The organism is Paenibacillus castaneae, assembly GCF_002884445.1.
Classification (GTDB): Bacteria; Bacillota; Bacilli; order Paenibacillales; family Paenibacillaceae; genus Pristimantibacillus; species Pristimantibacillus castaneae.
Genome location: NZ_KZ614144.1, coordinates 3,325,765 through 3,441,107, shown reverse-complemented (window position 1 = coordinate 3,441,107; position 115,343 = coordinate 3,325,765). Strand labels below are relative to the sequence as shown.

The window sequence follows — 115,343 nt, the reverse complement described above, 5'->3', positions numbered from 1 at the left end:
AGATGAGAATTCTCTTGAAAAGAGATTATCCGTATTTAGTTCCTTATATAACGGCTTACATATAACGCCCGCTAAAGCAGAACTATATCCGACTTATATAGAATGGGTCAGCAGGATAACCGAATACATGAGTAAGCGGCTTGATTGCAAAAAATTATATGTGCATATGAAAAAAGCAAAAGAGATATGCCTATCTGTTTCTTCATTGTACTCCCAAAAGATGCTGCTTCATGGCGACTTTCATCATGATAATATTTTGCTTGGTCAAGATGGAGAGTATTGTATTATTGACCCTAAGGGCGTAACAGGCGATCCTGTATTTGATGTTCCGCGTTTTATATTAAATGAATTTGGCGACGAAATAACGACGGATTTATATAAGAAAATAAACGATATAATCGTTATTTTAGAAAAAAAACTCGATATCCCACACGACATATTAAAGCAATGCCTGTATGTGGAAACGGCATTGGGAATGTGCTGGGGCGTTGAAGATGGCGCAACCCCAGAGGAATATCAAACCTTTCTAAAAAATGTTGAATTCGCAGAAGCCATTATGATCAGTTGACGATGTTGGGGGGAATGCCAAATTGGAAAAAGTATTAATTACAGGCGCTAGCCGTGGTCTAGGTTATGAATTGTTGAAGGTATATGCAGCTCGAAATAATATGACATTTCCACTCGTTAGATCTGAACAGTCAGCCCAAACGCTGTCTGCTGAATTTACAAATTGTTTCCCTATCGTAGCTGATCTGACCGATGATGATGCTATTAATCAAATCACTTCTGTCCTGAATTCATATGCGGGAAATATAGATATTCTCATTAATAATGCTGGTATATCCGGGAATGAACACTTAATAGAAAATGTTAGAACAGAAGAAGTAAATCATCTATTTAATATTCACTGTTTAGGACCAATAAGGACAGTTAAAGCTTGCTTACCGTTTATGCGATCATCAGAAAATCCGAGAATTATTAATGTATCTTCGAGGCTTGGTTCGTTGCAGAAAATGTCGTCGGGAGAGTTTCTGAACCGGAATTTCTCTTATTCCTATCGAATGGCAAAGGCGGCACAAAATATGTTTACGATATGTTTAAGCCAGGAGATGCAGGAAACGGGCATCTCTGTTTGTGCCATTCATCCGGGACAATTATTAACAAGAGGACGCTCAACCGATGCTAATACGGATCCTGAAACAGCAGCATTAAACATCTATGAATGGTCAAAGGAAATCAACATTACCAGCACAGGGCAGTATGTACAGCCATTTGTTGGTGAATTGCCTTGGTAAGCCGCCAACATTCAATGGAATGTGAAAGGAGACGTAATAAGATGGAGAGAACAGCAAATTTGACGCCGTGCTAATGCAGCTTGAAGTGATGCCGGAGCAGTGCATTTATGAAGGGGATCATCCTGTTAATGACATTGAGGGTGCCGCTAAAGCAGGAAATGGCACGGTATGGATAAAAGTAAATCAGCCTTGGCCAGATGGGTTAACGGCGAAGCCGCTGCATCAAATCGAGCAAATTAAAGAAATGCTTACACTATTTTGAGAGGATGAGGGTATGATCGTTACGCTTCATAAGCAAGATTTAGACAATGAGCAGTTATCCTGGTTGTGTATAGAAGAGACGTTGACAGCATTAAGAGGGAAAGACCCATCTGCAAAGCTTGCAGCCTATAATGGGCTAAACGAAGGCCAAAAGTCGTTGTATATGTTTTATGCCTTTCATAATCATACGAAATCAGTTGCTGAGCTTTATTGGTTTGCTTCTTATTTTATGACCGACTTAAAAGGTTGGCCAGCATTGATGAGAGGTATCGCATTCTATTGTCTTGACGATTATTTAGCGATCTGCCATGAAATAGAACAACTGGTCGAACAGAGAAATAAACGGAGCGATGGTACATGGCGACAAGCGTTAGCCTCGGATCTTGATCATGATCCAGCACTTTTAACGCAAATGTCTGCTATCTATGAACGTTATGCGCCTATAGCTAAAGAAGCTATCAATCAAATGAATACATATATTAGAGAAAACTCGGCAGATTTCCTAATCGTATCGGAATGAGTCAGCCGAGTAAACAATGGGGAGAATGATGGACATGATCGAATATAGAAATGATACCAATTTAACGGCAGCTGCTTTATCACAAATTTTTCAAGCATCTGGGATTAAACGTCCTTTCCAGGATTTGGAAAGATTGCAAAAAATGATTGATAACGCAGATATTATAATAAGCGCTTGGGATGGTGAACGAATCGTTGGCGTTGCTCGTGCGGTGACGGACTATGCTTATTGCTGTTACCTATCTGATCTTGCAATTGATCATGACTATCAAAGGCTTGGGATTGGGAAAAATTTAGTTGAACAATTGAGAGAGACACTAGGGGCAGAAGTATCACTAGTATTGCTATCTGCACCTACTGCTGTTGAATATTATCCGAAAATAGGATTTAGCCATTCAGACAAATGCTATGTGATCGCAAGAGAAAAATAAGTCTGTACTTAATCTGATCGAATAAAGGAGGGAGTATGAAATGGGTTATATAAGTGAATTAAGAGAAGCTATTGGAACACGTCCGCTTATTATGACTGGAGCAACTGTTCTCGTATTTAATAAACAAGGTCAATTACTGCTTCAAAAACGTTCAGACAGCCTGGATTGGGGGACGATTGGAGGGGCTCTTGAGTGCGGTGAATCGCTGGAAGAGGCAGCCGCAAGGGAATTATTGGAAGAAACGGGTCTAACTGCAGGCACCTTAAAGTTCGTATCGCTGCTATCCGGTAAGGATATGTATTACAAATATCCTCATGGTGATGAGATTTATAATGTGACAGCTGTATACGAAGCTATTGATATATCGGGAACCCTTGAGGTATTAGACGATGAGGGAGTAGAGCTGGATTATTTCGATTTGTCGAAACCGATTAAGCAGCTAAATGCGTTTAGCGAGCATGTCCTGAGAAAGCTAGGGTTAATTCATACGTGGTGAGCTAATTAATCCCTCATTAAATAGGCCATTGTAGATGAAATACGCTGTTGACATTGATAATGATAATTGTTATCATTGGTTGACTTTAGGGATGGATGAGCATCCATTACACTGAATCTATAATGTTCTATTAGGGGGAAATACATTGTTTACACGCAAAAACAAGAAATTTGTTCTCATTTTAGTTAGTTTAATGGTTATGTCGCTTTGGCTTGCAGCTTGTGGAGATAATAAAGAGAAAGAGGCTCCGGCTTCGGCTGAAAGAACGGTAACCGATGCACTTGGCAACCAAGTCACAATTCCAGCAAATCCACAACGCATTATCGCTTCTTATTTGGAGGATCACTTGATTACACTTGGCGTTAAACCTGTGGCTCAATGGTCTGTTCCAAACGGCATTCAAGATTATTTGCAGGCTTCCTTGAAGGATATTCCTACGATAGCTTATGATCTTCCTTTCGAAGCTGTTACAAACTTCAGCCCTGATCTGCTTATTATGGCCTATAACAGTAATGTTGAAGGCGAGAAATATGCACAATATTCGAAGATCGCTCCTACATATACGTTAGGTGATGATATTAATGCTGACTGGCGGAAATCGCTATTGAAAATCGGTGAAGTTCTGGGTAAGAGCAAAGAAGCCCAACAGGCAATTGATACGTACGAAGCAAAAGCAAAGGATGCTAAAGAGAAACTGCAAGCTTCTGTAAAAGGTGAATCCGCTGCTGCAATATGGCTTGTAGGAAAATCATTCTATATTGTGAGTGACAAATTATCCAGTGGTGCTGTGCTTTATAATGACTTGGGTCTTGAAGTTCCAAAGGTTGTCCAAGAAATTTCGGCCGCAGGCACAGGGAACTGGAATCCCATTCCGCTTGAGAAATTAGCTGAGCTGGATGCCGATCATATCTTCTTCGTAGACAGTGACAAATCGACTGGCTCGGAAGCATTAAAAGATCCGATCTGGCAAACCATTCCGGCGGTTAAAAATGGCAATATTCATGAATTCCCAAGCACAGGAAGCTGGTTGTATTCAGGTGCAATTGCCAATTCGCTTATGATTGACGATGTATTGGGAAGCTTGGTTAAATAGTTATAATAACAAAGTTGATGGACTGTAGCTATGGCGAAAAACGCTTATAGCTGCAGTCCTTTTTCTATTATTCATACTATCGCGGCTATAGGATCAGATGTATAATTATGGATGGTTGCGATAAGGAGGAATAATGAGTGGGTATGTATTCTTTTTTATTAAAAAGATTATTTATACAAATGCCTTCTATTGTTATTGATAGCAGAGAAGCCAATGAATATGAGCGCTTATTGCTTCGAGCCAGTCAATCGGAAGGATTTATTCATTATGATTGCCACTATCCTAAATATCGGTTCATTTCTTATATGTGCAAGCAGAAAAAATGTATGGCTCATGGATCAAACACTTCTTCTATTGAGCAGTTTGAACCGAGAAAACAGACTTTGTTTAATGGGAAATATGTAGAGGCTGTATTTGCTACGAAGGATGCAATCTGGCCTTTGTTCTACGCTGTATTTGATCGCAGCAAGCTGTATGGGAATTTTCGGAATGGATGTTTGCGTATTCACAATGAAGACGAGAGTTATTATTTTTTCTCTCTTACGGAACAAACGATGTGTGAAGGACCTTGGACGGAAGGGTCCATATACTTTTTACCAGAAGTAAATTTCAGAAGAGTGAGTAATAGAGGCGTTTTTTTCGATGAATGGATTAGTAAAGAGCCTGTTGTTCCGAGTTATAGACTGGAAGTAACAAAGGAAGACTTTCCTTTGCTTGAGAAGGTCTCTATACATAAGAGTGATGAATCTATTTTTAAAACTTGGTTTTCCTATAAGCGTAGAGTAAACAATCTGTTACTTAAAAGGTAATCCGTGTATAACAAATAATTGTAGAGGTGATTGTGCATATGAACCGAATAATCATGGATATGGCCAGAGAGGTAGCCATTGCTGCTGCTTATGAAGCGGGACGTCTAACACGAGAGAGATTCGGAACACTTGATCAATATGACGAAAAAGATGCTCACGGTGATATTGTCACAGAAGTTGATCTTCTCGCCGAACAAATCATATTGAGCAAAATTAGTCGGGTATTTCCAGATCATCAAATCAGATCAGAGGAATTCGGACAAAATCAGAATGAAAGTGATTGGTTGTGGCTGGTTGACCCACTGGATGGGACGAATAATTACGCCATTGGCATGCCGCTATTTGGCATCTCGATTACTTTATTATTCGAGCGTATACCTGTGTTAGCAGTCATATATGAACCGATGACGGATCGTTTGTATGTCGCCAGCACAGGAGAAGGTGCTGTATGCAACTCGCATAAGATTAGTATTCATAAAAGTAAACCATTTCAGAAAGCCCGAGTAGGCTGGATACAAGGGCATGCGGTACAAAATGAGCAAAGGGCGGTTAAGCTAAGGCATTATATCGATGTGAATACGAAGCGAATGATGCGGCTTTGGGCGCCGACGCTGCAATGGTGTATGCTGGCCCGAGGTGATCTGGACGGCATTATTGTGTACAATTCGGAAGGCGAGGATTTATATTCTGGTTTACTGATGGTACAGGAGGCAGGAGGCATTGTCATTGATTATGATGGTAATCCGTTCAAAGGCATGCATTCGCAGCCCTATCTCATCGCGTGTCATCCCAAGCATCAAGCCTATTTCATTAATATGGTTCAAGAAGGCTTATCTTAATCGGATTAGAAATGGTTACAAAAGGATGTTTTTTTGTTTAATACAATGAAATTTTATAATTATCTTGGAATATGCCACCTTCATCGGTTACAATAAACGTTGTTACTTAATGGCAGGTTTCATGAATCCATGTAGCATATGCTACTGAAAATACGCTAAAAGTAATCAATTCAGTTCTACATTGAAAGTCAATGTAGAGAAGGCAATCGCACAAATGCTAGCTGTGTCACAAGAAAGGGAAGATGAAAGATGGAACAAAGGTATTCACGGGAATCCAAATGCTATAAAACAGCAAGGGTATTCCCAACAGATGTTAATAATCATAATACGCTCTTCGGCGGGAAATTGATGGCTTATATCGATGACATCGCATCGATTTCAGCAACGAAGCATTGCAGGCGTTCCGTTGTAACAGCTTCAACGGATTCGGTCGATTTCCTGCATCCTATCCGGATGACAGATTCCGTATGCTTAGAGTCATTCGTGACATGGACTGGCCGAACGTCAGTAGAGGTATTTGTTAAGGTTATTAAAGAAGATTTATTAATTGGTGACCGTAAGGTAGCTGCAACGTCCTTCTTAACCTTCGTTGCGCTTGATGAGGATCGGAGACCTGTACCGGTTCCAGAGGTCGTCCCCGAAACAGAAGAAGAGGTTAAGCTGTTCGAAACAGCTCCTCATAGGGCGGAAATGCGAAAAATTAGAAGAGATGAAAGCAAGAAATTTGCTGGATTCTTGACAGTACAGCAGCCTTGGGACTAATTATAATTCATTTGATTAATAGGCTGACAGCTGCGAGAGGCTGTCAGCCTTTTTGAATTAATAGAGACAACGCCATAAATAAAAGGTTGCATATGCTTCCCAATCCGACCAATTTGCTGATAATTGACGTATTTCGCTAATGGTTGGCTTCCTATCGCTATCAAGAAGATGCTTAATGGCAAGATGCAAGCCAACGTCATCAATGGGAAACGCAGAGGAGTGGCGCAGACAGCGCATTAGCACATAATTAGCGGTCCACGGACCAATTCCACGAATTTGCACAAGCTGCTTCTCCGCGCTCTTACAATCGCCAGCAGCTAGAAGCTGTTCCTTTGTGAGCCTGCCGTCAGCTATGAGCTGCGCAACACCTATGAGGTATTCAGATTTTTTATTGGTTAGCTGTAAGGCTCGAAGGTCTTCAACGGTTAGAGCTGCAATCTGCTGCGGCTCTGGAAATAGATAATGGTTCTGACCGTTCCACTCTATATGCTTACCGTAAGCTTCTACGAAACGTCTCTTTAAGGTATATGCAAACGTTAAATTAATTTGCTGCCCCATAATACCCCAGCATAATGCTTCAAATAAATCACTAATGCCTAGAATCCGAAGACCATAAAACCGCTTTACGACTTCTCGAAGCAATGGATCGTTCTGAGCCATGTCATAAAAGGGGGTAAGATCCCGTTCCAGATCAAACCAGTCTTCTACATAGTTGATAATGGAAGCTCTGTGCTGTTCATTCAATGTCATTGAGGATGCCATACATGTAATAAGCAGAGATTTATTGGAATCATTGCTGCTTATTTCGAGCAAAACATGCTCACCCTGAAGCGGGATTAGCTTTGTTATTTTATGATTATCAATTTGATACATGCATTCATTCGTTGAACGTGTCAGATAGCCCATATTTTCAGCAAAGCTGAATGCGCCACGCACAGGAATTTCAATTTCCATTACGGTAGTATCTCCTTTTTCACTAAAAAAATGGCTTTCGATCCATGTTATCATAAAAAGCTTACGTTTTTCATTCGTATTCTTGCTGTTTCATTCCGTAGATGAAGCGGGATCTAACGTGAAAAGCGCTTTTTTCAGGGAATTTCACGCTTAAAATGGATAAAATAGAAGTACAGAACGTATGTTCCCGTACGAATAATGAACAAAAGATACACTCTTTCAAATTAATGGCATTTATTTGGGGGAGAGCTCATAATTTTCTGTGAAAATCAGTGGAATGATAAGAAAAACAGAATAAATGACTGCTAATGGGGAAAAATGCCTAGAAACAGAATATAGAACATACGTTCTATTAGAGGGGGAGTCCAACTTAGGATCGAATATATAAAGGAGATACTTAGTATGGATGCCAAGGAAGGAGAACTCATGATAAGTATAATTATTATTGTCTTATTGTTAGTCATCATTGGGTTGCTATCTCATATTAATCATAAGCTGCCTCCTAGAAATTATGGACAAGAAGCATGGGATCGGGATCAAAAAAGACGTTCAAGTCCATAAAGAGAGACGGAGAGTCAAAACTGCAGCCAGTTTTGACTCTCCGTCTCTTTTATTTATGTTCGTTTTTTTGGCCTGGCATCAAACTAACAGCTATTGCTGTTCTTTTTATTTTGTTTCTGCGATTTCGTTTCTGTATCCTCAGCTAATTTATCACCGAATTGATCCAGTCGTGAAGGGCTTGACGCAGGTCCATCATTATCAGGCTTATTATTTCTTCCAGTCATGTTTATCACCTCCAGGCTTTATAGGTTGAGCATTGCATGTTGATTTCATACAGTTAAGCGTGATTAGGTGAAGAAACATTGGCTATACATTTATTTTCAAATTGAATTCTGCATTGAGTTGTTTACCCGTTATCGCTTATAATAAAACGAGAAAATTAAAGAAGAAAAGGTGTCATGAATGAGTATATTAAACGTAGAACGATTAAGCCACGGCTTTGGAGATCGCGCTATCTTCAATGACGTATCCTTCCGCCTGCTCAAAGGCGAGCATATTGGACTTATTGGCGCTAACGGTGAAGGCAAGTCTACCTTCATGAATATTATTACAGGAAAGCTCCAGCCGGATGATGGTAAAGTCGAATGGTCCAAACGTATGCGCGTAGGATATCTCGATCAGCATGCGGTACTAAACAAAGGAATCACCATGCGAGATGTGTTAAAGGGTGCCTTCCAATACCTGTTCGATATGGAACAGGAAATGAACGATATGTATGGAAAGATGGGAGATGTAACACCTGAGGAGCTTGAGCAGCTTCTGGAAGATGTCGGTACGATTCAGGATACTTTGACCAGCCAAGATTTTTATATGATCGATGCCAAAATCGATGAAACCGCACGTGGACTTGGTCTTACCGATATTGGACTGGATAAGGATGTAAATGACCTTAGCGGAGGTCAGCGTACGAAGGTATTGCTGGCTAAGCTATTGCTTGAGAAGCCGGATATTCTGCTGCTGGATGAGCCGACGAACTATTTGGACGAGCAGCATATAGATTGGCTGACACGTTATCTGCAAGAGTATGAGAATGCATTTATTCTAATCTCTCACGATATTCCATTCCTTAATAGTGTCATTAATCTGATCTATCATATGGAAAATCAAGAATTAAACCGCTACGTAGGCGATTACGATTACTTCCAGCAGGTCTATGAAATGAAAAAGCAACAGCTGGAGTCAGCTTATAAACGTCAGCAGCAGGAAATTGCGGGATTGAAGGACTTCGTAGCTCGGAATAAAGCGAGTGTTGCGACACGAAATATGGCGATGTCTCGCCAGAAGAAGCTGGACAAGATGGAAGTTATTGAAATAGCTAAGGAAAAGCCAAAACCGCAGTTTAACTTCAAGGATGCGAGAACTTCCGGTAAACTAATCTTCGAAGCTACTGAGCTTGTTATTGGATACGACAGCCCCTTGTCTAGACCACTTAACCTGCGTATGGAACGCGGTCAGAAGATTGCACTTGTTGGCGCGAACGGGATCGGTAAAACGACACTTCTGCGCAGTATTTTAGGCGAAATAACCGCTCTATCCGGCTCTGTAAGACTTGGAGAAAACCTGAATATCGGTTACTTCGAACAAGAAGCGAAAGATGCTAATTACAATACTTGCATCGAGGAAGTGTGGAAGGAATTCCCTTCCTACTCACAGTTTGAAGTTCGTGCTGCGCTTGCGAAGTGTGGACTCACGACGAAGCACATCGAGAGCAAAATTGCTGTGCTTAGCGGAGGCGAGAAGGCAAAAGTACGCCTTTGCAAGCTAATCAACAACGAAACGAATCTGCTCGTACTCGATGAGCCGACCAACCATCTGGATGTGGATGCTAAGGACGAGCTTAAGCGCGCTCTCAAAGCGTACAAAGGCAGCATTCTACTCATATCCCACGAACCGGATTTCTATCGCGATGTCGTTACCGAAACATGGAATTGCGAATCATGGACGACGAAGGTTTTTTAATCAAATCGATCCAAATCCCATCTAACTTTGTTAGATGGGATTTTTTCGTTGGTCAGAGTTATATAAGAGTCTGGAATGTTCAGAGACTAGTAACTTGAAATGCTAGAATCACTACACTATAATATGTAGTGTAAGGAGGAGACTATGGACATTGGATATAAAAAATTTCAAGTATGGTGAAGTTGGCTTAAACCGATTTTTCGGACCGTTGGAAGCGAAAATTATGCAGTTTTTATGGGAAAGCAATGAGCTCAGCATAAAGGATGTCAAACAACGATTGGAAAAGGAAAAGCCAGTCAACTTCAATACCGTTATGACCGTTATGAATCGCTTGATAGACAAAGGAATTTTGGAAAAAAGGCTCGTGGGCCGGCTGTCTCTCTATCAGCCTACAGCAACCAAAGAAGCATTTATTGAGCATCAATCCAAGAAATTGACGGAAAACTTGCTGGATGAATTTGGCGGTGTTGTTATCAATCATATGCTGGATGCGATCACAGAGGTTGATCAATCCTTATTAGATAGACTTGAGCAAAAAATTCAGCAATTAAAGAAGGAAAAGGCATGATGCGCCGGCAAAGAAAGTCCTCTATTATTTTGGCGTTAAGTGTATGGATCGCTATTATTGTGTGGAGCCAGATGGGGATGTATTTATGCCATATCCTATTCGGTGTTGATATTAAGGTTAATTTTTTCAGGTTCTGTCTCAGTCTATTTAGGGAGAATTCTCTTTATTATTTTTTAGTTATAACCTTGTTGAATATTACGATTGCGTATACCTTCATACTATCATTCATTAAGATGATTCAGCAGTACGTCCTTTCCAAAAAGTTGAAAACTAAGCTGATGGGTATGCGCAACATTACATTAACAGCTAATCTCATTCAACAATTTCAACCGCTCAATCAACATATGATTGTAATCGATCATGGACAAGCGATGGCATTTACTGCTGGAATAAGAAGGCCGCTTATTGTACTATCGAGCGCTTTAGTTGAGATGCTTGATGATCAAGAACTGGAGGCCGTTATTGCGCATGAGATTTATCATCAGAATCATTATGATTCTTTGAAGATTTTCTTGCTTCAGCTAATTGCTAGATCGCTTTGGTTTATTCCACTTACGAAATGGTCTTATTACAATTATAAAATGATGAGCGAATTGCTTGCCGATGAGCATGCGATTCAATATACCGGATCGGAGATTGGATTAGGAAGTGCTTTGTTAAAGCTGATTAAAAACAACTTCAGCGATAATCCAACACCGGTACTTGTTCACTTCTCGGATGGTATTGTCAATTACAGATTGCAGCAATTAGTAGATCCTCAATCCTCTATTCCTCTAAAGCTAGATGCAGTATCGCTAGTCATTTCTATTCAGGTGATGCTCTTGATTATTTGTATGAACGTGCTGGCAATCACCTGATTTTTTTGAAAACAAGCACTACAATCAGTAGTGTTAATAGAGAGGCGTGATTATTTTTTATGAATGTACATTCGGGTATGATCCATCAGTCCAGCTCGGTTTCTTTTTTACTATATACGGCAGGACTGTTTTTATTGTTTGCACTTATCGGCTATTGGTACGCTTCCAAATGGAAGAAAGATAATACGAGTAAATTAAAGAAGGAACAAAAAGCAGCATTAAAGAAGAAAACGAATAATATGCGATTGACTTCTCATATCCTTCTTACTGTTTCAATATTGCTAGCTGTGGGATATTTTGCGCAAGATATGTTTAAATCGTATAATGTTGAAAAATTAAATTTTAAAGCAGCGATTCAAGTAACGAGTGATCCTTATTACGGAGCTGGTCATACAGATGATCCTGTTCCATACGAGATGAAGATCCCGACCTCAGGAAGTCATAGTCCGCATGACTTGAAATTCGGCTTCTATAAGGAGAAGCCTAAGAATGAGATGCTTGTTCATAATTTGGAGCATGGAGATATTATTATTTATTATCGTGCAAATACCGATCCAGCTATTCTTGAACAGCTTGATTACCTCACAAAGTTTCGCAAAGCCGGTGCTGGGATACTAGCCGTACCGAACGAGGATATTCCCGCATCGAAGCAATTTGTTGTTACGGCGTGGACAAAAACAATGGAGCTTGATCAATATGATGAAGCCCAGATCGGTACTTTTATTTATGATTATATCAATAAAGGTCCCGAACAAATCCCGGCAAGCATTCGCCGCGGCGGCGGTACGATGTAAATAGGTTTAAAATAGGAGTTATTTCAAGAGCGGGAATCCGTATCTGGAAATAGCTCTTTTTTTAAAAAAAGGCTCTGTTAATGTTGATTGTTGATGATCCTCCAAACCAAGCCTCCTTCGAAATAAGTCTCTTTTTCAACGTTCAATGTAACACTTTTGTTTGAACTGGGGTAACCTGGTTCTTCATTGACAATGTATAGAGTATTTTCATTTTTCCATTCCATAGAAAAGTTTCTTTTCGCATCACTATGATAAACAATCTTCATTTTATTATCATCATGATAAGTAATTTCTACCCATAAATTAACTCCACCAGCTGCACCTCCATAAGTTTTATAGTATGCATTAGCAGTATATTTGTCGGTAGGGGATTCCACAGGTCCTTTATAAAATTCACCTTCAAGATTATCGAATGTAAAAAAGTATGTATTGTATATCACTTGTGTTGTAACGATACCTATACCTATGAGAGCTGCAATTAACAGTTTTTTAGGAAATGGCTTCTTTTTGATATAGAAAACAAATAGTTTGATACAAAAAATAAAAAATATTAGAACTGTAATGAGAGAAAGGATGAAGAAACCTAATAGATATAAATAATTAATAATAGTTCCTCCTGTCGATGTGTTTTCATATTCCTTACAATTTAAGTAACGGAACCAATTGGAATAAGGTTGCAAATATTTGGAAGACACCGAGTTATAACGGTTTTAGTTCTGGGCTACTTTTAAAAAAAGAATAATCGTCGAGTTAAATTTCTCCAGCATGTTATATTGGAAATCAGGAGGTGACGATGGTATTGGAAAAATACTTAAGAATTCAATCTGTCCTGGATCATATTGATGAGCATGTTGAGGATTGCTTAGACAGCAATAGCCTCGCTGAAATTGGCATCTTCTCGAAATCCCATTTCTTTAAATTGTTTACCCACCTTACAGGATATACGCCGATGAATTACGTACTTAGACGAAAGCTCCATTATGCAGCGAAACGAATGATTACAAGCAAGGAAAAAATTGTTGATATTGCATACCATTTTGGTTTTGAATCGCATGATGTTTACAGTCGCGCGTTCAAACGCGTCTATGGCATTTCACCTGAAAGCTACAGGAAAAGAAGATATACATTACCCGAAATGAAAAAAGCGGTTGTTGAAATGAATGGTGGGGGAGGAAAAGCATTGATTGATGTTGAAATCGTGGATAGGCCTTCCATGTGTTTCATTGGTGTTGAGAGACCAATAGGGAGTGGAGATGGCAAAGCAACGATCGCACAGGTTTGGGAGCTATATTTTCAAAGATACCAGCATTTATTTGGTCATCTGACAAACCGAGTGAACCCGGAGGAGGATACAGAATACGCGTTGGCTGTGTTTAATCAAGATGGGATTTTTAGTTATTTCGTCGGTTTTGAGGTAGAGGGAATTGAGCATATTCCTGTAGGGGCAGTTGGAAGAGAAGTACCTGCACTTACTTATGCCAAAGCTACCCACATCGGTCCGCCAGCGGAAACACTGGGACAAACCTTGGATTATGTTTATGGCGAGTGGTTCGCGAATAACAGCTATCAGACAGCACATCTTCGCGAATCTCCATATTCAGTAATTGAGCACTACGACAGTCGTTGTTCTCTGACACCGCCGGAGATGGACATTTTTGTCCCCATTAAGCCGCCTTCTCATAATAGGATCGAGAACGTGCCAGCTTTTGAAGCCGCGTACTATCGGGCAGTCGGCAACGATGTGGCCAAATTGAAATACGAAGCAATCGATGTGATGATCAATTGGGTGGAGAAGAATCGTCATGCAAACGATTCATCGTTTCAACTGGGAGTAATGTATGGTGAAACAAATGAGCATGAATCGTTCTGTGAAGTATTTTACAAAATCAACAATGAAAGCGCAGTATTTGAGATTGCTGAAATTAAAGTAAAGGTAAAAGCTTATGCAGGCGGAACATATGCAGTGGCTCCAGGGGTTCATCATTTTCTCGAGAAGGATTGGGCTGCATTTATGCTTTGGCTGGAGCAGCATGACGAATATAGAGCTGTTGGTGGATGTTATGAAGAGTTTTTAATCGAGAATGGTAAATTTGATTTTTATACTAATCTTCATTTTTATGAAAGGGTAGAGAAAAAATGAAGCTGAGCGCTTACGATGAAGTGTGCAATTGGGAAAAAAGTGAGGCTGTATATACATTACAAAAATGTGGGCTACGTGAAGGCATGGTCGCCATGGATTTGGGTTGTGGGTTAGCTCATTATACAATACCTGCTGCACTAACCGTAGGGAGACAGGGGAGAGTAATCGCCGTTGATCATGATAAGAAAGCATGTAAAACCGCTTATCAACGTATTCAAGATGCTGGTATAACGAATGTTGAAATGCTTCGAGCCAATCATATTGAATTGGAGCACATTCCGGAAAGCAGTATCGATTTTCTTATGATTTATGACATGATACATGGGAATGCAAGAATAGAAATGTATCCCGTTGTTAAACGATTATTGAAAAAGGGCGGAATTCTTTCTTTTCTAGCTTTTGACGAAATTCGTTACCAGAAGAGCCTTGATGGTCAATTGATAAAGTCCAATCAGGGTAAAAACATGAGGGATACCTATGATATTGCATTGAAAAAAATGCACGATGAAATCATTTCAAACGGCTTTGCGCTGGATAGCATCGTTGAAAATGGTGGCGTTCATTTTGACCACTTCCACAGTCCGTATCATTGGAAAAAATATGGCGAGGTGAGATTGGAAACTCTTGAACGCGGCAATATTTATAATTTTGTAAAACAAATATGAGGAGACACAATTTGAAAAAAATAATAATACCAATCTTATTTATTGGAATCTTATCATTATTTGCGTGTCAAGCAAAAACGAAGGATCTAACATTTGTAGGAGAGGGAGATCAATGGTCAGCTGTATTAACGGTTAATCAGAATGCTGGAGATGAAAAATATCAAATACAGCTAAGTTATAAAGGCGATAAAAGAGAGGAAATTAAAGCTTTTAGTTACAACGCAGTAATAAATGACTATGGAATGGGGTTTGGAGCAAATGATGCGACCTTAAACAAAGAAAATAAGTATCAAAATAAATCATTTGGCTCTAACAGTCCTTCTACGAGTAAAGAAGATGAGCCAGTGATAGAAGTAGAATGGAACAATAAAAGCGAAAGTTTTACTTTGCTAAACAAGAATATGTAGGTTCATGAAATAGTCAGTTCTAACGAACAGCAGGAGATTAATAAAGAAACTTTGATTGGCTTCATGCCTTCAAGGTTTCTTTTTTTGTAGAGGCTGCCATTACCGCAATAGGGCTTAGACTGTGAGAGATTTAGGAATGTCCTGCATGAGAAACGAGGTAATGAAATAAATATTGACAACAATCGTTCATTTCGTATACATTTGTATACATAACAAGTTGTATACGAATGTATACAAAAAATAGGAGGAACTCATATGCGCGAAGGTTATGGACATAGAGGCAAGCACGGTCATAGAGAGCATTGTGATCAAAGAGAGAATGGGCATCTTCATTCAAAAAGTGCTCAAACGTTTCGCCGCGGCAGGGCTGTCGCATTCTTAGATAAGTTAATGGTTAATCGGTCCACTTTGCAGCGCCAATTAAATGACCCGGAGCTCGAGGCGATTAAATTGGTTATTAGCGGTGAATTGAAAGCAACGGAAACGATTATCGATGAGTTTATCCAAATGTTTCAGCTTCATGGGATTTCGTCAGATGATACTCCGACCGACGATAATCCGTCTGCCGACAATCTAATTGAGGAGAATGAATCAAAAAACGAAAATAATTGATGTTATGAAAACACGTAGAACGGTTAAAAAGTTTAAGTCGGTTCCAATTAGCGAAGTTGATCTATTTGCTTGACTGGATTTATCCTAAAACGTTCGATTATGTATCATAATGCCGGAATCTCAATCGGGAACGTAAAGGATTCACTGTATAAGACAGAGGAAGTGATAGCCTTTGAAACCAAACGGTATATTAAAACCCTATTTTAAACAGACATGGCACATCTATCTCGCGTCAATTTCACTGCATGCGGCTGCTAGTATCGTTTTTGCATACTTTCCGAAGGTGCTGGGCAATTTCACGGATCAACTACAGACTGGAGATTTGGTTACCCATGATGTTGTGCGTTACAGCCTGTTACTGCTGGTGATTGGTGCGGGGTATGCGTTAATCGGGGGGTACGGCCAATATCTCGTTATGTATGTTGGACGGTTGTTTGAATATATAACCCGACGCCGGCTGTTCTCGCACTTCTCGGGGCTGAGCGAGCATTATTATTCGAAAAATGGCGTGGGCAAGATGCTAAGCTACTTTATGAATGATGTTACAGGCGTCAGGGAATCGATCTCAATGGGGATAAACCAACTAGCGATGGCCTCAATGCTCTTATTTTCCTGTATCGGTGCTATGCTTCTTAGCGATATTCCGTACTATTTAATTGCAGCTTCCGTTGGTCCATTGCTGCTGATTCCTTGGATCGTGATGCGATTAGGACCAGCCATTCGTAAGCGCTCTCTAAAAGTACAAGAGGCGCTGGGGGCGATGACCGAATCTGCCGAAGAGCAGTTTGGCGGTATAAGGGTTACAAAAAAATTCGCGGTCGAGCCGATCATGATCGGGCGATTCGGTTCCTATGTTGACCGGATACGCGACAATCAGCTGTCACTCGTACGGATGTCATCGCTGCTTCAGGCACTTGTGCCCTTTCTCGGGTCAATGTCTTTAATTGTGGCTTTGGCACTTGGCGGTTATCTTACCGTTACAGGAAGGATCACGCTCGGCAATTTCGTCGCGCTCACGCTTTACGTTCGCATGCTGATGAACCCGCTGCAGCAAATCGGTAACGTCGTTAATACAATACAAAGGTCACGCGCCTCGTTGCAGCGGCTAAATGAATTGATCGCAGTGAAACCAGACATCGTTGAAGCAGAAAATGCCGTACCGGTCGAGCTTAGTCATAGTCCGTTAAGTATGGAACAATTGACCTTCTCATATCCGGATGCTTCGCGGCCTGCTTTGCGTCAGATCGATCTGGTCATTCAGCCAGGTATGACGATCGGCATCGTTGGACGTACTGGCAGTGGCAAAACAACGCTTGTTAAGCTGCTGCTGCGGACATACGAACCGCCAGCTGGGGCGATTCAAATCGGCGGGGTGGACATCCGAAAAATTACGCTGGAGAGCTTGCGATCCCAGATCGCTTACGTGCCTCAGGACGGTTTCCTGTTCAGCACGACGATTCGCGAGAATATTGCCTTTGCGAGACGGCAAGCCGGACAGGATGAGATCGAATTGGCGGCTAAGCAGGCACGAATCTATGACAATATTACCGAGTTCCCTAATGGTTTCGAGACGAAGCTGGGAGAGCGCGGCATCACCTTGTCAGGGGGACAACGCCAAAGAACGAGTCTCGCGCGCGGTTTCATCATGCAGGCACCGCTTATGATTTTGGATGACAGCGTAAGTGCCGTCGATGCGGTAACTGAAACCGAGATTTTGCAGACGATTCAGAAAGAACGCCGCGGCAAAACAACGATTATCATCGCTCACCGAATTAGCGCTTTGAAGCATGCAGATCTCATTATCGTCATGGATGGCGGAAGAATTGTCCAACGAGGCAAGCATGAGGAGCTGATTGCTAAGCCGGGGCAGTACGCTGAGCTTCATGCGATACAAGAGGAGGGAAGCCAGCATGCCGCAACCCATTAATCATTTGCAGATGGAACGAAAGGCTGACCATGGCAAGCAGCCGAAAGTACAATATCGATCAGCCTTTCGGATCCTCAGCTCCTATGTAGGACCGCATCGGGTAACCTTTGCTCTAGTTTTGATCTGCACGGTGATTGCCATCACTTCCGAGTTGTTCCAGCCATACCTAGTAAAGGTTGCCATAGATGATAATTTGATGGCAGGCAAAAACGAATACGGAAGTCTGCTTATAATTTGCATGATCTATTTCGGGCTGTCCATATCAGGATTATGCTTTACATACCTGCAGAACAATTTGCTGCAGCGAGCGGGACAAAGCATAGTGGCTAAGATACGGAAGCAGTTATTCGAGCATATTACAAAGCTCTCCATGTCTTATTTCGATAAGACGCCAAGCGGAAGTCTGATCACGCATGTCTCTAGCGACACCGAAGCCGTTAACCAGTTTTTTAGCCAAGTGCTGCTTACGCTGCTGCGCGATGGCCTCACATTGATTTCAATCCTTGTCATGATGTTTTATCTTGACGTTACTCTTGGCACTTATTGTCTAGTGCTGCTGCCGATTATTGCCTTCATCGCCATCTCATTTCGATCTTACATGCGCAAAACATATCAGATGGCACGTACCCGTCTGTCTCGTCTTGTGGCGTTCGTAGCCGAGAATCTTTCGGGGATGAGCCTGATTCAGGCCTTCCATCAGCAAAAGGCGCAGGGGGAGCAATTCAAAGAACGGAATGAAGCGTATTTCAAAGCCAATCTTCGTGAGATTCGGACGATGGTTCTTTTTAATCGGTCGTTTGATCTTCTGGGCAATCTAACAATTGCATTTGTAATTTGGGTTGGAGGCAAAGCCGTACTTGGCCAAACGCTCGAATTCGGTGTCTTGTACGCATTCATTACCTATATCCGACTATTTTTTCAGCCCATTAACGCTATTACTCAGCAGTGGAACACACTGCAGTCGGCAACAGTTGCGGTAAACCGGATTTGGGGTGTGCTCGACATTCAGCCGGATATTGTTGACCGATCTAAGCCGCTTCAAATGAAACAGGATTCCATTCAGGGAAGTATCGATTTCAATCATATTACTTTTGGTTATGAAGGCAGTTCTCCAGTCTTTCAAGGACTCGACTTTCATATTCGTCCAGGTGAGATGATCGGCATCGTCGGCACGACCGGCGCAGGCAAAAGCTCGCTTATGAGCCTGCTTTGCCGCTTTTACGATGTACAGGAGGGCAGCATTCTAATTGACGGCAACGATATTCGAGATTTGCCGCTGGCCAAGCTGCACCGAATCGTAGGTCTGGTTCAGCAAGAGCCCTATCTTTATGCTGGCAGCATTATCGACAATGTACGGATGTTTGATGAGTCGATCTCACGCGATGAGGTCATTCATGCCTGCGAATTCGTAGGAGCGGATCGACTTGTAAAACATATGAAGGATGGCTACGATACGAGATTGTCCGAGCGTGGCAGCGGGCTCTCAGCAGGCGAAAGGCAGCTTTTGTCTTTTGCACGCATCATTGTATTCCGGCCTAGCATTCTTATTTTGGATGAAGCTACCGCGAATTTGGATTCTCAGACAGAGCAGCTGATTCAACAGGCTCTGCAGATTGTTTCCGAAGGTAGAACTACGATTGTTATCGCACATCGGTTGTCAACCATCATGCATGCAAACCGGATTATCGTCCTCCGTCATGGGAAGATTGTCGAAGAGGGGAAGCATGTGGAGCTGTTAGAGATGCAGGGCTATTACGAGGAATTGTATCGGCATTCGCAAGGCGAGACGATTAAATCGAAAGTCCGAGCAACGTCAAAATGAGTAATTGGTGCCGGTTAAAAGAGAGATTGACTATAATCATATCGAGTAAGAGGAGGCAATTCAATGTTAATTCAAACGAGAACAATTACTGTACAAAAAGACAAGGTGGATTTGGTCCTTGAACGCTTTACAAAGGAAAGCCCAATGGATGCAATGGACGGGTTAATCGATAAAACGGTCATGGTGAACCGAAAGAAGCAAGACTATGAAGAAGTCGTTGTAATGATTCGGTGGAGTTCTGTAGAGGATTGGAAAAATTGGGAGAAGAGCGATGTCCACATTCAAGGCCATCGGGAGAATAGAAGCAAACCAGCGCCGGATTACATTATAAGCACAGCAGTTAATATGTATGAAGTGCAGACGATAAAAGAAGGCTTGAAGAAATAACAGGAAACCTGAAGAAGGAAAAAGATTTTTGTTCTTCGAAGGTAGTGCAGCGGAGCCCTTAGGGAGGCTCCGTTCTTTTATTTAGCAAACTAAAGGGCAGTTGTCCTCAATAAAATGGTATAATTTATAAAATGATAATAGAGACTTAAACGTAATATTACAATTCAAACAACAATAACGGCAATCTGTTCAACTTAGAAAATGGTGGGAGGATTAATAATGGAGATTCTAATAATAATTATAATCGTGTTTGGTTTAGCAGGGATAATCGGAAATCAATATGCGATGATAAGAAAGATGGAGGAAATGAATAAAACACTTCATGAGATTTTGAATAAAAAATAAACTACAATGTAGCTAGAGAGTCGGTAAAACCCATAGCGGAAAAACTACATTTGCTAAAAGCTTTCTACTTTCGAGGAAGTGCTTATTCGGCAACAGGCTGAGTCTCAAAACGGCGATATACATGCTCTAATTGAAGGCGAAGCTGATCATTTTTTTTGTAATCAAAAACTCTGATGAAGTTCAGTCAGTTGTTCAAAGAATTGTCTTTATTGCACAAAGTTTGTGAGTTTTCTCTAGTAAAATCATGCTTAATTGAACCTGAATAGGAGAGATAATCATGCCAGCAGCAATCATTTTCGATATGGATGGAACGCTGTTCCAAACCAATAAAATTTTAGAATTATCTCTTGACGACACGTTTGCTTATTTGACGTCTCTTCATGAATGGTCAGGCGAAACACCTATTCAAAAATATCGTGAAATTATGGGGGTCCCATTGCCAGTCGTATGGGAAATGTTATTGCCGTCTCATTCAAACGAAATAAGGGAAAGCGCAAACGAATTTTTCCACGAGAAATTAATTGCAAACATTAATAATGGCAGCGGTGCCCTCTATCCTCATGTCTACGAGGTTTTAGGTTACTTGAAACAGGCAGGCTATTCCATCTTTATTGCAAGCAATGGGCAAATCGAATATCTGAACGCCATCGTAAACTATTACAAGTTAAATAATTGGGTGAAAGAGACGTTCAGCATCCAGCAGATACAAACTTTGAATAAGTCTGATTTAGTCTGCCATATCCTGAAAAAATATGACATCGACAATGCAGCAGTAGTCGGGGACAGACTTTCTGATATCAATGCAGCAAAAAATAATGGATTGATGGCGATCGGCTGTCGATTTGACTTTGCCCAAGAAGATGAACTAATACAAGCAGATGCCATCATTGATGACTTAATCGAATTGAGAACGCTATTAAATTTGTAGCGCTAACGTGATGCCGTCCACATTAAAGTAAGACGGCATCCAACTATGTCAGATTACTCTCCAACAACATTCCGACTTGTTTCTCCATAACTTCAGGTGGATAAGGCATTCCATTTGTAAACCACCACTCCACGATCCCTACGTAAGCTGGAGCGATAAATTGAACGATAATTTCTTCACTTATTCCGCGTTTTTTGCCCTCCGTCATATCCCAACCATTCTTGACATCCTCGATGACAAACGTAAGAAACCGACTTCGAAAGAAGGGTGCTCCTTTACTGGCCAGCATAGCCGAAAAGAATAAATAATTTCGTTCAAAATATTGAAACCATGTTATACTCCCCGTTGTAATATCCATCCCTGATTCCGGTTCGCAGATTTCTCGCAGCTCGTCGATATGTTCCTCAATAAGTTTATCCAGTAAATCAAATTTATCCTCGTAATGAAGATAGATTGTCCTTCGACTCAGATTGGCTCTATCGGAAATATCCTGTATGGTTATGTGATCGAAATTTTTCTCAGCCATCAGTTCAATCAAAGCTTTCTTTATTGCTTCCTTAGATTTAAGAATTCTTCTATCAACCTTAGTCAGTTGAGCCACCCAACTTTCTTCAACATAATGAACAAATCGTTTCGGCGTGTGAATTATTACACGTTTCTTATTCTTTTGGTAATTGCAGAAACGATGTCCTATATATAATAATACACATGTGAGTATTATTACATCAATGTGAAGGAGTTATTATGGCAAAACAAAATAATTTGTTTTTATTTATTTTGATCATAGGTGTTTTCGGAATTCTAACTACTGAGATGGGGGTTATTGGAATTTTACCTCTAATAGCCGAAAACTTTCATATCACCGTATCCAAAGCAGGCTTGTTAGTGAGCCTCTTTGCACTTGCTGTTGCTATCTCTGGTTGACAGTTGCCGCTACCTCAGTAAGCAAGGAAGATGCTCCTAAAGCGGTTTCTAAAGTCATGTTGGGAGTGACCGCAGGCATGGTTCTTGGAGTACCGATCACTAATTATGTTGCTAATGAAACTTCCGTTGAAATGGCGATGCTATTCTTTGCGATCATTAACGGTGTAGCATTCATAGCTACATTACTATTTGTACCATCAATGCCTGTTAAGGAAAGATTATCATACGGAGCTCAATTAAGCGTATTAAAAAAACCAATAGCCTGGTTTGCGATTATTACTATCGTACTCATAAGTTCTGGGCTAGCTGGTGTTAAAGTAGTTATATAGCAGAGTATCTTGAAACTGTCACTAGAATATCGGGGAAAATGTTAAGCTTGGTGTTATTGTTATATGGCTTGGCAAGTATGATTGGAAATCTTGCAGGAGGTAAATTACTTTCTAATCACACGATGAAAACAGTAACATCCTTTCCAATCGCATTAGGAATCGTTTATCTACTATCATTCCTAACGGGGAAATTAACTGTATCTATGATCATAACGATTATGATATGGGGAATATTTTTTGCGATAGGACATATGATTTGCCAATATTGGATTACATCTGCGATTCCAGAGGCCCTTGATTTTGCTAATGGATTGTTCCTATCGTGCGGTAACTTAGGAATAACAATTGGTACTGCAGTAGGTGGATTATTTATATCCGGAATGGGTACACCATACATCGTATTAGGGGGATTGCTATTTTTGATTTTGAGTTTATTATCTATTTTGCTGAAAATATACATGTTTCGTCCAACAAGACAACATTCTAGTTAACAAATAATCAAATATCAGATTTCATGAATTAGTTCCTGTAATTTACAAAAATCGCTTGACTTAGAGTTAACTTTAAGTAGTAAACTGCATAAGAAGAAAACAATAACTATTTGAAAGTGAGGAGCAATCAAATGGAATATGTGAAACTCGGAAATACAGGTTTGGATGTATCCCGGCTTTGTCTTGGTTGTATGGGCTTTGGTGTAGCAGAGCGTTCGGTTCATCAATGGGTACTCGATGAAGAGCGCAGTCGTCCCATTGTTAAAAAAGCACTGGAACTTGGAATCAATTTTTTCGATACGGCGAACGTATATGCTAACGGAACAAGTGAAGAAATACTTGGAGGCGCTCTCAAAGAATATGCCAATCGAGATGAAATAGTGCTCGCAACGAAGGTTAATGGGCGCATGCATGAAGGTCCAAACGGTGCCGGGCTTTCCCGAAAGGCAATCATGAGCGAGATAGATAAGAGCCTAAAGAGACTGAGGACCGATTATGTGGATTTATACCAAATTCACCGCTGGGATTACAATACTCCCATTGAAGAAACAATGGAAGCGCTTCATGATGTGGTGAAGGCTGGGAAGGCAAGATACATAGGTGCTTCAGCTATGTACGCATGGCAGTTTTTGAAGGCGTTACATGTAGCTGAGAAAAATGGATGGACCCGGTTCGTGTCTATGCAGAATCATTACAACCTCATCTACCGTGAAGAAGAGAGAGAGATGCTGCCTCTCTGTAAGGCTGAAAAAATCGGTGTAATTCCATATAGTCCACTTGCAGGAGGAAGATTAACAAGAGATACGCAGGAAACAACGCATCGTTCCGAAACCGATCAAATTGCAAAACAAAAATATGATGCGACTACAGATACCGACCGATTAATTATAGATCAGGTTGCAGCTATCGCCGAAAAACACGCCGTCCCTCGCGTTCAAATCGCACTAGCCTGGCTGTTGCAGAAAGAGCCGGTAACAGCACCTATTATAGGTGCCACAAAAATATCGCATCTCGAGGACGCGGTAGCTGCTCTTTCAATTACATTAACACCTGAAGAGATGGCGTCGTTGGAAGGACCATATGTACCTCACCGGATAGTGGGGCACCAGTAATTGTAATACGATGAAAACGTGATAGAAGAAAAATGGCAAGAAGGCTGTCTATTTACATTACATATGGCAATGGGAAGGAGAAATTTAAATCCTAACACTAGAGCAGCTTCACCCGAGGAGGTATGAAACGTGGAACGCCTATGGAAGAAGCCATTTATACTAATGACAATAGGGAACCTATTTCTATTTATTGCATTTTATATGTTGTACCCAACCCTGCCGCTGTTCATAAAACAGTTGGGTGGCAACGAATCTCAGGTGGGTCTGGCGATGGGCGCTTTTATGCTGTCAGCCGTAATTTTCAGACCAATCGTCGGGGGGTTGCTGGATCGGTTCGGCAGACGTCCGTTTATTATCTGGGGGCTGGTGCTCTTTATATTGGCGATGTACATGTATGATTGGGTTGGTGGCATCATCGTTTTGATGGGGCTTAGAATTTTACACGGGATGAGCTGGGCTGTTTCCACAACCTCCATTATTACCGCGGTAACGGATATGATCCCGCCTTCACGCCGCGGAGAAGGGATGGGATGGTTTAGCACGTCCATGACTCTGGCTATGGCAATCGGTCCGCTGTTCGGCATCTGGATTGCACAGAATCAATCGTTCAGCGCTCTGTTTTTAATCGCCGTGGTTCTCTCTGGCGCAGCGCTGCTTCTAACGATTGGTGCAAAAATGCCTTTTCGGCCGCAATCTGGTGCACGGAGAATCGAATTGTTCGAAAAATCGGTCCTGCCTATCGCGGTATCAGTGTTTTTTCTGTTTATCGCTTATGGGGGCATTACGACCTTTGTTCCGCTGTTCGCTGACTCAATCCAGGTCAATTCCGGCACGTTCTTTTTGGCCTTTGCTGCAACACTTGCGTTCAGCCGACCCATATCGGGGAAACTTTCAGATCGGTACGGAGAGTTATTTGTTATTGTACCGGCACTTGTAATTACGATTTGTTCATTGATTGTGTTGAGCTTCTCGACCGGTTTGATCGGCGTGCTTGTATCGGCTGTTCTATTTGGTCTTGGCTTCGGTTCCGCGCAGCCGGCTCTTCAAGCAGCAACGATCCGTCTGGCGCGTTTGGACCGGATAGGTGTTGCGAACGCTTCAATATCGACTGCAAATGACCTCGGCATCGGTCTAGGTGCGATTATGCTTGGCTGGGTCTCCCAATACACAAGCTACCAAGTATTGTTTGGGGTAAGCGCTGCATCAGTAGCGCTGTCCTTGTTGCTTTTCACTTTCTTTGTGAAACGCTTATTGAAGAACAAAGAACTATACCCTACAAATAATATATCGCTTCCTTCGAAACAAGCTGACGCGGTTTCGAAATAAGCGATTTGTAGCGATAGGAAAATCAAAAAAAGTAGCGAATATGTTAAATAGACGAAACGAAATAAGGCGCGGCTTAAGTAATATGAAAAGCTGCGTCTTGTTTTTTTACTAATCAGTATGCAATTTCCGAAGTAACATTCTGCGGCTTCATTATGCTAAACGGCAGTTATGTTCAATAAAAAGGCTGTAAATGGTGTTTACAAAAGAATAAAAAATGAATACACTGGTTTTTAACCTTTGATGGTTATTGTTTACGGATTCGTTCAATGTTAGAAATGGAATTAGAGCAAGTAATACAATATATTAGTTCCAAAGGAGAAAACTTATGAATGTTACTAAACTTCGACCATTTATTCCATCAGGTAAAGATTATATACTTGCACAGCGTTTTTTTGAAGATCTTGGTTTTGAGAAAGTATACTCCGACGACGGATTGAGTATTTTTAAAATAGGGGAACAAGAATTTTTTCTGCAAAATTACCATAATCAAGAATTCCAAGATAATTACATGGTAGAACTAGAAGTTGAGGATTTAGATGGTTGGTGGTCACTCATACAATCCGTTACTTTAGAGAAGAATTATCCTATTAAGGCAAAAGAACCTACAATGTATCCTTGGGGAAAACGTGAGATCAACCTAATAGATCCATCTGGTGTATGCTGGCATATTTCAGAAGCGAAAAAATAAAGTTAGTGATAAATGGCAGTATTAAAACATATAAGGAGGCTTCAGAGATGGTAGAACAGGCTATTGAAACACCGATAAAACCGATTGTTCCTGCTGTTTTTGTCTATGTCACTGATGTGAAGAAATCAATCGATTGGTACTGCAAAGTACTTGGTTTACCGACTCCTGATACAGATCGAACCGATATTCATATTTTTGGTTTGGGGGAGAGTCAGTGTTCAAATATATTTTTACGCCGTGTAGATAAAGTAGAACCAACAACAAAGCCTCTCTTTAGTTTAGTTGCACCGAATATTGAAGAAACATATCAATTCCTACATAAATTAAACATCACTATTGTGCATAAGGACGATGAGATTATCTGCTTTAAAGATCCTGATGGGAATGTTTTGATGGCGTGCTCAATATGATTAGAACGTATTTGTTCAAATATCACGAATGAATATGGCATGTGCAGAAAGTGTGCTTTTACGTATAATCGAAAGAATTTGTATCGTTAAACAGAGATATTTGGTAGGGAGAGAATCATAGTGAAAAAAACAGCTGTTTTATTATATCCGCAATTCAGTGAATATGAACTAACTGTAGCGTTATCCATTCTAATGCAAGGAAAAAAACCAGTCGTTACGGTTGGATTAAACAACCAGCCGATAAAAGGTGAGTCAGGGTTATCATGTGTAGCTGACGCTACTGTTGATGAAATTAAATTTGAACAAATAGATAGCCTCTTATTACCAGGTTGTATGGATATTACGTCGCTATATGAAGAAGAAAGATTATTTGATTTCATAAAACAAGTAGCTACTAAAGAAACGGTAATTGCAAGTATATCTAGCTCTCCATTCCTATTAGCAAAAGCAGGCGTTTTAAAAGGTAAAAAATATACGGTAGGGATGACAGAAGAAGATATGGAGAAGTCTGGTGTATTCGAAATAGAAAATTATTCAGACGATATGGTAGTGCAAGATGGAAACATAATTACAGCAAGAGGACGAGGGTTTGTTAGATTTGGGAACTATTTAGGGAAAGCTTTAAACCTTGAATTTGATGAAAGATGGTATCAAGAATAATGTAATAGGCTTCTTAACTAAAGGTTAGTGACGTTAGAAGAAAAACTATTATCACTTTAAGACAACGAAATAATATCATACATTATATCTACTTTTGATTTTAATGAGATTTATCATCCTATTATCTATCTATCTAGATAATATTGGTATGAACAAATTTTATTGACCCTCAATTAAGCCCCACCACAGGTTTATGCTATTATTTAATAATAATACCTCTCATAAAGTGGATTAATAGATTGTTTTGTGTTGCTCTAACTGGCAGGATAATTCAAATAATTAATGAATTATTACAAAGTAGAACTTTTCAATCATCTGATATTTTACTGCATGAAAAATCAGGCGATTTGATCTACTGCATGATATGCTCCTTTTGAAAGGAGGGGTCGCCGTGGATTGGCTTCAACGTATGAACCATGCTATTGACTATATTGAAGACAACTTAGAAAATAATATTGAATATGAACAGATTGCTAGAATTGCTTTATGTTCTGTTTATCAATTTCAACGTATGTTTTCATTTGTACTTGAAATACCTTTATCAGAATACATCAGACGTAGAAGGCTTACGCTTGCCGCCTTTGATTTAAAAAACAGAAATAATAAAGTGACTGATATAGCCTTGAAATATGGATATGAAACGCCTGAATCATTTTCGCGAGCATTTCAAAATCTGCATGGATTGACTCCTACATCAGCGCGCAATGCCGAAAGTCAGTTAAAGGCCTATCCTCGCATCTCCTTTCAAATTATATTAAAAGGAGTTGTCGGGATGAATTATCGAATTGAGAAACGGGATGCTTTTCAAGTTTTTGGGTTAGAGGACATATACAATTACGACAATATTGTAAATCAACAAGGAGTATCTATCCCGGAGGTTTGGCAAAACATATGCAAGAATGGCGAGTTTGACGGTTTACGACAGTCGGTGATTGGGGATTGGTGGAGCGAAGGCAATTTCAACAAGGAACTTGGAGCAGTTTTTGCATACGATTCCTACAAATTCACAAGCAATACCACTTTCCCTTATCTTATCGGATGTTACAAATCGGAGAATAGCAAGGTCAATGGATATACAGTTGTTGATGTTCCAGAATCTACTTGGGCGGTATTTTCAACATTAAGTGATGGGAATGGCAGCGGTAACTATGATCTGCGATCATTAAAAAATCGGATATTTTCTGAATGGCTACAAACATCAAAGTTTAATATTTTAGATGGCGGCAATTTCGAAATGTATTGTAAAAACAAAGTCGGTTATGAGTATTGTGAGTTATGGTATCGAATTGAGGAAAAGCAAATAGGATAAGAATAAACCTCGCTCCGCTAAAGGGACAATAAAAAACAGGAAAAGGCAGCCGGTTCATCGGTTGCCTTTTCTCAACTAACGGGCAGTTATGAGCTTTATTTTGTGAAGGAGGTGAGTTTAATGCTCTATATATTTAGTGGGTTGCCAGGCACCGGGAAGTCCACGTTATCATCAGCTTTGGCTAGAGAGTTACAGGCCACGTATCTCCGTGTCGATGTCGTGGAGTAGGCTATGCGGGCTGCTGGAACGTGGGTCGATGGACCTGCGGGTTACATCGTGTGTTATGCGATTGCATCGCAGAATCTCCGGTTGGGCCTCGACGTGATAGCAGATACAGTCAATCCCATCCAAGTAACGCGCCAAGCTTGGCGCAAAGTGGCGGAATCTCTTGAAACTCCGTTTGTGGAAATCGAAGTGGTCTGCTCTGACGATCGTGAACACAGGCATCGAATCGAAACGCGTGTAGCCGATATTCCCGGCTTTGTTCTACCCACGTGGGAAAAGGTCAGGAACCGACAGTACGATGTTTGGGACCGAGATCACATCGTCATCGACACAGCTCATCAAACTGTGGCCGAAAGCGTGATGACGTTATGTGAACAGTTGGATTTAAAATTAACGGGGGAGTAATACACGATTGTAGACCAGGACGATTGGGGTCGGTATGAAAAGTTATTTCTCAACAGAAATGAAGTCTTGAAGCAATTTGATAAAATTATCTTGTTTGCAAGTAGATTGTCTAAAGGCTCTTCGTTAGTTATTCAACATTACGCTAACGTGGAATGATAGTTCAATGCCAAGAGGGCAGTCGTTTGACAGCTCTTAGCTCAACTAACGGGCAGTTTACCGCAACTAAAAAAACAACTTTGCGCGTCTAAATCTAAGTTGTAGAATAAATTTACAGTAGAAGATTTCAGAAGTTTTTTGAGAAAATAATTATAAATGAAGAGTGACCGGGGTCGCGAACTGATATAATGACATACCTCGGTTACGTTTTCATGTAGATATAAACATGCGGGTCACTAAGAGATGCGGCCTGGCGTTATCATTGGGGTGGTACATAGTGGATTATTCTCAGAACGACAAGCTCAAGGTGGCGCAAATGTACGACGGAATCGCCGAGATCTACGAGGAACGCACTACGCCTCTGACTCACTTTCAAGCTTCCATACGGGCGTTTCTTACGGAGAGCGTTCATGCGGGGCAGCGTGTACTCGATATCGGTTGCGGGCCCGGGCACTTGACGAGTGAACTACCACTTAACGTGGAGGTCGTCGGGCTTGATTTATCGACTGCCATGGTCGAAACGGCGCGAAGAAAACGTCCTTCCGGTACCTACCTTGTACACGACTTCCACCAGGCACTACCTGCCGAACTCGGAAAGTTCGACACGATAGTAGCAAACGGTTGTTTCGATTTCTGTGAGGATCTGGTACAAGTCATCGGTAACGTGGCGACAGCCCTTGCTTATGGCGGTCACTTCTACTTTACCATAAGCGAGCATCGTACGGAATTGCCCTTTCACGATGCACACTGGATTGATACAGGTGGTGGACTGGCTGATATCCGAATGTTCTTCTGGACGTTTTCCGAAACGGCCGCCGCGATTGATAGGTCTGGTCTTCGCCCTCTTACGTACCGGCACGCACCAGGTTGGGAAAACGAGGTTCTACAGACAACTATCTACTACGGCTACTGGGTGGTGGAACGTCTCCAGCCTAAGGAGTAGGCTTAGATTTGCATTCAGCCGTTGGTGATGGGCCGAGCGACCAAGGTCTTAAAAAACCTTTGTGTCGCAGCATTCCATAAGAAACAACCCAAGTTGAATTCTGCTAAAATGTAGTTAAGTATAATGTAGATATCCTCATGAACAAAGGAGAACTGAAAATGAGAAAACTCGTTCTATTTCTGCACGCATCGCTTGACGGTTTTGTAGAAGGGCCGAATGGTGAAATGGACATTGGCTGGGTTTCCTACGATGCTGATTTGGAGAAACACGCGAAAGAAATTCTGAGTACTGCCGACACTGTCATTTGGGGACGTGGGACTTATCAGATGATGCACAGTTACTGGCCATCTGTGCCTTCGAACCCATCGGCTTCGCAGCATGAACGGAATCATGCCGAGTGGATCGAAAAGACAGCCAAAATCGTTTTTTCCACGACGCTGGAGAAAGTCGAATGGAATAATTCCAGACTCGTTAAAGAAGATGTCGAGGAAGAGATCAATAACCTTAAACAGCAGCCAGGCAAGGATATGGTCATCCTCGGCAGTCCTAGGTTCGCACACCACCTTATGCAGCTTGATTTAATTGATGAGTATAAAATTACGGTTTCTCCCGTCCTGATCGGTAAGGGATTGCCGTTATTCCAAGGGCTCAAGGAGAAGATCAATCTTAAGCTAATCGAAAACAAGACCTTTGATTCTGGAGCCATAGGTCTCGTTTACCAGACGGTAAGATGACCTTGTCACTTAAGGTGATTACGCTAACAAGACACGATAGTTGAATGATATACATTGATGAGCAGGTGCTACGGTAGCCTGCTTTTTTTCATTAAACTAACAGGCAGGATAGTTTAATCGCTTCACGAATATTTAATATGGAACTATAGTGAGGTGGCTATTTTGAGATTGAAGAAACCATTATGGATTACATTTATTTTGGTAATTCTAATAGGTGCTTATATCGTGATATCAACAACTTTCATTAATGAAAAAGCCTATATGAAAAGAGCTTGGGATGAATCTAATCATAATAAACACATTATAAATTGGGAGGAAGGCGAAGTATCCACTAACTCTCTACAAGATAAAAATATCAAGCAATTGTTTATTCCTAAACGAAACACGTTTGCAAAAATTAATCGTAGTTTATTATGGATTAACGGTAATAAAGCAGTTCGTGTACTGTTTCATACTGATAATGAAGGTTTAATAGGTCCCATAACAGTTTATTTTAATCCATTTACGAAACAAGTAATTGGTTATGATGTAAAAGAATGAGGCGAAGCGATTAAGCTAACGGGACACGTTAGTTAAACACAAAATGGAGCAGATGCAGTCGGCAGCTGCTCCTTGTTTATTAAGCTATACCAGCTAATAGCCTGTCAATATTTAATTATTAATGAAGTAAACGAAGGATGTTATACTGGTAAAAATGCATGACAAATAACCGCCCCAAAGAATTTGGGAAGGTTTTCCTCGATATCTAAACGTTGCTTATTCAGTCAATCGGAAAGGTTCTTTCTTGGTCAAAATCGCATATATCCAATGGATTAGTCTATTTACACAAGCGATCACGGCTACTTTAAATAGTTTGCCTTCTGCACGCTTTTTGTCGTAATAAGCTCTTATTCTCTTGTTACGTGAGCCTTTCAGTCCACACCTTACAGCTTGATATAAAGCTGTCCGAAGCCTTCTAGAACCACGTTTGGTGATTTTATTTCGGGTTGCTGTAAACTTGCCGGAAGAAAAGACGCTTGGATCAATCCCAGTAAACGCAACCAGTTTCTTCGCGTGATCGAACCGATCAATTTCTCCGACCTCAGCTAAAATTGTTGCTGCAATTTTGGTGCCAATGCCGGGTATCGATTGGATTAGATCGTACTCCATTAATTCTTCAGCCAGAGTTTCTATCGATTTATCCAGTTTCGTTAGATGCTCCTGGTACTGAAGAAGTAAATTAATGAATAACTCTAATGAGATTAAATGACTCGGAAAAGCGGTCTCTCTGAAGGGATTTCGCTTTGCAGCAGCCATTAGTTTCTGTGCCCGATCTAGCGACCACCGGTTCGAGGTAACATGTCCAACAAGGCGTTTTATGTTCGCCGTAACGTTTTCCTCGGACAACGCTAGCACCGATTGAGACGTTGGATACTGGGCCAGGAAACGAAGTGATACCTTAGAATAAAGGTCACCAAACACGCCATGATACTCTGGAAAGACTTGATCCAGTACCGCTTGAAACTGCAACTTTACCTGGACATATATTTCAGTCAGTGACTCATGTTGCCGTGTCAGGTAACGCAGGTTCATCAGATACTGACCCCGTTTTTTGTAAGGCTCCAGCTCTTCTTTGTAGAACATTTCGCCCAACTGGTATGCGTCAGCAACATCCGTTTTCACCTTACGTAAATTCATCTTTTTCGCTTGGTGTGAAATTAATGGATTGATAACGATATACAGATATTGATGATCATCTAGAAACTGAATAACAGGACTATGATAATGACCTGTTGCTTCTAACACAATGGCCGGACGCTGCCCAGCAAAGGACTCCACGTTTTGAGCAAAGCGGAGGAAGGATGCTAATCCCTCAAGATTATGCTCAAATCGAAAGGTCTTTCCGTAGGGCGTTCCTCGATCTGAAAAAGCTTGTGCATGACTTTCTCCTTTAGATACATCTAATCCAATGACAGGATTCATTCAATCACTCCTCATATTATATTCGCTGGCAACCCCTAACCTTCTTGTCGTCCACATTATCGCATGTGATTCGGGATCATGGTCCCAACCAGCCTAATCATGGTTTAACAAGTAGGGGGGATGAACTGTATAGCTCTCGGGATCTAGCTCCCACGGGCAGGTACGTTCTATCCCCGGCTACCGCTATCTTACGACCACACAAAAATGAGGTCCACCAGAAAGATTTGGTGACCTCATAATACGAACAGGCAGGTTAGATCCAATATAAATGGTGCCATATTAGGATACAAACACATAAATATTACAAAGCAATTGATTGAATATTGAAATGGAGAGAGCCTGGAAATTAGCTATAATCTGAATATAAACGGTGGTTCTTGCGGTAAGCCTGCGGAACCAACCCCATCTCTTTACGAAAAGTATATGAAAAATAACTTGCACTTTGAAAACCACAGGAAATTGCGATCTCACTGATAGTTCGATCTGTTTCCTGCAGCAACTCACAGCTTTTTTGGATGCGATACCGAATCAGATAGGAGTTAGGAGTTTGGCCAACGTACTGACCGAACAGCTCGCAGCATCGACTACGGCATACAGAACCCGCCGCTGCAATATCACCAAGTATTATTTTGTTCTCATAATGCTGATGAATGAACCCCGTCATCTTCCAGACGGCTGCCCATAACTGATCATTAGCAAGAAGACCAGAATTCTCTTGTATATGATCTCCCATGTACGCACATAAAGACATCGCCTGTGACAGTAGACGAAACGGATTGCGTGTAGGGCTGTGCATCTCATTGTAGATCTGATTCAATGAATGCAGAACTTCCCCATGCCATTGAATTTCGTCTGTAAGTAATATATAGTCATCCGAGTTTGAACCAAATTTCTCTTCCCAGTATTCCTTTCCCTCCCAGGTATCCTTCCCAAGCAGCGAAGGATGAATGGCGACCACAATATAAGAACAGTCTGTCATATCGGGAGAAAACCCGTAATGCAACCGTTTACTATTTACAAAAATCCCACTCCCCTTATCTATATGCACAGTTTTTCCTTTAACAAAAAAGTCCATCGAGCCTTCAAGCACTAAAATAAACTCTATATCCGGATGCCAGTGGCATGAGGCGGCATATCTGTCAAACTGATGCAGGGTACCTTTACGTACATAGAGCTGAAAATTAGGTAAATTGTAGTCTAATCGTTCTGATAAATCGGAGAATACCTCCAGTTCTGTACGCACAGTAACACATCCTCGGAATAAATACGATTTTGATAATATTATAGTCAATTGTGATTGATAACTCCATGAAAATATACTATTTTTATATTAGATTCATTTCAGAAAGGGGGCGGAGACGTGCATCGCATGTACGAATGGTAGCTCCGAACGACAACCATTTCAATCGTGAGTTGATCAGACTGGTAATCCCCATTGCTTTGCAAAACCTAATCACAGCTGCAGTCATGTCGGTGGATATTGTGATGTTAGGGGTTATTAGCCAATCGGCAATGTCGGCTGTATCGTTGGCAGGACAAGTCACTTTCGTATTGACCTTGTTCTATATGGGACTGGCAACAGGAGCAAGTATCCTGTCTGCCCAGTATTGGGGAAAGAAAGATGTCAAGACGATCCAACGCGTCTTTAGTATTGCTTGCCTGTTTTCCGTTAGCGTTTCCCTTTTCTTTTTTGGGCTTTCGCTGTTCTTTCCGGATCTGCTCATGCGCTTCTTCACGGATGACGAAGAATTAATTCGGTACGGCTCGGGCTTTCTGCAAGTGGTCTCGTTCTCGTACTTAGCCATGGGCATTTCACAAATGTACTTCAGCGTCGTTAGAAGCATGGAGAACGCCAGCCTGAGTGCATGGATCAGCTCCGTCTGCCTCGTATTAAATATCCTCTTTAACTTTCTCTGCATTTTTGTTTTGTTTCCAGACATGCCCGAGAAGGCGATTCAGGCTGTTGGTCTAGCGACGGTTTGCGCACGTTTCATTGAACTCAGTTGCTGCATTGTGCATTCCGTTACGCGGGGTAAGATAAAATTTCAGTTGCCTGTGCGTGATGGCATTCAACGCAAATTGCTTCAGGACTACTTGAAATACACGATGCCCGTTCAGGGTAATTACATCGTTTGGGGATGCGCACTGACTGCAACTGCAGCCATTATCGGACATGTTAGTGCTGATCTTGTTGCGGCTAATTCCGTCGCGGCAGTCGTGAAAAATTTAGCCATTGTGTTGTGCGGAGGCATTGCCAGCGGCGGATCTGTGCTTATCGGCAAATATCTAGGCAATGGAGAGATCGAGATCGCGAAGAGAGCAGGTAATCGGATTAGCTTGTTCGCATTAGTATTTGGTGGCTTAGCAGGGATAACGATTTTGTTGTTGAAACCGCTGGTTTTTTATATGGTGAACTTGAATGATTCTGCACAAGGCTATCTGAACGGAATGCTTTATATCTGCGCTTATTATTGTATTGCGAAGTCAATCAATTCCACGACCATTGGAGGTATATTCTGTGCCGGAGGCGATTCCAAATTCGGTTTCTGGTGCGACACTGTGGTGATGTGGGGCATCATATTGCCATTGGGATATTTGTGTGCTTTTGTGTGGCAGGTGCCTCCAATTATTCTATATGCAGTTATCTGTTTGGATGAAATAATTAAGCTGCCAGTCGCTTTAATCCGTTACCGCCAATATAAGTGGATAAAGAATATTACTAGAGATTTTGCTGATGCAAGGTGAAGGGGCGTATTCTGTGAGTTTAATCTTCCCTAAATCGGTGTTGGTCCGGGCCTTTAGAATAAACCAATATGTAAAGGAGAATGACATATGAACATTAAAGAAAGAATGGCAAATGTCCAATTGTTTACCGACCATGACCCTAACTATCCGGAGGAGGCTGCTGAACTAGCCCGCGCACGTCAGCGAGGTAAAGCCTTATGTTTTGAGATTAACCGCTTGCACCCCGATGACACCGAAGGACGTTTAGCACTGATGAAACAACTATTTGGTAGCATGGGTGAGAATGTATGGATGGAACCCCCGATCCGTATGGCGTATGGTTCGAACACCACAGTAGGCAATAACGTGTACATTAACTTCAATCTAACCGTTGTAGATGATTATAAGGTAACGATCGGAAATAATGTTATGTTCGGTCCGAACGTTACCATTGCAGTAACCAATCATCCATTACACCCCGACGTACGTAGAGAGGGTGGAATGTTTGCATTACCTGTGGTAATTGAGGATGGTGTTTGGATCGGCAGTGGTGCAATTATTGTCCCAGGTGTCACTATTGGAAAGGGTAGTGTCATTGGGGCTGGAAGTGTGGTTACTAAGAATATCCCTGAAAATGTAATTGCTGTCGGGAACCCGTGTAAGGTTCTCCGGGAAATTACAGAAAACGATAGAGTATATTACTACAAAGACATGCGCGTCGATCAGGTTCAATGGTAAATTTATACTTAAGAAAAAAATGAGTTGCAGCGATTCCAATCCAAAGAAGCAAACACAAAGTTTATCCGTGTTTGTTTCTTTTCATTTTATACAACTCATATTTTTATTTAGATATTCTTTACTTCAACTGTAGGAATGGAATTCATAATAAATACGTGGACGTAGCAGCTCTGTTTTCATTGAAGTAATGGGCAGGCATTAGTGTTGAAAGGAATAAAGGATATTTTCCAACGACAGGAGAAATTTAATAATTAAATTATGCAAGTTTTTTTCATAAATGACCGTCTATTTCTACGGGGGGAGGTTGGGGATCAGTTGTCATCGGATAACGATCTTGTAAAGGAAGCTAAACATCTGGATTCAATTTTTTGGAAACCAGGCTGGATTAGCACACCCAAAAACGAGCAAAGAGATGTTCAAGAGGAACTCGTTAGTCATGACAGTTGGATTATAGATGGCAATTATGGAGGCACGATTGACATTAGGTTCCAAGCGGCAGACACGATCATATTTATTGATTTGTCGAGGTGGATCTGCATTATCCGCGTGCTGAAGAGAAGATTCCAGTACCGCAACAAGACGAGAACGGATATGGCTGAAGGCTGTGAGGAAAGGATCAGTCTGGAATTTCTGAAATGGGTCTGGGAATACCCTGAAAAACAAAAGACAAAGATCTTAGGAAAACTAAGATGGTTATCCAATGAAAAGGAGATAATCATTTTAAAGACTCTGAAAGACGTACGAGAATTTGTAACAAATGTGGAATTGTTAAAATAACGGGGAGCGAGAGCTCGATATATAACACCAAGAGGCAGCCGTCCGATCGGCTTTCTTTATAAAAAACCCTTGATATACAAGGGTTGATGTCCATTACTAAGATGCTTGTCCGGATTAGTTACTTTAATATGTCATGGTTAGTTCGGATAGTCAGGTATGATTTGACGAACAAATGATACGTTTGTTACAATGTCCCCATCAAATAGGAAAAGGATGAGGACGATGGTTCGTCGTTTAAAACGGTTTAAGAATGTTGCTACTGCATTAAGCTTCTAAGTGAAAAAATGATTTATATTACTTAGAAGCGAGGAGAAAGAATGAAACAATATCGGTTTAACCACTGGTCTGAAATTAAGTATCTAAAGGATATTGTCACCAATCCAATGATTGAAGTAGGGGAATACTCCTACTATTCTGGTTATTACGATAATCATGATTTTGAAGATGGGTGCGTTAGATACCTTTGGGGTGATGAAAAATCAAGAAAGCTATTTAACCCCATTGAAGACTATGGTTGGCATTTAGATAAATTGATTATAGGGAAATACGTATGCATTGCAAGTGGTGTAATTATTTTAATGGGTGGGAATCACAATCATCATCCTGAATGGATTACCGTGTACCCGTTTGTGGAGCAGATTGAATCCTCATTCGAACCAAAAGGGGATACAATCATCGAAAGTGATGCTTGGATTGGCATGAACGCAATGATTATGCCTGGTGTAAAAATAGGTGAAGGTGCTATTGTTGCTGCAGGAGCGGTTGTTGTAAAAGATGTCTCACCATATATAATAGTTGGCGGCAACCCTGCTAAAGAGATAAAGAAACGTTTTACAGACAAAGAAATCGAAAAGTTAAAGGAAATGCGATGGTTCGATTGGGAACGTGAGGAAATAGAACGAGTTAGTCATATCTTCTCAAGTTCTTCTATTAATCAATTATATGACTTTTATCAAAAGGAAATAAAACCATATGATCATCTCATTTAAGTCTTATTCCTCTTTACACTGAGTGGTTGATGTACAGTTTGGCGTTCAATAAGTGAATTATGGATTAATCTCATCACATCCTAACTACCGCTGTATCCATTAATATGATCCTTCTAATACTATATTTTATTTCTATAGTTCTTGTTGCTTTAAAGTGATGACATTAGTTCAAAACATCTCATTTTACGCGTAAGTAAAAGGAGCAGCCGATCAGCTGCTCCTTTTCAATGCTATTTAAGATTCCCTTTAGTAAAATTTACTTGCAAATCGTAATATTGGATTGCTTGCGCAGCTGACCAGGGCTAACCCCGGTCTTTCTCTTGAATTGCTTATTGAAGAAACTAAGATCATCGAATCCGACAATCTGCGCAATTGTGGCGATTTTGTCGTCGGTGTCCAGTATAGCATCTTGGGCGATACTCAAACGGATTTCATTGCGATACTCGATAAAGGTTCTCCCTGTGTACATCTTAAATTTGGCAGAGAACACAGACGCACTCATACCGCAAATATGGCTAATTTGCTCAAGCGTGAGAGGTTGGGCGTAGTGGCGATGGATGAAATCGACGATCATCTTCAGATTTTGTTCGTCGGAAACGGCTTCCTTAGGTCGCTCCATCTGTTGGTAGTAACGGCTTAAAGAGATAAATAGTTGGATCATGGATGTCTTGATCATCGTTTGGTAACCTAGACTTCGGTTATTCTGCTCTGCGATCAGTTTGTCCAGAATGCTGCCGATCTCGAGCTGATGGCTCGTTCGCAGACTGAGTCTCGATACGAAACGTGCATTGTTGCGGAGGAACGGTTCGACATAGAAGAAGTCGACGAAGGGCGTAACCGAAGACATTGTGTCCAGCTCGTTCTTAAGCAGTGAAGGCATGAATAAGACGTTACAAATAACGAGCTTACCGGCGGGCCCGACCTGATAGGCATGCACCATATCCGGTTCGATAATGAAAACGTCACCAGCGCGAATGGCATAGTAGTCCCCTTGGTTATAACTGTGCTCACCGGAGCCTTCCGCCACGTACGCCAATTCGGTAAATTCGTGAGAGTGATCGGCTATCGCCTCGCCAGGCGCAAAGACGTAGTATCCGGCGTGAAACGGAAAGTCGGGGTTATCGAAATAGTGTTTGCTCAGGATTCGGGTCATAGGCTTCACTTCATTTCCGAAAAAGATTGCTTGCCGCGGCCTGCAGGTTATTTAGCCAGCAGGGGCAACGTTCCTGCTCTGATTTTATCATTGACTTCGAGTCCCAGTCCATCAGTGGCAATATGATTTTTCCCGTTATAGGTTGTACCGTCCGGCATGTAGATGATCGCCAGCACGCGACGGGGCCTATCCGACTGATTGGAGTGGGCATAGTGAAACGTCTGCCCATGATGGAACGTGCAACTGCCCTTCTTCAACGGAACGACGACCGGCTTCGCATTCTCTAGCTCCGTGCCACTGACATAATCGAAAATATTTTGCGGGTTAACGAGGTCGATGCCGGATAATTTGCCGACTTTGTGCGAGCCGGGGATGAACATCATGCATCCGTTCCTCTCGTCGACGTCGTCGACTGTGATCCACGCGGAGAGCGCGCCGGGTTCGTTCATCGGCCAATAGGGCAGGTCTTGATGCCATGGAGTTGGTTTGGAATCGTGTGGCATTTTCCAGAGGGCGTGGTCGTGGAACAGGCGAATGCCGCTCGCTCCGGAAAGCTCTTTGGCAGCTTGGGCGATTCTGTTGTGCAGCGAATATTTAGCCATGATACCGTGGTCACGCCAGACGTTGACCTTCTGGTTAAGCACCTTGTAATAAGCGCCGGTACTGACATCGGTGGCAATGGAGAGCTGAGAGCGATCCACCATCACTTCTTCCATCGCCTCTGCGAGCTCCGCAACCTCTTCCTGACTGAGGATATTGTCCACCTTAACGAAACCGTTCTTCTGGTAGAATTCAATTTGCTCTTGCGTTACAACATGAGTCATCCGCCATCCATCCTTTCGATTGTTATGGATTTACTGTACCATGCCGCCTCGGCCTGCTCTTGGGGGATCTTATCTGTTATTAGGTCAATCTTCTTAGGGCACGATTACCACGTCTTTTAGCAGAAGCCGGCTTTAAGAAAATAACCCGGTTTTATTCTACTGGTGTTATGGCGGGATGGATTTGCCATACTCCATGTTCGATAAGTTTCTTCTTAACGGCATCGCTTCCTGTCGCTTGATCAGGCAGTTTCGCTCCAGCCTCGATGAGTGTTTCTATTACCGCCGCGTAATCTCCAGAAGGATCTTGGATATGCAATGAACCCCAGATACAACTATTCAATGGCGTTGCGCCAAATTCGTTTGTTGCGTGTACAGATCCGCCTTGTGCCAGCAGCAATTTAACGATTTCGTGATTCCCTCGACTGGCGGATGAATGAAGTGCTGTCGATGAATGGGGGGTGCTTCGTGCATCAACATGGAATCCAACATTCAACATTGTCCGGACCGCATCAAGTCGATTGTCTCTAGCTGCATCAACAATCAAACTTTCATCCATCGGCTGCAGGGAGGTAACAATCTTCGGATGTTCAGCCATTATGGAATGGATGATTGCCATATCGGCTTGTAAGCAAGCAAGCAAAAATTGATGTTCGACCGAACTATATCTTCGCATCACTTCAATTGCTTCAAAACGATTCAATCTTTGAGCGAGAAATAACGGACGAGAAGATGCACCGATTTTATACTCGTAAATATGTCCGCCGTTTGAATCGCCAGATGTAAAGCGTCCACTACCAACTTGAGCATTTAGAGCATTCGGATCCCTCTCTAATATATGGTAAACCATTTCAATATCGCCCAGTATACATGCAATAAAGATATCCGTTTCAGCACCTCGTTCAATGAGATACCTGCATTTTTCTGGATCATCCACAGCCCATTGAGCGGGTGTGCTACCGTGATCAATATCACGCATATCAATTTCCGCGCCGTGAGTAAGGAGAAAATCGATGATTCTGTGTTCTTTGGCAAAGTGCAGAGGAACTTGCCCGTCAGGACCGCGTTGATTAACGACAGAAGGATCCTCTTCCACCATCTTTGATAGCATCTCCATCATTCCTAATGCAGCAGCCGCATGGGGATCGACATGAGCACCCCGGTCAATAAGATAACGTGAAAGATCATAATGGTCATGATGCAATACTCCAAATCCTCCAGCCCACCACTGGCTTTTAGCATTGATGTCCGCACCATACTCAAGCAATGCATCGACCATCTCGCGATTTCCTTTTGAAGCTGCTATAACAATAGCCGGACTATCAAAAGTAAAGCACGGTACATCAATAAGAGATACCAGCCAGGAGTGAGTCATAAACAGACGCACTACTGTTTCTACATTGTCATCGTTAATAGCTTGTATTACTTGTTCAATGACTTCCTTGTCTTGTTCGTTCATTGAAACAAGAAGATCCCGATACTTTATGTCCATAGCAATTACCCCTTCATAATAAATTTTTTCAAACGCTGCCTTATTTCTGTTATTTCGTCAACGTATTCCGAACTCCTTTAAGGATCGTCGATACTTTGAAGTGGCCGACAGTAAGGTGCAAAATATATTTATTTCACAGTCAGGAAAATGATGGTAACAAGCAGAAAAAATCTACTATTTACAGCTAAAAAATTCTTGTATTTTCCTGATTTAACAATGAAAATAAGGAGTTGATTCGTTGTTATGGAACCAAAAACTATTCAGATCAATAAGTTTGGTTGTATGTATTTGGCTGCTGACGAGCCAGAATCATTGATCAATTGGTACAATAAGCATTTCAATTCGTTCAATACCCGAAAGTATACTCTATTTTGGGGGCCTAAGAAAGAAAACGTTGTGACCATTAACTTCATTACAGATGAATACATTCCACGTCAAGCATTATGAAATGTTTGCTCTTCGTTTTGAAACGGATTGTATTGAGGAGTTGTATGCACGTTTATCGAAAGCTGGCGCTCCAATCGAGGACAGGGAAGCATACGGGCGGCAATTTCAATTATTTGATCCAGACGGCAATATGCTGGATATTTGGGAGGAGATGGTTTAAGTGAATGAAATCATTATTCTAAAAGTTAAACAACTGGATACTCAAAAATTAAATCGGTTGGTTGAAGAAAGTGCTGGTGAAGGATTTCGACATATTAAACGGTTAGTAAACGATTTTGAATCGGGAGTTAATAAATTCGATAAGGATGGGGAAGCACTCTTTATCGCTTATCAGGGTAATGATGTTGTTGGAGTTTGTGGATTAAATCAAGACCTCAATGTGAGGAAAGAAGTCGGTCGTGTTCGTCGGCTTTATGTTTCCCAAAGGGTACGTCGATTTGGCATAGGGCGAATGTTAATGGATTCTGTAATTGAAGAAGCTAGAAAAAACTATAAAATGCTTGTACTAAAGACGGATAACCCTATTGCAGATACATTTTATCGCTCAATTGGTTTTATGGTTAATATTGATTCGGAAAATGACTGCCATTTTCTTCTGTTGCCGTCGAACTAAATGGTAACGATTCTAAACAAAAAGACTGCCATTGTCGTGTATGACATGGCAGTCTTTTTGTTATGCTTATGCTGAAGCTCAGTGGAGTTTAGCTTATTGAAGCTGTCTGTAGCCCAATGTCATTAGAAGAGACTTACATGAATGCTTAGTGCTTCTCATATCTCTTGTAAACAAGGGGGTTAAGAATACTCGCTGCAAGATCACCAGGTTTACAGTCAGGAAACCAATGTTTCAAATCGTTTTCTTTCGCTTTGCTGTCTGGCTGTGCAATACGGACGCCATCCGCAATATAGATGACCGTCATCACTTTTCGCATATGATCTGTTGGGTTGCCCGGTGCGCAGTGCATGGTCCAGCCGGCATGGAAGGTAGCATCTCCAGCGGCCATCGCACCGTAGTTGACTTGAGAAATATTCTTACCTTCAATATATTGACCTAATGTACGATGCGATTCGTCTGAAATTTCTTGCCTGCTTACATACCCTTGCATGTGCGTTCCACTCGCAAAGGTCATAGTTCCCACCTCTTGAGGAACCGGCACAAGCGGCATCCACATCGTAATTGTATTGTTCGTATCCAGTGGCCAATAGATCTGGTCCTGATGCCAAGGGGTATGACCCCCGCCGGGTTCTTTGAATAAAGCCTGATCATGGTAGATTCGTACACCGTCTACCCCCATTAGATCTGCTGCTATCTTCGCGAATCGTTTGGCCATTATGAATCGCTTCACATCTTCGCTCATCGTCCATAGGTTCCCAACTTGAATGAAGGCTTTGCCATAGGTATCCCTTTCAGATACCGGTTTATCATGGTGATTCAATTTCATAACCAAATCGGTAATATGCTGCTCATATTCGCGTATGACAGACTCAGTTGCTACATTTCTCAAGAATGTATGCCCATCTTGTTGGTATTGCTCAATTTGTTCTGTGTCAAGCTGATATTCAAGGTTTAAATCTGTTACCAAATGGTTCATTTTCATTCCACCCTTTCTAGTATGAGTTCTTCCGACTAGCTTTATCTTATTAAATCCATCTAGAAATAACATTGTCTATAATAGTTATAATTTTGTCGAAAACAACTGCAAAATAGAAGAGAAAACGTTACGATAGAATCATCAACATTCTATTCAGGAGGTCTATATGATGCAGCTATCGGATTACATTCTTCGACATCCTATTGTTCCGTATATTAGGGAGTCCGATTTTGCCGCGAGAATGCCTTGGGTGATGCCGGTACGTCGGCTGCTTGACTATTTGCTCGTATATGTACAAGAGGGGACTTGTCATTTTTGGGTAGAGGAAGAGAAGATTGTTCTGGAAAGAGGAGACTTTTGTTTCATACAGCCGAATACTCTCAACATGTTGAAAGGTATAACGAATACAGTAACACCATTCGTACACATGGATATATTCTATAACCCTGATCGTGAACTAAGCTTTCCGACACGGGCAGGACAGATTGACATAAGTTCTTATTCTAATTTATTGCAACCAAGGCTGGATGAGCTGCTGGAAGTGACAATACCCATTAAGCTACCGTCTGCAATAACACAGAAAATTCGCGACCCTTTTTTGACTGCCGTTGAATATTGGCAGTACCATTCCCCGGTTATGCAACTTCGGGCGCAAGCGTCGATGACCAAAGTCATTATCGACATCATGGAGTATTACATAGAGGACAAACCTGCAATGCGTACGTCCGCTACAACTTTGAATTGGATCACTTCTTATTTCTCTTATCATATGAATGAGCCAATAAGCGTCAAGGATATGGCTGCCAGAGCTTGCCTATCCATATCACGCTTTAACGATTTATTCAAGCGACAATACGGGAAAACTCCTCATCAATATTTAGTGGATATGCGAGTAAATCATGCCTGTGAACTGCTTCAGCAAGAAGATTTGAGTCAAGAGCATATTGCATCATATTGTGGCTTCTCTGATGTGCATCACTTTTCGAGAGTGTTCAAAAGTAAGAAAGGCGTTTCGCCGGGGAGATATCGGTTGCAGCAGCAATGATGTTTTTTGGCAGCTCAATTGTAGTTATTAAATTGCCTACAAAAAAATTATTTATTTTTATCAAACCTCTCGTTCCTCCGCAGCGTTATCTTTACATGTAGATACCATAAAGGAGGAATTATTAATGCTTACACGATTAAAGAAACTGTTTTTGATTGCTGCAATGTGCACGACAATCATTGCCGCTCCGCTTGGAACGGCGTCTGCAGAATTGTCGTCCGCAATCAAGTCGGATGCCGATACGGCTAATGAGCTTGGGCTGCTTATTGGAGACGGCAAGGGCGTGGATGCCGCCTATTTGAGTAAAGCCTCAACGCGCTTGCAAGCTGCAATTATCTCACTTCGCCTCAATGGAAAATTAAATGAAGCACTCGCCTTCACAGGTAAACTTAATTTTTCTGATGCGGAACAGGTGGGTAAGGCCAATCAATCCATTCTGGCATACTTGAAGAGCAAACCGGAGCTAGGCTGGCAGGGTGCGGGAAACAATCGCTTTGAACCAAGCGCAGCGATCAGCTCCCAGCAGTTTTATAAAGTAATATTGGAGAACCTCGGTTATAAATCCGGATCAGACTTTACATACCAACAATCGGAAACATTCGCTGCTTCGCATGGCTTGAAAGAGATTGCCGGCATGACGTCGCTGCTGAATACACATCTAGCAACAGCTCTTGTCGAGGCGCTGTCTGCCAATATGAAGAATGGAAAGCCGTTCTTTGATACGCTGCAAGCGAATGGAGTCATTGCTCCCGGGTCTACATTGCCGCAAGGCGAGCGAATTGGTGTTGGGCAAAATGACAAGCTCGGCAACTATTTTACGGATAAAAACGGGCGTGCGCTCTATTTCTTCACGAAGGATGCGGAGAACGTTAATTCCTGTCAAGGAGATTGCGTGAAGAACTGGCCGATCTATTACGATGCGAATCTTCAAATACCGGCATGGCTGAATAAAACCGACTTCGCCATTATTACTCGTGCTGACGGCGCGAAGCAGCTAACTTACAAAAATTGGCCACTCTATTATTTTGCAAAGGATAGCAAGCCTGGCGATGTAACCGGTGAAGGCTTAGGGGGAGTATGGTTTGCGGCGAAATCGGATTACGCGATTATGCTTGGCACCTCGAAGGATGCGGGCAACTATTTGACTGACGATTATGGCAGGGCACTTTATTATTTTGACAAGGATACATCTGGAAAAAGCGTTTGCGAAGGCAATTGCCTTGTCAATTGGCCTGCATATTCATCATCAAGCGTAAGTGTTCCATCTACGATCAAAGGAAGTGATATCGGAACGATTACCCGCCCTGATGGAAGCAAGCAAGCTTCATTCAAAGGATTCCCGCTCTATTATTTTATAAAAGATAAGGCACATGGAGAATTGAATGGGCAGGGCGTCAATGATGTCTGGTATATCGTAGATCCGGCCAAATTTAATGGAACGACTGCATCAACAACGCCAGCCGCACCGACTGTTAAGACGTACAACATTGACATTAAAGAGTACTCCTTTGGCAATGGAGCTCTTACTGTGGAAGCAGGCTCCAAGGTTATCTTCACTAACTACGACGAGATGAAGCATAATGCGGTTGCATTGGATGGATCCTTCGCCTCTCCATTGCTCGCTAAAGGCGAAACCTATACGGTAACTTTTGATAAACCAGGCACTTATAATTATTTCTGTGAGCCGCATAAATCTTTCATGACTGGTCAAATCATCGTAAAGTGAGCGTGAAAACATGCGGAAAATAACTTATGGATGTTTGATGCTGATCCTGCTTTTCCTCTTCTTATCGGGCTGCGGTGCTCAGGAGGCAAACATGACTGCTACCCATAATACATTGGATATGACAGCTGCTCCTATAAGCTCTGACGCTGCTGATGAGTCTGCACATGATGATGGTAATGGGAAAGGAAAGACTCCATCCCCTAGCCCAATGGATGCAGCCTCCCCAGTGCAGAAGCCGGCTGCAACGGAGAAAGTGACAGAAGTGCAGCCGGAGGCTACTGCTTCTCAGCCTAAGTCTACACCTAAAACACCGGTCAAAACAGAGGAGCCGATAAAAGACAAAGGTCAGCCTTCTGTTGCGGTAACCGTTCATACGGTTGAGATTACGAACTTCGCCTTCTCACCGGAAAAGCTTGAAATTTCGCAGGGTGATATCGTTACTTTTATCAATAAGGATGAGGTAAAGCATTCTGCAACTGCTGATAATGGGCAATTCGATACTACGTTGCTTGCCCAAGATGAAAGCAAGAAGGTTACCTTCTCAGACGCAGGTGAGTTCGGCTACTATTGTATTCCTCATCCTGGTATGAGAGGGTCAATCGTAGTGAAGGAAAAATAATTTATTTTGTATTAAAAAGTTAGGAGCAGCTGTTTAAGGTTGCTCCTGTTTCTGATAACATAAAAAAAACGAGCCTGTTGTGGAGGCGCAAATTGATGCATAATCTTACCGATCAAGAACTCATGCAGCTAATTAGAAATGGTAAAAATAAAGCGCTGTCCGTTCTTTATGACCGGTATGGCGCTTTGGTGTATTCCTTCGCCATAAAGGCAGTTCGGGATGAGCCAGCCGCAAGAGATATTTCACAGGCGGTATTTATGCGTTTATGGACGACAGAATCGGAATATGATCCTAATAAGGGACGTTTTACAAGCTGGCTCCTTACCATTACCCGCAATATAACGATGGATCATATCCGAAAACAAAGAAGAGACGCTTCCGGTCTTGTACAATTAACAGAGGGACGATTTAATGAATTGCCTGATCCATTCGGCCTGACACCCGAGGCGCATGTTGAACGGCATTCCTTACGGGAACAAATCCAACAGGCATGTAAGCATTTATCTAAATCACAGAAAACGCTGATCGAGCATTTTTATTGGCAAGGCTATAGCTTAAGAGAACTGGCACAGCTGTATGATCAGCCACTCGGAACGGTCAAAAACAGACTTCATCAGACTTTGAAAATATTGCGTAGGCATCTTGCTGCAAAGGGGGATCTTTAAATGAATGACGAAGCATACAGTAGCGATTGCGATTTCATACTCGATTATCTTTCTAGTGCTTGCTCAGAAGAGGAAAAGGAAGCATTCGATCGTCATTTGACTTATTGTGATTCTTGCAAGCAAGAGCTGGCCGAATTGCAAATCATATGGGAGGAGCTTCCCTTGGATATGGAACGAATTGAACCTCCAGAGGATTTGAAGGAGCAAATTATGGCTGCTGCCAAAGCAGCGCCTAAACGTCATAAAGCATGGAGTGAAAGAAAGCTATGGAAGCCAGCCATTGCCGTAGCAGCGACAGCGCTTATTTTTGTCAGCGGCTCGTTTTGGGATAATCCTTTCATTAAAAATCAGGCTACGCGATTAGAGACCATTGAAAATGCTTTATTTGCTCCAGCATCCGAGATTGTACAGATTACGATGCTAAAGGCGGAAGCCACTGAGAAGGAGCATGCGTATGGCGTCGCATGCATTGTTGACAATGGAAAGAGCAAGCAGTTTGTAGTCTATGTGTTCGGAGCCCAAGCAACGAAAAACGAGGAAGCTTATCAGGTTTGGCTTCTCCGAGAAGGCATTCGAACGAGCGCAGGCACGTTCCGCGTTGATGAGAAAGGAGTAGGGCTGCTCGCGATGGGAATAGAGTCGGAACAATTAACCTATGATAGCATCGGCATCACTCTGGAACCTAATGAGAAGGGCGATCAGCCGCGCGGGACTAAAGCTTTCGGAACGGATGCCGGTACATAGTGTAAATGCTCATTCATTGGAAGCTAATGTGTATCGAGGGAGGCAATATGATGGAAATGAAATGAATTGAATACCAACCTATTTTCGAGGAAAAGAAAAAAGGGACTTACTAGATTACAATTTACAGTCCCTTTTTTGTCTATGTACCAAACGGTCTAAGATCAAATCACTTTATAGTCTAAGTGGCAGACGCAGCAACTTAGAAGACGATCAGCAAACTGCTTGCCGCTTGTACAATCCCCTTTATGATCGTGTCATTGGCATCCGTTTTAATTGCTTCGGATATGTTTAACATTTTAATTTGCTTGATCGCGGCTTTTCCTGCATTCATCAATTCCATAAGCAACTGCGTTTGCTCTTTGTGCGTTGTCGCGACGTTAAGCTTACTTTGTACTTCACCCAGTTTGCCTTCGAAATCATACATAATGCTCTGGAAAATTACGGTTGGATCTTTGTCAGCGATAATGGTCATTTCTTTCTGGAAAATAACTTTATTCGTCCCGTTATTTGGGTTAACGATAGCTGCTTGAATAACCGCGGTTGCAATATTCGCCTGTTCAGGAATGGAGGCGGTGCCGTCTGGCATGATATTGAAAAGAGAACTTCCAGAGACCTTCTTCCATTCCAGTGCTTGCGGCGGAATGTCAACAGAGGCAACCTTTAAACTGTAATTGCGCTGATAGCCGTCGCTGCTAAGTTTAACCGATTCCTGTGCTATTGATCGGATATAGGCAACTGTCCATGCATGAGCGGCTGGTTCGTCATATTTCAGCTTTTTCTGGAAATTCATTATTGTAGACTGAACATCATAAGGAGTGACGTTAAGATTCCTCAAAATCTTGCTTAATTTGTAATAGGTTGATTGACTAAGCTGATTGGTTATGGCTTGCATCAGGATGTCCGTCATTTTCTGATTATTGCCTAAATGACCTAACAATTCAATTGCTGACAATTGCGAAAGATAATATTGAACATGCCCTTCAATACCTCTGAGATCATTGCCATCCCCAAAAATGAACGAAACAATATCCTCCATCGTCAGATTCGTTTCTCCACCTGCCGCAGCTAAGGTACTTAGTGTCAACAGAAACTCGGGATCAGACAAGATGTCTTCTAAACCGGATTCCAATTGATCGTATGGGAGCGAACCTACCGACAAAATGATATGAAAAAGCTTCTTTTTCAATTGAGTCTGGTCAACAGATGCAGGCATCTTGAGTTTGATTTTGTTCCAGATCGGATCAATCAAGGACTGGTCGTTTATCTCGTCCAGTTCTGCAAATTCAGAACTTAGCTTTTGTACATCCTCTAAATCTGCAGGATCACCCGCTTCAAGAGCGGCACGAAGCATGTTGATCCATTCCAGGAACGGCGCCCCTGAATTGTATGTTACGGTAAAGCTGCTGTTGTACTGCGTTTGATTACCATCGTTATCCGTGGCAAAGATTAGAAGAGAATGAGTGTCGCTTGGTAATCTGGGAGTAATTGCAGTCAACGTCTCAGATGCTTCGTCATAACTGAAAGGCACCATCTTATTGTCGACCCCGACCATGCACATGCTAAGATTTATGCCGGAGTCCACATCGTATACTTTGGCGGTGATCTTCGACCAAGCCGTCGTTAAGCTATCGCCGTCAGCGGGAGAAACTGATTCAATAAGCGGGTTTAAACGATCTTGAGGGTATGTTGATACCGTAAGGGCAGGGCCGTCCGTCGTCCAACTGCCAGCGGAGCGCTCCGCCTCCACCTTAAAATGGTTTGTGGTATTTGGACTCAGATTAGTTGCATCAAATGTGGTAATATTTCCATTAACTTCTCCAAGAAGTATGCTATTTCCATATATTCTGTAACCCATGCTCTCTTTGGCAGGCGTCCAGGATAAACGGAGTGAATCCGCTTCGATATTCTCTGCTTCCAAGACGCTGTTTTCCCATACTGAGAGCCGGACATTAAAGCTTCCGTTATATTCCTGCAACAATTTCTTATCATGGTCTAAGACACGAATATTTAAGGAGTGAGTTCCGTTTTGTAAATCCGAGCAGTACGTAAATACCAGACCATGCATATAATTCGGATCTATTAGTTGTTGGTCATCGACCATGATAATGATCGAACCTGTTTCTGCTAGTGGAATCCCGAGTCCAAAGCTGATGAGCGTAAAGTTCTCGGTAATTCTTGCTCCGTCTGCCGGGCTAACGTTTCCGATAATAGTTGTTGAAGCAGCAGCTTCTCGTGTGCCTCTGCTCTCTTCCGCATAGGCAAACTGGTGAACGAAAAGCATGAGCAAAAAGCCTACAATGAGCAGTTTCGGCATTCTTAATCGATACGTCTTCATAATCTCCTCCTTAATCACACTCATTATTCATTTAGAGTAATAATATACCATAAAGTTCGCGTTTTGAATATTTTATTATTACAATCATAAGCTATCCAACGTATACGGAATGTCCTCCGATCGAGCGGGGGGAAGTTTCTGTTGACTACCAGCCTAGGCATCCGCATAGATTTATCATTCTATTTATTTCTCGGGAACGGAGAGCTTAGGGGCAGCCTCCTTTTAATTTTCCTGCCGGTACTTGGAAGGGCAGCAGCCTTCATTAACTTTGAATGCACGGCTGAAAGTATGTATGTTCGAAAAGCCGAGCTGATCGGCGATATCCTGCAGTGGTAAATAAGTAAACTGGATCATCATTTTAGCTTTTTCCATGCGGATCTGCTGATGATATTGAATAGGCGTCTTCTGAAACATGTTCTTGAACTGTTGGATTAAGTAAAATTTGCTGATATGGAAGCGTTCAGACAGTTCATCGAGCTTGAGGCTGCGGTGCACATTATGATCGATATAGGATCGCACCTCCGAAAGCAGCTCCATCTGTCCATTGTTTTTCATTTTGCCTCCCCAATACTGCTCTCGCATCATAAGGGACAAAATCACAAGCAAACAGCCTTTGATACGGACTTCATAAAAGGGAGGTTTCGTTTCAAATTCACGAATCAGCTCGAACAACGATTGTTCCAAGGGAAATGGGTTTCCCGGCCGATAATGGGTTGGCATAAGAAATGGCGAGGAAGACAGCTCGTTCTCTCGGAACCATGTCTTCTCCTTCGCATTCATCTGATGAAGAGGTTTAAATGAAACGCCTACTTCATGGCTGTCCGCTTGGACATACAGATCGAAATGAACATGAGGCTGACGAATACGCGTACCGCCAATATTTTGAATAGAGTGTCGTTGTCCAGGCTTAAAGAAGAAGCAGTCACCAGTCTTCCCGTAATAAACCTCGTCTTCTACGGTTACGAGCAGTTGGCCTTCCATTAGGTAGAGCAGCTCATAATCCCAAATGACCCGTTCATCAATCTTCCAAGAAGGCTCCAGCACACTGTCCATTGCCACACGAATATAGGGGGATAGTTTATCGACCTGCATTCCAATCACCTCAGCAATTTATGATAAACATCTCAACAATAAAAGGTAAGCAATAATCATAACTATCATTATATAATAGGTTCATATATACACAATATATGGTACATGAGGTGATTGCTATGTTGCAGCAGCACGGACTTGGATTCGATTTATCTTCTGCTCCGCTCGTCACGAAAGCACGTACTCGATCCATTTCAGCAGAGAATGTGAATGGTGAGAAGGGACAAGGCGGCAAAGAAGCGAGCAACTTGGGCGTTGGAAGAAAAGGAAGGCCTTGCATTACGTTAAATCAGGGCGAAGAGGTTACGCTTGCACATATTCAAGGGACTGGCGTGATTCAGCATTTCTGGATAACCGTCGCGGACAAAACAGGTAGAGGGCATGCGGCGCAATACGTTCTGCGTGATCTTATTCTCCGCATGTACTGGGATGATGAAACGAGCCCTTCGGTCGATGTTCCTCTGGGCGATTTTTTCTGCAATGGCTTCGGTGTAAGAACCAACGTCAATTCACTTCCGATAACTGTCGTTCCGACGGGCGGTATGAATTGTTATATTCCAATGCCATTCCGGAAATCGGCGAAAATCACAATCGTAAATCAGCATGACACTAACATTGATGGTTTTTTCTATACGTTTAATTATACGCTCGTTGACGAGCTTCCAGAAAACGCTGCATACTTCCACGCACAGTGGCGCCGCGAAAGGGTCACCGAGATTGGCAAAGACTACACTATTTTGGACAATGTCAGAGGCTCAGGGCAATATATCGGAACATACCTTGCATGGGCTGCATTGGAGAAAAACTGGTGGGGAGAAGGCGAGATTAAGTTTTATATGGATGGCGATCAGGATTGGCCAACGATTTGTGGAACAGGTACAGAAGATTATGTGGGAGGCGCTTGGTGCTTCAGCAATACGCGAACGAATGAACCGGAATCGTATTCCACGCCGTATTTGGGCTATAAGTTTTACAAGGAAACGACGGAAGTTGACCCTTGGTATGGCCATAATGTTCCGATGCATGGCATGTACCGCTGGCATCTGCCCGATCCGATACGTTTTGAGAGCGACCTGCGTGTAACGATACAGCAAATCGGACATGACCATACCAAGCTTTTCGAACGCTCTGACGACATTTCGTCCGTGGCGTATTGGTATCAGATGGAGCCGCATGCCCCATTCCCAGCAATGCTTCCGGCAAATGAAAGATGGCCAAGGTAGTCTATTGCTAGCTAGCATAAAGAAAGGAGCAGATTCGAACATGTACGAGCATCTCGTATCATTTAAGTTTAAAGAGAAGCTGTCAACGAGTAAAGAACAAGAACTGCTGAACGCTCTATATTCCTTGCAAACAGAAGTTCCAGGCATCATGGAATTGACTGCTGGCTATAATGAAACAACAGAAACGGACAATATTCAGGGCTACACTTTGGGACTGCGTGTTACATTTACGGATCAGCAATCCTTGCTTGCCTACGGTCCTCATCCAGCTCATCAACATTTTGTAAGCCTGCTGGACGGATTACTCGATAACGTAATCGTTGTTGACTATCCAATTATGAATAAACTAAACAGTTAAATAAAGAGCGTAAGGAAGAACATGAGTAAAGGCGGCTTATCATTCAGGATTGAATGCGAAGCCGCCTTTTTCATTTTAGCTCATTTCACAAAGTTATTAGTATACGATTATCATTGGCCTCGCTATACTTCATAAATTTGACGAAGTTCATTCATTAATTCAATTACGCCATTCTCGATATCATCCAAATGCACATTAGAAACATTCAATTTCAACAAGTTATCTCGTGGAAACGAAGGAAGGTAATGCTTATCAATCGGTTCAATCCATATAGATTTCTTCTTCAGTCTTGCAATAACTTTATTTGCAGATAACTTCTCGTTCAATTTGATGTGAGTATGGACAGTGCATTTTACAGAAACATCGAATGTGAAAAGGTCGCCATTAAGAGTTGATTGTTGTTTTAAAGCTTCATGAAGCTGTTTTGACCTTTTGTCATATGAGGACTTAATTTTTTGTTTATGACGGTCAAACATGCTGCTTTTCAAGTATATTTCCAAAGCACCTTGTGACAGCATAGAGCTATCGATATCTTGGATTCGCTTATATTGGGTAAATACGGAAACAAGTATATCGGGTATCACAGCGATACCGATTCTTAATCCTGGAAAGATGATTTTCGAATAGCTTTTCAAATAGATGACATGTGAATTATCATCATAGGCGTACATAGGATCAGCCTTTGTATCATACTCCAAGTCAGCCAGATAATCATCTTCAACAATATACACATCATATTTATTCGCGAGTGAGACGATTTTCTTCTTCTCTTCCGTACGATAAGAGGAACCTAATGGGTTATGGAATCTTGGCATGGTGTAAAAGAATTTAATATCCCCCGTTTGAAAAATCTCCTCCAATTGTTCAAAGTTAATGCCTCGCGAAGTTCTTTGAATTCCGATAACCGGAACACGATAAGTCACCAAATGCTCGATGAATAAATGATAGCCTGGCTGCTCGATTAAAATGACTCTTTTTCCATTTGGAAAGGGGAGAGAAGCTAAAATCGATAAGGCTTGCTGTACGCCAGAGACAATAAAAATATTACTAACCTTAGTGAATACCTGATAATTGGCTAATTGTTTTTGCATGATAGTCAGAAGTGATGGCAGACCTTGCGGTGTTCCGTAAATGAACAAGTCCTGCTTATAGGTATCAATAGCCTTGTTGACACAATGTTGAAAATCCACGTAAGGGAAAACGCGGGAGTCTGGTGAAGAGGCTGCAAAATCGATGATCCCTTGCACTAAATAATCAGGAATTATCGTCGATTTGACGACATAATAGCCACTTTTGGCTACAGAATATATGAGGTGACGTCGTTCAAGATCATTCAAAGCACGTATTATTGTGCTTTTATTTACGTTATATTGGTTTGCGAGAACACGAATTGAAGGAAGCTTATCTCCTTCTTTATAGATATGGTTATCGATTTGCTGTTCTAACTCTTTTACAATTAGCAAAAATTTAAGCATAAAACTCGGCTCCTATGTGCGTCTGTATCGGTACAGATGTACTTTTCATTTATTGTAGCATAAGGCACTCCCTTTTAAAATAAATGTCGAGGGAGCACTTTATACATGATACAGATGAGGAGGTAAGATTATGAAAGCTAAACGAGTTAACGTCGCTGCTTACATTGCAGCTATTGCGTATGCGACTATTATTGGGTTTTCATTTTTGTTTGTTAAACTTACGGTCGTCGCTGCTCATCCCCTGGATGTACTTGCACATCGATTTTTTATAGGATTGGTTGCTGTTTCCATACCGTTTCTGTTTGGTTGGGTTCATATCCGGTTTACTGTACGCGATATTTGGAGAATGATTCCTCTGGGTCTATTATCTCCAGTTTTGTTCTTTGCATTTCAGACTTACGGATTAATAAACGCTTCTTCATCGGAAGCTGGCATCATACAGGCGACAGTTCCTATTTTCACACTGTTACTTGCTTCTTATTTTCTAAAGGAGCGGACCAGTCTTTTCCAAAAGCTCTCGCTGATGTTGTCTGTGGCAGGCGTGGTGTTCATCTTCCTGATGAAGGGCGGAAGTGGATTGAACGCAGCAACTCTGGAGGGAATCTCTTTGCTGTTGCTATCTGCGGTTTCATTTGCTGGCTACAGTGTTTTGGCCCGACCTCTAACCCAAAAATATGCGCCAATTGAGCTCACCCTCATAACGATGGGAATGGGATTTCTTGTATTCTTAACGGCTTCGCTAGTCCGACATACAGCCGAAGGTACAATAAGTACATTTTTTCAGCCGTTTACTCATCCAATGTATGTGATAGCACTACTTTACTTGGGTGTAGTCTCTTCCGTTGGAACCACGCTGTTATCAAGTTTTGCGTTATCCAGGCTCGAAGCATCCAAAGTTAGTGTATTTAGCAATTTCTCGACGTTAATATCTATTACGGCAGGGGCTTTCATTTTGCATGAAGATCTAACAATCTATCATGTAATTGGCAGTATTATCATAATCGCTGGAGTGTTAGGTACGAATAGGGGGAAAATTAGGGTGAAGACGAGCTGAGAAAACGAATGCCAATTAAAACGTAAAGACAGCGGAATCGCTGTCTTTTTACGTGAGTTAGTGAAATTATGGAAGAAAAATTCAGGCAGCTAATTCGTTATTCAATCGGTTGATCATTAAATAAAGGTGTTAAACAAACGGACAGTAGATTGTAGTGCCAAATTACTTCAGAGAGATGATTTACAAAATGGGATATTAATATTACACCTAGAAACGAACGATCGGAAATTAAGTCGCGTTGAATGGACCGTTCTAGGATCGATGAGTATTTAATGCAGCTTATTTCAAAGCCTTGAGCAGCAAAGGCGCGATAAAATCACGGAACACATTTGAGGGATGCCGATCCTTTTTCCGTTTATCGTCAGTGAGTACCACAACGATATCCAAGACGGGAATAATATAAATGAACTGTCCAGCATATCCTCTGGCGTAAAAGTAGTCAAAAGAAGGCGGCGGTGAGGAACTGCCCTGGTCTTCAATCTTATCCTCGCCGAACGTTTCCGTCCACCAATGCCAGCCATAAAAACATCCATTCGACGAACTGACGGGAATAGCGGGTTGTACGGAACGGATTACTCGTTCCCTGGAAATCAACTGTCGCTGCTCCCACCGTCCTTTCTGCAGGTACAGCTGCCCGAACCTGAGCATATCCGTAGGGCGCAGCCACAAGCCGTATCCCCCGGTATGGATTCCTTGGGGATCAGCTTCCCATTTATAGTCATCGATCCCAAGCGGGGAAAACAGCTCCGCCTCGGCAAAGCGGGCAGTGGGCATGCCGGATGCCTGTACGAGAATAGAGGACAGCAGCTGGGATACTCCGGAATTGTACTCCATCCGGGTTCCCGGAGCGACGGACATTGGTTGCTTCAACACAAAATCAACCCAATCGCCGGATCGTGTCATGCGCGGAAACGACTTTTGCCCGCCGAACTCGGTCCATTCGATCCCAGATGTCATCGTCAAGAGATGCTCCAGCGTGATTTGCCTTTTCAGGGGATCGGGATCCGCAAGAAGCCGCGGGAAAAACTCGGTAATCGGAGTGTGTGGCTCCGGTAAGATCCCTTTATCCATGGCGATACAAACAAGAGCCGACAGAAAGCTTTTGGTGCAGGAGTTTATTTTGGCAGTTTCTACCGGAATGTATGGATCCCTATAATCCTCAAACAGTATTTGGTCGCTTTGGCTGATCAGGCAGCTTCTCAAGTCTATGGGTTCAATGGCTAATGTTAGTTCAGTTAGGTTCATGCAATCAATTCCTCTATTTTCGTTATGTGCAAAAGTAAATTAAGAATAGCTCAAAGAAAGAAGGGGATCAAGTTCATTGGGGTGGAAGATCATTGAATAATTTAAATAATACGGACAACAAGTCCTGTATATAAATAGGCTAAGAAGAATTGATCGTCGCAAGATCACTTGGAAATAAGGAGGGGGTCAAGATCCGACAGTCGATTGGGAAAAGCATTCCCCGAAAGGAAACATGGGAGAAAGTTACAGGAACAACCAAATATATTAATGATACTTCAGGAGAACCGGGACTATTGCATGCCAAAATAGCTATAAGCCAACATGCTCACGCAAAAATAAAATCAATCGATTCGTCCGATGCCATGAAAATTCAGGGTGTAAAGGCGATCATAACAGGACAAAATGCTCCGATTTTGACCGGGTCGCCACTGGCAGACCGGCCACCCATCGCAATTGATAAAGTGAGATATTATGGTGAGCCCATCGCTCTTATTGTCGCGGAACAAGAATATATTGCAGAAATGGCGGCTCTCCAAATTAAAGTGGAATACGAACTTTTACCCGTTGTCCTCTCTCCAAGCGATGCTCTTCAGAAAAATGCTCCGCTCATACATGAGCATCTTGCTGAGTATAAGCGGCACGAAGATGTTTACCCGGAGCCGGGAACGAATATCGCTAATCGAACGAAAATACGCAAGGGGAATATGGAAGAAGGATGGAAGAATAGCGATCATACCATTGAAGTCGAGGTTACTTCACCTCAATCGGATCATGCTGCGATTGAAATGCGCTGCTGTTCGGCACAAGTATTACCCGACGGAAGAGTAATCATCCATTCCGCTTCACAATCGCCCTTTGTTATCCGAAGAGCAATCAGCCAGTCGTTTCAGATTCCGCTTCATAAAGTGATCGTTCACACGCCTATGGTTGGAGGTAGTTTTGGCGGAAAATCCGCGATTCAGATGGAATTTCTTGCTTTTCTGGCTTCCCGTGCGGTTGGTGGAAGAGCAGTGAATTTGGTTAATTCCAGAGAAGTCGACATGATCTCTTCTCCTGTCCATATCGGTTTGCATGCCAAGATCAAGCTTGGCTGCTCTCTTGAAGGTAAAATGATGGCAGCCGAAATTTTGCATCTGTATGATGGCGGAGCATATTCGGATCGAGGTGCAGTTATGAGCCGATCTGGAGCCGTAGATTGTACGGGGCCATATCGCATTGATAATGTTCATTGCGACTCTTTATGCATGTATACGAACAAACCATATTCCACTTCTTTTCGAGGATTCGGCCATCCGGAACTGACGTTAGCTATAGAAAGAGCAATGGATTTATTGGCGACTCGGGTAGGCATGGATCCTTTGGAATTTCGTTTTTTTAATGCGATTGGGCCGGGGGATACGACACCAACACAAACTTTACTGGATAGAAGTAATCTGGGTGATCTACCTATGTGCATTGCAAAATTAAAAACATTAATTCATTGGGACGAACTCTCTCTCCGTGAAACCAAAGGCCATCTTATCAAAGCGACAGGGGTATGCTGCTTCTGGAAAAACTCGAATACGCCCACAGACGCTGGGGCTGGAGCTGCTATCCTATTTAATCCTGATGGAAGCGTTAATCTGCTCTGTGGTGCAGTAGAAATCGGTCAAGGCACAAGGACGGCGCTGACTCAACTGTTGGCTGAACGGTTACGCATGGAGGAGCGGATGATAAATATTACTATGGAAGTCAACACCGAGACCGATCCCTATCAATGGAAAACGGTAGCGAGCCGCAGCACATTTTTAGTTGGCAATGCGTTACTAAATGCGGCCGACGATGCCATCGTACAGTTGAAAAACATAGCTGCAATCGTATTGCAATGTTCGCCGGAAGAATTGGATGTCGGAAATGGTAAGGTTTTCATTATTGATCGCCCTGCTGTGGGGATAGAAATTGAAAAAATCGCTTACGGCTACAAATATCCAAACGGAAACACGATCGGTGGTCAAATCATTGGGCGCGGGAGCTATGCGATGCGTAATTTAACATTATTAGATCCTGAAACGGGTGAAGGAAATCCAGGTCCGGAATGGACGGTTGGTGCTCAAGCGGTAGAAGTGGAATTGAATACGAGAGAATATACGTACAAAATCATTAAAGCGGTAACCGTTATCGATGCCGGCAAGGTGATCAATCCCCAATTTGCCCGCAGCCAAATAACGGGTGCTATGAGCATGGGGTTAAGTTTTGCCAGCCGGGAAGCTTTTATATTCAATGATAAAGGCGCTATATTAAATCCGCAATTTAGAACCTATAAATTGATTCGTTATGGAGAGCAACCAGAGTACTTCGTTGATTTCGTTGAAACGCCTCATGTGGAAGCGCCTTTCGGCTTACGCGGAATTGGTGAGCATGGCTTGATTGGTATGCCAGCAGCACTGGCGAATAGCCTGAGCATCGCTGCTGGAGTAGAGCTTAATCATTTGCCTTTGACACCGGAAATGATCTGGAGGACGATCTATGATTCCGTTTGACTTTGAATACTATAAACCTTCTTCCGTTCATATGGCTGTAGAATTATTTCAGTTATTGCAAAATCAAGGGAAGAAACCGGTGTATTACGCAGGAGGGACGGAGATCATCACATGGGCTCGAACAAACTCCATTCAGCCGGGTGCTGTCATCAATTTGAATTCCATTCCGGAGTGCAGTGTAATGGGTATACAGAAGGATAAGCTGGTTATCGGAGCTTGTGTCACGTTATCGGCTTTATCCGAGGCGAACCCGTTTCCGCTGCTCAGCCAAACGGCACAAGGAGTTGCCGACCAAACAGCTCGAAATAAGATCACGCTTGGCGGAAACATTTGCGGCAAAATTTATTATCGGGAAGCCGTGCTCCCACTTCTGTTGGCAAACAGTCGTATGATTATAGCAGGAATACACGGGATAAGAGAAGTTTCGATTCACCAAGTTTTCTTACAACAATTGAGATTGGAAAATGGAGAATTTCTTGTACAGACCTTTACGGACCAGTACTATTTATCGCTGCCATTCGTTCATTACAAGAAACGGCAAATAGGTAACGTTGGCTATCCTCTGGTAACAGTTGCTGCTCTAAAACAAGATAATCAGATTCATACAGCATACAGCGGCGTATGCTCATTCCCGTTTCGATCCATTGAAATCGATCAAGTGTTGAACTCCTCCTCAATACCACTGGCAGCAAGAATCGAGCAGGCGATCAGTAAGCTTCCTGGTTCAATAATACATAATACTGAAGGTTCCGCTCCTTACCGAAAATTTGTGCTTAAACAAACGATGGCTGACACCATACATATATTGGAAAGAAGGTGAAGAATGTCATCCTACAATTCTGCTCTGTATCCAGTTGAAATGGAAATTAACAGTGAGGTACAAACGATTCGAATAAGAGCGGCGGACATACTCCTATATACACTTCGAGACAAATTCGGACTCACAGGGAGTAAATCCGGTTGCGATAACGGTGACTGCGGCTCGTGTACGATTCTGGTAAACCGTCAACCAATGAAATCGTGCCTTATGCTTACCATAGAAGCCGATGGAAAACAAATCACAACGATCGAGGGGTTGATGAACTCTCAAGTACAAAATATCTTTGCTCAACATCAAGCTTTCCAATGCGGTTACTGTACTCCCGGTTTTATTATGAACTGTGAAGGCTTGCGAAATGTTCACCCGATTGCAGATGAAGAAACCATTCGGGTATGGCTGGAATCCAACATTTGCAGGTGTACGTCCTATGAAGAAATTCACCATGCAGTGAAGGACATTTTTACACCGAAATAATGATTGGGAATCCCATGCCTTCCAGGAATAGAGGAGGGGCGAATTTGGAAGAAATACATCGTATTCTGGAAACTATTCAACGTACCAACCGACGAAGCGTGCTTGCGACGATTACCCATGTGGAAGGGAGTGCTTACCGTAAAGAAGGAGTCTCCATGTTATTTCTTGAAGATCATTCACAAATAGGGGTACTAAGCGCTGGCTGTCTGGAGGCTGAACTTTCGTCCCACGTGGCAGATATTTTGGAATCAGACGTTTCTCGCAGCTTCGTGTTCGACATGCAAACAACGGATCCGCTTTCCTGGGGGGAAGCAACAGGGTGCGGGGGTATTGTTCATGTCACGATGGAACCGGTACATGATGTGTTTAGGGATCATTTATGTACATTGAAGCATTTTTTGGATCATCAAATCGAAGTCATGCTCATAAAAAGGTACGGCTCAGATGGTTCTGTTACCGATTATGGTTTCTTCACTAGAGATCGGCAGCTGTTCGGGGAATGGAGGGGAGAATTTCCACAGTCACTCTTTGATTTGATGTCATCTGAAGATTCGTGTAGAAGCGGAAAGAGATATATTTCTTCTATTCAATCGGATGTTTTTGTTCATACCTATTATCCAAAACCGCGTCTTATCATATTTGGAGCAGGACCGGACGCCAGGCCACTTTCCGCATTTGCAGCAGCCACCGGCTTTTCCGTTATCGTCTCCGATTGGAGACCCGCTTTATGTGATCGTCGTTATTTTCCGGAGGCTGAATCTTTGTTATTGGGGTTTCCTGAGGAAACGATAAATACAATGGAATTTACACCTTTCGATTATGCAGTTGTAATGACTCATAATTTTGTGAGGGATCAGCAGTTAGTTCGACTTCTTTCCGAGCGGCAGCTTTGTTATCTCGGCATTCTGGGATCGAAAAATAGAACGGAACGTTTACTAACAGGTGAGCCGATTTCGATGGAAGTTCATTCTCCCGTTGGACTTGCGATTAGGGCAGAGGGGCCAGAGGAAATCGCTGTAAGCATTCTTGCAGAAATTATTCTTACTCTTAGAAATAGAAAAGCAAGAAGCCGTTGTCCATGAGGCTGAATAATGTGGTCGGCATTTATTTAGCGGCAGGCCAAAGTACCCGAATGGGTTCGAATAAACTTCGACTTCCACTCGGTTCTATGCACTTGGGGAACTATGCATTAGCTGCGGCTTTGAGCTCCAACTTGGATTTTGTGTTCGTCATATCAATTGACGCTGCTGCAGATTGGATGGACAACACATTTCTCCAGAACCCGATCAAACGGAAATGGTCCGTTGTTTACTGTCCTGAAGCACATTTGGGGCAAGCACACTCCTTGCGATGTGGTATACAAGCAGCACAAGCGATGGGAGCAGCAGCCGTGATGGTATTACTAGCGGATCAACCTTTCATCACAAAAGAGATGATCAATGAATTGCTTGAAGGTTTTCAAACAAACAGCAGCATTGGTTTTGTTGCCTCAAGCTGCAACGGTTTAGCAAGACCGCCAGTTATTTTTGCACAGCGAATGTTTCCGGAGCTCCTAAGATTACAGAATGATCAAGGAGCGAGACATCTTATTCGAAAAGAAGGATCGGGAATATGCATCAATTTTGCCCAGCAAGACCTGTTTATGGATGTGGATACTGCTGAAGATTACAGGATTTTATTGGACAAATTCGCATTTTGGAAATCCTGAATGACTTGTTCGGCATCCATGTATAACGCAAGCGGGTACTGGTATTTCTCTATTTGAGCAGGCGCTTTTATTTGGAGAGCCGACGTATTGGAAACCAAGCCAAATGTTTTCGGTTCATCCAATGCTTTTTTCCACTCCTTGACAAGCTCTGCTAATATGTACAAATGATCAGCCCATATTTGTTGATTTTCTTTCGCAAAATTACCGCTTTCGGACCATTTCGCAAAAACGTCTATCATATCGGCAAGATTGGCATAACCAGATCTAAGTTTATCCATTTGTCTGGATAATTCATTCAAAGTATTTCGTTTTTTGGCACCTAGCGGATTGTATCGCAAACTTTGCTCAGCTGTATCCAACTCGGTTGTCGCTTGATGAAGTTCTTGAAATAAGGTTTGTAATTTTAATTGAAAAGTTTGAGCTTTAGTTGAGGGGCAGCCTTCTTTGACCCATATTGCAGTATTCATAAAATGACTAGATAAATGATCAGCGAATCGGATCATCTTTTTTTTGGCTTTGTTAACGGAATCGGGAGGAAAGATCATGATATGGATCACGATAGCTACGATTGCGCCGATAACAGTATCTCGTATCCGATCAAAGGAGTAACTCGGCATCTTGCTCTGAAAGAACATGACCAATAAAATACTGAGAGCTACTTGGACCATTATAGCATGATCTAATTTCAGCCACGTTACGATAAGAGCCCCAACAAGCAGAAGGAGTCCTATACTCCAGCCGTTTAAGCCGAGATAAGGTGTTATGGAGATAGTGAAGAGGACACCAGCTATGGTCCCCAAGACTCGCTGCCATGCAAATTGTATGGATTTGTCAACGGTCAATTGGATACACAATATGACTGTCAGAGGAGCTAAGTAAGGATGCTTAGACCCGGCCCACACCGCAAGCTCCCATGACAGTGCTGCAGCTAATGGGGTTTTCCATACAACTCCTTTGTATTTGATAAAATCCATCATTTTATTCGTCATTTGTTACCCTCCATATTCATGATATCCTTTTATAACCACTGCATCGTTGATATAATTAACTTGCCCTGAAACGCAACAAAAATGATCGGAAGCCATGAACAAATGAAAAGAGCATTCAGAATGGGTTGAATTGATTCCTATGATCGACTAAGGTTCCAGCATGTTACTGGACACCAAAAGATATTGAAAAGTGAATTACGCAAAAAAGACAGCGTACCCGCTGCCTTTTTTAGTGAACGATTAAACTTATGACCGGAAACGATATAGAACCCCGTTTTTTGCACCCTATAAGTTTACTCTTACTTGAATAGGAGCGTGTTTAACAGGATTTACAGTGCGATCCGAATGCTGCGTTCAAGCGGAGACTCCTCAGAGGGATTTTCCCGATCTAGCTGCAGCTTCTCCTTAAGCGGTGATGTACGGTTGCACATGAATCGGGTGTTTCCGCTATGGTTCGGGGAAGCGGCGTGAATTAGGAAGGGATGACAAAGGAACACATCTCCTGCTTTTCCAGGCGTCTCCATGACACGGAGCTGCGTACCATCTTCAGCCGTATGAATGGTATTCATGAAATAATCAATTCGTTCCTCCGTGCTTCGATTATCGTTCGTCCGTCCGGTCAGCTCCGAAAAATACGCATGCTGATCGAAGAATTTTCTAATTCCATCTCCAATCTCAACACCCTCAGGCTGCTGAGAGAGGAATTTGGATACCAGTCGATGAGAGCCCTCTACGACAAGTGTGCTGCCTCCGCGTAACTCAATGTCTGAAAACAAACAAAGACAAAGCAAGCCTTGATCTGGAGCATCTACATAATGACGGAAGTGGATACCGTCCCAATGCCAGCTGTTTCGGGGCACTGTCCATGAAGAGTCTGCACCGACGGAAAAATTTACCGGCCACCAACCCCAGCCTGGAAGATCGTTGGTTTCTTCATTTACAAAACGTTGCTTCACTCTGTCGGCCCCAACAAGGTCATCGATTGCATCCGCTAACAGTGTCGTGTTGCACCGATCGAACGAGTCGTTCCGATAATTCTCCTGAATAGTAACCATATCTTCTTTCCAGGTGGAGCGATCGTCTCGGGAGAGTCCCGTTTTCTCTTCTACTTTCCCCCATAAATAAGATTGAGCATCAAGAGCGTCCTCTCTGGAGAATGCACCTTTCAAATGGACGAATCCCTTTTCGATGAATTGATCAATTTGTTCCTTCGTCAACACCTGACTCCTCATTTACATGTCCCCTGTCTTTAAAATAATAAAGCGCTTCCACAAACCAATTCTACATGAATATGAATTTCCCTTGTTTTTCAGTCATCTTTTTATTCTTGTATCATTTGTTTTTTGATACACGGCTCTTATGCTAACGGGTCAAGAGGAGCTCTGCGCCACTGAGAGGGTGATAGTCCGATAAACTTTTTGAAAACGGTGGAAAAGTGCTGACTGGTCTTGTACCCAAGGTCCATCGCAACTGTTGTGACGCTGACCTCTTGCTGACGGAGCATCTGACAGGCATGATCCATCCGCAGTCGATCGATATAATTAGCCGGTGATTGCCCATGCATATCACGGAACAATCGATAGAAATGGGATTCGCTTACGCTAACCATATCGGCGAGCTCTTTATTATTCCATCTCTTTTCTGGTGCTGCTTTGATGGCTTCTGTCAATTTAATCATAGCAGCATGGAGATCAAATGGAATTTGTCGGTTAGAGGACGGGCTCAGTATTTGCAGAATAATATCGAGTACGTAATGACGGACTCGGCAGGAAGCAAATGACTCATGATGTTCAATAATATCTCTTAGCTTGCTGAATGGTTCACGAACACGACTATCCACGAATACGATTCTTGGTAGTTGTTGCAGCTGGTGATGAATCTCCATACGATCCTCATCTAGTAAATTTAGCCAGCCGGAATGATCGGAGGGATCCGTAATAATCATCCACCAGATGCTGCAGGGCTCAATGAAATTAAGACGTGCACGATGCCATTCTCCAGGCTGAGTGTAGAAGAACTGTCCGGCATGGGAAGGGAATAAGTGACCGTCTACCTCCCAAGTGACCTTTCCACTTTCCACGAATACAAACTCGTAAGAACGTTCATGTTGGTGGACGTTTAAAGGTGAAGCTTCATGAAAGCGGTCATAGCCAAGCATGATCAATTCAGGTACTTGGGATAGCTGATTTGACTCCGGAAATTCATACACCCAACGCGCTGTGTCAGTCTTTATTTTCACCATTGTTAAGTTCCTTCTCGTTTTTAATGATCTCTTATGTTTCCAATCCTATTTGATAGGTTCTCGGAAGTCAATGCTCATTTTGTGGTCTACAATGAACGTTGTAAGCCACTTTGACCTAGAAAAGATGAGGTGTCCATTATGGGAGTTATTCCTTATAACATTACAACAGCGGATAAAGAGAGGTTTGATCAAGACGGTTATTGGATCAGTCCTAAATTGCTGGATGACGAGACGATCGAGCTTCTTCGCGGAGCGCATGAGCGCATTTGGAATAAAGATTACGATGGGGCTGGTCTGCCTCTTCATGGCTTCAATCTTTCTGACAATCCATTTGCTCTTCGTAAATTTGATAATGGCTGGTGGATTAACGATGAAGTTCGTAGTGTCGTCACTGATCCGAATTTAGGTGAAATGGCTGCGAATTTGTTGAACGAGGACGAGATTCGTCTGTGGCATGATCAAGTGATCTACAAGCCGGGTACTTCAGGGGAAGAAACAAAAGCAGGAAATGTGGGCTGGCATCAGGATTACGGTTATTGGCGCGCAAGCAGTACAGCGAATATGATAACCGTTTGGATTGCATTGCAGGACACGGACCTGAATAATGGCGGTATGATGACAATCTTGGGATCACATAAGTGGGGTGCAGTTGAGGGAAGCGATACTTTCTTTGAACAGGATATGACGAAGCTGAAGAAGCGATTTGCAACGCGAGATTGGGTAGAGGAGCCTTGTATTTTAAAAGCTGGGCAAGCAAGCTTCCATCATGCCCTTACATTCCATGGCTCGTCAACGAATTACACAGATCAGCCACGGTTATCTGTAGTTGCTCATCTAATGCCTGGAGATACTTACTACAAAGAGGGCAGAGCTCGGCATGATAATGTTCGATTGCTCGGCCCACGTCCACAGTTCGGACAGAAGTTCGATAATGAGTTCTTCCCGATACTGTATTCCAAATAATCATTAAACTAGTGAGAGTGCAACAAGGAATTAACGGAATTTCAATGAGGATGAATTCCAGGAACATAACGGTGGGAATTGAAGTTCCACTTAGCTAAAAGCTAAAGAAAATAAAATGAGACAACCAAGCAAACCCTTTTACTGTTAAGCAGTGAAAGGGTTCTTTTATTCAAATAACTGGCAGATTAATGCAACAATGCTAAAATACGATTATATGTTAAGCTATTTATATGGAATCAATTAGGAGGGCGACAGAATGAGCGAATATATAGTGTAATAAAGGTTACTTCTGAGGCCGTTTTTAAGTGTTTACATATGAGTAGGACTGATGTATGTTAGTTGGGGAAATATGGTACTAATGCAAGGGATAGTGACATTGATGGAAATCGATATTTATATTTTGCTACTGAGGACAAATAAATCGAAATAATATTCAAATTTCCCATAAGGGGTGAGTCAGTATGAGTGAACAAATATTGCAACGGCAAAGAAATATGAAACACGCTTCACATGTGATGGTTGTGAAAGATTTGGCTGAAGCTCAACAGTATTATAGGGATATATTAGGTTTCACGATTGATGGTGAGTTTGTTATGCGTGAGGGAGTACATTTCTTATTTAAAGAAAGCGGTAACAAAGGAGCAGTTCGTCCCAATTCTCTCATTGGGGTTGTATTGGATACTTACATTTGGGTTGAAGATGTTGATGCTGTGTATGAGGAACTTAAAGAAAAAGGCGCGAATATTATTTTCGGATCAGAAAACATGGATTACAATATGAGAGACCTCTTAGTAGAAGACCTTAATGGTTACAGACTCTGTTTTGGTGGTCCAGTAAAAGAGTAATTAGTGGCAAAAAGAGACGATTGGATGAAGGAAATAGAATGGCAACCTTTAGACGATCAATATTAAAGAATGAGAAGGGACGGAATGAAAATGACATCATCGATCAATCATGATTGTTCGCAAGCAGCCGAGAACGACGAGTTGAGTAAGTCGGCCGTTCTACTGGAAGTGCTTGACGAGAAGATGGATAAGGTAAGAAAATATAAAATTCTCAATAAACTCGCTAAAAAAGGGCAAACGGTGCTCGTTGGCTCCTCCCTGATGGAATTTTTCCCGATAAACGAACTGCAGCAGATGCTGGAGCAGAAATACTGCATTTATAATCGGGGTATAGCTGGTTATGTGACGGCGGAACTATTGGAGTCGGTGGATACATGCATTTTCGAGCTGCAGCCATCCAAAATTTTCATAAACATCGGTACCAACGATATCAGCTTACCGAACTATGAACTGGAGCGATTGCTTGCGAACTACGATGAAATTTTGACCAAAATTGCCGAGAGGCTGCCGGTCTGCCAGGTATACGTTATGGCTTATTATCCCGTGAATGCCAAGGCGGAATTTCCTTTTGTGCCTAGAGCGTCGATGGAAGAGATATTTCAAAAAAGGACGAATGGAGCTATTCAGGAAGCGAACAGAGCGATTGAACAGCTGGCGGTCAAGCATGGTTATACATTCATTGACGTGAACGAGGGACTGATGAATGCAGAGGGGGATTTAAAGCCGGAATATTCCAATGACGGGATTCACATGTTCGCAAACGGATATGCCGTTATTTTGAACAACTTGCAAAAATACCTTTAATCTGTCCAATTGAACCCAAACAAAGTACTTTATCTATGAAGTTGTGAGTCATTGGAAGACCTTTTGTTAATTCCTGCGAGAACGAGATCTCTTTGAATTCCTATAAAGGAGTTAAGCAAGTGAGTTCATGATTAAATAAATTGAATGCGATTTCGGGGGTTCACGGTGAAGTGCTCAACATTGACATATCCGCATAATGCTAAAAGGGGCTAAAAAAAAGGAGGAACGAAATGTATTCCAATCCGATTATTTGGGCTGACTACCCGGATCTTGATGTGATTCGGGTAGATGATACATATTATATGGTCAGTACGACCATGCATATGATGCCAGGCTGTGTCATTTTGCGTTCGTATGACCTTATTCATTGGGAAGTAGCAACGCATGTATACGATGTTTTGGATCATACGCCAGCCCAGAGTCTAGATGGGGATAAACATATTTATGGACAGGGAATGTGGGCGGCATCCATTCGTTATCATAAGGGCAATTTTTATGTATGCTTCGTAGCAAATGACACCCATAAAACGTATTTGTTCACTGCGGCACATATTAATGGACCATGGTCAAAGCAGTATGTAGAAGGCTTCTATCATGATTGCTCGTTATTATTTGATGATGATGACCGCGTTTATCTGATTCATGGCAATGCGGAAATTCATCTTATTGAATTAAATGACGATCTTACCGGCCCCAAATCAGGTGGATTGAATCGGATAATTGTTAGAGAGAAGCAGGAGTATTATCTCGGCTATGAAGGTGCCCATTTCTATAAAATAAATGGAAAATACTATGCCTTTTTCATCCATATGACACCAGCTTCAAATGGTCGTAGAACACAAGCCTGTTATGTATCAGATTCCTTAGAAGGTGAGTTTGCCGGTGGTGAGGTCTTTAATGATGACATGGGATATTTCAATTCAGGTGTAGCGCAAGGAGGGGTTGTTGATACTCCTGATGGTGAATGGTACGCTATATTGTTTCAGGATCATGGTGCCATTGGCAGAATCCCCGTAATTGTTCCTTTACGCTTTGAGAATGATTTTCCGGTATTCGCCACCAAGGTACCAAAAACGATCGAAATCCCGAGTACAAGACCAGGTTATGAATACAAGCCCCTGGTTGGAAGCGACAATTTTCACTATGAGCCGGATGCGTTTGGAAAGGTTAGCTTGAACAACTGGCAGTGGAATCATAATCCGAATGATGCGTTATGGTCAGTAACAGATAAGCCGGGAACCTATCGTATACAAACTGGGAAAATAAGCCCGAATCTGACTTTTGCAGTTAATACCCTTACACAGCGTGCAATGGGGCCAGCATGCGAAGCTATGGTTACTTTGGATGGCAGCGAACTGAACGACGGAGATTATGCTGGCATATGTTTCTTAATCAGCACATATGGTTTTATTGCACTTACCAAAGACGCAGGTCAATATTATTTGGTGATGATGGCGAGAAGCACGGATGATAGATCGATGGGTGGAAACTTGATAGACAATAAGCCCGGAACCGAATATGCGAGGATACCTGTAAACGAAAACAAGGTTACGCTGAAGGTATACGGTAATTTTGTGAATAATACAGACGAGTGCCTGTTCTACTATTGGGATAGTGAGAGATGGGTGAAGCTCGGAATTACACACCATTTGGTCTATAAGCTGGATCATTTTATGGGGTGCCGCATCGGTCTGTTTTTATTTTCTACTAAGGAAATTGGCGGTGCAGCAGGGTTTTCCAAATTTGAATACAAGGTGTTATAGGGTGGCGCCACCCAAATAAATAAATTAACGTATCGAATCAATTGATTCGATACGTTAATTGCTTATAGTTTTTTATAGGTTTCATCATCGACAGGTTCTAACCAATTCGTTTCACCCGGCGTAATCGCTAAGTGTACAAACCAACTATCTTTTGTCGCACCATGCCAATGTTTTACATGTGGTGGAATATTCACTACATCCCCTGTTTTGAGTAGTTGAGCTGGTTTTCCTTCCTCTTGATACCAACCCTCTCCGCCAGTAACTAATAAAACTTGCCCAATTTCATGAAAGTGCCAGTTATTGCGAGCTCCTGGAGCAAAAGTTACGTTCCCGATGGGTGCATTGAGTGGCGTCGCATCGGTAAACACCATTTGTAAGTAAGCATCTCCGATAAAGTATGCTTCAACCTTTTTCCCCAATGGAAAGATTGTGCTATTGTTTAATTTTTCAATTGCCATAATTTAATCCTACTTTCTTTTAATTTTTATAGATTTCTTTTGCGATATTAAATGTTGGCCAAACTTCACCGAATAAGACATCATCGTTAAGTTCAGCAAATTTTGGCGCGAATTCTCCAAGTAAGTCGCGTCCCGCTTTTTGTTTTTCTGCCATACAAATCATATCCCCATCCAATTTGATTTGTTCAAGGTTAAGTATAGGCCTTCAAGTTAACTTTAATGCAAGTAATTACGCGATGAAACTTTAATGTGTACGGTGTAGTTGCTTTGGTTTTTATTAGTGAAATAAAAACAATGGCTTCATGTCCGCTTTATGTGTATCTTATGAGTAGAAATAAATACATAAAACGAGGTGGAGCATGACTTATTCAATTGGAGAATTTGCAACTATCGTCGGTGTAAATAAAAGTGCGCTCAGATACTATGAAATGGAAGGGCTAATCACTCCACTTCGAAATGAAAATAATTTACGCGTATTTACCGATTCTGATATCGGCTGGGTTCAATTTTTGCTTCATTTGAAAGCTTCAGGAATGTCGATGACAGAGCTAAAGAATTATACCGAGTGGCGTGCAATGGGTGATAAAACCATTCCTGAAAGGCTTGATTTACTTGAACAGCGTAAACGTCTCGTGGAACTAGAGATTCAAGCTTTGCAACAAAATCTGGATATTTTGAATCGTAAGATTGTTTTCTATAAAGATCAGTTCGAGGGGAATAAATACGAATTCGTCCTTTATCCCAAAGATAAAGAAGAAATAGCGAAATCATAAAATTAGCTTTGGAGGCTGATGGAAAACTTTTTCATAAAGAAAAAGCTTCCATGAGCCTCTTTTTTGTGATTTTTGCAGGTGGTGAATCACCTCAAGATCGAGTATTATTGTGCCAAATGATAGACTCCTAATTTGTAACATTACTAGAACATAGAGTATAATGTTCAAATGCATTTATGATACCTTCGTTTACACATGATTATATTTACTTTTCGTACTGTGTCATAAATTCAAGCAATCACTTGCATAATCCAACATTAGGGGGAAGTCAGTTTTGGTTTTTAGTTCAGTCATCTTTTTATTTTTCTTTCTGCCCCTTGTTCTTACTCTGTATTTCTCAGTTCCATTCAAATTTAAAAATATTATTCTATTGATTTTTAGTTTGGTCTTCTATGCTTGGGGTGAACCAACGTATGTCGTTCTAATGATCGTGTCCATTCTCATTAACTATGGTTATGGGATTTGGATAGATAGGGCGGAGCACAACGAGAACAAGAGAGTTTATATTCTAGCATCAGCAATCGTTGTGAATGTCGGGCTTCTTGGTTATTTCAAATATGCTAACTTCATCGTTGATATCATTAATTCCACCTTGAATACGAATCTTCAGTTGCAACCGATACCACTGCCAATAGGCATTTCTTTTTATACGTTTCATGCGCTCAGTTATTTAATTGATGTATATAGAAAAAAAGAAAAAGCACAACGAAATCTTTTCAAATTGTCACTTTATATTACTTTTTTCCCGCAGCTTGTAGCAGGTCCCATTATTCGTTACAATGCTGTCGCTAATCAGCTAAGCAAACGGGTATTCTCTTCCACACAATTCGCTGAGGGGATTCAACGATTTATTCTAGGATTATCCAAAAAAATACTATTAGCCAACCCTCTCGGAGCTGTAGCGGATACCGTGTTCATGACGTCTACAACGGACCTTTCAACCGGCAGCGCATGGATTGGCATTATGGCTTATACGTTACAAATCTATTTCGATTTCTCAGGCTACAGCGATATGGCAATCGGTTTAGCCAAGATGTTCGGGTTCGAATTTGCAGAGAATTTCAATTATCCATATATAGCTAAGAGCATTTCGGAATTCTGGAGACGCTGGCATATCTCGCTTGGCAGTTGGTTCCGAGATTATGTGTATATCCCGCTCGGCGGAAGCAGAGTTGCTCGATGGAAGATGTATCGCAACTTGTTTATTGTGTGGGCACTAACGGGGTTTTGGCACGGAGCTAGCTGGGCATTCATTGCTTGGGGCGTATACTACGGTATTCTTATCGCTTTAGAAAAAGCGGGCTTAGAGAAGCTGCTTTCTAAACTTTATCCATTCAATCATGTTGTTGTGCTGCTGCTTGTCATGATAGGGTGGGTGTTCTTCCGCGCTGACAACTTTGGCTACGCAACAGATTTCATTGCTGCCATGTTCTATTCCCGTGGCGAAGAGCTATTCGATGCTCAAGCACTCTCGCTGCTATCTTTGAATTGGTTCCATTATGCCATTGCTATTATAGTTGCTATGCCAGTATTTCCGAAGCTGCAGAAGCTGCAATTCAACAAGTCGATCACCAAAGTACAAGGGGTTATTGCATTACTTTTCTATTTTTTCTTATTCGCGGAAGTGATCTTGTATCTGATTAATTCAACGTATAACCCTTTCTTGTATTTCAGATTCTAAATTGTTACATCAAAGACATCAAGGGAGTATCGAAGTGAATAAATCTATTTCAATTGCTTATATGGTTGCCTTTTTAGCTGTTATTTTCGGTTTCTCATTTGCCAGCCTTATCATACCGGATAGAAATTTCTCCGCCAGCGAGAATAGAACATTAAGCCAACTGCCTGCTTTCAGAGCTGATTCCTTACTCTCACGTAGCTTCTTTGAAGATATGAATCAGTATTTGAATGACCAGATTGTTTTCCGTGATGAGATGGTTAGAATGTATCAGAAGCAGCAGTATTCCAAGATGTTCAACTCCATGCTGTTCGAAAATATGCTTCACTCTAATGCTACGCTGAAACCGGAGGATGGAACAGAAGTCACGGATTCACGTATTGTGTCCAAGCTTGTGGTGACCAATAATAAGTGGATTTTGCCAGTTCCAAGCAAAATTGTTTACACCAATTATATTGATTCTGCGACTGCCAAATTAAACGAAGCGGTGAAATTTGCCGAGAATCAAGGAACAGAAACCTATTTCGTCTTCAACCCGTCGAGGACCAAAGCATTAATGCATTTGTATCCTACCTATTTGCGAACCGATTCTTATATCAAGTCCAAACAATATTTTTTGTCTAAGCTCGATAAATCGATTAACGTCGTTGATGTTGGGAAAAAGTTCGATACGTTTACGAATGCTGAGCTGGAAGAAATGTACTTGGAGACCGACCATCATTGGAATGTGAAAGGTGCCTTCACCGCGTATCAGGAAATGATTGCTCAAATCTCTAACAGGTCGCCTATATTCGAAGACAAGCCCATGTCTCTGAGCGAGATCAACATTTCTCAATTGATAGACGGTAAATTCGAAGGCAGTTATAATAATCAGTTCAATTATGTAATAAATCCGAAGAAGGCAGATCGAACGATTATTTATGAGCCTAAAATATCTTTCACATTTGCGAATTTCCAAGTCATTAATAAGGATGGCACACAAACCGTCACGGACTTTAATGATTTCTATGGGTTCAAAAGAGGGCGAAGTACGTATGCTTATGGGACCATTTATGGAGGCGACAGACAAAAAATTGCTTATGAAAATCCGCAAGCTAACAATCAATTAAATGTCCTGTTGCTTAAAGATTCGTTTATGAATCCAATTACGCCTTACTTAGCCCAACATTTCAACAAACTAACTGTTCTCGATAATCGTTATTATTCGGAATTCAGCTTGCGAAATGTACTAACGAGTGAACATTATGATATGTTAATCATTGCTTTTCACGACGATAATCTGTTTAGCGGCACTTATGATTTTGAGAAATAGAACGACAATTATGTAACTCTTAAACCATTGCTAACAGCAAGAGCCCTTTTCATCCTGTAATAGGGAGGAAAGGGCTCTTGCTCGTTCACAGGAATTCTAAGGGGGACGATAGTCTTATTGAAGCTGATGAATAGTAGATATGATTTTTTTATTGCGATATTGCTTAGGGGTGGTGCCGATGTGCTTCTTGAAAACCTTTATGAAGTACGTTTGATCATAGAAATTAAGCCGCGAAGCAATCATCGAAATAGGGTCAGTGGTGTAATAGAGCAGATTTCTCGCTTCCTCAACACGTTCTCGCTGAATAAACTGTCTGATCGTCATTCCTGTTTCTTTCTTGAACAGATTGGAAAGGTAATTAGCGTTCAGCCCGGTGCTCTCGGAAAGCTTGTTTAGTGGGATTTCTTCATACAAATGATTGAAAATATATTCCTGGCAGGCCGCGACAGGTTTCGATAGACGGCTTTTCTTGGTCAAGTGGACGCGATCCGCGAAATCAAGCATCGCATCAGCCATTGCAACCTCAACGCTCCTCGTATCGTTTAGTTCCTCGATGTGTTGAATGTACAAATCACTCAAAGTGTACGCAAGCTCCATATATAATCCGCCGTCCATAGCTGCTCGCGTTGCGATGGCTATCGCGCAAATGGCCAGATTTTTACGACTACGAAGATGGCTGTGTTTAGATAAAACACCTGCATCCTCAAATGCGGTAGTACCCATCATATTAAGCAGTGCGGATTTATTTCCATTCCTGATATGCTGCAGAAGCAGCCTCTCGACATCCAGCATCGTATGATAAATTGAAAATTCCTTCCGGAAGGAAAGTTCTATTTGAATTAGTCTTTCGGGCTCGGGATGCTTCTCGAACCGGAAATGGTTCTCAATCACGGTGGTCATATCGAGCACTTGTCCATTGAGAACGAGGTGAGCCAGAACGCTGATATGAAGCAGTCTAGGCCCGGAGGCGAATGGGAGACGGTGCAGATATTCCTTCCATTGTGTCTGTTGATAGGTTTGTTTAAGGTCATTCACAATAGTGGCGATTGTCTCGTCTGACGGAACTTGAGCAAGAGTTGGGCCAATCACGACAGTGCCAAGCCAATTGCCCATTCGTTTGACGGGAACAATAATAAACTGTTCTGTAGCTTGAGAGGTTTGAATAAGAGGATAATCCGTCACTTTAACATGGTTGATAATAGAACGGATGAGGTTCTCGTGAGTGGTGAACAGCGGATTGATCAGATCATGCCCGCCGTAGGAGTCAGTAAGCTTCATCTCATCAGCTTGAATGAAAAAGACAGGCAGCAGGATGCTTTCATGAATTAGCTTGCACATGGAAGAAGGGTTTGAATCGGTGGATAGGGAGATCATGACGTTTTCACCTTCATTTCGTATGATTTTTTAAATGCAATGTTATCGTTTACCAATGTTAAATACTATTTTTCCGTTAATTTTACCATAAAACAGAAAAATAGCATTCTATAATGAAGAGGATTCGAAAAACCATTCGGGAGGATTAATCCATATGAAGCGTGATTTGAAAGCGCTTATTGCGCAAATGACATTAGAAGAAAAAGCAGGACTCTGCTCCGGACTCGATTTCTGGCATCTAAAAGGCATTGAACGTCTTGGTATACCGTCCATTATGGTGACGGACGGACCGCATGGCTTGCGTAAACAGAAAGGCTCTGCCGATCATGTAGGTCTTTCCGACAGCGTTCCAGCTACATGTTTTCCTTCCGCAGCTGGAATCGCTAGCTCGTGGGATAGGGAACTGATCGGCAAAGTTGGCGTTGCGCTTGGAGAGGAGTGCCAAGCCGAGAATGTGGCCGTCCTGCTGGGTCCTGGCGTGAACATTAAACGTTCCCCACTGTGTGGACGGAACTTCGAATATTTCTCAGAAGATCCTTATCTCTCTTCAGAAATGGCGGCAAGCCATATTCAAGGTGTGCAAAGCCAAGGCGTCGGTACATCGCTGAAGCATTTCGCAGTTAACAATCAGGAGCATCGGCGGATGTCCGTTGATGCCGTCGTCGATATGCGAACATTGCGTGAAATTTACCTTGCCAGCTTCGAGGGGGCCGTCGTGAAAGGTCAGCCTTGGACTGTAATGTGTTCCTACAATCAGGTTAATGGACAATATGCCTCTGAGAATGAATTTTTGCTGACAGACATTTTAAAGAATGAGTGGGGACATGAAGGCTTTGTCGTTTCGGACTGGGGAGCGGTCAACGAGCGGGATCTGGCACTTGCTGCTGGTCTTGAGCTGGAGATGCCGTCAAGCAGCGGCGTAGGCGATAAGAAAGTCATCGAAGCAGTCAAAACCGGGAAATTGTCCGAGGAAGCGCTCGATCGTGCGATTGAACGACTTCTTCGCATTATCTTCATGAGTGTGGATCAGAAGAAAGATAACGCGGTTTATGATCAGGAGGAACACCATCGTCTTGCCCGTACGGTAGCTTCGGAGAGCATGGTGCTGCTGAAGAACGAGAATCAGCTGCTGCCGCTGGGACAGGGAAACAAGGTAGCAGTTATCGGGGCATTCGCCGCAAAACCGAGATATCAGGGCGGAGGAAGCTCCCATATTACGCCGACGCAGCTGGATGAGCCGCTCGAAGAGATCAAGAAGCTTGCTGGATCTTCATCCACAATTGTTTATGCTAAAGGCTATTCGCTGGATAACGATCTGGTGGACGTAGCCTTGCTTGTGGAAGCCGAGAAAGCGGCCGGGGAAGCCGACGTCGCCATCTTATTCGCAGGTTTGCCGGATCGTTATGAGTCCGAAGGCTATGATCGAACACATTTGAGCCTTCCTGAAAACCAAAACCTATTAATTGAAGTGATCTCCCGCGTACAGAAAAATATCGTAGTCGTGCTCATGAACGGTTCTGCCATAGATATGCCCTGGAAGGACTGTGTGATGTCGATTATGGAGGCTTATCTAGGCGGGCAGGCTGTAGGCGGCGCGATCGCTGATCTGCTCTATGGCATCGTGAATCCAAGCGGCAAACTGGCCGAGACATTCCCGCAGAAGCTCAGCGATAATCCTTCATTCCTGTTTTTCCCAGGTGAAGCCGACCGCGTGGAGTATCGCGAAGGCATCTTCGTCGGCTACCGCTACTACGATACAAAGCAGGTGAAGCCGCTGTTTCCGTTCGGACATGGACTCAGCTATACGACCTTCGCATACTCGGATTTGTCTGCATCACGCAAACAAATCATGGACACAGAGAATGTAGAGGTTTTCGTTACGATTACAAATACGGGAACACGCGCCGGTAAGGAAGTTGTGCAGCTGTATGTTCGAGATGTCGAGAGCACTGTTATTCGTCCGGCTAAAGAGCTGAAGCAATTCGCGAAGGTTGAGCTCCAGCAAGGCGAGAGCAAGAAGGTAATCTTCTCGTTAGACAAGCGCGCTTTCGCATACTTTAACACTGATCTAAACGATTGGCATGTTGAAACCGGCGAATTTACGATTATTGTAGGCCGTTCGTCAGAAGCAATCGAGCTGCAGGAAACGATTTATGTGCATTCAAGTACGAAGCTTAACGTTAAGTATCATCGCAACTCGCTCCTTGGCGATCTGATGAAGAATGCAGATAAGGCGCCGATTGTTCAAGGCCTAATTCAGAAGCTACAGGAAGGCATGGGCATCTCGCTGGACTCGGAACAAGAAGGTATGGAAATGATGGAAGCGATGATGAAATATATGCCGCTGCGTGCGCTTGTTTCTTTCAGTCAAGGCGTATTTACGGAAGAGATGCTGAATGGACTGTTGCAGCAACTAAATCAACCCTAAATAAGCGAGGAATCCCTATCTCCATCAACCATAGATGGCGAGCAGCCATTCGAGAAGTAAGCATCATCTTTCGATGATGCTTTTCTTATGCTCTTCGGACACACTAGGCGACAGGGTAAGAATTTACAAGAAAACTATGCTTTTTACAGTATGAACTAAATTCTTTCTGGTGAAATATTAAAGAATGCTTTGATAAAATAAACGTTGTAATCGCTTACAAAAGTATTTTTGGAAGGATGTGAGGGAGGGCCCTGTTACGGGCTGTACAGCATCATAGTAAGACTAAATGCAAATTAACTCAAAGGAGGAAAATCAATTAAAAAACGAGAACAGCCATACTAGCATTTTATTACGAGGAGGTACTACTATGTTCAAAGAAAAACTAGTAAAAGGGGCAGCTGCTCTGGCACTCTTCTGTTCGTTGTTCTCCATTCCAATAATGCCTATCGCCAATGCTGCCGATGCCAACTGCCCGAACGGATACGTTGGTCTGACGTATGACGATGGCCCAAATGCCAGTAACACAACATCTCTGCTCAATGCTCTGAAGCAGGCTGGCTTGCGCGCAACAATGTTCAACCTCGGACAAAACGCGCAAAATTACCCGTCACTTGTGCGGGATCAAGTGAGCGCAGGTATGTGGGTTGGCAATCACTCGTATACGCATCCTCACATGACTACATTAACCAGCTCGCAAATGTCGTCGGAAATCACTCGGACACAGCAGGCGATTCAGTCGGCTACCGGAGCTGCACCTAAGCTGTTCCGTCCCCCGTACGGCGAGACCAACTCGACATTGAAATCCATCGAGGCTCAAAACGGGCTTACTGAAGTGGTGTGGAACATTGACTCCCAGGACTGGAACGGCGCCACCACCGCCCAGATCGTAGCAGCCGCGGGCAGGCTGCAAAACGGCGACGTGATCCTGATGCACGATCAATACCAGACTACGATCCAAGCGGTCCCCCAGATAGCGCAGAACCTCAAGAGCCGTGGCCTTTGCTCTGGCATGATCTCGGCGAGTACCGGCCGGGCGGTCGCGCCTGACGGCGGAAGCAACCCGGGCGGAGGTGGAGGTACTACTCCTCCAACAGGCACAGTTACGAGAGTGGAAGCCGAGAGTATGACCAAAAGCGGTCAGTACACTGGGAATATCAGCTCGCCGTTCGCCGGAGTCGCTTTATATGCCAACAATGATTCCGTGAAATACACACAGAGTTTCACGACCGGCACCCATAATTTTTCACTCCGTGGTGCTTCGAATAACTCCAATATGGCTAAAGTCGACTTGAAAATTGGCGGACAGACGAAGGGGACCTTCTACTTCGGCGGGAGCAGTCCTGCGGTGTATACGATAAACAATGTCAGTCATGGAACCGGAAATCAAGTGATTGAGCTCATTGTAACAGCCGATAACGGGACATGGGATGCTTACATTGATTATTTGGAAATCCAGTAAGAAGCACGAAGCAGTATTTGAGCTAATTGTAATTTTTAATTTGAATTGAGTTCATTTTGTAAAATGAAATCCCGGCGGGATCTTCTCCGCTGGGATTTTTTTGTGGGTATCCATGAAATTTCATCTATAACTACCAAGTTGGACTCGAGGATTCTTTTCATTCATGTCTGGAGAGAGAGGAATCCGATCAGGAGAAACAATACTATTTGTTTTTTATATACTCCACCCATTGCTCGTGCAGCTCTTTCTCAGAACGTTGAAAAATTTCATTAAAACCATTGGGATTTCTAATCACTTTATTTAACGCATCCAATCCATAATTTTCAACAATGAACTCCACAATTAAATATGAAAATTGAAATCCTTTCATTGTTTCAAAATCCCAAGTATCATTATCTAACTCTTGAAAGGACGGAATAACCAGATTATGAAGCGTATCTAAAGTACTGTCCTTAATGAATTCTTTGCTCATTCCTTTTGCCTCATATCCTCCAATACCCTGACGCGCCCATTTTGGAGCAAGTGGATTGATGTCAGTGATTAACCACATTGTGAACAAGTGTACGGTGGATGTAAGAATGGATTGATACGTATGCTCTGGTCCAGGATTCAATGGAGAAACAATTTTCAAATAATTGTCCTCAAAAGTGCCCATGAACCAATTGGGAGCATTTTCTTCTCCTACAGCTTGATGGAAGGTCGGAAGATCAGGATATATTTCAATGATAATTTTTCTGGATGGCTGATGTTTATACTTCAATGAAATTCTTTCAACATTATCCTTAAGCTCGTTAAATAAGTCGTGATGAACCTTCTTCAGACTATCATTCATGTCATTTGTTTCACTTTTATTTACTATTGATATCATATCTTGAATAGACATTATGGCAATGTCACCCCATTCTTTTAAATCTCTTCTTAATTTCTCTAATGATCGGTACAGCCTGTTCTTTACTGCACTCTCGCGCATTCCAACGATCTTGGAAATTTCCGATAATGTACAGTCTACAAAAAAACGTAATGAAATAATCTGTTGGTCTAGCTCATTTAGTTTTTTTAATGCAGAACTAATATCAATCCTAATTTCAACATACTTTGCAAAATCAAGAGAAATGGATTGTGATTCGTAACCTGTAAAATCATATGGGATTTCTTTTTTTCGTGATAAAGCTCGAAATTCATTTTTTACTAAATTCTCAGCAATTTTGAAAATCCAAGTGAATAAACTGGAATTTTCTTTAAAAGTATGAATGTTTTCTATTGCCCTTAAGAACACTTGTTGTGTTAAGTCATCCGCAACCATAGGATTTACTTTCAATGAGAGATATTTACGAATTCTATTACGATATTGATAATAGGTGATTTCAAATTTTTTGATATTGCCCTGTTCATCCGGATAAACAGGGCTTTTGTCGTGAGCTCCTGACATTGTAAGAACCTCCTCTTGACCTTACATACAATTAGACACCGCAAGGAGATAAAAAGCCACACACAAGTAAAAAATATTTTTGAGTGACGAAAAGTTGATGATGGTAACCGAGAATATAACTTATAGGGATTGGCAGGATAACTTTGGATGTTAGTCTAAGAGAATTAATCGAAAGTCATATTTAATACGGAGGTATCCAAATGAGTGAAATAACTATACTGACTCCAGAACAATTATCAGCGATGGAAAGTGATATTTTTTCAATAGACCATGTACAAATTCCGATTTATGGCGACTTACTGCAGGCTGCAGAATAGTATCAGAAAATGTTTGGAGTAGGCGAAAATCTCCCTAGTGCCAATGATGATGCTTGGTTCGCAGGTATCCCAACTAGCAAGGGGAATCTATTCTTACTAAAAACGGAGGAATCGAACTCCAATGCTAACTTTTCGAATGATGGCAGAGAATTTCCTGTAATTATGTTTAAAACTTTTAAGATTGATTCGATTCACCAAAAATTACAGGAACAGAATGTTCGAATTGCAGCTTTTGATGAACCAAAAGATGGTGAAGATTACTTTAGGTTTTTAAAATTTTACGATCCATGGGGGAATATGCTTGGGTTTATTCAAGACCCAGTAACTGTTCCGTGGTATGGAACGCGGTAATCGATCATTAAACTAACGGGACACGATAGTTCAGCCGCGGAAGGGCTGCCACATGGCAGCCCTTCGCTACGCTAAGGGCAGGTTAGTTTAACAACATTTTTATCTTGTGGTAGTATTAGGATAAGATTTTTGAAAGTTTAACAGGCAACTTACAATTGTATTCACGTTTGGATATTTAAGTATAAGGAGGAAATATGAAAAAAGTAAATTGGATTTTAAGCATATTTTTTATTGCAATTTTGGCTACTTTTATCGTAATTACAATTCGAAATAAAGAATCAAATAAATCTGATACAAACGCTATTGATGTCAATTCCAAAGATTTAATTATACAAAGTTCAAATAAGCCAATAACAGAAAATAAAAAGGATATTCAAGAATTGCAAAACAATGATTCTATTGTTATTCGTGCAAATGGGTTGAAAAATAATGAGTTGGTTATCAAAATGGATCGTATGGAAATAACAGATGAATACGAAACTATACTTAAAATCTATAATGAGGCAAATTTTAACTATTATTCGGCAACTATTCAGAGTGAAATGGAAATCCGAGAACAAGAATTGAAAAAGAGAATTATGCTTCAATACGCAGAGCAATTAGGAATTGCAGTTTCGGAAAGTGATTGGGAATCGTATGTGAAAAACGTTAACGATATAAAAGATGAGCGAATGACTAACTATTTTAATTTTATTTTAGAAGCTCGAAAATTAACGGAACAAGAATATTGGAATGATTTATTAACTATACAGAATCAAAAAACAGGATTAATACTTGGTAGATTATTAGCTGAACTTGGACAGGTAAAGTTTTATGATTTACAAAATTTATTGTGGGGTGAGTACAAAAGTTCAAAATCAAAAATAAATTAAGAATCCCTCTATTTCCAAATCCTGAGTTTGATCAAAGGATATTGCGAATTATCAGACCGATCTTCATTAAGCTATCTGGGAACGATAGTTTAACAAAACAAGGAGCAGATTTGCCATGGCAGCTGCTCCTTGTTTATTAAGCTCCCATGGAAGAACGCAAATACTTCCATAATCTGTGGTGTCGTGTGAGCGGCATGGATGGCTAACGGGTAGGTTAGCGTAATAGAGGGCATTGTTATAAAATGGGTGTAACTTGCATTTTGGGGGCCTGATAGCATGTTAGATAAAATTGAAGCACACCGATTCTTGTATCGATTTATTAAGTATCAAATACCCATTTCTGAATTAGAACAGTGGTTATATAGTCATTACGAGTTAGAAAACCTTCTTGGAAAAAACGAATATCTTGACTTTGTTTCTAGAGACTACAGAAGTAAATATTCGTTTAATGAGACCGAGAAGCAAATCAGAAAACTGATAGACCCTGGCTTATTTGAACAAGAAAGAATACTGAGTTTGCTAAATAGATTGGATCAAAATGATAACGAGTCCTTAAGAATAATGGAAATATTGTACGATGATTACTGTGAAGGGTTTACTTTTCTTAGGTACATTGCGTTGTACTTCATTACGACCAATGAAGAATATATAGTAGTATTAAAAAACGATCAAACAAGGCTTCAACAATATCTGGTCCCTATAAAAGTCGAGGCAAAGAGGTTAAGAGTCTTTTTTGAAAATGATGAACTTTCAATAATAGGTGAGAATGACTATTTTGACGGCAGAAAAGAAGCAGATCGAATAGAGCTGCACAGTGTAAACGACATGTTGGCTGCCAATCAAAAAGAACCCTGAATCATTACGCTAACGGGTACTATAGCTTAACAATCACCAATTCGAGGCTGCCGGCATGAAACGGCAGCCTCGTTGAACTATCGGGCAGTATAGCGGAGCAAATGATGTAAAGGGTTTTTCCTTAATACTAGAGAATATTACCTCAGAGGTGATTATGTTGAAATTTAAATTAGACTTGGAATATACACCTAGATCTCCAAAGCATGGACTTCCTTTTACCGAATCTAGCCATTTACGATCAGCTTCATCGTATGAACTTAATACTAAGGAAATAGGAATAGCTTTAGTAGACCTATGGAATTTTGGTTGGGATGATGGCCCTCTTGTTACATCCCTTGGATGGGAATTAAGTACGGAAAGAGGGGTATCGCATGCATTAAGGAAGAAGGAGATCATAACAAATCGAATTGCTCCCGCCATTAGTGAACTGAGACAATTAGGAGTTCAAATATTTCATTGTAATCATGCTCCATTTTTGAACAGTTTTCCTCAATGGCTTAATTCAACAACAGAAGAAGAACGTAGGAAACTTGAATCTCCAGGCAACCGGCACATCGATGTTAAGGTAGCTAATAATGTTTTCCCAGAAAAAGAGTGGCGACAAGAATGGAGTTAAAGGCATTCAAATGATGTGTACCATTTAGATTGGTCTAATCTACAAATCGAAACGTATTCCCAAATACAGATTCCTCAGATAGTGCAACCCCAAGATCGAGATTTATTGGTTTATTCAAAAGAACAATTTCATCGGCTTCTTACTCAACATAATATTCGAGTTCTTTTCTATATGGGATTTGAGACAGACGAATGCATTACTCATAGTGATTATGGAATTATTAATATGCACTCTTACGGGTATAAGACAAATATCGTCCGCGATTGTACAACTACATATGAATCTGCTGAAACAATTGAAGGATTATGGAGAACAAAGGTCGCTATTGAACAGATAGAGAAGAGATGGGGATATTCCATAAATGCATACGATTTACTGCGAGGGATTAAAAGTTCAGATCGTTGAACTAACTGGCAGGATAGTTGAATCATTTCACGAATACCTCAAATATGGAAGATTTGCGAAATACATAAATAAGGCGTTAGATGTAATTACTAGAAAACCATAAAAACTAATAAATCACTGAATAAGTTATGCTCTGACTATGATAAATAAGAGGTGGAAATATGAAGCACTGTTCTAAATGTCAAAGCATAAAAGTCAAACAGATAAGTTCATTTCATACAAGACTCTTACTTTCCATCTACTTATTTTTGAATTTTTACTTTTTTACAGGTGCCATTGACTATGGAGCGTTGATTGCATTAATTCCTTTTATTATCCCTTATTCACACAGATGCTCTGACTGTAATACAACATTTTTTGGATTGCCCAGAATTAACTTAAATAACTTTTGGGTAGGGAATAATCCTGATATATATTTGCTTGCAATGTCACCTTCAATACTATTAATTACACTCTTAATACTGAACTTTCCAAATACAGGACTAGGACGTATATTATATTTACCAAATATATACTTTCTTAATAGTGTGATTGTCCTTATATATTTATTTAAATTTAGAAAACGTAATGGAACATCAAACTTTATATCATGGGTATTGTTATTACTAGTAACTGTAGTTCTTTCTGTATGGTTTTATCCTCAAGAATATGGTGAAGGGATATTAAAAAGGATTTTTGCCTAATAACTCGAATGGGGTTATGCTTCGAAGCGAGTAACTTCATCTAACAATGTGTTCACGCATCGGCGGACAAGCCGCCTCGGTCTCGGAAGCAAAGTCGGAGAAGTGAATGCCTGGTCACACCAGCACCACCAAACCGCATCGCATCATTAAACTAACGGAGAACGATAGCACAGCGATAGAACCGATCCATCGCTTTTTTTGCTTGCTGGAAATCAGCTCAACTAACAGGCAGTTATGTTGCAACTCAAGCGAAAAAGGTAAAAATAACTAATTGGCGAATTTTATTTCGTTAGGGATTTATTACAGTGAGGTGCGAATATGTTGAGAATTCGAACAGCGGCAGGGTCTATGATAATTAAGGATGAGCAATTACTCGTATTAAGAAGAACTGGTGTTCAAGGGGAATTCTATGTTCTTCCAGGTGGCGGACAGGAACATGGTCAAAGCATTCAAAAAACTTTGATTAGAGAAGTGTTCGAAGAGGTAAGTTTAAAGGTGGAAATTGAAGAACTTCTCTTTATTAATGAATTCATCGCTAAGAGGGATTCCTTATTCCCTGACTTAGAACCAGATGTTCATCAAATTGATTTTACATTTTAGTGTAAGGTCACGTCGAAGCACGAAGCGAAGGTAGGTGAAAACCCTGACGTTCATCAAGTGGGTATTGCTTGGATTCCACTGAGTGAAATAACCGATTATAAATTGCATCCAAACAATGACGTTAATTTTATTCTAGGAGCACCTACACGTAATGTGTTGTCAGAGTGGATTGCGAATCAATACGAGGACACCTACATTTATACAAGGATAGGTTAAACTAACGAAGAACAATAGTTCAACTAACAAGGAGCAGATTGCTGCGGCAACTGCTCTCTTTCTTTGCTAATCTAAAAGGTAAGAAAATTCAGTGGGTTCATCGAATTGTTAATTAGTATCATCTTCTTTTGGGAGGGTTTATTTTGCATGAAGTGAGAACATGCCTGCCTGAAGACAGAATTATATGAAGTATACATACTCTAGAGCATAGAGGTCAAGGATTAGGAAAAAGACTTATAAAGGAGCTACTCTCCAAAGCAGAAGAAAACAATGTAACACGAACTTTGGTTGGATCCTCAAATAAACGGTGGCAACAAACAGCAAGCTTTTATGATCAACTTGGATTTAATATGTGGTACGTACAAATGTATAAATAACTTTGTACTTCACATCGGTTTACGATACAGCAAATCATACGCGCCCAAGAGTGCTCAATGAACGTACTGACGTTTTTGGTTTGGTCACCGAAAAACTTCTCCAAAATGGGGTGAAGACCCTTTTTTATATTCTAATATCCTGGGCTTAGATTTCTGCAAAATGCTCAATTAAATAATGCCACTTCTCATTAATTGAGGCATGTTTTTTGATATAATAAGAGGAATGAATACAGAACATATTGAACAAGGAGAAAACATGAAAAGTTACGATTTTTTGCCGATTATACTTGGAAGTGATGAAAATGCATATGGAAACGTAAGACTGATCCAAGAGGCTTACCAGATCAAGCCGCTGTTGCTGTGCACCCGGCTGTTAATCCCAACGATGAACAGCAAATTGTTTGATCTCATTCAAATCGATCGATTTGACCATGATACAGTATTTCCAGGCGCTCTGCTTTCCATATTGGAAAAACATACGGCTCCGAATAGAAAAATAGTCGTTATTCCTTGTTCGGATTATTATGCTGCGTTGTTGTCACGGCATTATAGCAAATTCAAAGGACTTATTGGGAATCATTTTATTTCCGAGGCTTTGCTTGATACGTTTGATACGAAAGATAAATTTTATAAACTATGTGAAAAACATAGACTGGATTATCCGAAAACGATTGTTTGTGAACCGCATGAGCGTGAAAGAGCGCTGGAACAAATGGATTTTCAATTTCCAATCGTCGTAAAGCCTGAAAACAGCAATGCCTACGCGTATTTGCACTGTCATTTTGAAGGTAAAAAGAAGGTGTTTTTCTTTAACACTAAGGATGAGTATTTATTGATGGTCAAAAACATGAATACTTCCGATTATAAAGGAAAGTTAATTATACAGGAATTTATTCCTGGCGATGACAGCTCGATGCGTGTTATCAATAGCTACTCCGATGACAACGGGAATGTGAGAATAATGTGTCTTGGCCAGCCAGTACTTGAGGAATATGCGCCGAAAACACTTGGCAACTATGCTGCGATTATTTCCCGATCTGATATGGACATTTACCAAAAGGTAAAGACATTTCTTGAGGATATTGGTTATGTCGGTTTTTCCAATATTGATATGAAATATGACAGCAGAACAGGCAAATATATGATGTTCGAAATTAACCCGAGACTAGGCAGAAGCAGTTTTTTTGTCAGGGCAGCAGGTCTTAACATGATAGCTGCGCTGATAGATAATGTCGTTTACGGAATAGATAATGACTGCATATACAGTGACAAAACAGCCCTATGGACAAATGTACCGAATCTCGTATTGCGAAAATATGTGACTGAACCGGCATTATCTGCTGAAATTAAAAATCTGTACAAACAGAAAAAAGTGCTCAAATCACTTTGGTTTAAAAAAGACTTGAACCTGAAACGCATTTTAAGAGTCTCACGATATTATTTTGGCCATATAAACAATTACCGACGATATTATTTTAACAAGGGACAAGCTGTATCTACCGAAATGAGAGGATAGGTAACCATTTATTTTGAATAATTGAAATTGGAACAATGGATACCAGCGATTATGGGTGTATCCCTCATCCGTAATCGCTGATTTCTCTAAATTTGCAATTATTAATCCAGAATTATCCATAGTAAACAAAGAGGTTCAACCAGAAAGATCTGGCTGAACCTCTAATACGAAAGTTATGGGAAGAAAGCTTAACGTTGAAACACTACTTACTATTAATAGACCATAATAAATTAAAGAATTTCATCAATGGATCGGTTTTTTACGATATTTATAACAAAAATGCCTAAATCATCATAGCTCATTGTATGTAATTTCTCTTTGAAAGCCTGTGGAATAGTTTCTTTCTCAAAAATGACTTTGATAATATCCATTACCAATTCAACTCTAGCCTGATGCCGTTCATTGGTTTCAATGCTCACTCATTTATTCTCCTGTTCTAGTTAAATGTTTTTCTCTCTTGACTACCTATAGTGTAAATTGATGATTGCCAATTTTCTTGGTGACTGGACGCGACTTGAACCATGCCGAACTAGTGATACTTGGATTAAAGTAGAACAATGCATTGCCGGTAGGGTCCACCCCTTTTACAGCTTCTTTTGCAGCCTTGAATGCCGTTTGATTCGGAATAAGCCAGTACTGTCCGTTTTTTACGGCGGAGAAAGCATTTGGCTCCATAATGACTCCTTTTACTGTATTCGGAAACTTTGAGGATTGGAGTCGATTCATTACGACCGCACCGACCGCCACTTGACCTTTATATTGTTCCCCTCTCGCCTCGGCATAGATGACACGCGCAAGCATGGAAAGCTCTATTTTGTTGACCGTCAATTTATTGAGCTTCGCCCATGTTCTCGGGCCAACAACGCCGTCACTCTGGAGACCGTTATTTTTCTGAAAACGTTGAACCGCGCTGCGGGTGGCGTTACCAAAACTTGTATCTATGGGCAAATTGTAATAACCGATCGTCTGAAGCCGGAACTGCAGATCCGGAATGTCCTGCCCCACACTGCCGAATTTCAAGACAGGTGAAGCGTCTACTTTGTGATTTGCTGTGGTTGCGGTAACGAGTAATAGTAGAGCGAATAATGCCAAAAGTCTGTACATGATGTTCAAATCCCTCCGTTTGCTAATAATAGGTAATCTATTGAATGGCTTAGAGCGCTTATTCTATCACAGCATGAATAGGATAATCTTGTTAAGATTTTCTCATATATGTCCCCCCCCTGAAAAAAAGGAAATGCATCGAATTATTATTATATTAACGATGATTATGACTACAAAATAATTTAAAACCGCAAATAACGGATAGTAGGAGTGTACAATGCAGGGTGATATTGAATTAGCAATGGAAAAAATAGAACAGCTTAATTTTCGTAATCAAAGAGCTATGATGGAATTAGTAAAAAGAAGTTTAAAATTAAATGATGATGAATTTACTAAAGAATTGCTTGTAGCTTACGCTCATCAAAACCCTATACATATTTTAGAGGTAGCAGTTGCACTGCAATATGAAGAAATCATTAAGGCGCTCCCAGATAAATTTGCTTAATAGGGTAACGATAATTGAACGATGCAAGGAGCAGCTTGCCGCAGCAGCTGCTCCTTGTTTTTAATAATCTCTTATTTCGCTCATCACCTTGTTGGAAGCCAAAAGTTGACATTCGAACAGACATAACCCCCTGAAATCGACAAAATTTGACGAATAGTAATAAGAGTTATACATAAGGAGTGAAACTCGATAGTGAATAATTACAAAAGCTTCATTCAAAATCAAATCAAAAAAGTAACGTCATCCGCTTCCGGACTTATTTCTTCAAAAAGTGAAGAACAAGAAGGAGGTACTATAGAACTCAATTCACAATCTTATGTTGAGCTGAAAGCAATCGCCGATAAACAGCATACGACAGTGCAAACGATCGTTAATGGAATCATTGTTCAATACTTAGCAAGTGCCCCAAACGAATTAATCCCATTCTCAGTGGATCAAAAGGAAGATAACCCGCTTCTGTATTTGGATGGTATTTGCAAACTAAAGGATTAAGGAGTGCAAACATATGGATAACCAATTGAACATTCAAGATACAATATTTCTTGATGAAACAGCTTTAGCCGCTTTAATGAACCCTGAAGACCCACGTTATGTGAAAGCTCGTTCCCTGTTTTCGGACTTGCATGATCTTGAACGTAATTACGTAACAACAAACTCCATTATATCTGATCTTCACGAATGGCTTCGCAATGAATACAGCTATCAGCAGGCAGAATATTTTCTGAATGCAATTGATAAGGCAGTGAGTAGAGGCAAGCTGGCGGTCATCTCAAGCGGTCCTGAATTTGATAGGGAATCGCGCAGATTGCTTATGGACAGGCCCGAGCTCCATTTCTCACTCAGCGAAGCATTCACAGCTGTGACCATGTCTTATTATCAGGTGAAACGCATCTTTACTTTTAATCGCAATTACATGATGCTTGCTAATCTGGATAAGGATATTCGAATCATTCCATCTAATTAATAGCTTTAAGATAAATACAGCCTGCTCTCTTGAGAGAGCGGCTGTATTTATTTCGTTGCAATGACGTAAATCGCTTATTCCTCCACTTCTGATTACACCCTCATTAACGACGCTTAAGGACTTGTTTCTCTTTAGAAATATGTAGACCGATATCTGGAATCATTGGATCTCTACCATGAGTAGATTTAATAAGCAGCCTCTAGATCAAGTCCCACGGGCAGGATAATTGATTAGTGAAAGCGAATATAAATCAGATTATATTCAAAGTAGGTGAGGTTATGAGAAGAGTTTTAATTGTTATTTTTTTGTCTTTACTTTTATCTGGTTGTAGTACACAAGAAGATAACCAAACATCTAAAGATAACCATGAACTTTTAGAGAATAAAAATTTTATCAAAAAGGTTCAGGGACATTGGGTAAATGCAAGTGAAAAAGATATGTACTTAGGTTTAGATGACGGGATAGAACATATTGGTATCATTAATGGTCAACTATTGAGCAAAGCGGAATATGAGGTAACAGAAGTAAACCTAATGGAACAATACATCATAATTCACGGGTTCAGTATGGATATTTCTTACGATGAAGAGTCTATGAGTGAAGAATTTATTAGTAAACTCTATTTAGTTGATGATGGAGAACAACTTATTTATGTATATGATTATCTGGACAAGAAAGTTGAAAGTACATGGACTAGATAAGAAAATGAATGGTGTTGCATCGGCAGTTCCACTCAGCTACGGGAAGGAAACTTCCATAAAAAGTGGAATGTTATTTTAAACATATCAATATTTTTGCACTGATCTTTCATCCGATTTAGCGGGAGTGTATGTGTATGGATAATAATCGAAATTGGTCAGGCAATTATAGGTATAGCGCTTCGGAACTCCATGTTCCGGAAACTGTGGCACAAGTACAAGAATTAGTAGCTCGTAGCAGTCAAATCAAGGCACTTGGCACTCGCCATTCGTTCAATGACATCGCTGATTGTTCCGAGAGCCTTCTCTCTCTTCAGAAGCTTAACCGAGTAATTGAACTAGACCATAAACGAAGTAAGGTTACGGTCGAGGCTGGTATTAGATATGGTGATCTGTGTCAATATCTGCACGGATATGGCTTTGCTTTGCATAATTTGGCGTCGTTGCCGCACATTACAATTGCAGGAGCATGCGCAACGGGAACACATGGTTCTGGTGACCAGAACGGTAATCTTTCATCAGCGGTGCATTCCATGGAAGTTGTCAAAGCGGATGGGGAGAGAGTCGTTTTCTCTCGTGACCAACAAGAAGGTCTCATTGCTGGAGCGGTCGTGGGACTTGGAGGAATTGGAATTATCACGCAAATTACGCTAGATGTGGTTCCCACATTTCAGATGAGGCAATTCGTATTCGATAATTTGCCTTTCGTGCAACTTAAAGATCATTTTGATGATATTTTCTCTAGTGCTTACAGTGTTAGTCTATTTACGGATTGGAAAACAGCGTCATTCAATCAAGTCTGGCTAAAGCAGAAAATAACAGATCATGACCCTGCTTCAGTGGAATCACATTTTTTTGGCGCTAAGCTGGCAACCGAGCATCGACATCCAGTACCAGGCCACTCTGCAGACAATTGCAGCGAGCAGTTGGGTATTTCCGGGCCATGGCATGAACGGCTGCCTCACTTCCGCATGGACTTCACGCCAAGCGCTGGTGAAGAACTGCAAAGTGAATATTTCGTGTCGCGCCAAGATGCCTATCATGCACTATGTGCGATTGACCGAATACGGGACATCATATCGCCACATCTTTATGTGTCCGAGATTCGCACGATTGCGGAAGACAATCTGTGGATGAGCCCTTGTTACAAGCAGGATTCGGTGGCTATTCACTTTACGTGGAAGGCGGATTGGGAGGCTGTCCGGCAAATATTACCGATAATCGAGGAACAGCTTGCGCCTTTCCATGCCCGTCCTCATTGGGCAAAGTTGTTTGCTATGCCGCCCGTCCATCTACAATCACTATACGAGAAGCTGCCCGATTTTAAACAATTACTTCTTCAATTCGACCCCAACGGAAAGTTCTGCAACGCCTTCTTGAAAAACTATATTATGGAGAACTATTCATAGTTACCAAATCAGCGATATTAGAACAAACATGGAGCAGTATGCTACGGCAGCTGCTCCCCTTTATTTATTAAAGCTAACCCACAAGTGGGCAGAAAATCACACATCGTGGTCCTTATTTTATTGTTAAATGTATGCCATTATATTTCTAGGGGTGATTGGATGTTTACTGAATTCAATTTGACGGATGACCGCCCAGCCTATACCCAGGTAAAGGAATATATGAAACGTTTAATTACTGTAGGCGTATTGCAAGCGAATCAGAAACTCCCGTCCACGCGTGAACTCAGTACTTTGTTGAATGTCAGTAGAAATACGGTAGTTAGTGCTTACGATGATTTGAAAGACGAAGGATTCGTATATGTAGATAAAGGAAAAGGGAGCTTTGTTGCTCAAATATGGGGCGAGGCAGTAACTGCACAATCATGGCAGCTTAATTGGAAGCAGAACATTAGTGATCAAGCGAAGATTGCTGAAGAGCTGGATCTTATTAAGCATGGGATTCGCTCGATTAAAGGGGAAATCAATTTTACAAGTATCGCACCGGATGAAAAATTGTTTGATCTCGATAATGTCAAACGAGCTTTTTTAGATCGGATGTCCATTGAGGGTGAAATCATCTTAAACTATGGATATGCGCAAGGCTATAAACCGTTAATGGAATATTTGCTTCGATACTTGGAGAATAAAGGGGTTAATCTAGAGGGTAAGGAAATCCTGATTACGAATGGTTTTACAGAAGGGTTAGACCTCATATTGTCGGCTTTAATCCAGAAAAATGGGCGTGTCATTTGCGAGAATCCTACTCATCATGCAGCTATTAAAATTTTTAAAATGCATGGATTTGAAATTACGGGTATTGAGATGGAGCAGGATGGGATCAATCTTGTGGAACTGGAGAAAGAATTGTCAGAACGACCATTTGATTTAGCCTATCTTGTGCCTTCTTATCATAATCCAACTGGTATTGTGATGTCTCCTCATAAACGAACGGAAGTTATCAAGCTGCTCCATAAATATCAAGTCCCGCTGATAGAAGACGGTTTCAACGAGGAACTAAGATATTCAGGATCCCACATTGCCCCTTTAATTGCATGCAACGGTAATGGAAACAGTGTCATATATATAGGCAGTTTTTCTAAAATTCTTTTCCCAGGCCTTCGGGTTGGATGGGTTTTGGCGGATAAAGAGTTCATCTATTATCTTGAAAGCGTTAAAAGAGCGCAAAGCATTCACACCTCCACGCTAGATCAATCCTTGCTTTATCAATATCTTCATAATGGCAATTTCGAGAAATATTTGAAAAAAGCTAAAGCTGAATATAAGCGGAAGTGTGAATTAGTTATTCGGTGCTGTAGAGCGTTTATTCCGTTAAAGCGGCTTTCAGGCGACGGAGGACTACACGTGTTTATTGAATTCGATGATAATTTTGATACCAATGTCCTGTTAGATTGCTGTCGTCGCAATGGGGTTATATTTACACCGGGCAACATTTTTTTTACGAATAATAAAGGCCATCATACGATGCGTCTTGGTTTCTCAAGAGTTGCAGATGAGGACATCATAAAAGGGATTCAAATCATAGGTGATACAGCTAAACAAATGATGAAGGAGGTTCAGTTATGAAAGTTGGTGTAATTATGGGGGGTATTTCATCAGAAAGAGAGGTATCCCTTATGACTGGTAAAGAAATGATTGCTAATTTGGATAGAGAAAAATATGAGTTGTATCCGATTGAAATCAATAGTAAGGACGAACTCGTTGAAAAAGTGAAAAATATGGATGTGGCACTGCTTGCGCTTCATGGAAAGTATGGTGAAGATGGAACGATTCAAGGAGCACTTGAAACAGTTGGCGTTCCTTATACCGGGTGCGGCGTTTTATCGAGCAGTTTGAGCATGGATAAGAATATTTCCAAAAAACTATTTCGTAATGAAGGCATCGATACTCCTGATTGGATTCATCTAAGTAGTGCAGATGAATTATGTATGGAAGAGGTCGAACGACTGGGATATCCGGTTATTGTGAAGCCAAATTCAGGTGGTTCGAGTATAGGAATCCAAATAATAAAAAACAAAGAAACGTTAATACCTGTGTTACATGAAACTTTTCAATGGGATGATGAAGTGTTGATCGAGCAATATATTAGAGGTGAAGAGATAACCTGCTCCATTTTAAACGGAAAACTTCTTCCCATCATCACTATACGGTCTCAATCCGAATTTTTTGATTACTCTTCCAAGTATGACGACGGCGGTGCTGATGAACAAGTGATCCAATTGCCAACCGATATTTTTGAGCGAGTCCGTGATTCTGCACTAGGTTGTTATAAAACATTGAAATGCAGCATTTACGCCCGAATCGATATGATTCTTAAAGATGGAATTCCTTATGTCATGGAAGTGAATACACTACCTGGCTTGACGAAAAATAGCCTTCTTCCTAAAAGTGCGAAAGCTGCGGGGATTTCATTCAGTCAACTGTTGGATTCTATAATTGAATACTCACTTAATGAAAGAAAGAGATAAATCAAAGGCCATAGAAACGGACAGGTTAGTTCAATAAAAATGATTTTTAACTATACATTGCGTTTAGCTTATGTTGAAATAATGAGGAGTGAATTAGCTGTGTTTGATGGGCATGGAGGAATGGGGAATGTCTTTTATTAAGGGAATAGAATTATGCCATCGATTTCATTTGGAATTCGTTGAACCTGTAATGGCGGGCAATTACTCTTTTTTGTCATATTCATCAGCTCTAATGGGTCCTGGCAGCGAAGTCCTCGGATATGATACAGAAATGTCGACTGATCACGATTGGGTGCCCCGGGTATATCTTTTTCTAAACCAACTAGATAGCGGGTATTCAGAACAAATACAATCAACTCTGCACAAGCAAGCTCCGAAACAGTTCTATGGTTTCCTCGTAGATATAAGGAAGAGCGTAATTACAACGGTTCCGAGGTTCATCGAAAGTCACTTGGGTGTTAATAAAGATGAACGATTAGAATTAGTAGATTGGCTAACATTTCCTTCGCAGTCACTTCTCGAAATAACACAGGGAGAAGTTTATAGGGATGATAACGGCCAGCTTTCCACATTACGCAAACAATTCGAATATTACCCTCACGATATATGGTTGTATTTAATGGCGTCAAGTTGGCAACGAATCGGTCAAGAAGAACATCTTATGCTTCGTTCGGGTTTTATAGGCGATGAGCTTGGATCAGCTATTATCGCTTCACGCCTAGTCCGCGATATCATCAATCTCTGCTTTCTCATGGAGCGTCAATATGCACCTTATCCAAAATGGTTTGGTACTGCATTTAAACGTTTGAAATGTTCTGATCAAATAATGACTCATCTTTGGACTGCTCAAACGGCAGTTACATGGAGAGAACGCGAGCATGCTTTGAATAATGCTTACAAACATCTATCAAGTATGCACAACGGATTAGGGCTCACTGAAAAGATTCCTGATGACGTTTCAACCTTTTTTGATCGTCCCTTTAAAGTAATGAACGGTGGAGAAATAGCTAGCCTCATTGTAAATCAAATTGAGGATATAGACATTAAACAGTTATCCCAAAAACGTTTGATTGGAAACATAGACCAGATTACAGACAACACGGATTTCAGAAAAATGAATAAGTGGTCTGAGGGAGAAGAAGAATGTATAAGAAAAGATTTGAAAAATCTATTTAAACCCAGTTTGTAAACGAAAAGGGATCAATAGCTCAAACTTTGAAAGGCTGCTACGGCAGCCTTTTGTTATAGAAAGTGTTGATTGGGTTAAGATGTACTCTACTTGTAGCTTTTAAAAACATCCGTTACATACAATGCGGAGAACCGTATTGATAACAAGTATTTGGTGGTGATACTAAAAAGTCTACATTAGTGTATAGAGAAAAAACCATTCCTAACAATGGAATGGTTCTTTGGAATTGTTACTATTCATTTTCATATCTTAATTCGCCACAAAAGCAATTTGCTAATGCTTGTGTAAATGGAAAAATAATATCTTTGTTCCAGTCTGCTAGCCTATTATCGTGTATCTCTGTCCATAATCGGTTTTTAGAAGGCCAGTATGTTAACTCTAAAACGCCTGCTTCTTTTCCTTGTTTAAGGTGGTAATGTATAGACCCTTTCATCGTTGAAAGGGTTGTTTTTTGCGTTATGTTTAACCCATATGTATTTATGATTTCCTCTATTTCCTGTATGATAATGTCGGCATCAAGTGATTTTGGTTGTGACAGCTTGGAATTTATTATCTCATATTTTATCATATACTCCATGACCTACCATATTTCAGCTGAATACAAATAACCCTTTGGATCCAAGTAAATTAATCCTTTCTCATTTAGTTGTGTACTTTCATAATCCTACAATAATTTACTAATTATACTATAAGACCAATTGTCGTAAATGGTAAAGTAAAATAGGGATTATTCTAGAGCGTATCTTACTTTAAGAAACCATTTGGTTAGGGAGTTTTTTTATGAGGACAATTATATTACTTTTGTTAGCCTTATAATTTAACTCGGTTTAGGACATCAGAGTGAAAGGAGATTATCTTTTATGAAATCATCACCGAAAGACTTTTATGTGTCTCATGACAATCGACTTGCCCGCTATGCCGCCGTGTCAACTGCCTTAACATTGCTCAGCGATGAACAGCTACGAAAACGAGTAAAAGATGCTACAAGTCTTAGTACTGGCATTGGTGGTACAACGGCTTTGATGCAGCTTGAGAAAACGCCCATCTTCATGAAAATAATACCTCTTACGGAAAAAGAAATGCGTGCTGAAAATGCCATGTCCACGAAAAACGTGTTTAAACTTCCTCCATTTTGCCACTTTGGTATAGGTTCACCAGGTTTTGGCGTGTGGCGTGAGGTCGCCGCTCACACCATGACCACCAACTGGGTGCTGGCAAAACAGTGTGAGAGTTTTCCGTTGATGTACCACTGGCGGGTGTTAAAAAGTCCAGAACGACGTACTCCAATCTCTGATGAACTGAGCGATGTTTCCGGTATGGTTGAGTTTTGGGGTTCTCCAAATATGCGTGATCGTATTGAGGCACTTGAACAATCCGTGTACAGTGTTGTATTGTTCTGTGAGTACGTTCCCTACAACCTGCACGACTGGCTTTCCGAACAGGTTGCTATTGGTGAGAATGAAACTGCTTCAGCACTAACCATGGTGGATTTCAATCTCCGATCCGCAGTCTCCTTTATGAATGTCAACGGGTTACAACATTTCGATCTTCACTTTAAGAATGTTTTAACCGATGGAATCCGTGTTTATATTTCGGACTTTGGTCTTGCAACGTCTTCACGGTTTGAACTGTCCGATTCCGAATTGGATTTTCTTGAAGTGAACAAGACTCATGATGGCTGTTATGTGGTAACAGCGTTAGTGAACTGGCTTGTAACGGCATTGGTTGGTACGGTAAACCGAGCAGAACGAATAGACTTCATACGCCGTTGTGCTGAGCGTGACGAGTCTCCAGAGCTGATGGATTCAGCAACGAAAATTATAATGCGGTACGCACCGATAGCCGTATTGATGAATGATTTCTACACTAATCTCGTTTCGACGAGCAGAACTACCGCTTTTCCATTCGAGGAGATTGAACGGGTCTGTACAAAAATTGGGTTCGAGCCGGCTTTTCTAACGGGATACGATAGTTAAATTACACAAATATCATTTCTCCACAAATGAATCATACGGAGTTGAATGACATAAACTGTGTCCGGAAGTTTTTATGCAGGGAGCACAGGCTTCTTTGATCTTATGATTTCATAAAGCTACTGCTAGATTCTTCATAAGGACAACGTCAAATGCTCCCCAATTAATTGGGGAGCATTTGACGTCAGGGGGGGGTGTGTCATCTAAATGGCGCATTTATTAATGCCTTAAATGTCAAAAATTTTTCTTTAGAATTTATCAGGAAACTGTTTGACAATGCCTTCTGTTAGGATGTCCGCAAAATGAATCATATGGATCTCATTTTTGTCGGTTGCTGCAATATCTGATTTCCAATCTCCTTTGATACAATCAATGACTATTTCCGTAATCAACTGAAGGTGTGTATACAACATATCTTGTAGCGTTTTAAACTGCCAGTTCGGATTCGCTGCGCTTAAAAATTTAGCGATATCGTCGGCGTTTCTATGCCAATCCGCCTCTAGTTTTTTCACATCCGCCTGATTTCCCGCTTTGGCAGCCATTACAATTTTCCCTGCGATCAGAATATGCTCTCTAAGAAGTTCAGCCAGCTTATTGCCGGCGGCTTCTCCATAATAAGGTTTGATCACATTGCCTATGTCCTGCTGGTTCCGCAAAAGCCGATCCAATACGTCCTTCTGGTCGTATCGATTAGATATGGCGCTGACAATATAGCTTCTTGTCCATATCGTATGGTCGATCCAAACTTTCTGCATATCGACTTTCAACTGCACCATTTTGGAACTTAGGCAAGTCAAATCCTTCTCCTCGCCTGCCTTTGCTTGCACAGATACTGCTGGCGTCATGCTTAAAATAACCGTCATGGTTAACAGCAATGACAACAACCATTTGTTTTTCATATTCATCTGCTCCTCTGTACGTTTGGAATAAACTAAGCTGTATTATTTTGGTTTAAATTTCCGATTATATACAGAGGATTATTTACGACGTTCCGCCACAAGGAGTTGTTCAAGGTGTTTTACCGATGCATTGCTCGGCAAATGTAGGGGGAGAGGCGATGTCGCTTTGTATTTCGGCTTGTCCGGCACAGGTAAAACGACGTCCGAGCGCAAGCTCATGGCGGAGGGAATCAAATAAATTTATTTGATTCCCCAGTTAAACCAGGAACATCTGCTCATCCGTAAGTAAAAACACAAAGGGACTGTAACAAGAGAACAACGCCATAGGAACTAAAGGATATCGGATAGATTTAACGAATAGATTCTAATTTAAAGGTGAGTAATGGAGCGACTGCGTGGAATGTTTCATGCGTCCAAGTGTGATAATATTTAGGAAGGATTATAGATAAAAAATGAGAGAATGCAGGTGAGAGATTGAACTTTGTTTTTATTAAACGTTTTTTAATATTTGTAGCAAGTCTTTTCATCTGGTTTATCATTCACACTACTTTCGTGATAATAGATGGGTTGAATGATGAATTGAGACCTGTTGACGTAGCTGTAGTATTAGGAAATAAAGTAGAAGTTAATGGACAGCCTTCTGAGCGGTTACAAGCAAGATTAGATACGTCTGTAGAACTTTATGATGGGGGCTATTTTACTTTTATCATTGTAAGTGGTGGTATTGGTAAGGAAGGTTTCGATGAGGCAAAGGTTATGAAATCTTATTTAATAGATAAAGGGATACCGGAAGAAAAAATTATAGAGGATAATAATGGGTACAATTCATATATGACCGCCCAAAATACCAGCAAGATTATGGATGAATTAGAATTAGACTCCGTTATGGTTATTACTCAATATTTTCATGTATCTAGGACAAAATTAGCATTTAGAAAAATGGATTTTAAAGAAGTGTATTCAGCTCATGCCAAAATCTTTGAGTTTAGAGATATTTACTCAATAATACGAGAATTCCCAGCATATTATAAATATCTCTTTAAATAATGATATAAATAAAGTGATAACCTAATCTGCGTTCAAGTAGGATCGAATCAGTATCATGACTCGTTTGTCTGAAACTTCCGTGCCACTCTAACAGTCAGGTGACAATAACACTAGCTCATCAATTGCCGCGTAAATCGCGGCACTTTTATTTTATGGGGAAAGGTTGTTGTCAAAGCGTGATGACAAGATCTTTATGCGATTCCCGATTTTGATATGAACTTTATCTCATTCCTGATGTAGCATCAAAGCTACGTTAACTGCAGGAAAGATGATACTAAAGATGATACGAATTAGAATTAATTTGGATGTCTTTTCCACGCTAACGGATAGTTATGTTCAAAGAAAATTATATATCGTAAAATAAGGATAAGGATAATATTGGAGGAATGCAGTGTGAATTATGAACTGATTATGATCATTGTTTTACTGTTCTTAAATATTCCAATATATAAATTTCTGTTCCGTATTTTTTTTGAAGATGAAAATGATTATAACGAATCTATTAGGCATACTTTTACTCCTAACATAATTTCATTATTTAGAGGGGAATATTGGAGGGACAGAACTAACACAGCGAGACTTCAGTTTTATATACTTATCTGCATAGGGATAGTTGTCTTGGAATACATCGTTTTGAATAAACTAATTAATATTTTTCGTTGAAATACCATGAATTAGGACCAATACCATCCTTGTATTTAATAGACACAGGTTATGGACACTTATATACTCTTTCGTTTGAAACAATATATAGGGACTACTCCAAGGAAGAACTCGAAAAAATAAATAAAGAACGCAACTTTCAAATATTTCTGCATTACAAAGGTGTAAATAACGAAATTGAGTTTTTATAAAAAGTGTTTAGGTCATCTTTCTTTAACTAACGTGAGGCTTTAGTTTATTAAAAGATGAGGTAAAAGAACAAACCGAGATTGGGACATTGTTTAACTAGCGGGGAACAATAGTTTAACAAAACAAGGAGCAGATTTGCCATGGCAGCTGCTCCTTGTTTATTAAGGTAACGGGCAGGACATCTTTAAGGCAAATATTACAAAAAGGATCAGAAATCGGTATAATTAAGGGGTATTAGCCAAACAGCCAAAGGGGGTTTTTAAAATGGAATTTGGACTTTCCCATAATAAGTTTAACGCCAAAAAACAAGGGTCCCTTGTTAGTACAATTACTGGAGTGTTAGAACATCTTTCGTCATTGTATGCGAATATTGGGGAGGCCAGAGAGAAAAACGGCACTTGGTCTTTACATGAAAGCACTCCAACATGCCCTACATGTAACGGCACGGGCACTGTCATTGGAGATATTGATCCAAGTCGTATGGTCGCAACTGAACTCTCGCTTAAAAAAGGAGCTGTGCTTCTATGGGCGGGTACTAACTGCGGACCTGTTGCAAAGATTAAAGAATTGGCTAAAATGATCGGGATTGACTTTGAAAGGCCACTTGCTGAGCAGGATATGAAATTTACCGATATTTTACTCTATGGATATGATAAGGGACCTGTAACATACGTTCACAAGAAAGAGGTACGTAAAAACTATTATCATGGGTGCGTATCCGATTTGAAATATATGCGTGACGCTGGAACAACTAGTAAAGGAAACCTTAAGGCGATAAAATTATTTTCCCGACATGATAAGTGTCTAGATTGTTCCGAAAGATTGTTGGAAATAGAACGCTTGGTTATGGGGAATTCCCTTTCAGATGTGATGAGAATGCCGGTTTCGGAATCACTATTATTTCTCCAGAAATTACGCAATGGTCTCGACAAGCAAGTGCTAGATACTTATTGCGAATTGATTAATGATCTGGAATTGCGACTACTTTATCTAAGTAAAATTGGTCTAAAGTCTCTTTCGGCTTTCGATGGTAGAGACTTGGTGAATCCGAAAACAGGTTAAGGTAACAATTTTTCCTTCTAAGCAACGATTTTGATTTGAATTACAGATATGAGACTATAGGGGTTGTGAAAAAACGCCGGTGACCTTAAGCAGGTGACCGGCGTTTTCATATTAGCGTTTCGGCATTTTGCTCTCATCCATGTACAGCAGGTTCCAGCGGTGACCGTCCAGGTCGGCAAATCCTGCGCCGTACATCCAGCCGTCAATTTCACTCGGCTTGCCAAAGATGCTTCCTCCGGCAAACTCTACTTTTTGAATAAAGGCATCTACTTCTTCTCTGCTTTCAGCGCCAATGGAAAATATTACTTCTGCGCTTTGGGAAGTATCTACGGTTTTTGAACCTGTAAATTTCTCAAACGCCGCATCCGGGAACAGCATAATCGTTGTTTGGCCTATGGCAAGCTTGGCTCTCTCGTTACCAACGCTCACCGCATGGAATCCAATCTCATTGAAAAAGGCAGTTGACTTCTCAACATCTTTGACCGGCAGGTTAATCCAGATCTCCTGTGACATGGCTGTAGCCTCCTAGAATATATTTTCAACAACTCCTACTATACTCCACTTCTGGCAGCAGAAGCGAATCTTATTAAAGAAACCGCATGGAATATCTTCATTAAACTGGGCAGAATAACATCCCAAGGGGGATATTTATGGAAAATGTCGAATAGATTAACGAAACAAATACAAATGAACAAAAGTGAGGAAGAATATGAATATCGTTCTCATCGGAATGTCTGGAGCTGGTAAAAGCACGTTAGGCGTACTGCTTGCTAAAGCGTTAGGAATGGAGTTCGTTGATACAGACATCGTTATCCAACAACAAGATGGCAGGCTGTTACAAGGTATAATTGATGATGATGGCATACAAAAATTCATGGAAACCGAAGAACAGATCGTATCAGAGCTGCAGCTAAAAAATTGCGTTATATCTACAGGTGGGAGCGTTGTATATTCAGAAAAAGCTATGCATGCCCTTAAACAGGGGGGACTGATTATATATTTACATGTCCCATATGAAGAAATTAAAAAGAGATTAGTAAACATTACAACTAGAGGCATTGTAATGAAGAGAGGAAATCATCTTCAAGATATCTATGAGGAAAGAATCCCCTTATACTTGAAGTATTGTGATAATACAGTTGATTGCTCTAATATGAGCATCGAGCAATGTGTCAGTGAAATTATTTTGAAAATACGACAACTAAAGCATTGAGATCATTACGCAAATCTATATGTAAGATAACTAGAGATGATGAAAGTGATTTGAAACGCAAATAGCAGCTCTTCCTCATCAGAGGAGGGGCTGCTTTTGCTTTATCTTACCTTTCGTTTTTCATCGGGTATTAATAGGTGAGTTTTGTTTAAGTTGAACTGCGTAAGACTAAGTGTGTAGGTAAAATAACCTTTTTCGGCAGCAGCGTATTTCCATTTATTCGCTCTAATAAAAGATCGACGGCGACCATGCCAACTTCCTCGGTGGGCACATCAATCGTAGATAGAGGGGGATTGGAGTACTTCGATACTTCAATATTGGATAGGCCTATAACGGCCACTTTGTCAGGCACAGCGATGCCATTGTTATATAAGCTGTTAAGGGCTGCCATAGCCATCAAATCACTGGCAGCGAAAAAGGCAGTTGGTAGATTATTTGTTTTGCATAAATGATTGATTTTTTCTATACAAACAACTTCATCCCATAAACAATCTATAATCCAATCGGGATTTACAGACAATCCGGCAGCATGCATGGTGGAATAGTAGCCTTGATAGCGTCGGCTTTCTTTCAAGTTGCTCTTTAATCCGCTTCCACCTATATATCCAATATTCGTATGACCTTTTTCAATAAGATGGCTTACGGCCAGAGAAGCAACATTGTAATGATCATAACCTACATTATCGATATCCCAGCGTTCGGTATCGATGCCAACAATATGCGGAACCTGCTTGCGAACATACTCGTATGTTTCGCTATTTAAGGATTCCATTAGAATAAGACCTGTAATGGATTCACTAAATGTATTAAACAATATCTTCTTATCATCAAATTCATGTCCAGTCCGAATAAAGGCAATATTGTACCCTGATTGATGCAATCGCTCTTCTACACCAGATAATATAGACATGAAGTAAGGATCGTTATACTTATTTTTTGTAACACTTAATACACACCCAATTTTGATGTGCGCCTTGTTAGTGGCAGTATCCTTTGCTGCTGCTTGACGCCTCGGACTAACATTGATTTTATAGTTAAGCTGTGTCACAGCCTGCCAGACTCTTTCACGAGTTTCATCCGTAATTTTATATTTCGTATCATTGTTTAAAACTCTAGATACGGTGGCCGTGGACACATTTGCTAATTTAGCAACATCCCTAATCGTACTCATAAATATGCATTGTCTCCTTTATTGCTAATGATCGCAATGTTACGTTGTGAATCGTCATTAGCTTATTTATGTTTTGTTGCGTCGAAATTACGTTAATGCAATATTGTCCCTATGTATGCCTATTAATCAATATAGTAACATACGGATGATAGACTATGTCATCTTAATTTTAGTTTTTTGCCTGATATAAATTTCACTTGCAGGTTTGGTTAAAAATGTTATAATTGCACCATAAGATTACTAAACAAATCGTATTTATAACGTAACATACAACGTAACAAGAATGCAAATGCTGTTTACTTAAGAGTATATCTGTTTGGGAGATGATCAGACATGAGTAAAGCAGTAACGGTGTACCCAGCAATAATCGATAGCTTAATAAGCAATCCCGGCATTGGTTTCATTTCTGCACCTGGATTAATGGGCGACATTGGTGATGTGTATGACAATAGAGGGGAAAAGAAAGAAAAATATAAGTTTACCGAAGACAGCAGCACTTATAATCATCCGGATAGCAAAGTATATTTCTGCAGTGTGCGCTGGAGAGATATAGAAGTCACAAAAGGTGAGTACAGGTGGGAAGTGCTGGAGGGGAAATTGGACTATGCGAAATCCATTGGCTGTACTGCAGTGGTACGATGCTCGCCATATGCACTAAACGAAGAAGATGATATACCGGAATGGTTCCGAGCGGAAAACCCGGAGGAGCCTGAATTCCCTTTTTGGAGAGTAGATCCTCAGACATCACGTTATGTTGACTATTGGTCTGAATTTATAAAAGCTTTTGCTATAAAGTATGACGGGCATCCTGTAATAAGCTCTATAGATTTGACGATTGTAGGAGCATGGGGGGAAGGCGGAGGAACTGAGTTTTTAAAGCCGGAGGCCATTCAGTCTATTACAGATGCCTATTTGGATGGATTTAAAATAACACCGCTTCAGGCCCTTTTGCATGACCCGATGTCTATGAAGATTATAACGGATCGAAAAGCCAAAGTGGGTTTTCGTGTAGATTGCTTAGGAGATATGGGCGGTTTTCATGGAGAAGAATGGTCACATATGACTGATTTCTACCCTCAGAATATACAGAACTTTAAAATGGAAGATGCTTGGGAGAAAGCTCCTGTTTTATTTGAAGCATGCTGGCATATGAATGACTGGTATATTCAGGGCTGGGATATTGATTACATCATTCAGGAAACGCTCAAATGGCATATTTCTTCCTTCAATAACAAAGGAACGATCGTACCAGAGCCTTGGAAAGAAAATGTAAAGCAATGGTTAAAAAAGATGGGGTACCGCTTTGAATTAAGAAAGTTCACTTATGATTCTGAAGTGAAGGCAGGCGGCAATCTGCACATTACTGCTTTGTGGGCTAATGTAGGAGTCGCTCCTATCTATAATCACTATCCGCTTGTATTGAAGCTTATAGGCAATGATCAGACTTATACGCTTAATAGCAGAGAAGATATTAGAGAATGGCTGCCTGATGAAGATATTGCTTGGGAGGAAAGCTTCTCTATACCGAGTGAGGTTCCAGAAGGAGAGTATGATTTAGCAATTGGCATAGAAACCGGCGTGAAAGAGATCGGGAATATAAAGCTTGCGATCGAAGGAAATCAGGACGGCTATTACCAAATGGGAAAACTATTCATAAAGAGGGGATGAGTAAGGAATGGAGCTTAGATTGGATTTTAAAGAGTCTATTGCGTACTGCAATTTTGATTATCTACCTGAAGGTTTAGAAGAAAAATATAAACGCTATAAACCGGATAATAAGACAACACTCATTCCACGCAAATTTTTATCTACTATTTTTGAGCAATATCAAATCCCTGAGCATACACAGCAATTGCTGGTTCATGGGATTGAAGAAATAGAAAATGATGAAAAATTATTTTTTTTCACCACATTTTTAGTGGAAGATATGTGCTCCGCGCGTAATCGCTGTGACGAAGCCTTTTATACGAATATGACTCCAGGATGTATGAAGCAGTATGGTGATTTATATTCATTTCTTTTGCTGCTCGCCTGCGTTGTCCCTTCTATGGAATTGTTGGAAAAGCGCGGAATCCCGAGAGAGTATTACGAGAAGATACCTCATCAGCCCCTCGGGGCTCAATTAGAAAAATTAGCTGCACATGGTGATTCTAAAGTTAATGATTTTCCGTGGGATATGAATTTTTATACTTGTTCCATATTTCGATTAGATAGATTTCTCTTTATACCCTACCGATTTGATGATCAATTCACCATGTTTCGTCATGTGAAAACGAAAAAAGTCATTGCACTTCGGCATGCGGGAGAAGAGTTTCGCAGTGATGGTCAAAGGAATGGAATCAATGATGTTTTTGATTCTCGAGGACATTTCATATCGGTATGGGACGAAAATGCAGATTGCATCATAGCTAACCGGATAAATCCAATGGGATTCGTTGAAAGAGAACCGACTTCTATTGTAAAGAAGGAATGGGAACCTGTTCTTCAGAAAGGGGATACCCTTTTAGGGCTTCATATTCCATCTGGCCCCGGTTATACACCTGACAGGCTGAGAAATTCAATGGCTATGGCTATCGAATTATATGCCAAATATTATCCTGAGTTAATAATAAAAGGATTCTGGAGTGCAAGCTGGCTTTATGATACTAGATTATCACTCCTATTAGACAATGAAAAAAGCAATATCGTGCAAGTCCAAAGGCAGTTTTATAATTATCCAACATTTGAAGGGGACAGCATGCTGCGTTATGAAGCCTTTGGAGACCGGGAGGCAGACCCTGTCCAAAGCCCTGTCCAATTCACAACCTCGTTGCAAAAAGCAGCCGCAGCGTATATGAAGACGGGTGCCCGATTTAACACATTAAGCATGATCGTTTTGAAGGAAGAAATCGAAAAGATTGGAAGCATGCCATATATAACAGCTGCGGATATTGATCAATTCCTTGAGACAGTTGACAGCCATTTATAGGGGAGGCAATTGGATGGGTAAATATTCGCTGGAAAACTACGAGAAGTATAAAGCAATAAAAGTTCGGCCTCATCCATTACCGAGGAATGAAAATAATTCAGGAAACGGACAGATTCAATATGTTTCATTCTCATGGAGAGATCTGGAGCCAACCAGAGGAGAGTATAGACTTGAAAAGGTGAAGGAAGCACTTAACACAGCAATAAATCCTATACTTGTACTCAATCCGGACTTACCTTTATGGGTAACGGGCTATGTTAGCGATTGTTTCGCGGCCTTTATAAGAAAAGTTGGGAGTTATATCGATTCAGACAGCCGCCTTGTGGGCGTTGTTATATCGACACTAGCTGATGGCAAGGAAGAATGGAATGCCTATATGGATACGTTTGATTCACGGACGCTTCTTGCTGATCTGCACAATGATAGACTGATTCATTATTTAAGAGAACATGGCCGTGGATTTGGCTTGCTGGTAATGGGCAGTGAAGTTAATTGGATTGCCTGCTGCGAAGCATTTGCCAAACAAAAGCTGCAGCATGTATGGAAGAGTTACCCGGTTGTCCTTCATGTGACCGATAACGTATGCGGTCCTAATATTAGACGCGAGGCATACCGATGGCATGTAAGCCTTTCTAATCTGAATATAGGGCTTGGATATGACCTTGCACTACGTAGACTGACTTATCCAGAGACCGTTTCAAGTCATGGCAGCTTGCCGCTTCGTTTCTGGTTTGTTAACACAGGGAGCTCTAGGATTTATCGTGAATTTGATCTATGGATTAAATTGGAGCAAGGGGATGTATCTTATGAACTCCCCATGCATGCTGCAACACAATCTTGGTTAACGGGAGACCTTGTCCATAACGAGATCATACAATTGCCGAATATGGAGCCGGGAAATTACACACTGAGCCTAGCATTATTTTACAAAGACCGATCCTATATCCATCTAAATATACAAAGCAACGAAAAGGATGGGTATTATAAAGCGGGTATTGTAAAAATCGAAATAACAAATGAAGATCCACTTTTGAATATATGGGATAGGTACTATCCGGAAGGATATTATCCACTAGAAGACCCTAAAGTACCGGAGTAGAAATAGAGAGCTTCTTGGACGAAAAATCATACGCTGGAGGTAGTTGATTTGAAATTAGCATTAATCGGAGCAGGGCAAAGAGGTATGATCTACTCACAGTACGCGAGCAAAAGTGCAGATATTATCGCGGTAGTTGAACCGAATGATACTAGAAGAAAGGCTGCAGCAGATGAGTTTGGAATCCCTCTCGAGAATCAATTTGAATCTGTAGATGAATTTTATAAATTAGGAAAAATTTGCGATGCCCTTATTATTTCTTCTATGGACAGAGACCATTATGCGCAAACGATGAAAGCGCTTGACCTTGGTTATGACATTCTTTTGGAAAAGCCAATTTCTCCGAGTCCTGAGGAATGTTTAAGAATACAACAAAAAGCGAATGAAAAAGGACGCAAAGTTATCGTTTGTCATGTACTTAGATATACAAATTTCTTTGCGGAAATAAAGAAAATTATTGATAGCAAAGAGCTGGGGAAGGTCATAACCATTCAGCATAATGAGAACGTCGGAAATTATCATATGGCTCATTCATTTGTAAGGGGCAATTGGAGAAGAAGTGATCTGGCGAGCCCTATCATTATGCAGAAGTCCTGCCATGACATGGATATTCTATCGTGGTTGGTAGACAGTGATGCGAAGCGGATTTCTTCTTATGGAGACCTGACTTATTTCAAAGAAGAGAATGCACCGGCTAATAGTGCTGATCGATGCTTAGACTGTAAGGTTGCTGCAGATTGTCGGTTCGATGCCAGAAAAGCATATCTCCCCATAAGAGGACAATGGCCGGCTACTACCATCTCAGTGGATCAGACAGAAGAAGGATTGTTGAAGGCTTTGGAAACAAGTCCATACGGACGCTGTGTTTATCGGTCTGATAATAATGTTTGTGATCACCAGGCAACCGTGATTGAGTTTAAAAATGGGGTCACGGTAAATTTTAATTTGAGCGGATTTACAAATAAAATGTATCGAACGATTAAAATAATGTGTGAGCATGGAGAAATTAGAGGAGATGACAGCTTAAATATTATTGAAGTAACCCGGTTTACATCTAATGCGGCTGAACAATGTGAGCAAACAGTCATCCGGCCGGCTGCCATGACAGGCGGACATAATGGCGGCGATACAGGACTGATGATTGACTTCTTGGATAATTTAGTAAACCAAAACAGCAGCAGCAGATCTTCCATAGATAGGTCCGTAGAAAGTCATATTATGGCATATGCAGCTGAAAAAGCAAGAGTTACCGGTACTGTAATTGATATCGACCATTTAAAAAAAGAGCTGCAAGAAACATTACAGGATAGTTGCTCGATAACGATGCAAAGGTAGTGATGTAATGAGTTTAATGGTGAAAGGAATTGTATATGAGATAAAGAAAAACAGAATATTGTATCTCATGTGTGTGCCTGCACTTATTGTGCTAATTATGTTCTGCTATATCCCTTTTGCAGGCATATGGATGGCTTTTACCGATTTTAATGTAGTGGACGGAATATTTGGCAGCAAATTTGTTGGTCTGGATAATTTCACCTACTTCTTTTCTAAAAACAGCATGGGGTGGAAGGTTACCTATAATACCTTATATATAAACTTTTTCAGCCTTATATTAGGCATTATTGTTCCAGTCAGTATTGCTGTTTTCTTAAACGAGATACGCAACAAAGCATATAGACGAGTAGCTCAAAGCATGATGTTTTTTCCATATTTCATATCATGGGTTGTAGTAGGAGCTATTCTATACGGGATCTTCTCAACGGATGTAGGTGTTGCCAACAATATTTTGGAGTTCTTTGGAGCAGATCCGATCAGATGGTATTCAGAACCAAAGTATTGGAAATGGATCATTATTTTTTCGAGTGTTTGGAAGTGGAGCGGGTATAGTTCTATTCTTTATATGGCTGCAATGGCTAACTTTGATGGAAGCTTATATGAAGCAGCAAAAGTAGATGGCGCTAATAAACTGCAGCGTATTGTTTTCTTAACGATTCCTATGTTAAAACCGACTATCATTGTCTTAACATTACTAAGTGTTGGACGGATCTTTTATGGTGACTTTGGAATGATTTATGGAATTGTCGGTAATAACCCGGTGTTAATTGACGAGGTGACGGTAATCGATACTTACGTTTACCAGTCTATGCGTACTTTGGGCTTCTCTTATTCGACTGCAATCGGATTATTTCAGTCGCTTATGGGTCTAATTCTAATTACTGCAGCAAATAAATCGGCTAAGAAAATAAACGATGGAGAGGGTCTATTTTAATAATGGAAACTAATAGATTGCTTGGCGATAGACTCGTAAAGAGCTTGGCATACTGTTTTATTGGCTTATTTGCACTCGTTTGTCTATACCCTCTTGTATTGACACTTAGCGTTTCCTTTTCAACCGAAAAGGAGATTGTTAGAAATGGCTATTCCATCATCCCTCTGACTCCAAGTTTGGATACGTATAAATATATATTTGTTAATAGTGGAATGAAGATACTGAAATCATATGGTGTAACCATCTTTGTAACTGTAGTTGGCACGATAAGTGCATTACTGATTACTAGTATGATTGCATTCTCGATATCCATAAAAAAGCTGAGGTACCGTAACATAATCGCATTTATTAGTAATTTTACGATTATTTTTTCAGCGGGTTTGATTCCATGGTACATGGTTAGCGTCAATTATTATGGATTGAAAAATAGTATTTTGGCATTAATCATTCCTTCTGTTTTTAGCGTTTGGAACATGTTTTTGATGCGTACGTATTTTGCAAGCATTTCACCGTCTTTATATGAAGCAGCGGAGATGGATGGAGCTAATTATTTTACGATTTATATTAAAATTGCCCTTCCTTTGAGCAAGACCGCACTTCTTACGGTGGGATTAATGTATGCGCTTAATTATTGGAATGATTGGTGGAATGCACTTATCTTCATTAACGATAAAGATTTATTTCCGTTGCAATACTATCTCTACAATATCTTATCTAATGTAAATGCGATCAGCTCCGGCCGTATTCCATCTGGGGCTTCAGGCAACATAACGCTGCCCGCGGAAACAGTGAAGATGGCGATAACAGTTATCACAATTGGTCCTATTATTTTCCTGTTCCCTTTCATTCAAAAGTATTTCGTTCATGGCATTATGGCTGGCGCAGTAAAGGAATAAACGATATATGGTTTTCAGCCTAACAAGGCTTTACATATATTAACCATTAAATAGGGAGGGTTATCAATGAAAAAAAGGAAAATGCTTATCTTTTTGGTTTTAATGCTAGTGTCCTTATCTATGTTAGCGGCTTGTAGTGACAAAAAAGAGGTTGCGGGGAAGGGAAATGGGAAACTCGAAACACTCACCATTTTGTACCCGGGCGACGAAAGTGATCGGATGACTGAATTTCTTCAAAATGAATTTTCAGAGAAGATGGCAACAGACCTTGGATTAAAGGTGAAAGTTATTTTCGTGCCATGGTCTCAATATTGGGAACAAAAAGATATCATGCTGGCTGCAAATGAACCTATTGATCTATATTGGGACGGCCTTCCTGACCTTTCTACCATCGTCAACAAGAAGCAAAGTAAGCCGTTAGATGATCTAATTAAGAAATATGGTCAGGATATGCTTAAAGTGTTGCCAATGGAACAGTTTCAAGGTGCAGTAATTGATGGTAAGATTCAGGGCATTCCATCAGCGTATGCTCCGTCCTCTGCGATGTATCAACTGGTAGCTGTACGTCAGGATATACTTGAGGCAGTTGGTATGAGCGAAGTGAAAACAGCTGATGATCTAAAAGAGTTTGCAACAAGAGCGGCAAAAAAGTTTCCCGAAATGAAAGGGCCTGCTGATATTGTCTTTAAACCTCTAACCAGGTATTTTGCCGATGAGCAGTATAACTTTATTGCAGTAGAAGATTTAGTTGTATTTGGTGAAGACAGCAAAAAAGCATATAGTTATTATGAATCAGAGGCTTTCCAAAAAGTAGCGAAATTTAACCGCAGTATGTATGATGCAGGGCTATATTCGGAGGATCTGACCATTAAATATAATGAAAGAGACTCTCGCATGCAGACAGGCTTATACTTATGGGTTGAAGGATCTCTAGGTAAGGAAATGGAAATTATTGATGCAGTAAAGGCCAATGCGCCGGATGCTAGAGTTAAAACGTATCTTTTGGCAGACGAAAAACCTCGCTATATTACAGCAACAGGTGGAGAGGTTCTTGGCGTACCTGTAACTGCCCCTAATCCTGAAGGTGCTATAAAATTTGTGAACTGGATTTATAAATCCAAAGAAAATTATCAACTAGCGCTCTATGGTGTCGAAGGCAAGGATTACGAGATCGTAGATGGAAGAATCAAGAAGCTGACCGCTAATGAGTTTTTCTATGAATGGATGTTTAGAAACCAGAATTATCAAATGTTTGGACCGGATGTAGCACAAGAGTCTATAGATAATTATAAAAGCTGGGATGACAAGGCGATTCTATCCGCTTCACTCGGCTTCCGATTTAATAATGAGAAAGTAAAATTGGTTGAAACTGCCCTGAAGGAAGTCGCAGGCAAGGACTTAGCTGCTATACGCTCAGGTTTTGTGGATTTTGAAACAGGATACCCGAAGGCTATTAAGAAGCTAAAAGCAGCAGGAATCGATGAATACGTAGCTGAGATTCAGCGTCAGTTGGATGAGTTTTTGGCTAGTAAATAAAGAGATATCATATTTTCAACTAAGAGAATGGGCATAGGGTAAAAAAGCTGCCGTTCCGGATCACAGGGTTTCCATGGTTGGAGCGGGATAAATATACTTCAATACCAAGAGGGCTGCCATATGGCAGCCCTTCGTTCAATTAACGAACAGGAGAGTTGAACACAGTCGTTTGACAAGGTGGAACAGTGTAGGAATAATTGGATATCAGCATTTATGAATTTATAAAGTAGAGATGTCAATAACGAATCTATACCGCACATCACTTTTGAGGACACGCTCATACGATTCTTCGACTTGTTCTGCGCTTATCACTTCAATCATAGGGGCAATGCCGTGCTCAGCTGCGAAATCGAGCATTTCCTGGGTTTCACGAATTCCACCAACGAGTGAACCTGCAATGCTGCGACGACCCATAATTAATGAAAATACATGATACTGATCTGGTTCAGCTGGTGCGCCAACATTTACAAGTGTTCCATCAATGCGAAGTAGTGATAAATACGCATCAACATTCAGATTTGAAGACACTGTGTTTAAAATCAGATCAAAACGACCTGCTAATTCTGTAAATGTAGTGGGATCACTTGTTGCAAAGTAATGATCTGCGCCAAATTTCAATGCTTCCTCTTTCTTATTATTAGAGCGACTCAATACTGTTACTTCAGCACCCATAGCATGAGCAAATTGGATTGCTACATGGCCAAGTCCGCCCATTCCCACAATGGCAACCTTCTTACCTGGTCCAGTCTTCCAGTGTTTTAAAGGAGAGAATGTGGTAATCCCTGCACACAATAGCGGACTTGCTACATCCATATCTAAACCGTCTGGAATACGGACAACGAACCCTTCCGTTACAACAATTTTTTGGCTATATCCTCCGTACGTTGGATTACCATCGTAGTCTAGACTGTTATATGTGTTGATAACACCTTTCGTACAATATTGCTCCTCACCACTTAGGCAGTATTCGCATTCTCCGCAGGAATCAACAAAGCAGCCAACGCCAACGCGGTCACCAACGACATATTTGGTTACTTCTGTTCCTACTGCTTCTACGACTCCGGCAATTTCATGACCAGGAACCATTGGGAAGATTCCACCCGCCCATTCACCGAATGCACTGTGAATATCAGAGTGGCAAATGCCACTAAACTTAATATCTATTAAGATATCGTGTGGCCGTAATTCTCTCCGCTCAATAGTGGTCTTTTCAAATGGTGCTTTAGCACTTGAGACACTTAGAACACGTGTCGTAGTCATGTTTTTATGATTATTGCACATAAAAGATAACACAATCCTTTCTTTTGTAAATAATAAGTTGACTGAAGAAGTAACTTACATCAGTTTATTTTTAATGTATTTATAAGCTACAAGAATAGCTTAATCCTTAATGTTGACTTTAAGGCAAGGGTTTTATCGAAAATTATCTATAGAAAGAGCGTGACGCACTTCATTTTCAATCCGTCACAACAAAAAATCTTATTAAAGTAAGTTCTTAATTAAGCTCTTCTTTGTGGTACTTCCTTTCTAATTCATCGTAGTATTCTATTTTCGATTCAATTTTAATAAAAGCGTTTTCCAATTCTCTTTGTTTCTCCATCATTTTCTCTTTATGTTTTTCAAATATTTGTTTACGTTGCGAGGCTGTGCTGTCTCCTTCTTTTGTTAATTCCACGATTGCACGTAATTCTGAAAGAGGTATGTCAGTTTTCCGTAAACATACAATAAGCTCTAACCATAATAAATCTGCTTCGTTAAAAATACG

115 protein-coding genes and 4 pseudogenes (2 of these 119 only partly in view) are annotated in these 115,343 nt (G+C 41.1%); 90 read left to right on the top strand and 29 right to left on the bottom strand.

The window, feature by feature from the left end; translation table 11 throughout:
- From CEF13_RS15525 to CEF13_RS15480, 10 genes are all read left to right on the top strand, one after another.
- On the top strand, positions 1-568 hold the 3' portion of the coding sequence (locus CEF13_RS15525) for an aminoglycoside phosphotransferase family protein (protein WP_102711740.1). Its footprint begins 350 nt before the window's first position; only the last 568 of its 918 coding nucleotides appear in the window; the start codon falls outside the window, past its left edge; it ends in the stop codon at positions 566-568.
- 22 nt (positions 569-590) lie between these two features.
- Positions 591-1,295 (top strand): SDR family NAD(P)-dependent oxidoreductase, encoded by a 705-nt coding sequence (locus CEF13_RS15520; protein WP_102711738.1) that lies wholly within the window; start codon positions 591-593, stop codon positions 1,293-1,295.
- A gap of 73 nt (positions 1,296-1,368) precedes the next feature.
- The gene (locus CEF13_RS15515) at positions 1,369-1,557 is read left to right on the top strand and encodes an HAD family hydrolase (protein WP_102711736.1); all 189 of its coding nucleotides are present in this window, start codon (positions 1,369-1,371) and stop codon (positions 1,555-1,557) included.
- A gap of 12 nt (positions 1,558-1,569) precedes the next feature.
- Entirely contained in the window at positions 1,570-2,076 is a 507-nt protein-coding gene (locus CEF13_RS15510) for a hypothetical protein (protein WP_102711734.1), read from the top strand.
- A gap of 34 nt (positions 2,077-2,110) precedes the next feature.
- Positions 2,111-2,506, top strand: coding sequence for a GNAT family N-acetyltransferase (locus CEF13_RS15505; RefSeq protein ID WP_102711732.1), 396 nt, complete (start codon positions 2,111-2,113; stop codon positions 2,504-2,506).
- A 40-nt stretch (positions 2,507-2,546) separates the two neighbouring features.
- Positions 2,547-3,002, top strand: a complete 456-nt coding sequence (locus CEF13_RS15500) for an NUDIX hydrolase (RefSeq protein WP_102711730.1) — start codon at positions 2,547-2,549, stop codon at positions 3,000-3,002.
- Between the two features lie 145 nt (positions 3,003-3,147).
- Positions 3,148-4,095 (top strand): ABC transporter substrate-binding protein, encoded by a 948-nt coding sequence (locus tag CEF13_RS15495; RefSeq protein ID WP_424991997.1) that lies wholly within the window; start codon positions 3,148-3,150, stop codon positions 4,093-4,095.
- Between the two features lie 137 nt (positions 4,096-4,232).
- Positions 4,233-4,904 (top strand): hypothetical protein, encoded by a 672-nt coding sequence (locus CEF13_RS15490; protein ID WP_208414820.1) that lies wholly within the window; start codon positions 4,233-4,235, stop codon positions 4,902-4,904.
- Positions 4,905-4,942: 38 nt separating this feature from the next.
- The gene (locus CEF13_RS15485; protein WP_102711728.1) at positions 4,943-5,743 is read left to right on the top strand and encodes an inositol monophosphatase family protein; all 801 of its coding nucleotides are present in this window, start codon (positions 4,943-4,945) and stop codon (positions 5,741-5,743) included.
- Positions 5,744-5,992: 249 nt separating this feature from the next.
- Positions 5,993-6,505, top strand: coding sequence for an acyl-CoA thioesterase (locus CEF13_RS15480; RefSeq protein ID WP_102711726.1), 513 nt, complete (start codon positions 5,993-5,995; stop codon positions 6,503-6,505).
- Between the two features lie 57 nt (positions 6,506-6,562).
- Here CEF13_RS15480 and CEF13_RS15475 read toward each other — a convergent pair whose 3' ends face one another.
- On the bottom strand, positions 6,563-7,459 hold the full coding sequence (locus tag CEF13_RS15475; RefSeq protein WP_102711724.1) for a DNA-3-methyladenine glycosylase family protein: 897 nt from the start codon (positions 7,457-7,459) through the stop codon (positions 6,563-6,565).
- 402 nt (positions 7,460-7,861) lie between these two features.
- Here CEF13_RS15475 and CEF13_RS28820 point away from each other — a divergent pair, with 402 nt between their 5' ends.
- Entirely contained in the window at positions 7,862-8,020 is a 159-nt protein-coding gene (locus tag CEF13_RS28820) for a hypothetical protein (protein WP_166742964.1), read from the top strand.
- A gap of 83 nt (positions 8,021-8,103) precedes the next feature.
- Here the strand turns inward: CEF13_RS28820 and CEF13_RS28815 are convergent, their stop codons facing one another.
- Positions 8,104-8,244, bottom strand: a complete 141-nt coding sequence (locus CEF13_RS28815; RefSeq protein WP_166742968.1) for a hypothetical protein — start codon at positions 8,242-8,244, stop codon at positions 8,104-8,106.
- Between the two features lie 178 nt (positions 8,245-8,422).
- Between CEF13_RS28815 and CEF13_RS15470 the strand changes: the two genes are divergently transcribed.
- From CEF13_RS15470 to CEF13_RS15455, 4 genes are all read left to right on the top strand, one after another.
- Positions 8,423-9,979 carry an ABC-F family ATP-binding cassette domain-containing protein gene (locus CEF13_RS15470; RefSeq protein WP_102711722.1) on the top strand — a complete coding sequence of 519 codons (1,557 nt, stop codon included), beginning with the start codon at positions 8,423-8,425 and terminating at the stop codon, positions 9,977-9,979.
- 151 nt (positions 9,980-10,130) lie between these two features.
- On the top strand, positions 10,131-10,547 hold the full coding sequence (locus CEF13_RS15465) for a BlaI/MecI/CopY family transcriptional regulator (protein WP_102711720.1): 417 nt from the start codon (positions 10,131-10,133) through the stop codon (positions 10,545-10,547).
- Positions 10,544-11,404, top strand: coding sequence for a M56 family metallopeptidase (locus CEF13_RS15460; RefSeq protein ID WP_102711718.1), 861 nt, complete (start codon positions 10,544-10,546; stop codon positions 11,402-11,404). Before CEF13_RS15465 ends, CEF13_RS15460 begins: the two co-directional genes overlap by 4 nt.
- A gap of 59 nt (positions 11,405-11,463) precedes the next feature.
- Positions 11,464-12,198 carry a thioredoxin-like domain-containing protein gene (locus tag CEF13_RS15455; RefSeq protein ID WP_102711716.1) on the top strand — a complete coding sequence of 245 codons (735 nt, stop codon included), beginning with the start codon at positions 11,464-11,466 and terminating at the stop codon, positions 12,196-12,198.
- Positions 12,199-12,275: 77 nt separating this feature from the next.
- Here the strand turns inward: CEF13_RS15455 and CEF13_RS15450 are convergent, their stop codons facing one another.
- A complete protein-coding gene (locus tag CEF13_RS15450) occupies positions 12,276-12,878 on the bottom strand; it encodes a DUF5412 family protein (RefSeq protein ID WP_208414825.1) in 603 nt (200 codons plus the stop codon).
- A gap of 113 nt (positions 12,879-12,991) precedes the next feature.
- On the opposite strand from CEF13_RS15450, the gene CEF13_RS15445 reads away from it, so the two are divergent.
- The 8 genes from CEF13_RS15445 (at position 12,992) to CEF13_RS15410 (ending at position 21,431) form a co-directional block, all read left to right on the top strand.
- A complete protein-coding gene (locus CEF13_RS15445; RefSeq protein WP_102711714.1) occupies positions 12,992-14,338 on the top strand; it encodes a GyrI-like domain-containing protein in 1,347 nt (448 codons plus the stop codon).
- Positions 14,335-15,003, top strand: a complete 669-nt coding sequence (locus CEF13_RS15440; RefSeq protein ID WP_102711712.1) for a class I SAM-dependent methyltransferase — start codon at positions 14,335-14,337, stop codon at positions 15,001-15,003. The genes CEF13_RS15445 and CEF13_RS15440 overlap by 4 nt, the downstream gene beginning before the upstream one ends.
- Positions 15,004-15,014: 11 nt before the next feature.
- Positions 15,015-15,410 (top strand): hypothetical protein, encoded by a 396-nt coding sequence (locus CEF13_RS15435; protein ID WP_102711710.1) that lies wholly within the window; start codon positions 15,015-15,017, stop codon positions 15,408-15,410.
- Between the two features lie 255 nt (positions 15,411-15,665).
- Complete coding sequence (locus CEF13_RS15430; protein WP_208414819.1) at positions 15,666-16,022, top strand: hypothetical protein; 357 nt, start codon at positions 15,666-15,668, stop codon at positions 16,020-16,022.
- A gap of 172 nt (positions 16,023-16,194) precedes the next feature.
- Positions 16,195-17,949 (top strand): ABC transporter ATP-binding protein, encoded by a 1,755-nt coding sequence (locus tag CEF13_RS15425; protein WP_102711708.1) that lies wholly within the window; start codon positions 16,195-16,197, stop codon positions 17,947-17,949.
- Positions 17,933-19,771, top strand: coding sequence for an ABC transporter ATP-binding protein (locus CEF13_RS15420; protein WP_102711706.1), 1,839 nt, complete (start codon positions 17,933-17,935; stop codon positions 19,769-19,771). Before CEF13_RS15425 ends, CEF13_RS15420 begins: the two co-directional genes overlap by 17 nt.
- A 63-nt stretch (positions 19,772-19,834) precedes the next feature.
- Positions 19,835-20,158 carry an antibiotic biosynthesis monooxygenase gene (locus CEF13_RS15415; protein ID WP_102711704.1) on the top strand — a complete coding sequence of 108 codons (324 nt, stop codon included), beginning with the start codon at positions 19,835-19,837 and terminating at the stop codon, positions 20,156-20,158.
- Between the two features lie 622 nt (positions 20,159-20,780).
- Positions 20,781-21,431, top strand: a complete 651-nt coding sequence (locus CEF13_RS15410) for an HAD hydrolase-like protein (protein ID WP_102711702.1) — start codon at positions 20,781-20,783, stop codon at positions 21,429-21,431.
- Between the two features lie 43 nt (positions 21,432-21,474).
- Here CEF13_RS15410 and CEF13_RS15405 read toward each other — a convergent pair whose 3' ends face one another.
- Positions 21,475-22,023, bottom strand: a complete 549-nt coding sequence (locus CEF13_RS15405; RefSeq protein ID WP_102716392.1) for a TetR/AcrR family transcriptional regulator — start codon at positions 22,021-22,023, stop codon at positions 21,475-21,477.
- A gap of 152 nt (positions 22,024-22,175) precedes the next feature.
- Between CEF13_RS15405 and CEF13_RS15400 the strand changes: the two are divergent.
- From CEF13_RS15400 to CEF13_RS15350, 11 genes and pseudogenes are all read left to right on the top strand, one after another.
- A pseudogene (locus tag CEF13_RS15400) lies at positions 22,176-23,175 on the top strand (MFS transporter).
- Positions 23,176-23,306: 131 nt separating this feature from the next.
- On the top strand, positions 23,307-24,287 hold the full coding sequence (locus CEF13_RS15395; RefSeq protein ID WP_102711700.1) for an aldo/keto reductase: 981 nt from the start codon (positions 23,307-23,309) through the stop codon (positions 24,285-24,287).
- A 129-nt stretch (positions 24,288-24,416) separates the two neighbouring features.
- Positions 24,417-25,613, top strand: coding sequence for an MFS transporter (locus tag CEF13_RS15390; protein ID WP_102711698.1), 1,197 nt, complete (start codon positions 24,417-24,419; stop codon positions 25,611-25,613).
- A gap of 325 nt (positions 25,614-25,938) precedes the next feature.
- The gene (locus tag CEF13_RS15385; RefSeq protein WP_102711696.1) at positions 25,939-26,301 is read left to right on the top strand and encodes a VOC family protein; all 363 of its coding nucleotides are present in this window, start codon (positions 25,939-25,941) and stop codon (positions 26,299-26,301) included.
- A 47-nt stretch (positions 26,302-26,348) separates the two neighbouring features.
- Positions 26,349-26,711: a VOC family protein gene (locus tag CEF13_RS15380; protein ID WP_166742967.1), complete on the top strand. Its 363-nt coding sequence runs from the start codon at positions 26,349-26,351 to the stop codon at positions 26,709-26,711.
- A 120-nt stretch (positions 26,712-26,831) separates the two neighbouring features.
- Complete coding sequence (locus CEF13_RS15375) at positions 26,832-27,371, top strand: DJ-1/PfpI family protein (protein WP_102711692.1); 540 nt, start codon at positions 26,832-26,834, stop codon at positions 27,369-27,371.
- Positions 27,372-27,762: 391 nt separating this feature from the next.
- A complete protein-coding gene (locus CEF13_RS15370; RefSeq protein WP_102711690.1) occupies positions 27,763-28,680 on the top strand; it encodes an AraC family transcriptional regulator in 918 nt (305 codons plus the stop codon).
- A gap of 120 nt (positions 28,681-28,800) precedes the next feature.
- Positions 28,801-29,310: pseudogene (locus CEF13_RS15365) on the top strand (P-loop nucleotide/nucleoside kinase family protein).
- Positions 29,311-29,743: 433 nt separating this feature from the next.
- Positions 29,744-30,409, top strand: a complete 666-nt coding sequence (locus CEF13_RS15360) for a class I SAM-dependent DNA methyltransferase (protein ID WP_166742966.1) — start codon at positions 29,744-29,746, stop codon at positions 30,407-30,409.
- Between the two features lie 158 nt (positions 30,410-30,567).
- Positions 30,568-31,143 carry a dihydrofolate reductase family protein gene (locus CEF13_RS15355; protein ID WP_053435337.1) on the top strand — a complete coding sequence of 192 codons (576 nt, stop codon included), beginning with the start codon at positions 30,568-30,570 and terminating at the stop codon, positions 31,141-31,143.
- Positions 31,144-31,311: 168 nt separating this feature from the next.
- Positions 31,312-31,683, top strand: a complete 372-nt coding sequence (locus CEF13_RS15350; protein WP_102711686.1) for a hypothetical protein — start codon at positions 31,312-31,314, stop codon at positions 31,681-31,683.
- Between the two features lie 216 nt (positions 31,684-31,899).
- On the opposite strand, the gene CEF13_RS15345 is transcribed toward CEF13_RS15350, so the two are convergent.
- Together CEF13_RS15345 and CEF13_RS15340 are read right to left on the bottom strand one after the other, a co-directional pair.
- Positions 31,900-33,105, bottom strand: a complete 1,206-nt coding sequence (locus CEF13_RS15345) for an IS110 family RNA-guided transposase (RefSeq protein ID WP_102710904.1) — start codon at positions 33,103-33,105, stop codon at positions 31,900-31,902.
- 346 nt (positions 33,106-33,451) lie between these two features.
- The gene (locus tag CEF13_RS15340; RefSeq protein ID WP_102711684.1) at positions 33,452-34,348 is read right to left on the bottom strand and encodes an AraC family transcriptional regulator; all 897 of its coding nucleotides are present in this window, start codon (positions 34,346-34,348) and stop codon (positions 33,452-33,454) included.
- Positions 34,349-34,482: 134 nt separating this feature from the next.
- On the opposite strand from CEF13_RS15340, the gene CEF13_RS15335 reads away from it, so the two are divergent.
- From CEF13_RS15335 to CEF13_RS15320, 4 genes are all read left to right on the top strand, one after another.
- Positions 34,483-35,850 (top strand): MATE family efflux transporter, encoded by a 1,368-nt coding sequence (locus CEF13_RS15335; RefSeq protein WP_102711682.1) that lies wholly within the window; start codon positions 34,483-34,485, stop codon positions 35,848-35,850.
- 87 nt (positions 35,851-35,937) lie between these two features.
- A complete protein-coding gene (locus tag CEF13_RS15330) occupies positions 35,938-36,567 on the top strand; it encodes a sugar O-acetyltransferase (protein ID WP_102711680.1) in 630 nt (209 codons plus the stop codon).
- A 315-nt stretch (positions 36,568-36,882) separates the two neighbouring features.
- Positions 36,883-37,344 (top strand): P-loop NTPase family protein, encoded by a 462-nt coding sequence (locus CEF13_RS15325; protein ID WP_146022721.1) that lies wholly within the window; start codon positions 36,883-36,885, stop codon positions 37,342-37,344.
- A 317-nt stretch (positions 37,345-37,661) separates the two neighbouring features.
- Positions 37,662-38,333, top strand: a complete 672-nt coding sequence (locus tag CEF13_RS15320; protein ID WP_102711676.1) for a CatB-related O-acetyltransferase — start codon at positions 37,662-37,664, stop codon at positions 38,331-38,333.
- A 256-nt stretch (positions 38,334-38,589) separates the two neighbouring features.
- On the opposite strand, the gene CEF13_RS15315 is transcribed toward CEF13_RS15320, so the two are convergent.
- From CEF13_RS15315 to CEF13_RS15305, 3 genes are all read right to left on the bottom strand, one after another.
- Positions 38,590-39,486: an AraC family transcriptional regulator gene (locus CEF13_RS15315; protein WP_102711674.1), complete on the bottom strand. Its 897-nt coding sequence runs from the start codon at positions 39,484-39,486 to the stop codon at positions 38,590-38,592.
- Positions 39,487-39,533: 47 nt separating this feature from the next.
- Positions 39,534-40,310: a phytanoyl-CoA dioxygenase family protein gene (locus tag CEF13_RS15310; RefSeq protein ID WP_102711672.1), complete on the bottom strand. Its 777-nt coding sequence runs from the start codon at positions 40,308-40,310 to the stop codon at positions 39,534-39,536.
- A gap of 151 nt (positions 40,311-40,461) precedes the next feature.
- Positions 40,462-41,799: an ankyrin repeat domain-containing protein gene (locus tag CEF13_RS15305; RefSeq protein ID WP_102711671.1), complete on the bottom strand. Its 1,338-nt coding sequence runs from the start codon at positions 41,797-41,799 to the stop codon at positions 40,462-40,464.
- 243 nt (positions 41,800-42,042) lie between these two features.
- On the opposite strand from CEF13_RS15305, the gene CEF13_RS15300 reads away from it, so the two are divergent.
- From CEF13_RS15300 to CEF13_RS15295, 3 genes are read left to right on the top strand one after another with little or no spacing between them, the layout of a single operon-like run.
- Positions 42,043-42,246, top strand: coding sequence for a hypothetical protein (locus tag CEF13_RS15300; protein ID WP_102711669.1), 204 nt, complete (start codon positions 42,043-42,045; stop codon positions 42,244-42,246).
- Between the two features lies 1 nt (position 42,247).
- Positions 42,248-42,406, top strand: a complete 159-nt coding sequence (locus CEF13_RS28540; protein WP_146022720.1) for a VOC family protein — start codon at positions 42,248-42,250, stop codon at positions 42,404-42,406.
- Entirely contained in the window at positions 42,407-42,859 is a 453-nt protein-coding gene (locus CEF13_RS15295; protein ID WP_102711667.1) for a GNAT family N-acetyltransferase, read from the top strand.
- 145 nt (positions 42,860-43,004) lie between these two features.
- Here CEF13_RS15295 and CEF13_RS15290 read toward each other — a convergent pair whose 3' ends face one another.
- The gene (locus tag CEF13_RS15290; protein ID WP_243864871.1) at positions 43,005-43,835 is read right to left on the bottom strand and encodes a phytanoyl-CoA dioxygenase family protein; all 831 of its coding nucleotides are present in this window, start codon (positions 43,833-43,835) and stop codon (positions 43,005-43,007) included.
- Positions 43,836-44,001: 166 nt separating this feature from the next.
- Between CEF13_RS15290 and CEF13_RS15285 the strand changes: the two genes are divergently transcribed.
- From CEF13_RS15285 to CEF13_RS15265, 5 genes are all read left to right on the top strand, one after another.
- Entirely contained in the window at positions 44,002-44,880 is an 879-nt protein-coding gene (locus tag CEF13_RS15285) for a helix-turn-helix domain-containing protein (protein WP_244917082.1), read from the top strand.
- Between the two features lie 124 nt (positions 44,881-45,004).
- Positions 45,005-46,606 carry a plastocyanin/azurin family copper-binding protein gene (locus CEF13_RS15280; RefSeq protein ID WP_102711661.1) on the top strand — a complete coding sequence of 534 codons (1,602 nt, stop codon included), beginning with the start codon at positions 45,005-45,007 and terminating at the stop codon, positions 46,604-46,606.
- Positions 46,607-46,697: 91 nt separating this feature from the next.
- Complete coding sequence (locus CEF13_RS15275; RefSeq protein WP_166742953.1) at positions 46,698-47,225, top strand: plastocyanin/azurin family copper-binding protein; 528 nt, start codon at positions 46,698-46,700, stop codon at positions 47,223-47,225.
- Between the two features lie 95 nt (positions 47,226-47,320).
- Positions 47,321-47,890 (top strand): RNA polymerase sigma factor, encoded by a 570-nt coding sequence (locus tag CEF13_RS15270; RefSeq protein ID WP_102711657.1) that lies wholly within the window; start codon positions 47,321-47,323, stop codon positions 47,888-47,890.
- Positions 47,891-48,634 (top strand): anti-sigma factor, encoded by a 744-nt coding sequence (locus tag CEF13_RS15265; RefSeq protein WP_102711655.1) that lies wholly within the window; start codon positions 47,891-47,893, stop codon positions 48,632-48,634.
- A gap of 199 nt (positions 48,635-48,833) precedes the next feature.
- Here CEF13_RS15265 and CEF13_RS15260 read toward each other — a convergent pair whose 3' ends face one another.
- Together CEF13_RS15260 and CEF13_RS15255 are read right to left on the bottom strand one after the other, a co-directional pair.
- Complete coding sequence (locus CEF13_RS15260; RefSeq protein ID WP_102711653.1) at positions 48,834-50,969, bottom strand: fibronectin type III domain-containing protein; 2,136 nt, start codon at positions 50,967-50,969, stop codon at positions 48,834-48,836.
- Positions 50,970-51,191: 222 nt separating this feature from the next.
- Positions 51,192-52,061: a helix-turn-helix domain-containing protein gene (locus tag CEF13_RS15255; protein WP_102711651.1), complete on the bottom strand. Its 870-nt coding sequence runs from the start codon at positions 52,059-52,061 to the stop codon at positions 51,192-51,194.
- A gap of 119 nt (positions 52,062-52,180) precedes the next feature.
- Between CEF13_RS15255 and CEF13_RS15250 the strand changes: the two genes are divergently transcribed.
- Both CEF13_RS15250 and CEF13_RS15245 read left to right on the top strand, forming a co-directional pair.
- Positions 52,181-53,284, top strand: a complete 1,104-nt coding sequence (locus tag CEF13_RS15250; protein ID WP_102711649.1) for a glycoside hydrolase family 172 protein — start codon at positions 52,181-52,183, stop codon at positions 53,282-53,284.
- 40 nt (positions 53,285-53,324) lie between these two features.
- Entirely contained in the window at positions 53,325-53,642 is a 318-nt protein-coding gene (locus tag CEF13_RS15245; protein WP_102711647.1) for a Dabb family protein, read from the top strand.
- Between the two features lie 122 nt (positions 53,643-53,764).
- Here the strand turns inward: CEF13_RS15245 and CEF13_RS15240 are convergent, their stop codons facing one another.
- Complete coding sequence (locus tag CEF13_RS15240) at positions 53,765-55,117, bottom strand: aminotransferase-like domain-containing protein (RefSeq protein ID WP_102711645.1); 1,353 nt, start codon at positions 55,115-55,117, stop codon at positions 53,765-53,767.
- A 130-nt stretch (positions 55,118-55,247) separates the two neighbouring features.
- On the opposite strand from CEF13_RS15240, the gene CEF13_RS15235 reads away from it, so the two are divergent.
- The gene (locus tag CEF13_RS15235) at positions 55,248-56,171 is read left to right on the top strand and encodes a DMT family transporter (RefSeq protein WP_102711643.1); all 924 of its coding nucleotides are present in this window, start codon (positions 55,248-55,250) and stop codon (positions 56,169-56,171) included.
- Positions 56,172-56,450: 279 nt separating this feature from the next.
- Here the strand turns inward: CEF13_RS15235 and CEF13_RS15230 are convergent, their stop codons facing one another.
- A complete protein-coding gene (locus CEF13_RS15230) occupies positions 56,451-57,242 on the bottom strand; it encodes a serine hydrolase domain-containing protein (protein ID WP_342352594.1) in 792 nt (263 codons plus the stop codon).
- A gap of 365 nt (positions 57,243-57,607) precedes the next feature.
- On the opposite strand from CEF13_RS15230, the gene CEF13_RS15225 reads away from it, so the two are divergent.
- From CEF13_RS15225 to CEF13_RS15205, 5 genes are read left to right on the top strand one after another with little or no spacing between them, the layout of a single operon-like run.
- A complete protein-coding gene (locus tag CEF13_RS15225) occupies positions 57,608-59,935 on the top strand; it encodes a xanthine dehydrogenase family protein molybdopterin-binding subunit (protein WP_102716391.1) in 2,328 nt (775 codons plus the stop codon).
- Positions 59,922-60,755 carry an FAD binding domain-containing protein gene (locus CEF13_RS15220; protein WP_102711639.1) on the top strand — a complete coding sequence of 278 codons (834 nt, stop codon included), beginning with the start codon at positions 59,922-59,924 and terminating at the stop codon, positions 60,753-60,755. Before CEF13_RS15225 ends, CEF13_RS15220 begins: the two co-directional genes overlap by 14 nt.
- A gap of 3 nt (positions 60,756-60,758) precedes the next feature.
- The gene (locus CEF13_RS15215; RefSeq protein WP_102711637.1) at positions 60,759-61,229 is read left to right on the top strand and encodes a (2Fe-2S)-binding protein; all 471 of its coding nucleotides are present in this window, start codon (positions 60,759-60,761) and stop codon (positions 61,227-61,229) included.
- A gap of 44 nt (positions 61,230-61,273) precedes the next feature.
- Positions 61,274-62,311: an XdhC family protein gene (locus CEF13_RS15210; RefSeq protein ID WP_102711635.1), complete on the top strand. Its 1,038-nt coding sequence runs from the start codon at positions 61,274-61,276 to the stop codon at positions 62,309-62,311.
- Positions 62,308-62,937, top strand: coding sequence for a nucleotidyltransferase family protein (locus CEF13_RS15205; RefSeq protein ID WP_102711633.1), 630 nt, complete (start codon positions 62,308-62,310; stop codon positions 62,935-62,937). The genes CEF13_RS15210 and CEF13_RS15205 overlap by 4 nt, the downstream gene beginning before the upstream one ends.
- On the opposite strand, the gene CEF13_RS15200 is transcribed toward CEF13_RS15205, so the two are convergent.
- The 3 genes from CEF13_RS15200 to CEF13_RS15190 all read right to left on the bottom strand — a co-directional run bounded on the left by CEF13_RS15200 (position 62,895) and on the right by CEF13_RS15190 (position 66,168).
- Entirely contained in the window at positions 62,895-63,926 is a 1,032-nt protein-coding gene (locus CEF13_RS15200; protein WP_102711631.1) for an FUSC family protein, read from the bottom strand. The two genes, CEF13_RS15205 and CEF13_RS15200, sit on opposite strands and share 43 nt — an antisense overlap.
- Positions 63,927-64,255: 329 nt before the next feature.
- Positions 64,256-65,158, bottom strand: a complete 903-nt coding sequence (locus tag CEF13_RS15195) for a phytanoyl-CoA dioxygenase family protein (RefSeq protein WP_102711629.1) — start codon at positions 65,156-65,158, stop codon at positions 64,256-64,258.
- A 125-nt stretch (positions 65,159-65,283) separates the two neighbouring features.
- The gene (locus tag CEF13_RS15190) at positions 65,284-66,168 is read right to left on the bottom strand and encodes an AraC family transcriptional regulator (protein WP_102711627.1); all 885 of its coding nucleotides are present in this window, start codon (positions 66,166-66,168) and stop codon (positions 65,284-65,286) included.
- A gap of 138 nt (positions 66,169-66,306) precedes the next feature.
- Between CEF13_RS15190 and CEF13_RS15185 the strand changes: the two genes are divergently transcribed.
- The 4 genes from CEF13_RS15185 to CEF13_RS15170 all read left to right on the top strand — a co-directional run bounded on the left by CEF13_RS15185 (position 66,307) and on the right by CEF13_RS15170 (position 70,543).
- Positions 66,307-67,131 carry a phytanoyl-CoA dioxygenase family protein gene (locus CEF13_RS15185; RefSeq protein ID WP_102711625.1) on the top strand — a complete coding sequence of 275 codons (825 nt, stop codon included), beginning with the start codon at positions 66,307-66,309 and terminating at the stop codon, positions 67,129-67,131.
- Positions 67,132-67,592: 461 nt separating this feature from the next.
- Entirely contained in the window at positions 67,593-67,976 is a 384-nt protein-coding gene (locus CEF13_RS15180) for a VOC family protein (protein WP_102711623.1), read from the top strand.
- Positions 67,977-68,060: 84 nt separating this feature from the next.
- Positions 68,061-68,780, top strand: coding sequence for a GDSL-type esterase/lipase family protein (locus CEF13_RS15175; protein WP_208414780.1), 720 nt, complete (start codon positions 68,061-68,063; stop codon positions 68,778-68,780).
- 230 nt (positions 68,781-69,010) lie between these two features.
- Positions 69,011-70,543, top strand: a complete 1,533-nt coding sequence (locus CEF13_RS15170) for a glycoside hydrolase family 43 protein (RefSeq protein ID WP_102711622.1) — start codon at positions 69,011-69,013, stop codon at positions 70,541-70,543.
- Between the two features lie 62 nt (positions 70,544-70,605).
- Here the strand turns inward: CEF13_RS15170 and CEF13_RS15165 are convergent, their stop codons facing one another.
- Together CEF13_RS15165 and CEF13_RS29275 are read right to left on the bottom strand one after the other, a co-directional pair.
- The gene (locus tag CEF13_RS15165) at positions 70,606-70,995 is read right to left on the bottom strand and encodes a cupin domain-containing protein (RefSeq protein WP_244917160.1); all 390 of its coding nucleotides are present in this window, start codon (positions 70,993-70,995) and stop codon (positions 70,606-70,608) included.
- 64 nt (positions 70,996-71,059) lie between these two features.
- Positions 71,060-71,155 (bottom strand): annotated as a pseudogene (locus CEF13_RS29275) (carboxymuconolactone decarboxylase family protein); the annotation flags it as partial.
- A gap of 205 nt (positions 71,156-71,360) precedes the next feature.
- Here CEF13_RS29275 and CEF13_RS15155 point away from each other — a divergent pair.
- The 3 genes from CEF13_RS15155 (at position 71,361) to CEF13_RS15140 (ending at position 74,764) form a co-directional block, all read left to right on the top strand.
- A complete protein-coding gene (locus tag CEF13_RS15155) occupies positions 71,361-71,774 on the top strand; it encodes a MerR family transcriptional regulator (protein ID WP_102711620.1) in 414 nt (137 codons plus the stop codon).
- A 274-nt stretch (positions 71,775-72,048) separates the two neighbouring features.
- A complete protein-coding gene (locus CEF13_RS15145) occupies positions 72,049-73,455 on the top strand; it encodes an MBOAT family O-acyltransferase (protein WP_102711618.1) in 1,407 nt (468 codons plus the stop codon).
- 34 nt (positions 73,456-73,489) lie between these two features.
- Positions 73,490-74,764 carry a DHHW family protein gene (locus tag CEF13_RS15140; protein WP_102711617.1) on the top strand — a complete coding sequence of 425 codons (1,275 nt, stop codon included), beginning with the start codon at positions 73,490-73,492 and terminating at the stop codon, positions 74,762-74,764.
- Positions 74,765-74,878: 114 nt separating this feature from the next.
- Here the strand turns inward: CEF13_RS15140 and CEF13_RS15135 are convergent, their stop codons facing one another.
- Positions 74,879-76,138: a helix-turn-helix domain-containing protein gene (locus tag CEF13_RS15135; RefSeq protein WP_102711616.1), complete on the bottom strand. Its 1,260-nt coding sequence runs from the start codon at positions 76,136-76,138 to the stop codon at positions 74,879-74,881.
- 154 nt (positions 76,139-76,292) lie between these two features.
- Here CEF13_RS15135 and CEF13_RS15130 point away from each other — a divergent pair, with 154 nt between their 5' ends.
- Entirely contained in the window at positions 76,293-78,566 is a 2,274-nt protein-coding gene (locus tag CEF13_RS15130) for a beta-glucosidase family protein (RefSeq protein ID WP_102711615.1), read from the top strand.
- A 367-nt stretch (positions 78,567-78,933) separates the two neighbouring features.
- The gene (locus tag CEF13_RS15125) at positions 78,934-80,025 is read left to right on the top strand and encodes a polysaccharide deacetylase family protein (RefSeq protein ID WP_102711614.1); all 1,092 of its coding nucleotides are present in this window, start codon (positions 78,934-78,936) and stop codon (positions 80,023-80,025) included.
- Positions 80,026-80,227: 202 nt separating this feature from the next.
- Here CEF13_RS15125 and CEF13_RS15120 read toward each other — a convergent pair whose 3' ends face one another.
- Positions 80,228-81,454 (bottom strand): RNA polymerase sigma factor, encoded by a 1,227-nt coding sequence (locus tag CEF13_RS15120; RefSeq protein WP_102711613.1) that lies wholly within the window; start codon positions 81,452-81,454, stop codon positions 80,228-80,230.
- A gap of 326 nt (positions 81,455-81,780) precedes the next feature.
- Between CEF13_RS15120 and CEF13_RS15115 the strand changes: the two genes are divergently transcribed.
- The 7 genes from CEF13_RS15115 (at position 81,781) to CEF13_RS15080 (ending at position 88,262) form a co-directional block, all read left to right on the top strand.
- Positions 81,781-82,122 carry a VOC family protein gene (locus CEF13_RS15115; RefSeq protein ID WP_102711612.1) on the top strand — a complete coding sequence of 114 codons (342 nt, stop codon included), beginning with the start codon at positions 81,781-81,783 and terminating at the stop codon, positions 82,120-82,122.
- 194 nt (positions 82,123-82,316) lie between these two features.
- A complete protein-coding gene (locus CEF13_RS15110; RefSeq protein ID WP_102711611.1) occupies positions 82,317-82,994 on the top strand; it encodes a SurA N-terminal domain-containing protein in 678 nt (225 codons plus the stop codon).
- Positions 82,995-83,270: 276 nt separating this feature from the next.
- Complete coding sequence (locus tag CEF13_RS15105; protein ID WP_102711610.1) at positions 83,271-83,849, top strand: hypothetical protein; 579 nt, start codon at positions 83,271-83,273, stop codon at positions 83,847-83,849.
- Positions 83,850-84,003: 154 nt separating this feature from the next.
- Positions 84,004-84,465 (top strand): hypothetical protein, encoded by a 462-nt coding sequence (locus CEF13_RS15100; protein WP_102711609.1) that lies wholly within the window; start codon positions 84,004-84,006, stop codon positions 84,463-84,465.
- A gap of 1,406 nt (positions 84,466-85,871) precedes the next feature.
- Entirely contained in the window at positions 85,872-86,153 is a 282-nt protein-coding gene (locus tag CEF13_RS15090) for an NUDIX domain-containing protein (protein ID WP_102711607.1), read from the top strand.
- 407 nt (positions 86,154-86,560) lie between these two features.
- A complete protein-coding gene (locus CEF13_RS29695) occupies positions 86,561-86,746 on the top strand; it encodes a GNAT family N-acetyltransferase (protein WP_102711606.1) in 186 nt (61 codons plus the stop codon).
- Positions 86,747-87,002: 256 nt separating this feature from the next.
- Positions 87,003-88,262 carry a carboxylate--amine ligase gene (locus tag CEF13_RS15080; RefSeq protein WP_166742955.1) on the top strand — a complete coding sequence of 420 codons (1,260 nt, stop codon included), beginning with the start codon at positions 87,003-87,005 and terminating at the stop codon, positions 88,260-88,262.
- A 230-nt stretch (positions 88,263-88,492) separates the two neighbouring features.
- On the opposite strand, the gene CEF13_RS15075 is transcribed toward CEF13_RS15080, so the two are convergent.
- Together CEF13_RS15075 and CEF13_RS15070 are read right to left on the bottom strand one after the other, a co-directional pair.
- Positions 88,493-88,681 carry a hypothetical protein gene (locus tag CEF13_RS15075; protein ID WP_102711602.1) on the bottom strand — a complete coding sequence of 63 codons (189 nt, stop codon included), beginning with the start codon at positions 88,679-88,681 and terminating at the stop codon, positions 88,493-88,495.
- A gap of 46 nt (positions 88,682-88,727) precedes the next feature.
- Complete coding sequence (locus CEF13_RS15070; protein WP_102711600.1) at positions 88,728-89,366, bottom strand: cell wall hydrolase; 639 nt, start codon at positions 89,364-89,366, stop codon at positions 88,728-88,730.
- A gap of 217 nt (positions 89,367-89,583) precedes the next feature.
- Between CEF13_RS15070 and CEF13_RS15065 the strand changes: the two genes are divergently transcribed.
- From CEF13_RS15065 to CEF13_RS15030, 8 genes are all read left to right on the top strand, one after another.
- Positions 89,584-89,811, top strand: coding sequence for a hypothetical protein (locus CEF13_RS15065; RefSeq protein ID WP_102711598.1), 228 nt, complete (start codon positions 89,584-89,586; stop codon positions 89,809-89,811).
- 192 nt (positions 89,812-90,003) lie between these two features.
- A complete protein-coding gene (locus tag CEF13_RS15060; RefSeq protein WP_102711596.1) occupies positions 90,004-90,303 on the top strand; it encodes a hypothetical protein in 300 nt (99 codons plus the stop codon).
- A 13-nt stretch (positions 90,304-90,316) separates the two neighbouring features.
- The gene (locus tag CEF13_RS15055) at positions 90,317-90,775 is read left to right on the top strand and encodes a hypothetical protein (protein WP_102711594.1); all 459 of its coding nucleotides are present in this window, start codon (positions 90,317-90,319) and stop codon (positions 90,773-90,775) included.
- A 233-nt stretch (positions 90,776-91,008) separates the two neighbouring features.
- A complete protein-coding gene (locus CEF13_RS15050; protein ID WP_102711592.1) occupies positions 91,009-91,476 on the top strand; it encodes a hypothetical protein in 468 nt (155 codons plus the stop codon).
- A gap of 134 nt (positions 91,477-91,610) precedes the next feature.
- On the top strand, positions 91,611-92,882 hold the full coding sequence (locus CEF13_RS15045; RefSeq protein WP_102711590.1) for an FAD-binding protein: 1,272 nt from the start codon (positions 91,611-91,613) through the stop codon (positions 92,880-92,882).
- A gap of 159 nt (positions 92,883-93,041) precedes the next feature.
- Complete coding sequence (gene pdxR, locus CEF13_RS15040) at positions 93,042-94,505, top strand: MocR-like pyridoxine biosynthesis transcription factor PdxR (protein WP_102711588.1); 1,464 nt, start codon at positions 93,042-93,044, stop codon at positions 94,503-94,505.
- Complete coding sequence (locus CEF13_RS15035) at positions 94,502-95,407, top strand: D-alanine--D-alanine ligase (RefSeq protein ID WP_102711586.1); 906 nt, start codon at positions 94,502-94,504, stop codon at positions 95,405-95,407. The genes pdxR and CEF13_RS15035 overlap by 4 nt, the downstream gene beginning before the upstream one ends.
- Positions 95,408-95,534: 127 nt before the next feature.
- On the top strand, positions 95,535-96,596 hold the full coding sequence (locus tag CEF13_RS15030; RefSeq protein WP_102711584.1) for a DUF4037 domain-containing protein: 1,062 nt from the start codon (positions 95,535-95,537) through the stop codon (positions 96,594-96,596).
- Between the two features lie 232 nt (positions 96,597-96,828).
- Here CEF13_RS15030 and CEF13_RS15025 read toward each other — a convergent pair whose 3' ends face one another.
- A complete protein-coding gene (locus CEF13_RS15025) occupies positions 96,829-97,164 on the bottom strand; it encodes a hypothetical protein (RefSeq protein ID WP_102711582.1) in 336 nt (111 codons plus the stop codon).
- A 292-nt stretch (positions 97,165-97,456) separates the two neighbouring features.
- Between CEF13_RS15025 and CEF13_RS15020 the strand changes: the two genes are divergently transcribed.
- The gene (locus CEF13_RS15020) at positions 97,457-98,572 is read left to right on the top strand and encodes a protein kinase family protein (RefSeq protein WP_102711580.1); all 1,116 of its coding nucleotides are present in this window, start codon (positions 97,457-97,459) and stop codon (positions 98,570-98,572) included.
- 245 nt (positions 98,573-98,817) lie between these two features.
- Here CEF13_RS15020 and CEF13_RS15015 read toward each other — a convergent pair whose 3' ends face one another.
- Positions 98,818-99,468 (bottom strand): glycosyltransferase, encoded by a 651-nt coding sequence (locus CEF13_RS15015; protein WP_208414785.1) that lies wholly within the window; start codon positions 99,466-99,468, stop codon positions 98,818-98,820.
- A gap of 116 nt (positions 99,469-99,584) precedes the next feature.
- Here CEF13_RS15015 and CEF13_RS29585 point away from each other — a divergent pair.
- The 3 genes and pseudogenes from CEF13_RS29585 to CEF13_RS15000 all read left to right on the top strand — a co-directional run.
- Positions 99,585-99,694 (top strand): annotated as a pseudogene (locus tag CEF13_RS29585) (phosphoenolpyruvate carboxykinase (ATP)); the annotation flags it as partial.
- Positions 99,695-99,942: 248 nt separating this feature from the next.
- A complete protein-coding gene (locus CEF13_RS15010) occupies positions 99,943-100,515 on the top strand; it encodes a YdcF family protein (RefSeq protein WP_102711576.1) in 573 nt (190 codons plus the stop codon).
- A gap of 1,116 nt (positions 100,516-101,631) precedes the next feature.
- Positions 101,632-102,429, top strand: coding sequence for an excinuclease ABC subunit UvrA (locus tag CEF13_RS15000; RefSeq protein ID WP_102711572.1), 798 nt, complete (start codon positions 101,632-101,634; stop codon positions 102,427-102,429).
- A gap of 111 nt (positions 102,430-102,540) precedes the next feature.
- On the opposite strand, the gene CEF13_RS14995 is transcribed toward CEF13_RS15000, so the two are convergent.
- The gene (locus CEF13_RS14995; protein WP_102711570.1) at positions 102,541-102,942 is read right to left on the bottom strand and encodes a VOC family protein; all 402 of its coding nucleotides are present in this window, start codon (positions 102,940-102,942) and stop codon (positions 102,541-102,543) included.
- A 196-nt stretch (positions 102,943-103,138) separates the two neighbouring features.
- On the opposite strand from CEF13_RS14995, the gene CEF13_RS14990 reads away from it, so the two are divergent.
- Positions 103,139-103,642, top strand: coding sequence for a shikimate kinase (locus tag CEF13_RS14990; RefSeq protein ID WP_102711568.1), 504 nt, complete (start codon positions 103,139-103,141; stop codon positions 103,640-103,642).
- A gap of 148 nt (positions 103,643-103,790) precedes the next feature.
- Here the strand turns inward: CEF13_RS14990 and CEF13_RS14985 are convergent, their stop codons facing one another.
- A complete protein-coding gene (locus tag CEF13_RS14985) occupies positions 103,791-104,813 on the bottom strand; it encodes a LacI family DNA-binding transcriptional regulator (protein ID WP_102711566.1) in 1,023 nt (340 codons plus the stop codon).
- 333 nt (positions 104,814-105,146) lie between these two features.
- Here CEF13_RS14985 and CEF13_RS14980 point away from each other — a divergent pair, with 333 nt between their 5' ends.
- From CEF13_RS14980 to CEF13_RS14950, 7 genes are all read left to right on the top strand, one after another.
- Complete coding sequence (locus CEF13_RS14980; protein ID WP_102711564.1) at positions 105,147-106,481, top strand: DUF4832 domain-containing protein; 1,335 nt, start codon at positions 105,147-105,149, stop codon at positions 106,479-106,481.
- A gap of 7 nt (positions 106,482-106,488) precedes the next feature.
- Complete coding sequence (locus CEF13_RS14975; RefSeq protein ID WP_102711562.1) at positions 106,489-107,781, top strand: acyltransferase domain-containing protein; 1,293 nt, start codon at positions 106,489-106,491, stop codon at positions 107,779-107,781.
- A gap of 13 nt (positions 107,782-107,794) precedes the next feature.
- Positions 107,795-108,880 (top strand): DUF4832 domain-containing protein, encoded by a 1,086-nt coding sequence (locus tag CEF13_RS14970; RefSeq protein ID WP_102711560.1) that lies wholly within the window; start codon positions 107,795-107,797, stop codon positions 108,878-108,880.
- Between the two features lie 48 nt (positions 108,881-108,928).
- Positions 108,929-110,212 carry a Gfo/Idh/MocA family protein gene (locus tag CEF13_RS14965; protein WP_102711558.1) on the top strand — a complete coding sequence of 428 codons (1,284 nt, stop codon included), beginning with the start codon at positions 108,929-108,931 and terminating at the stop codon, positions 110,210-110,212.
- Between the two features lie 7 nt (positions 110,213-110,219).
- Positions 110,220-111,146 (top strand): ABC transporter permease, encoded by a 927-nt coding sequence (locus CEF13_RS14960; RefSeq protein ID WP_102711556.1) that lies wholly within the window; start codon positions 110,220-110,222, stop codon positions 111,144-111,146.
- A complete protein-coding gene (locus CEF13_RS14955; RefSeq protein WP_102711554.1) occupies positions 111,146-112,042 on the top strand; it encodes an ABC transporter permease subunit in 897 nt (298 codons plus the stop codon). The genes CEF13_RS14960 and CEF13_RS14955 overlap by 1 nt, the downstream gene beginning before the upstream one ends.
- Positions 112,043-112,108: 66 nt before the next feature.
- Positions 112,109-113,578, top strand: coding sequence for an ABC transporter substrate-binding protein (locus CEF13_RS14950; protein ID WP_102711552.1), 1,470 nt, complete (start codon positions 112,109-112,111; stop codon positions 113,576-113,578).
- A gap of 219 nt (positions 113,579-113,797) precedes the next feature.
- Here CEF13_RS14950 and CEF13_RS14945 read toward each other — a convergent pair whose 3' ends face one another.
- Positions 113,798-114,859, bottom strand: coding sequence for an NAD(P)-dependent alcohol dehydrogenase (locus tag CEF13_RS14945; protein WP_102711550.1), 1,062 nt, complete (start codon positions 114,857-114,859; stop codon positions 113,798-113,800).
- Between the two features lie 214 nt (positions 114,860-115,073).
- On the bottom strand, positions 115,074-115,343 hold the 3' portion of the coding sequence (locus tag CEF13_RS14940) for a MerR family transcriptional regulator (RefSeq protein ID WP_102711548.1). 114 nt of this gene lie beyond the right edge of the window; 270 of the gene's 384 nt are visible here — the last part of the coding sequence; its start codon lies off the right edge, out of view; its stop codon occupies positions 115,074-115,076.

Bases quoted from the DNA above. Each gene is read 5' to 3' on its own strand.
- CEF13_RS15515 (WP_102711736.1), top strand. From the start codon at position 1,369: ATGCAGCTTGAAGTGATGCCGGAGCAGTGCATTTATGAAGGGGATCAT.
- CEF13_RS15510 (WP_102711734.1), top strand. From the start codon at position 1,570: ATGATCGTTACGCTTCATAAGCAAGATTTAGACAATGAGCAGTTATCC.
- CEF13_RS15505 (WP_102711732.1), top strand. From the start codon at position 2,111: ATGATCGAATATAGAAATGATACCAATTTAACGGCAGCTGCTTTATCA.
- CEF13_RS15500 (WP_102711730.1), top strand. From the start codon at position 2,547: ATGGGTTATATAAGTGAATTAAGAGAAGCTATTGGAACACGTCCGCTT.
- CEF13_RS15485 (WP_102711728.1), top strand. From the start codon at position 4,943: ATGAACCGAATAATCATGGATATGGCCAGAGAGGTAGCCATTGCTGCT.
- CEF13_RS15480 (WP_102711726.1), top strand. From the start codon at position 5,993: ATGGAACAAAGGTATTCACGGGAATCCAAATGCTATAAAACAGCAAGG.
- CEF13_RS15475 (WP_102711724.1), bottom strand. From the start codon at position 7,459: ATGGAAATTGAAATTCCTGTGCGTGGCGCATTCAGCTTTGCTGAAAAT.
- CEF13_RS28820 (WP_166742964.1), top strand. From the start codon at position 7,862: ATGGATGCCAAGGAAGGAGAACTCATGATAAGTATAATTATTATTGTC.
- CEF13_RS28815 (WP_166742968.1), bottom strand. From the start codon at position 8,244: ATGACTGGAAGAAATAATAAGCCTGATAATGATGGACCTGCGTCAAGC.
- CEF13_RS15470 (WP_102711722.1), top strand. From the start codon at position 8,423: ATGAGTATATTAAACGTAGAACGATTAAGCCACGGCTTTGGAGATCGC.
- CEF13_RS15460 (WP_102711718.1), top strand. From the start codon at position 10,544: ATGATGCGCCGGCAAAGAAAGTCCTCTATTATTTTGGCGTTAAGTGTA.
- CEF13_RS15455 (WP_102711716.1), top strand. From the start codon at position 11,464: ATGAATGTACATTCGGGTATGATCCATCAGTCCAGCTCGGTTTCTTTT.
- CEF13_RS15445 (WP_102711714.1), top strand. From the start codon at position 12,992: ATGGTATTGGAAAAATACTTAAGAATTCAATCTGTCCTGGATCATATT.
- CEF13_RS15440 (WP_102711712.1), top strand. From the start codon at position 14,335: ATGAAGCTGAGCGCTTACGATGAAGTGTGCAATTGGGAAAAAAGTGAG.
- CEF13_RS15430 (WP_208414819.1), top strand. From the start codon at position 15,666: ATGCGCGAAGGTTATGGACATAGAGGCAAGCACGGTCATAGAGAGCAT.
- CEF13_RS15420 (WP_102711706.1), top strand. From the start codon at position 17,933: ATGCCGCAACCCATTAATCATTTGCAGATGGAACGAAAGGCTGACCAT.
- CEF13_RS15415 (WP_102711704.1), top strand. From the start codon at position 19,835: ATGTTAATTCAAACGAGAACAATTACTGTACAAAAAGACAAGGTGGAT.
- CEF13_RS15410 (WP_102711702.1), top strand. From the start codon at position 20,781: ATGCCAGCAGCAATCATTTTCGATATGGATGGAACGCTGTTCCAAACC.
- CEF13_RS15395 (WP_102711700.1), top strand. From the start codon at position 23,307: ATGGAATATGTGAAACTCGGAAATACAGGTTTGGATGTATCCCGGCTT.
- CEF13_RS15385 (WP_102711696.1), top strand. From the start codon at position 25,939: ATGAATGTTACTAAACTTCGACCATTTATTCCATCAGGTAAAGATTAT.
- CEF13_RS15380 (WP_166742967.1), top strand. From the start codon at position 26,349: ATGGTAGAACAGGCTATTGAAACACCGATAAAACCGATTGTTCCTGCT.
- CEF13_RS15355 (WP_053435337.1), top strand. From the start codon at position 30,568: ATGAGAAAACTCGTTCTATTTCTGCACGCATCGCTTGACGGTTTTGTA.
- CEF13_RS15345 (WP_102710904.1), bottom strand. From the start codon at position 33,105: ATGAATCCTGTCATTGGATTAGATGTATCTAAAGGAGAAAGTCATGCA.
- CEF13_RS15335 (WP_102711682.1), top strand. From the start codon at position 34,483: ATGGTAGCTCCGAACGACAACCATTTCAATCGTGAGTTGATCAGACTG.
- CEF13_RS15330 (WP_102711680.1), top strand. From the start codon at position 35,938: ATGAACATTAAAGAAAGAATGGCAAATGTCCAATTGTTTACCGACCAT.
- CEF13_RS15320 (WP_102711676.1), top strand. From the start codon at position 37,662: ATGAAACAATATCGGTTTAACCACTGGTCTGAAATTAAGTATCTAAAG.
- CEF13_RS15315 (WP_102711674.1), bottom strand. From the start codon at position 39,486: ATGACCCGAATCCTGAGCAAACACTATTTCGATAACCCCGACTTTCCG.
- CEF13_RS15310 (WP_102711672.1), bottom strand. From the start codon at position 40,310: ATGACTCATGTTGTAACGCAAGAGCAAATTGAATTCTACCAGAAGAAC.
- CEF13_RS15305 (WP_102711671.1), bottom strand. From the start codon at position 41,799: ATGGACATAAAGTATCGGGATCTTCTTGTTTCAATGAACGAACAAGAC.
- CEF13_RS15300 (WP_102711669.1), top strand. From the start codon at position 42,043: ATGGAACCAAAAACTATTCAGATCAATAAGTTTGGTTGTATGTATTTG.
- CEF13_RS28540 (WP_146022720.1), top strand. From the start codon at position 42,248: ATGTTTGCTCTTCGTTTTGAAACGGATTGTATTGAGGAGTTGTATGCA.
- CEF13_RS15290 (WP_243864871.1), bottom strand. From the start codon at position 43,835: ATGAACCATTTGGTAACAGATTTAAACCTTGAATATCAGCTTGACACA.
- CEF13_RS15285 (WP_244917082.1), top strand. From the start codon at position 44,002: ATGATGCAGCTATCGGATTACATTCTTCGACATCCTATTGTTCCGTAT.
- CEF13_RS15280 (WP_102711661.1), top strand. From the start codon at position 45,005: ATGCTTACACGATTAAAGAAACTGTTTTTGATTGCTGCAATGTGCACG.
- CEF13_RS15275 (WP_166742953.1), top strand. From the start codon at position 46,698: ATGACTGCTACCCATAATACATTGGATATGACAGCTGCTCCTATAAGC.
- CEF13_RS15270 (WP_102711657.1), top strand. From the start codon at position 47,321: ATGCATAATCTTACCGATCAAGAACTCATGCAGCTAATTAGAAATGGT.
- CEF13_RS15265 (WP_102711655.1), top strand. From the start codon at position 47,891: ATGAATGACGAAGCATACAGTAGCGATTGCGATTTCATACTCGATTAT.
- CEF13_RS15260 (WP_102711653.1), bottom strand. From the start codon at position 50,969: ATGAAGACGTATCGATTAAGAATGCCGAAACTGCTCATTGTAGGCTTT.
- CEF13_RS15255 (WP_102711651.1), bottom strand. From the start codon at position 52,061: ATGCAGGTCGATAAACTATCCCCCTATATTCGTGTGGCAATGGACAGT.
- CEF13_RS15250 (WP_102711649.1), top strand. From the start codon at position 52,181: ATGTTGCAGCAGCACGGACTTGGATTCGATTTATCTTCTGCTCCGCTC.
- CEF13_RS15245 (WP_102711647.1), top strand. From the start codon at position 53,325: ATGTACGAGCATCTCGTATCATTTAAGTTTAAAGAGAAGCTGTCAACG.
- CEF13_RS15240 (WP_102711645.1), bottom strand. From the start codon at position 55,117: ATGCTTAAATTTTTGCTAATTGTAAAAGAGTTAGAACAGCAAATCGAT.
- CEF13_RS15235 (WP_102711643.1), top strand. From the start codon at position 55,248: ATGAAAGCTAAACGAGTTAACGTCGCTGCTTACATTGCAGCTATTGCG.
- CEF13_RS15230 (WP_342352594.1), bottom strand. From the start codon at position 57,242: ATGGATAAAGGGATCTTACCGGAGCCACACACTCCGATTACCGAGTTT.
- CEF13_RS15220 (WP_102711639.1), top strand. From the start codon at position 59,922: ATGATTCCGTTTGACTTTGAATACTATAAACCTTCTTCCGTTCATATG.
- CEF13_RS15215 (WP_102711637.1), top strand. From the start codon at position 60,759: ATGTCATCCTACAATTCTGCTCTGTATCCAGTTGAAATGGAAATTAAC.
- CEF13_RS15205 (WP_102711633.1), top strand. From the start codon at position 62,308: ATGAGGCTGAATAATGTGGTCGGCATTTATTTAGCGGCAGGCCAAAGT.
- CEF13_RS15200 (WP_102711631.1), bottom strand. From the start codon at position 63,926: ATGACGAATAAAATGATGGATTTTATCAAATACAAAGGAGTTGTATGG.
- CEF13_RS15195 (WP_102711629.1), bottom strand. From the start codon at position 65,158: ATGAGGAGTCAGGTGTTGACGAAGGAACAAATTGATCAATTCATCGAA.
- CEF13_RS15190 (WP_102711627.1), bottom strand. From the start codon at position 66,168: ATGGTGAAAATAAAGACTGACACAGCGCGTTGGGTGTATGAATTTCCG.
- CEF13_RS15185 (WP_102711625.1), top strand. From the start codon at position 66,307: ATGGGAGTTATTCCTTATAACATTACAACAGCGGATAAAGAGAGGTTT.
- CEF13_RS15180 (WP_102711623.1), top strand. From the start codon at position 67,593: ATGAGTGAACAAATATTGCAACGGCAAAGAAATATGAAACACGCTTCA.
- CEF13_RS15175 (WP_208414780.1), top strand. From the start codon at position 68,061: ATGAAAATGACATCATCGATCAATCATGATTGTTCGCAAGCAGCCGAG.
- CEF13_RS15170 (WP_102711622.1), top strand. From the start codon at position 69,011: ATGTATTCCAATCCGATTATTTGGGCTGACTACCCGGATCTTGATGTG.
- CEF13_RS15155 (WP_102711620.1), top strand. From the start codon at position 71,361: ATGACTTATTCAATTGGAGAATTTGCAACTATCGTCGGTGTAAATAAA.
- CEF13_RS15135 (WP_102711616.1), bottom strand. From the start codon at position 76,138: ATGATCTCCCTATCCACCGATTCAAACCCTTCTTCCATGTGCAAGCTA.
- CEF13_RS15130 (WP_102711615.1), top strand. From the start codon at position 76,293: ATGAAGCGTGATTTGAAAGCGCTTATTGCGCAAATGACATTAGAAGAA.
- CEF13_RS15125 (WP_102711614.1), top strand. From the start codon at position 78,934: ATGTTCAAAGAAAAACTAGTAAAAGGGGCAGCTGCTCTGGCACTCTTC.
- CEF13_RS15120 (WP_102711613.1), bottom strand. From the start codon at position 81,454: ATGTCAGGAGCTCACGACAAAAGCCCTGTTTATCCGGATGAACAGGGC.
- CEF13_RS15115 (WP_102711612.1), top strand. From the start codon at position 81,781: ATGTTTGGAGTAGGCGAAAATCTCCCTAGTGCCAATGATGATGCTTGG.
- CEF13_RS15110 (WP_102711611.1), top strand. From the start codon at position 82,317: ATGAAAAAAGTAAATTGGATTTTAAGCATATTTTTTATTGCAATTTTG.
- CEF13_RS15105 (WP_102711610.1), top strand. From the start codon at position 83,271: ATGTTAGATAAAATTGAAGCACACCGATTCTTGTATCGATTTATTAAG.
- CEF13_RS15100 (WP_102711609.1), top strand. From the start codon at position 84,004: ATGTTGAAATTTAAATTAGACTTGGAATATACACCTAGATCTCCAAAG.
- CEF13_RS15090 (WP_102711607.1), top strand. From the start codon at position 85,872: ATGTTGAGAATTCGAACAGCGGCAGGGTCTATGATAATTAAGGATGAG.
- CEF13_RS15080 (WP_166742955.1), top strand. From the start codon at position 87,003: ATGAAAAGTTACGATTTTTTGCCGATTATACTTGGAAGTGATGAAAAT.
- CEF13_RS15070 (WP_102711600.1), bottom strand. From the start codon at position 89,366: ATGTACAGACTTTTGGCATTATTCGCTCTACTATTACTCGTTACCGCA.
- CEF13_RS15065 (WP_102711598.1), top strand. From the start codon at position 89,584: ATGCAGGGTGATATTGAATTAGCAATGGAAAAAATAGAACAGCTTAAT.
- CEF13_RS15055 (WP_102711594.1), top strand. From the start codon at position 90,317: ATGGATAACCAATTGAACATTCAAGATACAATATTTCTTGATGAAACA.
- CEF13_RS15045 (WP_102711590.1), top strand. From the start codon at position 91,611: ATGGATAATAATCGAAATTGGTCAGGCAATTATAGGTATAGCGCTTCG.
- pdxR (WP_102711588.1), top strand. From the start codon at position 93,042: ATGTTTACTGAATTCAATTTGACGGATGACCGCCCAGCCTATACCCAG.
- CEF13_RS15035 (WP_102711586.1), top strand. From the start codon at position 94,502: ATGAAAGTTGGTGTAATTATGGGGGGTATTTCATCAGAAAGAGAGGTA.
- CEF13_RS15030 (WP_102711584.1), top strand. From the start codon at position 95,535: ATGTCTTTTATTAAGGGAATAGAATTATGCCATCGATTTCATTTGGAA.
- CEF13_RS15025 (WP_102711582.1), bottom strand. From the start codon at position 97,164: ATGATAAAATATGAGATAATAAATTCCAAGCTGTCACAACCAAAATCA.
- CEF13_RS15020 (WP_102711580.1), top strand. From the start codon at position 97,457: ATGAAATCATCACCGAAAGACTTTTATGTGTCTCATGACAATCGACTT.
- CEF13_RS15015 (WP_208414785.1), bottom strand. From the start codon at position 99,468: ATGAAAAACAAATGGTTGTTGTCATTGCTGTTAACCATGACGGTTATT.
- CEF13_RS15000 (WP_102711572.1), top strand. From the start codon at position 101,632: ATGGAATTTGGACTTTCCCATAATAAGTTTAACGCCAAAAAACAAGGG.
- CEF13_RS14995 (WP_102711570.1), bottom strand. From the start codon at position 102,942: ATGTCACAGGAGATCTGGATTAACCTGCCGGTCAAAGATGTTGAGAAG.
- CEF13_RS14990 (WP_102711568.1), top strand. From the start codon at position 103,139: ATGAATATCGTTCTCATCGGAATGTCTGGAGCTGGTAAAAGCACGTTA.
- CEF13_RS14985 (WP_102711566.1), bottom strand. From the start codon at position 104,813: ATGAGTACGATTAGGGATGTTGCTAAATTAGCAAATGTGTCCACGGCC.
- CEF13_RS14980 (WP_102711564.1), top strand. From the start codon at position 105,147: ATGAGTAAAGCAGTAACGGTGTACCCAGCAATAATCGATAGCTTAATA.
- CEF13_RS14975 (WP_102711562.1), top strand. From the start codon at position 106,489: ATGGAGCTTAGATTGGATTTTAAAGAGTCTATTGCGTACTGCAATTTT.
- CEF13_RS14970 (WP_102711560.1), top strand. From the start codon at position 107,795: ATGGGTAAATATTCGCTGGAAAACTACGAGAAGTATAAAGCAATAAAA.
- CEF13_RS14960 (WP_102711556.1), top strand. From the start codon at position 110,220: ATGAGTTTAATGGTGAAAGGAATTGTATATGAGATAAAGAAAAACAGA.
- CEF13_RS14950 (WP_102711552.1), top strand. From the start codon at position 112,109: ATGAAAAAAAGGAAAATGCTTATCTTTTTGGTTTTAATGCTAGTGTCC.
- CEF13_RS14945 (WP_102711550.1), bottom strand. From the start codon at position 114,859: ATGTGCAATAATCATAAAAACATGACTACGACACGTGTTCTAAGTGTC.